A 115343-nucleotide genomic window follows, 5' to 3' on the forward strand; every position below is an offset into this window, starting at 1 on the left:
GCCCAGGATCACCAGCGGCTGAAGGCGCTCGATGCGACGTTTAAAAAAAGTGCCGATCGTCATGTTTTGCCAGCGATCGTCATAAGCATAGCCAATAACAAAACCCGACAACAGGAAAAAGAAATCGACAGCCAGGTATCCGTGATTTACGATGATATCCAGATGGCCGGTCCCCAATGGTTCGGTTAAGTGAAAGGTAACTACGATGATTGCTGCAACACCGCGTAACCCATCCAGTATAGGGTAATGCGGTTTGGTGATCAGTTTATTATTGTGCATGTACAGGATTAGAATTGGTTGGTATTACCGGAGCGTACATATGGTATGTTTACTCCGCGGATAAAAATAAATAAAAGGGTTACCGGGATATCTTCGTATTGTGTCAAAATTCATGCATATCGTCTCATTTTAGGATGCTTTGCCTTTTGCTGGTGCAGGAATAACACCACCCATGGGCAAAAGAGCTGAAAGGTCCGGCTAAATAAATGAAACAAATTGCTGTACTTTTGATTTTACTCATGAGCAGCTGCGCTGTACCGAACTGATACCGAATCATGAAAATCAAATTACTGATGTTATTTCTGCTTTTAAGCCTGGGCTGTTCCGCACAGCAGAAGGTTGACCTGTATGAATTAAAATTTACCGAAGATATGGCTGCGCTTATTAAAGATGTGCCGGATGTTCATAAAGGGGAGCTTTTTGACCGGGCGGATATGTTGTCCTATGGTGTCAGCAAAAATTCCTTTTTCTATTTTAAAGATTATTTACCGCAACATGTAGAGCTGCTTTCCTATAAAGGCCAGCTGGTGGGCTACGCGTTTCGGATGCGGACTTTTGAGGATCAGCAAAAAGTAGAAAACTATTTTAAAGCCAAATACAAAATGATTCCGGCCGAAGAAAAATCCCGTCTGGTGAATTCTACCAAGTATGCCGATGATCAGATCCTTGTGGAGTTTGATGCCATAGCCAAAACCTCATTTGACAATGGCATGTTTGGTTATGTGAATGTGAGACGGCCCGATTTCGCAGCCGAATATGAGCGATTGATGAAGCAGTAACTTTGTCATCAGCGAATAATTTCAAGTGGGGCGCCTGTACCCGGTCGGTAAAGATAGATCGGCAATACGCTAACCAGATCTTTGGTTTCACCGATAATTACAGACTTCCCTCTGAACTCATTATCCGTCCTGACCAACGCAACGATGTGTCCGTTTCCAAAAAAAGCCATTTTGTATTTTTCTATCGGGTACATGCTGATGATCTCTTTGCTTTCCTCCAATTTGGGCCAAAAGGTATCATTCTTTTCTTTGGTGCTGATGAAAAAGGCCTGGGAGTTTTCAACTTGTCTTTTATAAAGCATATCCGCTATGGTGTAAACGTCATGTGTTTCATTTGCTTTCCGGTATTGCTCAAAAACGGTGAGTGTTTCTTTCAGGAGTTTTTGTTGATCTTCCTTTTGTAGTAATACCCCGTCGCTCCAGCCTTTTAAGCTATAGGGTACTTCTGCTTCAAATGAGCCTTTATACTCGGCATAGGGCAGGTTGGTTTGCTTGATATCCGGTGTTTCCAGGGTATACAAGGTTTTAAAATCTTCGGGATACTGTTTACTGTAGTCCCCTATCTTCACCTTGATGCTCATTTTGCTTTTATCCGTCAGCGAAGGCTCCGATTGGTAATCGCCCTTCATTGCCGGGTAAAGTCGGATAGTAATAGATTGCGGGCCACTTTTCAAAATAAGATCGGAAACCGGAAATACGGAACCATTGATGTCGCCCTCTTCTGTATTGGTTAAAGCAGGTACATCGTTAATCAGGATCTGATACGTACAGTGGTAGGCGCTGAAATCCAGGATGACCCTTGGGTTCTGATCGTACGTTTTGACCAGCTTGTACATGTTCTGCCAATCCTGTTTGATCTTTTCTTTGTTGAGTGGCTTGCTATTATTTTGACTGCATGAGGTTGATGCGATAGCAAGGAAGGTGATTATACAGAAAGTATACTTCATTTTGTTTAAGATTTAGGTTCACTATGTAATAACAGGGTTAATTTCGGTGAGATGTACCCGGCGGGGTTTTGGTAACATTTGGTATTTGTTGTTTCGAAAGTGATTAAGCTTTGTTGCTTAATTTGGCCAACAATGATAACGGGTAAGTTTTTTCCGGCTTTATTGAGCCGGGCTGCTGCAAGGATAAATGTATTGTTATCTATCCAGGCTACTTCCTGTACGCGTTGTGTGTAGCCATAGTATGCAATCTGCTTCCACCCACCATCCTGAATATGGCCTAATAAGATGTTTTGTTCTACATCTGAGCCGGTGGTCATGAATTTTCCGTTTTTCTTTTCCAGTAACAGGTAACTGTAAATATTAAGCGTATACGCGCCATTTGGCGATGTGCTCAATGCTGCTTTATAGCTGGGGTAAAAAGTTGTTTTGTTTTTCCGTTTTACCGGATTGGTATTTTCAAATTTTTGAGCCGGCGTTTTATTTTTAAAATCAGACAGCTTGAAATTCAGGAATGTTTGTGCCCACTTTTTGAGCGGACCATTGATGGTGGTTTGATAGTTTTTTGGAGATTGTGCGTGGACAAATGAAGGGAGTATGAGTAATAATGCAGTGATAGATAAATTTAGGCATTTGGTCATGATATAGGCTTATTACGTTAGATAACAAGCCAGGCCCGGATTTGTTTAAATCCATTCGTGTTGTCTGTTTAAGGTTTGGTAGTTCAAATAAAGAAGGAATATGAACATTTAGGGTATTTTATGGGTTTACACTTTTTTATGTTTTTTAGTGTATTTGTTTATTATTTAATTGAAAGTCAATGGTTTATAAAAATATTAACCCCCAAAAGTGTAAACCATGTAAACCCACTTTTTTACCGCTGTATCCTTTTCCTGATCCGGCTCAAAGATGGATTCTTGATACCCAGGTAGGAGGAAATATGGTAGGCAGGTATACGGTTAACAATATTGGGGTGCTCGTCTAAAAGCCGGATGTATCGTTGCTCATGCGAAAAAAACAGGAGCTCCTCGGCCCGGCTCTGCGAATAGGTAAAAAACAGCTCCGCAAGCAATCGCCCAAATTTGGCCCAGTTGGGATGCGTTTCATACAAACTCATCAGGTCATGATAGCTGATATATACTATTTCGCAATCCTCCATCGCCTGGATAAAATAATGACACGCGTTGCGGGTAATAAAGCTCCGGAACGAAACGATGAACTGATTTTCTGAAAAGAAAAAGAGATTCGTTTCCTCGCTTGTATCCGGGCGACTGTAGTAAATCCGGAAGATGCCCTTAACCACCAGCCCAAGGTCGTTACAAACCATGTACTGCATATTGAAAAAGTCGCCTTTTTTTATTTTGCGGGGTTTCCAAAGGGATATGCTGTCGGCTATATCTTTTTCGGTTAAAGTGGCAAAACTGGTCAAATGCGCTTTCAGTATTTCATGAGGTTCGGTCACAGCTTCCGGATTTATGTTTTAACAAGTATAATAAATAATCAGGCTGCGTTTACAGTCCCTTTTATAGTTTTTGACAATCTGATGGCAGCGAGCAGAAAATAAAAAGCGCCAAAAGCCGAGTAGCCGGCCAAATTGCTGATGCCCATTGTGGGCGATTTTGCCATGGCAATAAATGCGCCGCCTGCAAGTACTGATTGCCCGCCGCTAATGATCATTGGCCATTGGCCTCCCAATTCCTTTCGCCTGTGCAGGCCAAGTATCAATTGTATAAGACCGGTAACGATAGCCCAGACGCCAAAAACTACCAGCGCCGCCGGAACACCCTTTTGCAAAGCCAGCGCTACGCCAATGGTGGTGATAACACCAATAGCAATGTTTACATATTGCGGCGTTTTTGATACTTGAGGCGGATTGGCCTTGATATCAAACCAGGTCGCAATAACATCCCAGGCCGGGTAGATAATAAAAAGGATGGAGGCGATACCAAAATTGGTTTTGGCGAAAACCGAAACGAGGATAACCCAGATAACAGAAAATGCAACGCGTGCAAAGTAAAGGCTGCGCAAAGACCGGGCAGTTTGAACAGGGCTTGTTGAGCCTGTATTTTTTATAGAATCAATGGATGAGTTCATGACTTTATTTGTTTTTTTGAAGCAAATGTAGCCGCTAATGAAACTGCATTTTTTCACTTAAGTGAAAACCGATATCTCCATATTGTTTCAAAGTTCATACAAATCGTCTCATTTTAGCATCTGTTCAATTGGTGGCGCCTTCATTAGTGCTCGACCTCAACTTTCAACTAAATTTATTTTAATAAGTTTGGATTTCCACCCGAAAACCAATAACCATGTATAAGTCCCGGATTTGTTTAGCATCATTTCTGCTCATCATTAATTGCTCCTGTTTATTTGCTCAATTGCCCACCCTATCCACCCGGTGGACAAAAGCTGCCCTGGATGCCGAAGTTCCGTTTCCCGACTATCCACGGCCACAACTGCAACGCGGTGATTGGCTGTGCCTGAATGGAAAATGGGATTATCGGGGAGGAAAAGATGTTGCCAGCGCGCTCGATCCTGAAAAGCCCATATCCTTTGAAAGTAAGGCCGAACAAATAAAGGTACCGTATTGCCCGGAATCACAGCTATCTGGTATTCAGCGTAAGCAGGAGATCAATATGTGGTATCGGCGCAGTTTTGTAATTCCGGCTGATTGGAAAAGCAAGCAGGTCATTATTCATTTTGATGCCGTGGCCCATCAGGCAACCTTGTTTGTGAACGGACATAAAGCAGGCTTGCACGCGGGCAGCTATGATGCTTTTAGTTTTGACATCACACCCTATTTAACCAGTGGAAAAAACACCTTGGTTTTGGCGGCATATGATCTGAATGACGGTCGGGTACCATCCGGCAAGAGCGGTCCGCGGGGCGATTATACGTTCTGCTCGGGCATATGGCAAACCGTATGGCTGGAGCCGGTAAATAAAGCGCATATTGAAAGCATCCGCCTGCTGCCCGATCTGACTGGCAGCCGCTTAAAAGTACTGGTAAATACCAAAGGCGAAGGAAAAATAGTCGCGGCAGCTCTTGATGGAAACAAAGTAGTTTCGGAAGCAATATCAACCAATGGCACCTACTTTTATCTGCCTATTAAAACGCCAAAACTTTGGTCGCCCGATGATCCTTTTTTATATGATCTTACCATCAGCCTGGAGGATGCTCATGGCAAGGTGACGGATAAGGTAAAAAGCTATTTCGGTATGCGCGATATTCAATTGGGGAAGGTTAATGGCGTTACCCGGACTTTGATCAACGGTAAGTTCATCATGCAGTTGGGACTGCTTGATCAGGGTTATTGGCCCGATGGTGTGCTGACCGCCCCCACAGAAGAGGCACTCAAATTTGATATCCAGTTTACCAAAAACGCTGGCTATAACCTCATCAGGAAGCACATGAAAACCGAACCGCAACGGTTTTACTATTGGGCCGACAAACTAGGCTTATTAGTTTGGCAGGATATGCCTGCCATATGGTATCAGAATGAGGATACTACCAAAACCAGGACTGAATTCAGGAAGGAGTTGAAAACGCTTATCGATCAGCATTATAATTCGCCATCCATCATTACCTGGGTGCCCTTTAATGAAAATTGGGGCGCGTTTGATGTGAAAAATATAACCAACTGGGTGAAGCAATATGACCCATCAAGACTGGTGAATGGCAACTCGGGCTTTAATAATAACCCATCTTATCAGAAAGCTTATGGCGACCCGGGTAATGGCGATTATGTAGATACCCATATTTATGTGGGGCCGTACGGCGCCTCGGTTCCCGACCAACACCGGGCCGCATCATTAGGCGAGTTTGGTGGTGTGGGCCTGTTTGTGCGCGATCATATGTGGCCGGTAGCTAATAACGCTTATGACTATGAACCAACCAAAGCAAGGCTGACCGACAGGTACATTTTCTTGCTCGACGAGGTTGAACAGTTGATGAAGTATAAAGGCCTGAGCGTAGCCATCTATACCCAAACAACCGATGTAGAGCATGAGGTGAACGGCGTGCTTACTTATGACAGGGCTGTTGAAAAAATGGAAATAGAACGGGTTAAGGCAGTGAATGAAGCCGTTATTAAAGAAAGCTATAAGTTGACGCCTTAAGGCTTGCCGCGAAAAGCAAAGGGGCCTATCATATTTATTAGGATTATTATCCCCTAATGCGATGATATCTGCTTTGATGACTTATCAAACACAACCACCGAATTCGGTGCAGGCCGTTCTTTGCTTACCCATGCCGGTTTTACCAGGGGCATCCACAGTTTTTTTCCAAAAGTGGATAAATCAGGATAAGAGCCTGAAAGTTTAAAATGCTCAAATTCAAATGGGATTCCCTCGGCCCCTAATGGCGAATCTTTTGTAGCTATATGAAGATGCAGATGAGGGCCGGTTGTTTGCCCTGTAAAACCTAGAGACGCAATCACCTCTCCCCTTTTTACCTTCTGACCGGGTTTAACTTTTATACTGCCGGGTTTCAGATGCTCGTAAAACACAAATTGATTGTTACCGATTTTAATAGAGATATAATTACCTGTAGCATTTTCTACCGGTGGGGACTGATAGCCGGAAAGTGTTGAACTTTCTGGAAAGTTGTTTCTGACAGAAGCCACAACGCCATCACTCACCGCCAGTACATCATTTCCGTAGCCGTACCAATTCCGGATGGTATCTGCATTATGGGCAGCATATTGGCCATTATTATCCAACTTTATAAAATCAATGGCGAATCGCCCGGGCAGCCGGCCTGTTCCATCTATGGTATAAAATACCCGGCGATGCCCGGTTAACCACGAGGGTTCATAAATGGCGGCCCATGGTCCGCCGTTTAATGGTGGCCCGATGATCAATGGGGCTTCTGCTCCGATCGATATCGAGGCCCCTTTTATGGAAACCCGTGTTGTTTTGCTCCCATTCAACAGATCAAATTCAAGCCGGTGAACAAAATGCAATCCGGTATTTTTGGATGGCAAATTAAACTCCAGGTAAACTACAGCAAATGAGCCCGGCGGTAATATCAGATTATTCTCTTTTGGGGATATCGCCAATCGCTTAACTCGGGATTTTAACCGGGGCTCATCAACATTGAAAATAGTGGATGAGTCGGTAGCGTTTAGCACTTCGAGCGTTTTAAGCCTCAAGGAATCTTTTGCGAAATTGGCGATGTTGAGCTCGTAGTAAATGCATGGTTTGCCATTGATAACCGTTGGAGAAGGCACAAAAGGCACACGTATATCAACCGTGGTTTGATATTGCTGCGCATAGCTTTTCCCTTGCGATAATATAACCGCAATGATAGTACAAAGGATATACTTGTTTTTCGCGGACATTTAATTAGGCTAATTGTTGATACTAAAATTAGCATAATTAAAATGGAGCCATCAAATATATTCAACCGGTATGTCTGAATATTCAACCGGATTGATGATCCGACTAAATAAATATTGATCCGGATGCAACGTATTTGGTAAAGGTGTGGTCTTATGTAAGAAATAAACCAATATCAAATCACATGAAAACATACTTTTTACTATTTGCACTGGCCTGTAGTACAACTACTGCACTGGCGCAGGATGATAGCAGGACACCATATCTTACCAAATCATTAGCCAGCGATGCCATTAACCGGGTTGTGGTAAATACATCGGCCGGTGGTATTTTGGTAAGCGGCAGAAGCGGCGAGGCCGCGCGGGTGGAAGTTTACATCAAAGGGAATAACGGTCGCGATCTTTCAAAAGAAGAGATAAAAAAACGCCTGGATGAAGATTATGACCTGAGTGTTTCGGTTTCGGGACACGAAGTTCGTGCCATTGCAAAAAGCAAGCATAATTTTTCTGACTGGAAAAGACAGATGAGCATATCGTTTAAAATATATGTTCCGGAACAAACATCCACAGATCTTAGAACCAGTGGCGGGGGTATCAACCTTGACAATTTAAAAGGCAACGAAAGCTTTACCACCAGCGGTGGCGGGTTGAATATAGACCGGCTTAACGGCGTAGTACGTGGTGAAACCAGCGGCGGCGGCATCAGCGTTTCCAACTCCGGAAATGATATTAACCTCGAAACCAGTGGTGGTGGTATTATTGCCAAAAACTGCACAGGTAAGATCAGGTTAGAAACATCCGGCGGCGGTTTAACATTAGATAATTTGAATGGAAACATCAACGCCAATACCAGTGGCGGCGGCATACATGGCAACAGTATAACAGGCGAACTGAACACCAGTACATCTGGTGGCGGTATCGACCTCAAACAAATGGATTGCAGCCTAAGCGCTTCAACCAGTGGGGGCAGTCTGAATGCGCAAATAAAAAGAGTTGGTAAATATTTAAAACTGGAAGCCAGCTCAGGAAATATTAACCTGGAACTGCCGCTAAAGCAAGGGCTTAATCTCGATTTGCGGGGCAACCGGGTACAGCCCACCGATAAAATAAATAGCTTTAACGGTGAATGGGAAAAAGATCATGTAAAAGGCAGCGTGAACGGCGGCGGTGCACCGGTTACCGCAGAAGCATCAAGCGGAAATGTAAATGTGAGGTTTAACTGATAGCATAACTAATAACAAAAAAGAAGGGGCCCGCCGATCAGCGGGCCCCTTCTTTTTTGTTATTAGTTCAAAGCTTAAAAATTTAAAGCACAGAATATTAGCATTTTAAATATTATAATATTTAGCCGGTTAAACCAACTAATCTTTTCGTTGTCATATCCCCGATTTATACAAAAACATTAACCTTTCAAACGCAATTTTATGTACAAAAAACTACTACTGGTAGTACTATCAGTTATTGCCCTCCAATCAGCTAAAGCACAAACAGAAAAAGGGAACCAAAGTATTGGGCTCAGTTTTAGTGTAGATACTAAAAGCTCCAATACAAGTTACTATAATAGTGTATCTGGTACTTATAATACTAATGCCAAAGGCAAACAAACTTCATTCAGTGTAGCACCCAGCTACAGTTATTTTATTGCAGATAAGCTGGACATAGGAACATCATTAAGCTATGGACAGTCTACTACAAAATATGATCCGGCTCTTAGTACAGCAACCAAATCAACAAGTAAGGGCTTCAGTGGAAATATATTTTTGAGGAAATATTTTTTATACAACGATTAAAATCGGTATCCGTACCGGGCCATACTTCAGTTATGAAAATGTAAAGCAAACATCTGATTACACAGACCCCATAAACAATAGCAACAGCACTATTGACTATTATGGAGGCGGTCTTAACCTTGATTTTGTTTATTATCCTGCAAAAAATATAGGTCTTGCCGCCCGTTTAGCCGACCTGAGCTATGCTCATCAGAAAAGCAAAGGCTATGTCCAGGGATCATCCAATGACTTTAATTTAAGCTTGGTAAATAGCTTATCCCTTTCTATCTATTACGTATTCGGAAAATAATTAAACCCTACAACCAATCACAATGGGGCCTTAGATCGAGCAGATTTAAGGCTTTTTTGTTTTTTTGATTACGCAAAAGGTGTAAAATTATTTATAAAAATTTAGTTAAAAATGGAATTTATTATCATTAATAAATTGATAGTTAGATAATTGTAAAACAAACTAATTATATTTTAAATAAATAAATATGATGCTGTTTATAGGATGATAAACTTTGTTGATAACCAATTAATCAAGCCAATTTTTAATTCTAAAATATGCGTAGATCTATACTCATTGCAGCACTTATGCTTTATGCTGTGCTTTTTGTACAGGCCCAGGAAATTACCTCACCCGATAAAAACCTCACGCTCAAATTTGAGTTGCAGGGTAACGGTGTGCCAACCTATCAGCTTCATTACAAACAGAGGGAAGTGATAAAACCCAGTAAGCTTGGTTTGGAAACGAAAGATGTACCGTCATTCCTGGATGGGTTTACCATCACCAAAACAGAACAGAGCACCTTTGACGAGTCTTGGAATCCGGTTTGGGGCGAAGAAAAAACTATCCGCAACCATTATAACGAACTGTTGGTAACCTTAACGCAAAAGGCCGTTCAGGACAGGTATATCCGCATTCGGTTTCGTTTATTTAATGATGGCTTGGGTTTTAGGTATGAGTTCCCGTCGCAGAAAAACCTGAACTACTTTATCATTAAAGAAGAACACACCCAATTTGCCCTAACCGGCGACCATAAAGCTTTTTGGCTGCCCGGCGATTTTGATACGCAGGAGTATGAAACAGTGACCTCCAACCTGTCAGAGATCCGTGGTAAAATGAAAGCTGCGGTTACACCCAATGTATCGCAAACTACTTTTTCGCCAACTGGCGTACAAACACCGTTAATGTTGAAAAGCAAAGAAGGTTTATATATTAACATACATGAAGCTGCTTTGGTTGATTACTCCTGCATGTCGTTAAACCTGGATGATAAGAACTTTGTGCTCGAGTCGTTTTTAACCCCCGATGCCATTGGCGATAAGGGTTATATGCAGGCGCCAACACAATCGCCCTGGCGTACCGTGATTGTAAGTGATAAAGCCGCAGGCATACTGGAATCAAGACTGATCTTAAACTTAAATGAGCCAACCAAATACAAAGATGTATCCTGGATAAAACCCATTAAATATGTGGGTGTGTGGTGGGAAATGATCACCGGCAAAAGTACCTGGGCTTATACTGATCTGGAAAATGTACAGCTGGGCATAACCGATTATTCCAAAACCAAACCCAACGGCAAGCACGGCGCTACTACGCAGCATGTAAAGGAGTATATTGACTTTGCCGCCAAAAACGGGTTCGATGCCGTATTGGTTGAAGGCTGGAACCAGGGCTGGGAAGACTGGTTTGGCAAAACCAAGGATTTTGTATTTGATTTTGTAACCCCCTACCCCGATTTTGATGTCAAAGAACTGCATCGCTATGCCGCCGAAAAAGGTGTCAAGATCATCATGCATCACGAAACATCGGGCTCGGTACGCAACTATGAGCGCCATTTGGATACCGCGTATAAGTTTATGGTAGAGAATGGCTACAACGCCGTTAAAAGTGGCTATGTTGGGCAGATTATCCCCCGGGGCGAACACCATTATGGGCAATGGCTGGTCAATCATTACCTGTATGATATTACCAAAGCCGCCGACTATAAAATTATGGTGAACGCGCATGAAGCTATAAGGCCCACAGGCCTGTGCCGCACCTACCCCAATTTGATTGGTAATGAAGCTGCCCGTGGAACGGAATATGAAGCTTTTGGCGGCAACAATCCCGATCATACCACCATCCTGCCCTTCACCCGGCTCATGGGTGGCCCGATGGATTATACCCCGGGTATATTCGAAACGCAATGCAGTGTTTACAATCCGGATAATAAATCATTTGTACACACCACATTGGTGCATCAGCTGGCTTTGTATGTAACCATGTATAGTCCGCTGCAAATGGCTGCCGACCTGCCCGAAACTTATAATAAATACATGGACGCTTTTCAGTTTATCAAAGATGTTGCTGTTGACTGGGATGAGAGCCATATACTGGAAGCAGAGCCGGGCGATTATATCACTATTGCCCGTAAAGCCAAAAATAAAAACGAGTGGTACATTGGCAGTATTACCGACGAAAACCCGCGCGTAGCCAATATCTCCTTCGAGTATCTGCCCAAAGGTAAAACGTATGAGGCAACCATTTATGCCGATGGTAAGGATGCCAGTTATGATAAAAACCCGAAAAGCTATGCTATACGGAAGATCAAAGTAACGTCTAAAACTATACTGAAACAGCCTGTTGCCTCTGGTGGCGGCATGGCCATCAGTATCAAATAAAGGATGAGCGCAGGGAGATAAGTGATCGAAATATATTGGTTAAGTGGAACCCGCTATTCATAGCGGGTTTTTTTGTGCGGGATTCACCCTATCGATATCACCCGATTTTTGCTGCGCCGGTTTTTTCTTATCTTGCATTTTTTGAAAACGAAATGAAGAGACTCTCCTTTTTAACGTTATTGGGCCTTTTTGCTGCTACTTTAACATTTGCACAACAACCGGATTTTATTGAAAACAAACTCGACGCCTATATTAAACAAGGCTTAACAGACTGGAACCTTCCGGGTTTGGCCATCGCCATTGTGAAAGATGGTAAAACCGTGATCATGAAAGGTTACGGTGTTCGGGATATCAAAACCAATGAACCGGTTGACGAAAACACCTTGTTCATGATAGCCAGCAACAGTAAATTGTTTACCGGTACGGCACTGGCGCAGCTTGATGTGGATAAAAAACTGTCGCTTGATGATAAGATCACCAAATATTTCCCGGGTTACTCGGTGTATGATGCTTCTACCACACCTTTACTTACCATAAAAGATTTACTGGGACATCATTTAGGCACAAAAACCTTCCAGGGTGATTTTACCTTCTGGAACACTACCCTGTCCCGCCAGGAAATTATGAACCGGATGAAACTCCTGAAACCATCTATGGAATTCAGACAGAGTTTTGGCTATTGCAATAGCTGCTTTTTAACCGCGGGGCAGGTGATCCAGCAAGTGACCGGCAAACCCTGGGAAACTTATGTTCAGGATAGCATCCTTACCCCGCTGGGCATGAGCAATACCTATCCGCTAACTGCGGGTATGGCTGCGCGTAAAGGCGTTTCGAAACCATATACTAATGCTTTTACCGGCCAAATGGTTGAGTTGCCGTATGATCAGGTAGATAACCTGGCGCCTGCAGGCAGTATTGTAAGTAACGTAAAAGATGTGGCCAAATGGCTCACCATGCAGTTAGATAGCGGCCGCTATGAAGGCAAACAAATCATCGCTTGGAAGGCCCTTCAAAAAACCCGCGACGAAAATACCATTGTGAGCAGCAGGCCTTCAACAGTATATCCTATTCATTTCAGGGGCTATGGCTTAGGTGTTTTTGAGGCTGATTATAACGGTAAACAAATTTTTTGGCATACCGGCGGCGCAAATGGTTTTGTAACCAATACCTGCTTTGTACCCGAAGAAAAACTGGCGATAACCATTTTAACCAATAACGATAATCAAAGCTTTTTTGAAGCCCTGCGCTACCAGATCCTGGATGCCTACTTGGGCGTTCCTTATGTTGATCGCAGCTTGGCTATGCTGAAATCCTTTAACCCCGATCAGAAGGAAACCGTAAAGAAAACCAACGATATGCTGGCGCGTGTAAAAGGGAAGGCTACTGAACTTCCGCTTGCTGCTTACGCCGGTAAATATCAAAACCCGCTTTACGGACAAATGGATATATCGGTCAACAAAAAAGACCTGTTGATAAAATTCAGCAATCATCAATACCTTACCGCCTCACTCAAATATATGGACAATGGCGAGTGGATATTGGCCTACAACAATTTGGCCTATGGTATTTTTCCGCTAAAATTTAAAACCGATGGCAGTAAAGTAGTCTCTACAGAAATTAAAGTAAATGATGGGTTAGAGTATGATCCGTATTTGTTTACGAAAGAGAATTAATAGATAAAACATCATGAAAAAGCCGTTGCTGATTTCCTGCAACGGCTTTTTTTATAAACTGATCACTCTAGTTAGCTGTGTTGGATACCGGCTTACTGATATACCCTGATTTATATAATGCCCGGTTAACATCTCCGGCTGATACATTTTCTGCCCGGTATATAACCCTGTCATTACCCAGCCAAACCTGTTGAGCTGTTTTCAGATCGACCAGGTAATAAAGAAATAAGAAATTGGGATTGCTTCCCGTTACCGTATCATTATGATGGGTTGTTGACGTTTGTGAACCCCAGGAAGTACTTAAGCCAATAATCAAAACAGCTTCGGCGCCACTACTCTGCAGCCTGTTCAAATAATCGTTATAGGAAACATTTTCATGTATTTTGAATACATCCGAAGATTTAATTATGCTTGTTGCCGGAGAGGATAGCTTGCGTGTAAACATCTCTTCCAGCGTTGTTCGGATCTGAATGTCTTTCAGGTTGTTAAAAACAGGATTCACAATACTATCGAATGATTGCTTACTAAAATCCCGGAGCTCGCCGTGGGTATTGATAACTGTGAGCGCTATTTTTTTGTAAGTATGATCGGCCTGGGTTGGGGTAACCGTTTTTAGTGTTGTACCGCAGCCGGTAACTAAAAAGAGGGATACCGATAAGGCCAGATATTTTAATTCGCCTGGTATACTGAAATTGGGAGATGGTTTGAATAAGGTCATATAACTCGTATTAGATGTATTATAGGAGTTATAAATAATAAAAGGGTTTAATATAATAATGCATGTAACTGCACTATTACAAAACAAGCCCCGCTAAAACGAGTAATTAGATATTTGTTCAAAATAGGGTGTCATGCTGAGCCCGTCGAAGCATGGTGGGTAGGCCTCTGCGCTCAACCCTTCGACGGTGCCCAGGGTGACAGCCCCTCTTTAATATTATTTATTATGTCTAATCATGAGTTATTAAAAGGCTAACCCTATCCCGCCCTCTACTCTAAAGCCACTGTTGACAACCTCATTTAACTGGGTTTTATCAACCTGGCCATTATTTAGATAAAGCTCATCGATACCGGTGCCGGTTTGCCAGTTAAAGTACCCGGCCCCTGCATGTACGCTCAAGTTACGATATAGCGTATACACAAATTGCCCGCCCACATCGATACCATAACCGCTGGCATGGTGGCGGTAGCTAACCGGGTGTTGAAAGGTTTGGATCAGGTTCCAGTTGGCTTTACTGTTATAGTTAACCTGGTTGTAGATAACATCTGCGGCGAATTTTAAATTTTTGATGATGCGCACAGACGAGGTTACTTTTAAAAACGCTCCTTTCCAGTTGGGTTGGTAAGTGCTGTTCAGATCGGGGAAGTTCCCGGTGCGATCCAGCAAATGCAATGATTGCTTGCTCATGGTATACCCCACATAAGGTATCAGGCTAAAGCGCTCATTGTTGATGAGGATAAAACCCGCTCCTGTATTCCATAGGGAGGTATTCCCTTTATCGCCGTTAAAGGTTTCGTGATAGGTTGGGTTGGTACGGTTATCGGCTCCATAATCGGTATCAGTTACCGATCCTGATGATATAGATTGCCGGCTATAGCTGGCATATAGGGAAAAACGTTTCCACACGTTCCACAGTACATTGGCGGCTATATTTTGCCCGCCCAGGTGCTGCCATTTAAGCTCCGAATAAATATTGGGATTTTGACCGTTCAGATTACCGGCTATTGACCAGTGAAAGTTTTGCTGCTGATATCCTGTGCCCAGGGATACCTGCAATTTCTTTTCGATAGATTGGGCATAGATATGGGATATGCCCGTGGCAAGCGCTAAACAAAAACCTATAAATTTTTTCATCAGGTAGAATAAAAAAGCCTGCCTCTTAGAGAAGGCAGGCTAAATATAAAGATTAGGTTATTGATTTACACCAAAGGCTTCCCAGCCGGAGGCAGTTGCCCGGGTACAAGTCATAGGCTGAGTGCCGTTTTCGCTGGAAATGAATTTACCGTTATTTCCCCTAAACGTAACTTTGCCGTCTGCCGTAGCAACCCAGTCAAATTTTTCCCAGTCGCTGATGGTAGTCCGGTTACAGGTGATGGCTTGCAGACCGTTTTCTGAAGAAACATATTTGCCCTGGCTTTGCAACGCCACTTTGCCGCCACCGGCATCAACTACAGTAAAAGTTTCCCAGGCCGCAGCAGTCGGGCGGTTACAGTTCATAGCTTGTGTGCCGTTTTCGCCGCTTACATATTGGTTGTTAAAACCTTTAAGGGTGATGTTTTGACCAATTGGCGGATTTGACGGATTGCTGGTGCCCGAAAGATCATACACACGCACATAATCAACCTGCATGTTGCAGGGCAGGGCACTATCGTTAATGGTATTGCCAGGCAAATCGCCGCCGATGGCCAGGTTCAGGATAATAAAGAACGGATTGTGGAAAGCGCCTGTATTGTTAATATTGTTGGCAATATTGCCGGTTACATATAGGGTATTATCCACATACCAGCGGATAGAGTTGGTATCCCACTCTACAGCGTAGGTATGGAACCCGGTAGGACTGGTAGTAGTACTGCCGCCATATTGCGTATGCTGATTGCCACCGGCTACGGCCCAGTGCATGGTTCCCAGGATGGTGTTGGAGGTATTCACCTGCTCCATAATATCAATCTCACCACAGCTTGGCCATGGCGTACCGCTGCTGATGCTAGCGCCAAGCATCCAGAAAGCAGGCCAGGTACCCTGTACCGCAGGCAGCTTGATACTGGCCTCAATGCGGCCATAGGTTGGCTGAAATTTGCCAGCAGTGGTCAGCTTAGCCGAAGTATATGGCTGACCGCCTACGGTTTGCTTACGCGCGGTAATGGTAAGGAAACCGCCCCCTACAGTGGCATTGGCTGATTGATAATACTCCTTTTCGTTGTTCACACCAGGGTTACCGTTGTCGATGTTCCAGTTGGCAGTGTTTACGCTGGTGCCGTTAAACTCGTCAGACCAGATCAGCGTGCCGGCCCTGGGCGTGCTAACCTGTGTTGGGTCTGCCTGCGACGCCGCGGGCTTGTTCAGGTCTTTTTTACATGACGCGGTAAATACCAGGAGTGCCATTACTATAATGGCTCCTTTTGCAGAAATTAAAAATGATTTCATAATGTCGGTTTATGTTAATAATTAGGTGGTTGTACAAATGATAGTATGGCGATGGCTATGGTAAGCTGTATACACGCACATAATCAACCTGCATGGTACATGGCAGTGCGCCATCGTTAATGTTATTACCCGGCAAATCGCCGCCAACAGCCAGGTTCAGTATAATGAAAAATGGATTATGGAATGCCCCGGTATTGTTAATGTTATTGGTGATGTTGCCGGTTACATAATTAGTACCATCAACAAACCATTTTATACCGGTGCTGGTCCATTCCACGGCGTAGGTATGAAAACCGGTTACACTGGTGGTAGTGCTGCCGCCGTATTGCGTATGCTGATTGCCACCAGCTATAGCCCAGTGCATCGTTCCCAAAATGGTGCTCGAAGTATTCACCTGCTCCATAATATCAATCTCTCCGCAGCTTGGCCATGGGGTTCCGCTGTTGATGTTAGCGCCCAATGCCCAGAAAGCCGGCCAGGTACCTTGTACCGAAGGCAGTTTGATGCGGGCTTCGATACGGCCGTATTTTGGCTGATACTTACCCGCTGTGGTTAACTTGCCCGAAGTATAAGGCTGCCCTCCAACGCTCTGTTTACGCGCGGTAATATTCAGGAAACCTCCAGATACGCTAACGTTGGCCGGTTGGTAAAACTCCTTTTCGTTGTTTACACCCGGGTTACCGTTGATGATGTTCCAGTTGTTGGTATTTACGCTGGTACCATTGAAATCGTCAGACCAAAGCAGCGTGCCCGCCCGCGGGGTAGTTTCCTCTGTTTGATCGTTTTTTTGTTCGGCTGCTGGGCGATTAAGGTCCTTTTTACAAGATGCAGTGAGTGCCAGCAGAGCCATGGCTGCCACGGCTCCTTTAGCGATGTTTGAAAATGATTTCATAAGATAGGTGGTTAGTAGTTAATTGATTTATAATACTTTATTTATTGATTTATGCCAAAAGCCTCCCAGCCCGATGCCGTAGCGCGGGTGCAGGTCATAGCTTGTGTGCCGTTTTCGCTGGATATGAATTTGCTGTTGTTGCCGCGCAGGGTAACTTTTCCATCGGCGGTTGTTATCCAGTCAAATTTTTCGGTATCGGTAATGGAGGTACGGTTACAGGTAATGGCCTGCGTGCCGTTTTCTGAGGATACATATTTACCCATGCTGCGCAGCGCTATTTTACCGGCACCGGCATCAACTACGGTAAATGTTTCCCATGCAGATGCGGTTGGGCGGTTACAGTTCATGGCCTGTGTGCCGTTTTCACCGCTTACATATTGATTATTGAATCCTTTAAGCGTAACTGTAGAGCCTATCGGAGCGCCTGTTCCGGTACCTCCGGACGATTGCGTGCCCGACCATTTGAAGGTGGCTACCGCTCCCGCAGCCAGGCTGTAGGTAAATGATTCGGCGCCCCATTTTACTTTAAAGCTAACTGCAGATGAACCATTGTTTAAGGCGATAAGCACCTTGCTGCCATCTGAATTTTTGAAAGCCACGTTTTGGATACTGCCTGATAAATTTGAGGAGATACGAACAGCGCCCGGACGTACAAATCTTGCCGCATGGCCAATAATATAATAGCCCACATTACGGGTAATGGATGTGCCACTTACGGTAATACCACCCAGGCAGGTGCTGCAGCCGCCCGGTGTATGCGGATTGTTGTTAGGGTCAGCCGCCAGGTTCCATTCCAGTACGTTGCGGCTCCAGTTGCGGGTAGCACCAATGATAAGGGTATTTACGTGCCAGGAAAGGTCGCCGCCAAAATTGCTGGGGGCGCCAACCCATTGCTCGGTAAAATAAACGTTTTTGTTAGGATAGGCGTTATGCACATCGGTTAAAGCGCTGATGCTGCCTGAGTACAAATGGAAGGCAGAACCATCTACATAAGGATTGGCACCTGCATCGGCCAATACGGCTTCGGGATAGTCTATCCTGTCGGTATTATGATCATACGCGATGATCTTGGTATTCAAACCAGCGCCACGCAATTGAGGGCCCAGATTGTTTTTAATAAAGTTAGCCTGCTCGTTAGCCTGCATCACCATGCTTGGATTGTTGTAGGGGTTTAGCGGCTCATTTTGCGGGGTTATGGCATCAATAGTAATGCCTTGCGCCTGCATGGCTTGTATGTATTTTACAAAATAGCGGGCATAAGCATCATAGTATGCAGTATTTAAGCTACCGCCGGTATAGCCGTTATTGCCGGTTGTGTTCACCTTCATCCAGGTTGGGGCCGTCCAGGGGCATGCCAGTATCTTGATAGAAGGATTAATAGCCAGTATTTTTTTCAGGATAGGGATCAGGTCCTGGTTTTCCTGGCTGATGCTGAAGTTGTTCATGTTCACATCGCCCGAGGTTTGGTTATAGGTAAAATCGCTGGCGCTTAAGTCGGATGCGCCAATGCTGATACGTAGATAACTGATACCGATTTGTCCGTTGGCAGTGCCAAAAAGCTCATTCAGTACAGCTGATTGATTACCCCCAAGCCCATTAAGCAAACCCGCGCTGCCGCCTGTTAAAGTAAAGCCAAAGCCATCAATACCCTGGTAGGTGGTGTTTTCATCCACAGTTACCGTAGTGGCATTGGTGCCGGCATCGGCTGCGAAATTGAAGCTTGTTTGCGCCTCTAACTGTTTCGACCTGTCGGATGTCGTAACCCAGGCATTTACCACTTCATTAGCTGCACGTGATACGGTTTGCGTGTCCTGACCCGGCGTTACTGCTGCCGAAGCGCGGGAATCCTTTTTACAGGAATAAAATACCCCCGCGGATAGCAGGATAAATACCGCCAGCCATTTTAAATTGTAATTGATCTTCATAAATTGTTATTAGTTAATTGGTTAGTTTGTGCGTCAATCTCCACGTACGGTTCATCTGCAGCAGGCGCAAAACATCACGTGTGATTTAACCACAGCTTAAAATAGTTGAAATTTTAACCCGTGTATCAAATACACCAGCGTGGTTTGTTTTTCAGGAAGGCAGTATTATGTACGGTTTATAAATGTTGTAACAAATTTATATTATTTTAAACGTAATAAACAAGAAAAATAATCATAAATAACTGATTAATAATGCTTTATATTGAATTTAATACGCTTTAAGCGCAGGCGCATAAACTTTATAAAAGGGCCGCCTAACGTTACAGGGAGGGTTTTTGTAATTAAAATAATTAATTGTGATACGCTTATATCGCAATTAATTTTAAAGAAAAAAAATGGCGGGTTATTATGCTTGAAATGGCAGTAAAGGGCTAATAAACAGGATAATGGATCAATTGGCCGAATTGTCGATCACCAGTTTGCTCCAGCCTTTGTTACCCGCGTCTTTGATCTCTTTTTTGCGGGTTTCCATCACTTTTTTAATGCGCGAGCTGTAAGCCCAGCAGGTACTTTGGCGGATAGACAGGATCTCGGATAGCTTATGCGATGATATTTTTCCTTTGGTGGAGTACATTAAAAATATCATGTAAAAAGCTTTATTGATGGGAATACGCGTGTTTTGTAAAATGGTATAAGCTATTACCGATTCTTCATACCCGCATTTGGAGCAGCGGCGGCTGTAAGGCAAATGCCCGCTGCTATAATGGGTATTATTGCACTTACGGCAGGCATAGCCATTGGCCCATTTCAGATCGGACAGGAATTTGAAGCAGGTTTCCCTATCGGGGTATATCCGGCTGAATTCCTCAAAATCAACCTCGGCCGACATCACCCTGTCGTGCGTTACTTTCTCGATATCGTTATGCAGAATAATATTATCCTTTTCGAGCAAAATGTTCATCCTTGAAATTTCCTCGGCCTGTTGCTGCAGCAGCTCATTTACCGATCGAAGTTCTTCGTTTTGCTCGGCTATCATACTTGATTTTTCGATCAGCTCCTTGGTGCGCTCCTGTACCTGTTCTTCCAGGCGTTTGTTGAGGATATCTTTCAGCTCCTCGTTTTGCTTCATCTGCATAATGGTGCTGTGCTGGGCGTCGTCCTTTTCCTTTTTAAGGATCCGCACCTTATCGCCAATGGCAAAAGAGATAAACAGCATCTCCATAATAAAACAACCGCTCAGGCTGTAGTAATCAAACTCGGTAACGGGCAGCCACCACATATTAAGCGCTATGCAACTTTTGATGATAAAGCCGATGAGCAAAAAGCTGTAGCCAATTACAAAAAAACGAGCTGGCTTATACCCGTTAAGTAAGGTATAGCAACCGGCATAAAAGGCGAGCGACAATGGAATAAATTCAATGATCTTGTAATTGAACCAGCAATTATTGATAAAAAGACAGGCCGCAAAAAACAAACAGCGCCCCAATATCACCCAGCGGATCAGCTTGTTGAGGCGGGGGGCGTTCTCCTTTAAGTTGAGCAGTTTCAGGGTAAACAGCACCGCGAAAATACTGGCGGCAAACAGGGCTATACCATAGGCGTACTGGTTCCAGAAGGGTGCGTTTGGCCACATGTATTGATAGGCAATACCATCGGCACACATTTCATATAAACCTATACTGATATTGTAGGCTATGTAATACAGGTATTGTATTTGCCGCATGGCAATAAACATCATGAAATTGTACAGGCCGAATACCAGGATCATCCCATAAAAAACACCAAAAAAGAAATACTCATCCAGCGCGTAACTGATAAACCGGCTTACCGAACGCAATACAATGATGATGTTTACCGAATGATTTGATTTGATGCGCACATAATAAACCCCATCATTATTGGCATTGGGATTAAGGTTGAGCACCAGGTTTTTATGCTGATAGAACCGGGCCCCGAAGGGGTGCCTGCTACCCAACGATGCTACCTGGTAATTACCTTGAACATCGGGCGAATAAACGGTAATACTATCAATGGTTTGATCAAAAAACTCCAGTATCCAGTTGTTTTTGGTGCCCGGGTTTTTACCTATTTTAAGTTTGTACCAATAAGCGGAGCCAAAGTGCTTGGTAACCGGGGTGGGTTCGGTGTTAACCTTAAAATCGCCGGCGAGTGCACGGGTTTTTACCTCGTTAAAACTGAGCTTCCCGGTAGTATCTTCCAGGTATAATAGTTGTTTGTACTCAAATATATGTTGCTGAACTTTGTCGTTTATAGATACTGAATTTTGCGCATACGAGTTTACAATAAGGCACAAAAGAAGCGCCTGGGTTAAAAGAAGTGACCGCAATAAAAGTTTCAACATGCTCACAAGCAGGTAAGGGATCTTCTGTACCGGCAATGTGGTTATTACCGGTACGGAAGCTGTTTAGTTTTGGTTAGTGTCAGGCCGGATACAATTATAATAGTTTTCTTTTTATTATCCTATTAAAAGTATGTAAAACAGTTAATAAATAGGGTGTAAATAAGTATTATAGGGTTAATTTAGTCGTTTTTGCTTCAAAATGGCACTAAATAGCCATTGTTCATGGACTAACAGTGTATATTAGTATCTTTTATTGAACATTATGAATAAAAAGGGGCTCATATTTTTATCACTTGCCATCGTTTTGCTGCATGGCGTAGCGCTGGCGCAAAATATACGGGTGGCAGCCGCGGCCAATCTGCAATCGGTTATAACGGTTTTACAGCGGGATTTTAAACAACGGACCGGTATCGTAATCGAACCTATTGTGGGTTCATCCGGGAAGCTGGTAGCGCAGATCAGCAACGGAGCCCCATTTGATGTATTTCTTTCGGCAGATATGAGTTTTCCGGAAACTTTGTTTAAAAATGGCTTCGCCGAAAAAAAACCGGTGGTTTATGCCGCCGGGAGTTTGATCATCTGTAGTTCGCAAAATATCGGCTTTACCAATTGGGAGCGTTTATTGTTGAGCGCCCGCATAAAAAAAATAGCCATTGCCAACCCGGCCATAGCGCCTTATGGCAAAGCCGCCATCGAATTATTACAGCAGAAAGGCATTCTGGATAATGTGCAGCCCAAAATTGTTAATGGAGAAAGCATATCGCAGGTAAATACGTATATCACTACAGGGGTGGTTGATGTTGGCTTTACCTCGCAATCGCTTATTAAAGAAACGGGCAGCAAAACAAAGCTGTATTACCAGGTGATCGACCAAAAACAATATGAACCGATATTGCAGGGAATCGTGCTGTTAAAACATGGCGCCAATAATCCCAATGCCGAAAAATTTTACCAATATATATTAAGTCCTGCCGCAAAGCGGATTTTTACAGCATACGGCTACCAGCTTCCATAAAAACAATCAATTTTATATCAACTGATGGATCTTTCGCCCATTTGGCTAACACTAAAACTGGCCGGTATCACTACCCTGATACTGCTGTTGGTAGGCTTGCCCTTTGCCTGGTGGCTGTCCCGCGGGCGATCGTTGTTTAAGATCATCATCGAAGCTATTATTACTATGCCATTGGTGTTGCCCCCCTCGGTATTGGGATTTTATTTGCTGCTGGCTTTTAGTCCGCAGCATGGCATGGGCAAATGGCTGCAGGATGTGTTTAATGTGCAGTTTGTATTCTCGTTCCGGGGCCTGGTGCTGGCATCGGTTATTTATAGTATACCTTTTATGGTTGGCCCGGTAAAATCGGCGCTTCAGCAATTGCCTTCGGCCCTGGCCGAGGCTTCGTACACGCTGGGCAAAAGCGAATGGCAAACCTTCCGGTATGTATTGTTGCCCAATATCAAACCCTCGTTATTAACGGCCGCGGTACTTACTTTTGCCCATACCCTGGGCGAGTTTGGTGTAGTGCTGATGATAGGCGGCAACATCCCCGGCGTAACCCGGGTGGCCTCCATCGCCGTTTATGATGCTGTTGAACAGCGGGATTATGGCATGGCCAACAATTATTCGCTCATTTTATTTGCCATTACTTTTGTGTTGGTGATAGGCGTTTTTGTGTTTAATAAATACCAGGCCAAAAGTCCGCTCATATGATACATATAGCCGTCGAAAAAAAGCTAAAGGCCTATCATGGGCAACAGGTATTGAGGGTTAACCGGCAATTTGCTGCGGGCAGCACCACCAAAATATATGGCCCGTCGGGCTCGGGTAAAACTACATTCCTGAAAATTATAGCCGGATTGGTTACGCCCGAAAAAGGTATGGTGAAGGTTGATGCTGTATCCTGGTTTAATGCGGATGCCAGGATCAATCTGCCCCCTCAAAAAAGAAATACAGGCTTTGTTTTTCAGCAATATGCTCTGTTCCCGAACATGACGGTAAGGCAGCACCTGGAATACGCCACTACGGATGAAGCCTGGATAAAAAGATTACTGCTTTTGGGTAAACTGGATACACTGCAGGAGCACAAACCCGATTATCTATCCGGCGGGCAGCAGCAACGCCTGGCCATATTGCGCGCGCTGGCCACTAAGCCACAGATATTTTTAATGGATGAGCCCTTCTCGGCCCTGGATGCTAAAATGAAAACAGAATTGATTGCAGAACTGCAAATTCTGTTAAAAGAGCTGGGCACCACCACCCTCATCGTGAGCCATAACCCACAGGAGCTTGACGGATGGGCCGATGGGGAGCTGGTGTTTGAGTAAGAATACTATATATGTTGTCATCCTGAGGAACGAGGGATCTATTATTGAATATGCTAAGAGCAGAATAGATGCTTCACTCCGTTCAGCATGACAAGGAGGTTTGTAACTCAAGTAGAAAAAAAAGCAAAAAAGCGGGTTTACATATAAACCAGCTTTTTATCATATAAATGAATTTATATTGTTGATTATCAATAATATATAAACTTGTTAACCCAAAAAAGTGTAAACCATGTAAACCCACTTTTTGCCAGAAAAAGCATGCTTGCTGGCTTCCGCGCACGATCCTTCGACAAGCTCAGGCTGACAGGCCAGGCCTGATTTGCTAATCACTGCAAACAAAAAGAGGGGACATTAGCCCCCTCCTCTTCAAACAATAAACAAACTCACATTTTACTCTCAGTGTCTTTGCTCATTTTCTTTTTGCCCATTTTATCATTTGACATCTTATCCGTGCTCATTTTACCTTTCGACATTTTGTCTTTACTCATTTTGTCGGTCGACATCTTGTCCATTTTTTTGCCTTTTGACATCTTGTCCATCTTACCCATTTTGCCGGTATCGCTTACCGCAACTGTTGATAATTTTGACGGGGTTACTGTTTTGGCCTGTACGCTTAAGGTTAAACATACAGCTACTAAACCTGCGGCTAAAGCGCCTGAAATAATTGATTTCATACTTTGATTTTTTAAGTTTTAAATGTGTGGTTCGTTATTCATATTTACCCCTTAGTCGGGCCACAGATATAAACCTTACAAAGTATTTTAAGTATTATTCAGTTCTGTTTCAATCCGGTCCTGTAGCTCTTTTTTAAAGGTTTCATCAAGCACAAGGGATGATGCCTGCTGTTGGGTATCATGAAAAAGCTGCAGCACCATCTGGTGGATAACCTGGCTTTGTTTATTGTACAGCTTGCACATGGAGCAACCGGCCAGGTGTATGCGAAGTTCGATGGTTTCCCGGAAACTCAGGCTTTTGATCTGCCGCTTCTCGATGAGCAGGGTGGCTTGTTTACAGTTATATATTACTTTTTTTAAGTGATTCATGGTTAATGCTTTTAGATCCAGTTTTTTTGCAGGCAAGCCCGCAGGCTAAGCTTGGCCCGGTGAATAATAACCCAGAAGTTGGCCTGGGTAACCCGCATCTCGCTGCAGATAAATTCGGTAGAGGCATCGTCCATATGTTTCATGGTGAAAACCGACTTCCACAGGACGGGGAGTTTTTGCATACACAATTGCAGGATATGGTTAAACTCCTTTGCCCTCAGCGGTTCCTGATCTTCGATGCCAAAAGGCAGGGGCTGATGGGCCTCGGTCCAGTGACCGGTATCTTCCTCAAAAAAATCTTTTTGTTCTTCTTCTGCTTTTTTCTCGCTGATGTTGGCCAGCCCCGACGACTTTTTGCGGTAAACATCAATGATCTTATTTTTAAGGATGGCCGTAAGCCAGGTACGCTCGGTGCTTTTACCCTCAAAGCGGTCAACTTTTTCTAAAGCGGCCAGAAAGGTTTCCTGCACCAGGTCTTTTGCCTGCTCTTCATCATTAAGGCGCGACAGTGTGTACGCATACAGGTAATCGGCATGGGCATTTACCCAATTGCGCGGGTCAAGAGATTGTTTTTCAGTTACCATTAATAAAATTACACATAACATTTTAACCCTTAGTCGCTAATGCACATAAATGCTTACAAACCAATTTGCATTTTTTACGGAGCATGATATAACCACAGTTATTCGTTAAATTTACTTATATCCAATTGATCCTAAGTGCTTAGCCGACGTGTAACAGGAAAGTCGCTTTTAAATGAGGAGGCACCTACGGAGGCAGTACTTTTTGTATTTTATCTATAAACAGGTTACTCCTATGGAGTAGTGTTTGAGCTGTGATTCGTTAAGCTCCGGAGGAGTAACCTGTTTATAGAAGAAAAGATTGCTTTTAAGGGCTCCGGTAGGTGCCTCCTATTGACTATCTGTTAAATGCAATTTTCCTGTTATATAACTATATCAACGACCCGAAAGAAAAAATAAAATTTATTGTAAGGTTATCATAAGCAACCCGACTAAGCAGGAAAACGTATATCAAATCATAACGATATGAGATCAATCAAAATATTTGCCCTTGCAGCAGGTTTTATAACTGCGATAACGGTATCGGCGGCTTTTATTATCCCCAGGGATACCGCTCCGGCAAAAAATAAAATAATGGTCGCTGGCAAAGGCTTTGCCGTGATAGAGCTTTTTACCTCTGAGGGCTGCTCCAGCTGCCCGCCTGCCGATGAGCTGGTAGCCCGGATGCAAAAAGAAGATAAGGACAAGCCCGTTTACATACTGGCATTTCATGTAGATTATTGGAACCGCCTGGGCTGGAAAGATGTTTTTAGCAGCGCCGAATACTCCAAACGCCAAAATCAATATGCCAACTGGTTAAACCTGCAATCGGTTTATACGCCGCAAATTGTGGTGAATGGCAAAAAGGAATTTGTAGGTTCGGAAGAAGGAACTTTGCGTAATGCCATAACTACGGCCTTGCGAGGTAATCCCGCAACAACTTTAACCCTTAATACACAAAAAGGACAGGATCACATTGTGGTCCAATACCGGGTAAGCAATGCCGAAAAAAACAGCGATCTGCTTTTGGCCCTGGTGCAAAAAGCAGCGCAAACCAAAGTTCAGCGGGGAGAAAATGGTGGGCGTACCTTGTCGCATGTTCAAATTGTGCATAAAATACAAAGTCAGCCTCTAAATACAGGCGGCAATGGTAATACAACTATTACTTTACCCCAGGGAATAAATACACAGGACTGGGAAGTAATTGGCCTGGTACAAAACAAAACCAACGGCGAAATACTGGCTGCAGCAAAGGCCAATCTGACAACAACGGCCAGTACCGGCAAGTAAGGCAAAAAAATCACTAATTCACTAAATCAATAATTCACTAATTGCCTCCGATGAAAGTTATCAAAGAGAAACACCCATTAGTAATGCGCTGGACGCATTGGGTAAACTTCCCGATACTCGCTATAATGATATGGAGCGGGATGCTTATCTATTGGGCTAATGATGAGTATAGGATAACGCTGTTCGGGCATACGTTCTTTAGCTTTTTTCCGGATTGGTTTTATAATGCTCTGCATATCCCCCACCGCCTTTCCGAAGGGATGGCCTTCCACTTTTTGTTTATGTGGTTTTTTACGCTGAACGGCATTTTTTATGTGCTCTACACCATCCTATCGGGCGAATGGCGTGAGCTGCTGCCCCAGAAGAAATCGTTCAAAGAGGCCTGGCTGGTATTGCTGCACGATTTGCATATCCGCAAAATGGCGCCGCCTCAAAACAAATACAACGCGGCACAGCGCATTGCCTATACCGCCATTATTGTGATGGGAATTGGCTCGGTGATAACTGGCCTGGCTATTTATAAGCCGGTGCAGTTTTATTACCTCACCTGGCTTTGCGGCGGTTATCATTTTGCCCGCATCCTGCATTTTGCGTTAACCATTGGCTATGTGCTTTTCTTTGTGATCCATGTGGTACAGGTGATGCTGGCCGGGTGGAACAACTTCCGTTCGGTGATCTCGGGTTTTGAAGTAGTGAACGAAGCCCCCAAACATATTATTGACATTACACCCCCACCTCCAAGTGATGAAAAAAATATTCAGTAAAAAGCAGAAGGCGCCTAAAAAGCCGCTTACCATAGAGCAAAAGATATCGAGGCGAAACTTCCTGTCGTTCGGTACTTTTATTGTGGCCGGGAGTGTGGCTTATGGCGGCTGGAAATGGCTGTACAACTCGCCCGAAGAAGCCCGTACCGTAACCGCCGGCGCCCGTGCGCCCTTACGCAGGGCATTGAACAAAACAGAGCTGGCTTTTCGCCGGGTGTTTAGCAATAATAACCTCGTTAAAACCTATCCTAAAGAAATGGCGGCCAAAAATGTGCGCCATAACAGCGACATCGGCTCCGAAGGGAAAATAGATATTGATGCCTGGAAACTACAGGTAAAAAAGCATAGCGGCGAGGTATTACAGATCTCGCTGGATGATATTAAGGCGCTGCCCAAAACAGATATTGTGTATGATTTTAAATGCGTGGAAGGCTGGGATCAGATCTCGCACTGGGGCGGCGTAAAGTTCATCGATTTTATCAATCATTATAAGCTGGATGCCGAAACGCAATTGCAGTATGTGGGCCTGGCCACTCCGGATGAGGAGTATTATGTGGGGATAGATATGCCCAGCGCCATGCATCCGCAAACGCTGCTGGCTTATGAGGTGAATGAAGGTCCGCTGCCGCCAAAGCACGGGGCTCCTTTGCGGTTGATCATCCCGGTTAAATATGGTATTAAAAACCTGAAACGGATAGGTACCATAAGTTTTAGCGATAATCGTCCGCCGGATTATTGGGCTGAGCAGGGGTATGATTATTATTCGGGGTTATAGTGAGTGAAACCTTTTTTTCTGAATTTGTCATCCTGAGGAACGAAGGATCTATTCTTCAGCAGGCATGGCGTATACCCGCTCATGGCCACGGGAGGGCCTAGTTACGTTTTTCGTTGTGGTTTGTTTTTTTAAGGTACTCAAGAAGGCTTCGCCGTATGTCGCCACAAAAGTAACCAGACCGAGCGTAGCGAGATAATGAGGACCGATAAAAATAAATAACTGCGAATAACGGCTGTCAGCAGAAATGCTTCTTTGCCGCACAAGGCCTTTGCCCTGTAAAACGGGCATAACCATCCCGATAGCTATCGGGACCAAACCTTACCTCCACTGCGTTCGCTCATTACCCACGCTTCAGGTAAGGTTCGCTATGCCCTTACAGCCGCACCGGGCCACCATTGTTCTGCCCGCTTTCATCCGAAGCTTATCTGCTGACTAAGAAATAAAAGAAATCCCGGTAATCCTAAAATCCAATAAACGGCGCAGCCCTCAACGGAGTTAATCATGGTTCAGACAAAAGCTTATCTGCTGACGGGGAAGAAGGGGAATCTGTTTGTCATGCTGAACGGAGTGAAGCATCTATTAAACGATATGCCTATTTAAGAATAGATCCTTCGTTCCTCAGGATGACTAGTTAATTTAATTGAGTAGTGAAGAAATCATGTAAATCCTTTGATCCTATAAACGGCGTAGCCCTCAACGGAGTTAATCAGGGTTCAGAAAATTCAATAATTCACTAAATCACTAATTCAATAATTAAAAATCATTTGCATATTGCAGGTATGCCGGCTGTTCAATTGCCTATATCAAAACAACTTGCTTATGCCTGTGGTATGATAGGCTGGAGCATCATGACCAATATTATTATTGTGATGCTGCCCTATTTTTATTTGCCTCCGTCCAGCGCCGGACTGATACCCCTGGTGCCGCAGCTGCTGGTGTTTGGGGTATTCAATATCATGTCGCTCATTGCGGCTTCGGGCAGGTTTGTGGATGCCCTGTTTGATCCTTTTATAGCCTCGCTGAGCGATAAGAGCGGAAATAAACAGGGTCGGCGTATTCCTTTTATGAAATGGGCGGTTGTGCCCGCGGTACTTTTTTGCTCGCTTACCTTTTATCCGCCCGTTAGGGGCGAAAGCATCAGCAATGCCGTATGGCTTACCTTTATGCTTATCGGCTTTTTTATGGGGGTTACCTCCTATATAATTCCGTACAATGCGCTGCTGCCTGAGCTGGCCCATACCAGTGCCCAAAAGGTAAAGCTATCCTCTTTGCAGCAGTTTGGTTTTGTGGTGGGTATTGTGATATCAGCCCTGGTTAATAACTTCGCCGATCTGGTACAGCGTACCCTGCATACGCCTAACCGCGATGCCGCGGTGCAATACACCATATTGGGATTGTGTGTTTTTGCCGGCCTGGCGATGCTGGTGCCGGTTTTGACCATTGATGAAAAAAAGTATTCGAGAAGTGTGCCTACGCACCTGCCCCTGCTTTCGGCCATTCGTTTAACTTTCAGCAGCCGGAATTTTAAATATTATCTCATTTCCGATTTTTCGTACTATATGGCGCTTAGTATCATATCAAGCGGGCTGCTTTTTTTTGTCACCGTGTTGCTGCACCTGCCCGAATCTATGGGTGGCGTACTGATGGGTGCCATGGTGCTTTTTTCATTAGTGTTTTATCCGCTGATCAATTACCTGTCGAAAAAGATTGGTAAAAAACCGATCATGCTGTTTTCGTTTGGCTTGCTGAGCCTCATTTTTGTGGCTATATTTTTCCTGGGGAAGCTCCCGTTATCGCCCACAGCGCAGGTTTATATACTGGTGTTAAGCACCTCGTTCCCACTGGCTTCGTTAGGGATATTACCCAACGCCATATTGGCCGAAATTGCGGAGAACGATGCCAAAGAAACAGGCGAAAACAGCGAAGGGATGTTCTTCGCGGTGAAATATCTTTTTGTAAAGCTGGGGCAAACATTGGGTATTGCGCTTTTTGCCTTTTTAACCGTTTACGGTAAAGATCCCGGGCACGATTATGGCCTGCGGCTCAACGGTATTTGTGGTTGTGTACTTTGTTTGCTGGCACTGATTTTTTTTAGCCGTTTTCGCGAGCGCAGGGTAAATTGAAAATGGCGGATATTTCTCTTTTTATTATCTTTAGAGCGCTTCAGGGCTAACTATCTGCAATGAAAACAAATTTTAAACCGGTTTTTACAATCCTGCTTTTTTTATGTGCTATACTCATGGCATCGGGCTGCTACCGGGCCGGGGCTAAAAAACAAGATGCAGGAGCAGATACTGCTGGTCGCAGACTATCGGTAAAAGCTATGCACGATGACCTGGGGATATTGTGGTCGGTTATTGAAGAGATGCACCCGGCCTATGGGGTTTTTACCTCACGGGATAGCATGCGCTTGATTTATAACCAGGTTGTGGCCTCTATCAATCAGCCCTTATCTGCACCCGATTTTATAGCCCATGTTTATCCCTTTATCAGTAATGTGCGTTGCGGGCATACGCAGGTAAGGCTCCCGGTTGGGTATAAACCATCTGGCCCAAATCCGCCGCACCTGCCGTTTGAAGTATTGGTGAAAAACCACCACGCCTGGATCACCACGCATTATACCCATAAATTAGCAACCGGCGACGAGATCATCAGCATGAACAATACACCCGTTGCCGCCATTGTTGATCATGGTTATGATTTGTATGCCGGCGATGGTTATAACGAAACTTTTAAAGAGGTTTTTTTGAGCGAATACGGTGGCTTTGAGGATGCCTGCAATAAATATTATCATTGGCAGCCCCCTTACCGGCTTACGCTGCGTAATAAACAGGGGCAGCTAAAAACGGTTATATTAGATGCCCTTACCCCGGGTGCTGCAGAAAATGCTTCGGAAACAAAAGCCAACAACCTTGCTGCATGGACAGCGGCAAAAGGTACAGGGCATTTAGCGCTCCGTTTTTTAAAAAACAGCTCAACCGCCTGGTTTGTGACCCAGCCTTATCAGTATGTGGATACCAATATTTATAAAGAGGCTTTTAAACAGATCCGTGAGCGAAAGATTAAAAACCTGATACTGGATATGCGGCACAATACCGGCGGAGATATTCGCGTGGCCATCCGTTTGTTATCCTTCCTGGCTGATAATTCTTTTTATATTGTAAAGGATGTAAAGGCCCGTATCCCCAACCCGGCTGTGAGCAGGTTTGAGCGGTATTTTGATACTGCCCGCACATCAAGCTTTAACGAAGGTTTTGAGCCGGGCCCCGAGGATGGCACCTATTACCACATTAAATTTAAACCCACGGCCTGGGGGCAGCTGTACGGGAAACTACCCTTATTCAAATCCGATCATTATACTGGCAAATTGTATGTTTTGATTGATGGCGCCACCTTTTCATCGGCAGCCTTGTTTACGGCGGCCTTGAGAGCCCAGCGTAAAAATGTAGTGTTTATTGGCCGCGAAACCGCCGGTAATGAGCAGGCATGCAGCGGTGGCACTATTCAGCACTTAACTTTGCCCAATACCCGTGTTATTGTTGATTTTCCGTGGATGCGCTTTGTATCGGCTGCCAGGAGCTATTCGTTTGGACGAGGCATTATGCCTGATTATCCGGTGGAATACAGCCCGCAGGATATCGTCAATAACACAGATCCCGACCTGAAAAAGGCCTTAAGCCTGATACGCTAATTCCTGCTGTTTAAGCAGGGGCCTTGGTTTGCCCTGCTGTGCCTCTGCCGCGCAGGCAAACAGGAAAGATACTGCCAATGCTATCAGCAGCCCTTTTATCATATTGATATCGATCTTCATTTTCCTATTGTTTAAAATCCACGCAGGAGAAGCGACCGGGTATAATAAAAGAAAACCATCGCTTTATATATAAAACGATGGTTTGTGCACAATGTGCTATTGTAACAGTATTTTTAAACTAAGTTCTTTTTGATGTAGCTTATGCTTTGCGCGATGCTATCGAAAGGATCGCCGGGGCAAACATCCTGCTCTACAAAAAAGTATTTTAAGCCCGCTTTATTGGCCTGGGTAAATATCTTTTTAAAGTCGATGATGCCATTGCCTACCTCGGTAAATTTGCGCTCAGGAGTTTTATCCAGATCTTTTACGTGCCACAGCGGGAAACGGCCCGGGTGCTTATCAATTAAAGCGATAGGATCCTGGTTGGCCTTGGTTAACCAGTACAGGTCTATTTCAAATTTCACCAGGTTTTTATCGGTAGCCTCTAAAAGGATCTCGTATGGATATTTGCCATTTTCCTGTATAAATTCAAAATCGTGGTTATGGTAGCAAAGTTGTATGCCCGCTTTTTTGCACACCTCGCCCGCTTTGTTAAAATCTTCGGCTATTTTTTTATAGTGGTCCAGGTTGCCGCGCTCGGGTGTTGATAAATAGGCGCATACCATGTATTTTACGCCAACCTCGGCCGCATCGGACACTGCTTTTTCCCAATCATTCAGGATGGTGCCTTTTTGTGATGCGCCGTTCACCTGCTCTTCGCCCAAACGGTAATGCGCGCTTGGCATGATCAGTCCGTTTTGTTTTAAAAGTGCCTTGAAGGCTTTGGCATCCATGCCGTAAAATAACTCGTTGCCGGTATAGGTGGCACCTTCAACAGAGGTATAGCCAACCTTGGCAACCTTGGCCAGCGCCGCCGCCGGGTCTTTTGCCATGGCATCGCGCACAGTATATAATTGCAGGCCGATATATTTTTTATCGTAAGCAAACAGGTTTGGAGCCGCTAAAAGTCCGGCCGAAAGTAATGCCGAAGTTTTGAGAAATGAACGTCTGGTGGTTATCATCGATTTACTTTTAATTGGTTAATGTAAATATAGTGTATTATGAACACTAAAAGCAAGCGATTATTATCTCATCGCTATCAATTAAATCTGCGAAGCCGCTGTTGGCTGTAACAATGTTGATGTAATATGCGATACCAATTTGGCATCGGAATAATCGGGAATACTGCTTACCTTTTTCCATTCCGGGTCGGATCCAAAAGCTTTCCAATGCGCGGCCTTGGCATCCAGATCGTCAAAAGTGATCATGTAAATAAGGTTGGGGCGATGATCGCCAATGATGGTTTCACCAAAAAATACGGGGGCAAAACCCAGCTTTTTAAAAATATCAATCTCGCCGGCATCGTTAAACATTTCCAGTTTCTTTTTGCCCGCACTTTCGGTGGCGTGCTCGTAACGACGAAGCTCAAAAATGCGCTGTCCTTTTTTGGTCACCTCCATTTTAGGCATGTGCGCAAAGGCTTTTAATAAGGAGCTTTCAATCCGCTCATACGCAGGCTCGCTGGCAGGGGCAGTTAAATAAGGGGCTCCTTTTTCCAGGTAAACCGGGTCGAGGTTTAGTTTTTCCTGTACGGCCAAAAAATCGGCCAGGTTATCAAAAGGGATCAACGCGTAAATTTTGGTTTGCCCTTCGGGTTTCAGCTCGCTGAATACGCCGATATGTTTGCACCCCAATTTGTTGAGGGCTGGGATGGCTGCATTTTGAAAATAATCCTCTACCATTTTTTGCTGCGCCTGGTTTTTTAAAATATAGGTGCGCAGCTCGTAAAATTCGGTTTCACTTTTTGCTTTAGTTATGGCTGCCATACTGCTTTGGGTTGATATACCGGCTGCCGCGGCTGTTAAAGCCGAGGCTTTCAGAAATGAACGTCGTTTCATGGGTTAGATGGTTAATAAAATAAAGGTAGCAAGATAAAGGGAAAAGGATAATAAAGAATGTGTTCATTGCGAGGAAGAGCCCCCTCTAAATCTCCCCCAAAGGGGGAGACTTCAAAAAAGTATTTTAAAGCCCTCTCCAAAGGAGAGGGTTGGGTGAGGCTCTTGCTTCGCTCTACCCTTCGACGGGGCCCAGGGTGACAGGCCCCGTTTTGCTACCTGTCTGCATAATACCTCTTCCTGAACCAGAAAGCCAGGTTAACCAAAGCGATCAAAGCCGGAACCTCCACCAGCGGACCGATAACGCCCGCGAAAGCTTCGCCGGAATTGATGCCGAATACGCCGATAGCAACTGCTATGGCCAGCTCAAAATTATTCCCCGTGGCGGTAAACGCGATGGAGGTGCTTTTGGAATAATCGGCACCGAATGATTTACCGATAAAAAAACTCAGCACAAACATCACCGCGAAATAGATAACCAACGGGATAGCTATCCGGACAACATCCAGCGGAATGTGTATGATGAGGCTGCCTTTAAGACTAAACATCAGCACAATGGTAAACAGCAAGGCAATCAAAGTAACCGGCGAAATAAAAGGCACATATTTTTGCTGAAACCAGGCCTCGCCTTTAATTTTTATGAGTGTGTACCGGCTGATGATACCAGCCGCAAAAGGTATCCCCAGGTAAATACCAACGCTTTTGGCTATTTCGCCCATAGTTATATCAACGGCTAAACCTTTAAGACCGAACAGCGGTGGCAAAATGGTGATGAACACCCAGGCATAAACGCTGTACAGCAATACCTGGAAAATGCTGTTGAGGGCAATGAGTCCGGCGGCATATTCGCGGTTTCCTTCGGCAAGCTCGTTCCATACTACTACCATAGCTATGCAGCGGGCCAGGCCAATCAGGATCAAGCCCACCATATAATCCGGATGGTCGCGTAGCAGGGTTATCGCCAAAATGAACATCAGTATTGGTCCCACGAGCCAGTTGAGGGCTAAGGAGGCGCTTAATACTTTGGTATCCTTAAACACCCGGCCCATGTTTTCATATTTTACTTTGGCCAATGGCGGGTACATCATTAAAATTAATCCGACAGCTAAAGGTATATTAGTTGAGCCACTGGAAAATGAATTGATAAAACCAGCTGATGAAGGTATAAAATAGCCTATGGTTACGCCCCCGATCATCGCCAGGAATATCCAGAGTGTAAGATAGCGGTCCAGAAAGCTCAGCTTTTTACGTTCCGCAGCCGGGGCACAATGTTCAACCGGCATGGGATGGTTTTAAATTTTGGTTTACAAAGTTTTGGGTGTATTGCCTGATCATGTCGCGCACCTTTCCAAATTGCGCCATGATCTCCTCTTCAGTGCCGGTAGCTTTTGCCGGGTCGGGGAAATTATAATGCAGCTTAACGGCTTTGGTGGGGAAGTATGGACAGCTCTCCTTCGCGTTGTCGCAAACGGTTATCACATAGTCAAAATCGATATCCAGGTACTCGTTTACATTGTTGGAGGTATGATGCGAGATGTCGATACCATCGCGTTTCATGATGTCGATAGCCCGCGGATTAACACCATGCGTTTCGATCCCGGCGCTGTAAATGTTGGCCTTATTGCCTGCAAAATGGCGTAGGTAGCCCTCGGCTATCTGGCTGCGGCAACTGTTCCCGGTGCAAAGCACCAATACATTCTTCATATTTTGAGTTTTTAGTGTTTTTTTCATGACGATGGCCGAAACCGGGCAAACATGGCTGAATTCGGATGATAGCCGTACTTCATGCGGGACTTCATCCCTGGTGATGCGGAGAAAACCTTTCCGGTCGAAATAGTCCGACGCTGTTTCTGTAAGCAGGTAAAGTGCTACAAGGCCTCTTGATTGACTTTCCTCAGTTATGCTCTGCAGTAGTTGATGCGCCATACCCGCGTTTCTGAATTGTGGATGTACGGCAAGTGAGCGTAGTAAACCAAAATCTCCGTAAATCTCCAACCCGGCAACGCCAACAACTTTCTGGTTTTGTATGGCTACCCGAAAATCATTTAAATTATCCGGAAGATCATTTACCGGTAGCTTTTGCGACTCCAGCAATGCGATGATCTCCTGCCGGTAAGGTTGTGCCTGTTCAATGATCATATCTGTATTCGTAAATATTTAGCAACAGCCTGCGCCGGGGGTGCAGCAAGCTTCGGCTTTTATAGCCAGGTTCTTTAACTCTACCTTTGGTTTTGCAGACTCGGAGGCGCAGCATTCCTCGCCCTTTTCGTTAGTACCGCAACTCCCACCGCGACCAATAGCTTTGCATTGTACGGCATCCGGGCGCAGGTCGATGATCAGGCTACCCCCAGTCACGATCATATCTCCCGGAAACATCTGGCGGGTATCAAACTCCGAATTGCCAAATTCTATTTTAACCGTTCCGTTGGGGTCAAGAGGCAGCATTTTTTCCACAATATCTACAATAGACAAGGCCTTTTTTACTTTCATGGATCGTTCCTGCTGTTCGCCTTCGGGAACCCATAATTGTATAATGATCTCTGTCCAGGTGTTCAGCACACCACCGCAATCAACAGACGTAATGGGCGCCTGTTTAATTTCGGTAATATGGTATGCCGCGTCTACCAGTTTATCTTCGGCATATTGAAACTGGAGGTCAAGCCCGGGATGCTGTAACAGTTTCTCTTTAAATGTTGCCCAATTGATAGCTTCTACTTTGTTCATGATGGCTATATTTTATTATTGCAATATTACGATTGATTGGTTTAAAAAATTTTAACAGCAGTTATTCACATCTTTATATGATGAGAACAACGCATTTAACTCCTTTTGTAAAATGCCCCATGCTTTAGGCTCTATACAATAGCAAACACTCACGCCCTCTATGGTACCCTGTATCAACCCCGCATTTTTTAATTCTTTAAGATGTTGCGAAATGGTGGGCTGTGCCAGTCCAAGCTCGTCGGCCAAATCACCACAGATGCAGGCCTTAGCTGCTATGATGTGCTGCAATATGGCAATACGTGCAGGGTGCGCTATGGCTTTTAACTGCACGGCCAGCTTGTTTTGCTCTTCGGTAAATATTTCTGTTTTGGTGATTCCCATAATATATATTGCAATATTACGATTAATGTCGATCCGGTCAAAATAATTTTTTTATTTAGGTGCCAGAAACTTTCCTTGATTATTGAATTTTGTTTTACCCTTGATCTCTCTGTTAAAACAGTCTGTCATCCTGAGGGACGAAGGATCTATTCGTAAACATGCATATTGCTTAAAAGATGCTTCTATTAATTATTGATTCTTTTGAAAAGACAAATTGTTAATAAGGGCATCATCCGTGCGTTGCCTTCGGCCCGGGCTATCCGCTCATACGCCTGCAGGTATTAGGCACAGGGCCGGTATCCGCTGCTATTCCTAACGCGGGGAGCAATTAGTGAATTAGTGATTTAGTGAATTATTGATTTTTGTCTGAACCTTGATTAACTCCGTTGAGGGCTACGCTGTTTATGGGATCAAAGGATTACCATGATTTCTTCATTATTCTATATAAACTAATTTGTCATCCTGAGGAACGAAGGATCTATTCTTAAATAGGCATATCGTTTAAATAGATGCTTCACTCCGCTCAGCATGACAAACATATTGTAAAAGATTCCCCTTCTTCCCCGTCAGCAGATAAGCTTTTGTCTGAACCATGATTAACTCCGTTGAGGGCTGCGCCGTTTATTGGATTTTAGGATTACCGGGATTTCTTTTGTTTTTTAGTCAGCAGATAAGCTTCGGATGAAAGCGGGCAGAACAATGTGGGCCTGTGCGGTTGTAAGGGCATTGCGAACCTTACCTGAAGCGTGGAGAATGAGCGAACGAAGTGGAGTAAGGTTTAGCAGCCCACGGTTCTGTCCGCTTTGCAGGGTAAAGGCCTTGTGCGGCAAAGAAGCATTTCTGCTGACAGCCGTTATTCGCAGTTATTTATTTTTATCGGTGCTCATTATCTCGCTACGCTCGGTCTGGTTACTTTTGAGGCGACATACGGCGAAGCCTTCTTGAGTACCTTAAAAAAACAAACCACAACGAAAAACGTAACTAGGCCCTCCCGCGGCCATGAGCGGGTATACGCCATGCAATCCACGGATTATCCTAAAGATATTGCTTGTTCGTTTCTCCTTAATGCCGCAATTCCCCTCTTTATCTATACTGCTCCTGGTATATTCAACAACAGATTCTTCGTTCCTCAGGATGACAAAAGAATTTCCCTAAACATGTATATCTATCAATTAAGTAGCGCTTTTTACATACAAAACACATTCTTTTGCCTAAACTTGCATTAATAACGCGCTGTTTCCTACAACAGCCCGCATAAAACATGAGTGAGGATTTTTACGAGCAAATTTTTAGCAAGCAGCAAAGGCTTGAGGCCGTGCCGTCGAACAAGGAGATCACCCGCTGGGCGCTCCAGGTAATTCATTTGCTATACCCGGAGCAAACGGGAAAGATATTTGCCGATATTGATGCCCTTAAGGCAGAATTTGCCCTGCTGGAGAATGAGCTGTGCCACATGATGGAAGTAACCAAAGGTTGCGACGATTGTGATAATAAAGAACGTGCTGCCCGGTTTTTTAAAGGCTTGCCAGAGCTGTTCAGGATATTGAATACCGATATTCAGGCCATTTTTACCGGCGATCCGGCAGCCCAAAGCGAGTTTGAAGTGGTACGTACCTACCCAGGCTTTTTAGCTATATCCATGTATCGCCTGGCGCATAGTTTGTATGTAGATCATGTGCCATTGATACCCAGGATACTCACCGAATACGCACACTCCAAAACAGGTATCGACATACACCCCGCTGCCGAGATAGGCGAGTATTTTTATATAGACCACGGTACCGGCATTGTGATAGGCGAAAGCGCCATCATTGGCAACCACGTAAAATTGTACCAGGGCATTACCCTGGGCGCGCTGAGTGTGGATAAAAGCATGGCCAACACCAAGCGCCACCCAACGGTGGAAGATCATGTGGTGATATACTCCGGCGCTACCATACTGGGAGGCGAAACCATTATTGGGCATAACAGTCTTATCGGCGGTAACGTGTGGCTTACTAAAAGCGTACCGCCATATTCAAGGGTATATCACACCCCAAGTCACCGGACACTGAAAAGTGATGAAGTGTGATTTTTAGAATAGTATCAAGTAGTTAGTATCAAGTATCAAGACAGGAATAGTATCAAGTAGCTAGTATCAAGTATCAAGACAGGGAAGTTGTATGAAAAAAGAAAAAAAGTCGTGATACTTGATACTAGCTACTTGATACTAAAATCATACAAAAAAAATTATGGCAGGCATTATTGATATAATAGGAAATACGCCCCTGGTTGAAATACAAAAGTTAAACCCCAACCCCAACGTAAAAATATACGCCAAGCTGGAGGGTAATAACCCCGGCGGCAGCGTGAAGGACAGGGCATCGCTCAACATGATCCGCAGCGCTATGGAGCGTGGTGATATAAAACCCGGCACCAAACTCATTGAAGCTACCAGCGGCAATACAGGTATAGCCCTGGCTATGATAGCCCGCTTGTTTGGACTGGAGATTGAGTTAGTGATGCCCTCCAACTCTACCCGTGAGCGCACCTTAACCATGGAGGCCTACGGGGCCAAAGTAACCTTGTTAGAGGGGATTGAGCTTTGCCGCGATTATGCCGAGGAAAAAGGTGCTACCGAGGGCTATTTCCTGCTGAACCAGTTTGCCAATCCCGATAATTACGGTGCCCACATCAAAACCACCGGTCCCGAAATATGGCGCGATACCGATGGCAAGATCACTCATTTTGTAAGCGCCATGGGTACAACGGGTACTATTATGGGTTGCTCCCGCTATTTTAAAGATAAAAATAAAGACATACAGATCATCGGCTGCCAGCCTACCGAAGGTTCATCCATTCCTGGTATCCGCCGCTGGCCCGAAGCCTATCTGCCCAAAATATTTGATGCCAGCCGGGTTGACCGCATAATGGATATTTCCGAGGCGGAAGCTACCCAAATGGCCCGCGATATGGCCAAAGTGGAAGGCATATTTGCCGGCATGAGCAGCGGCGGCGCATTAGCCGGTGCCATCAAACTGGCTGCCGAGCTCAAAGAAGGCCTTATCGTATTTATCTGCTGTGACCGGGGCGACAGGTATTTGAGTAGTGATTTGTTTGGGTGATTGGGAATTAAAATTTTGTCATCCTGAGGAACGAAGGATCTACTCGCCGATAGGCTTGTCGCATACCCGCTCTTGGCCGCGGGAGGGCCTTTGCGTTTTTCGTTGTGGTTTGTTTTTTAAGGTACTCAAGAGGGCTTCGCCGTATGTGACCACAAAGTAACCAGACCGAGCGTAGCGAGATAATGAGCACCGATAAAAATAAATAACTGCGAATAACGGCTGTCAGCAGAAATGCTTCTTTGCCGCACGAGGCCTCTACCCCGCAAATCGGACAGAACCCGGGCTGCAATTATTTGCCCAACTTCGTTCACGCAAAGCCCCGCGCTTCTGCAAAACTTGCTATGCCCCGCAGCCGCACAACCCACCCTTGTTCTGCCCGCTTTCGCCCGAAGCTTATCTGCCGATGGGGAAGAAAACTCACTAATTAAGAAGCTGACAGAAGAAGAGCCGTTGTTTTCAATCAATAATTCACTAAATCAGTAATTCAATAATTAAAAACCGCCACCAAATGCTAAGGTAATTTTTCGTATATTTATATCAACAAACAGCCCGCTTATCTTTTCAGGAGATAAGCAGGCTGTTTGGTTAAGAGAAAAAAAGGTCAAAAACCGACTTGTTTTTTTAGTTTTTGATAGACAGTAAATAAATACTTTTTAAACATTTCAAAACCCGTCAAAAATTTGTTAAAAAGTGTTAAAATGGCGTTAAAAATTTGTTAAAGTAGCCAAAAAGCAGGCGTTTTTGCCTAAAAAAAGTTTAAAATTAGTGGTTTAAAAAGTTTTGTTACTTCAGTTTCCTGGCAGTAACCCCTTCGTTGGTGATCTTCACTGGCTTGATGGTGCCATCGGTATCAAAATACATTTTGTCTATACACATCACCCGGTGATTGGCGTCTGTTTCGGTAAGCGGCCGGCGATGGTAAACAATGTACCATTCGTCGGTACCCGGTACGTTGATCACCGAATGATGTCCCGCGCCGGTGGCTATACTGGCATCCTGCTTTAAAATAGTGCCGATACGCTTAAATGGCCCGAATGGGGTATCTCCAATAGCATAAGCCACCCGGTAATCCGGGCCGGTCCAGCCGCCTTCGCTCCACATAAAGTAGTACTTGCCCTGGCGCTTAAACATCACGGGGCCTTCTACATAGCCTTCGGGGGTTATTTTCTTATAGGTTACGCCGTCGTCAAAAGGTTCAACACCTGTAAAATCGTTCTTTAGCTTCACAATGTTGCATTGGCCCCAGCCTCCATATATCATATAGTACTGGCCGTTATCATCCCGGAAAACAAACTGGTCGATAGGCTGAGCCTTGTTAATGATCTGATCGATAAGGGGTTTGCCGAGGTAGTCTTTGAATGGGCCTTCGGGTTTGTCGCTTACGGCCACGCCTATCCCGCCTTTTTCATTATTGTTCTGGATGTCGTTCGCGCCGAAGAAGATATAGTACTTGCCATCCTTTTCGGTAACGGCAGGAGCCCAAAGCGCACGTTTCACCCATTTAACCCCGCTGGTGTCAATAATGCGGGCATGTTTTGTCCAATGCACCAGATCTGGCGATGAAAAGGCATCCATAAAAACCTGCTCATTATATTTGGCCGAGTAGGTTGGATACAGCCAGTATTGGTGATTGAAAATTTTGGCTTCCGGATCGGCATACCAGCCTTCAACTACGGGATTTCCCGACGTTTTTTTGCTCTGTGCAAAAATGTTTAGTGTAGGCACCGTCAATGCCGCGCCTAATAGTATCTGCAAAACCAGCTTTGAAGCTACGCTCCTGTTCATTTTTGAGTATTGGTATTATTATTCTTTGGCCGCTTTTTATTAAAGCGCCTGTTGGGTTTCTTGTTCTTGTCGCTCTGGCCAGTGCCTGGGGTATGGGTTGGCTGAATAGCCGCGAGTTCATCGGGAAGGCCAACCAGGCGAATGGGACGCTCTATCAGTTGTTCAATGCTTTTTAATTTACGCTCATCGCGGTGATTTACAAATGTGATAGCAGTACCGGTAGTGGCAGCACGGGCTGTACGGCCAATGCGGTGAATATAATCTTCCGGGTCGCCGGGTACATCATAGTTGATCACCAGGTCGATACCCTCCACATCAATGCCGCGCGAAAGGGCATCGGTACCGATAATTACAGGCAGTTGCTTGTTCTTGAATTGTAACAATATTTCTTCGCGCTCGCGTTGCTCCAAATCGGAATGAAATGCGTTTGACTTGATGTTGATTGCCTTCAGTTCTTTATACAGTGCTTTTACGATCTCCTTACGGGATGCAAAAATGATGGTACTGGTATAAGCAGAATCGCGAAGGATAAGCTGTAGCAAAGGCGTTTTTTGCTGATCATGCAAACGATAGATCTGCTGATCGATACCTACGGCGGGTTGCGATAGGGCAATATTGATTTGCTCTGGCTCCTTCATAATAGCCTTGGCTAGCGCACGGATACGACCGGGCATTGTGGCCGAAAAAAGCAGTGTTTGCCTGTTTTTAGGCAGGTAGCTGATGATCTTTTTGATATCGTCAGAAAAACCCATGTCCAGCATTCGGTCGGCTTCGTCCAATATCAGGTGGGTAAGATGGTTCAGCTTTAAAACACCCGATGTAAGGTGGGCTATCAGCCGGCCGGGTGTGGCTATAATAATGTTTACATTATTTTGAATGCCCCGGCGCTGCTGTTCATAAACGGCACCATCGCCGCCGCCAAATACGGCTATGGAGCTGATTCCTGTAAAATAGGCCAGCCCTTCAACCTGTTGGTCAATTTGTTGGGCCAGTTCGCGGGTGGGCGCCAAAACAAGGGCGCTGGTATGGTGCTTGTTGCTATTGCTGATGAAATTGAGCACGGGCAGCAAATAAGCCCCGGTTTTACCGGTGCCGGTTTGCGCGCAGGCAATAAGATCGTGGCCTTTTAAAACTACGGGTATGGCCATTTCCTGTATGGGGGTTGGGTTGTTGAACCCCATACTTTGTATGCCCTCGAATAATTGTTCGTTAAAATTGAAATCCTGAAACGTCACTATGTTCTACTTGGTGTGTTACGCAAGGTATAGATTTTTAGGACAATGAGCAAAGATTTTTGGAGCAAGGGTATATGGAGTAAGGATTTATGAAGTAAAGAACTTTTGGAGCAAGGATTTTTGGAGCAAGGAATAAGGGTTTTGAACAAAGATATATAGATTAAAGAGAAAGGATAAGGCAGGAATAGTAAAACAAATTTTCTTTACTCCCAAAGTCCTTATTCCTTGTTCCCAAAATCCTTACTCCCCTACGAGTGTATGTAGCTTTTTAACTGTTCAATAGTTTCCTGTTGCGACAGGATAGTTTCCTTAACCAGGTCATTGATAGAAATAATGCCGCATAGCGCATCATCAATAAATACGGGCAAGTAGCGGATATTGCTTTCGCTCATGATATGCATGCAGGTTTCGATGGAGTTATCGGGTAGTATGCGGGGCAAGCCGGTACTCATAATATCGCGCACCAAGGTTTCGTGGGATGATTTTCCCTTCAGGATCACCTTGCGGGCATAATCCCGTTCGGTAAGCAGACCGGCGTATTCGCCATCTTCCAGTATAACCACCGAGCCGATGTTTTCATCAGCCATTACTTTTAATGCTTCCAGAACTGATTTGCCGGCATCAATGGTAACTATGCGGCCGCCTTTGCGGGCAAGGATATTTGAAACTTTTATCATGGCACTGAGGTTAAAATGAAGAATTGGCTATAACCAAATATAATAAACAGAATTGAAAAACAAATGCAGTGGGGTTATAAATATCAACAATTCAGCATTTTATCATGGAATTGCCATCTCGTTCAGGTATAGTTAGCTTTTACGTTAGCTTGACACTGTTAAAAAAGAATAATATCTAATATTGCCCCCGTAATTTTTAACAGTATTTTAACATAGTGCGACTGGAAATTATTGATTTAGTCATTACTGCCGGTCAAAATAATACATACTACATTGATCAATCTTATACCCCACAAAACGCGTTTTAAAGGCAACATCAGCCATATCAATTTAATCCCTGCCTTAATAGTGATCTGCTGTCTCATTTGCCTTGGTTTACCAGGCAAATTAATGGCTAAAAGCACAACGCTTAAACAACCATATATAGCAGCGACTGATACCACAGCCGATTCTGTTCTATTAAAACGGCGGTTGATCAATAACGCGTTTGATGATATTTTTATACAAAACCTGCGGACATCCGAAGGCGGTAATGATTATTTTAACAAGATAAAGACCCAACTAACCGCCGATCTGGCGCCCAACTTTATCTTATTCCAAACCCCTAAATCGCGGTTTTTTGCCGTGTTTACAGCAAGGGTTAAAATACGTTTGCTGGCTTCACATGGAGCTCCGGTAAAATCGCCAAGCTTTATGCCGGGTGCTACTGTATTTTACAGGTTGAATGAGGATACTTATAAGCCGGAATTCCTATCGTTCGGTTACTCGCATCACTCCAATGGGGTAAGAGGGCCATCATTGAACCCCGACGGCAGTTTTAATCGCGACAGCGGCAAATTCACAACCAACTTTTATACCCTTACCTATTATACCGGCAAGCGCATTGATAAAAAGGACTTGATCATTAACCGTTACGATAATATAGCGCTTGAGGTACACGCCGGATTATTTGGCCTGGGCGTATCTGAAGGATTAAAGGATCACTACGGATTTATCAGGGTTAATGGCAGCCGCATGTATAATTTTGCCAAAGCGTATGATGATCCGTTGGAGAAAGGCAAAAAGGTGTATAAAAACTGGCAGCGTATCCGGTTTGACTTTACTTATATTGCCGACAAGTACGATAATTACTCGGCTGTTGATTTCAAGAAACGACTCAACGTAAGTTTGAAGTATTACTACCAGTTCCCTTTTATGCCAAGCACGGCATTTATGGTTGGTGGTGGTTACCGCGGGCAGGATGATTATAACCAGTTTTTTGAGGATAGTTACGGCTATGTGACCATTGGTTTGGCATCAGACCTATCATTCAATTTTGGTAAACATTAAGCCAAAAAAGGGAGTCATTTTTATATAACCATATTTTTACACGGCTATTCACAGCTGTTTGTAATTTATTTTTCATATAATCGTTTTAGCATTGAAAAAAAGCAGATATATTTAGCCCAACCTAATGGTATATCTTAATTAAATCTAAAACATTTATAATGAAAAAGACCCTTTTGAGCCTTATGGCTATTCCTGTGCTTCATTTCACGGTATCGGCCCAATCCAAAGGCTTTAAACCTTTATTTGATGGTAAAACAACCACCGGTTGGCATACCTATTTAAAAACAGGTTCTGGTGCATGGAAAGTTGTTGACGGCGCGTTACAGCTTGATCCAAAAGCCGAGGGCCAGGGCGACCTGGTTACTGATGGTGAATACGAAAATTATGAACTGAAACTGGATTGGAAAATATCCGAAACAGGCAACAGCGGAATTATTTTTGGTGTGCACGAAGACCCTAAATTTAACGAAACTTACCTTACCGGTATCGAAATGCAGGTATTGGATAACGCCAAAGCCAGCGACAACAAAAAAGCAAATCACCTTGCGGGCTCTTTATATGATATGAAGGCCCCTTCTGCAGATGTAGCTAAACCTGCCGGCGAATGGAATGCCGTAGTATTGCGTAAAAAAGATGGTCATCTAACTTTTTGGTTAAATGGGACTAAAATAGTAGAAACCGAAATTGGCAGCGACGAGTGGAAAGAATTACTGGCCAACAGTAAATTCAAAAACTGGACTGATTTTGCCAAATATCCAAAAGGTCATATCGCGCTGCAAGATCACGGTCACGACGTTGCATTCCGCAATATTTACATCAAACAGTTATAATATTTAAAAATGATTATGTTGTAACGCTTTGCGTTCGATATATTTATGCCATAAAACCAAATAAATGCAAATGCATGCCTGCGCGTGCATTTTTCTTCTCGTAACAGAGGATACACCTGATATTATATGAGCGATCTACAAATCAAGAAATCAGCAGAAACTTACGATGTGGTCATTGTAGGTTCGGGAGCTGGTGGCGGTATGGCTGGTTATGTGTTAGCCAATGCCGGTGTAAAAGTTTTAATGCTTGAGGCCGGAGCCTATTTTGACCCTGCCAAAGATTCACAACAATTAAAATGGCCATGGGAATCGCCACGTCGTGGCGCGGGTTCTACCCGTCCTTTTGGCGACTTTGACGCTGCTTACGGCGGTTGGGAATTGGAAGGCGAACCTTACACAACAAAAGACAAAACCGAGTTTTACTGGTTCCGCTCACGTATGCTGGGCGGCCGTACCAATCACTGGGGCCGTATTTCATTAAGGATGGGGCCGCATGATTTTAAAGCTAAAGATGGCCTTACAGATGATTGGCCGATCACTTATGATGAAGTAAAGCCTTACTATGATAAGGTTGACCGCATGATTGGTGTTTATGGCACCAAAGAAGGTTTGGAGAATGAACCTGATGGCATCTTTTTACCACCTCCAAAGCCAAGGCTGAATGAATTGTATATTAAACAAGGTGCTATAAAAGCGGGTGTAACTACTATTGCTGGCCGTGGTTCGGTTTTAACCGAAGCCTTGCCTGGTAACAAAGATCGTGGCGCATGCTTTTTCTGTGGACAATGCGGTCGTAGTTGTAAAGTATACGGCGATTTTTCGGCATCATCATGTTTGGTTATCCCTGCTGTAAAAACGGGTAACTTAAAGGTGATCACCAACGCGATGGTTCGTGAGGTGTTGACTAATAAAGAAGGTTTGGCTACAGGAGTATCATACATCAGTAAAGAAGATATGCAGGAATACCAGGTTAATGCCAAAACGGTAGTGCTTGGTGCCAGCGCCGGTGAATCAGCTCGTATCCTGTTGAACTCCAAATCAGCAGCCCATCCAGGCGGTTTAGCCAACAGCAGCGGTGTTGTTGGGCGCTATCTGCATGATTCAACCGGATCAAGCGCCGGTGGTTTCCTGCCGCAACTGATGGATCGCAAACGCTACAATGAAGACGGTGTAGGTAGTGTGCATATCTACTCGCCATGGTGGCTGGATAATAAAAAACTCGATTTCCCGCGTGGTTATCACATCGAATACGGTGGCGGCTTACACATGCCATCATACGGTTTTGGTGGTGGTATCCATAACATGAATGGCGCGGTGCCAGATCGTAACGGTAAAAAGAAAGAGGCTGGTGGTTACGGCGCATCATTGAAAGATGATTACCGTCGTTTTTATGGTACCCAGTTTGGCATGGCCGGTCGGGGTACTGCTATAGCCCGCTATGATAACTATTGTGAAATTGATCCTAATGTAGTTGATAAGTATGGTATCCCAGTATTGCGTTTCCATTACAAATGGGCCGATGATGAGATCAAACAAGCCAAGCACATGCAGGATACCTTTCAGGAAATTATGCATAATATGGGCGCCATTTACGGTCCTCCACAAGGGGCTGATACCAATTACGGCTTAGAAGCACCGGGTAAGATCATCCATGAAGTAGGAACCATACGTATGGGTGACGATCCTAAAAAATCGGCGCTGAATAAATGGTGCCAGGCACATGATTGCAAAAACCTGTTTGTGGTTGATGCCGCTCCGTTTGTACAACAAGGCGATAAAAACGCGACATGGACTATCCTGGCCCTGTCTATGCGTACTGCCGAATATATTTTACAGGAAAGAAAAAAATTAAACGTTTAACAAGCCCCAATAAAATTAGTTATGAACAGACGTGACTCCCTAAAAGCTATAGGCTTTGGTACACTCTCAGCAGGATTATTACTGGAAGCCTGTAAAACCGATACTAAAAAAACAGGTGAAGAAGCTGCATCCACTCCTGCGGCGCCCGAAGCCGGTCGCCAACCGTTTGAGGTTGAACGCGATAAAAAGCTGAACGCCGATAAATTCTTTACCCCTGCAGAAATGGCTACGATAACCGTATTGGTAGATATAATTATCCCCAAGGACGAAAAATCTGGCAGCGCGACAGATGCCAAAGTGCCTGATTTTATTGAATTTATTGTAAAAGATATGCCTTATCACCAAACGCCTTTGCGTGGTGGTTTGCGCTGGCTCGATCTGCAATGCCTCAATCGCTTTGGTAAAACATTTACCGATAGCAGCCGCGCGCAGCAGATAGAGGTGATTGATGATATAGCTTACCCAGCTAAAGCAAAGCCAGAAATGGCCCAGGGTGTGGCATTCTTTAACCGTATGCGCGATTTGACAGCGTCGGGCTTTTTTACCAGTGAAATGGGTGTTAAAGATATCGGCTATGCAGGTAATGCTCCGGGGAAATGGACAGGAGTTCCTGCAGACATACTGAAACATTACGGTATGGAGAATGTATAAAAGCATCAGACAATAGATAAATGAAACGCCGGGTGATAAAATAGTCCGGCGTTTTTTTATGATTAAGATAAATTTTTTTGCCTTTAAGTAAAACTCTAAATAATTGATAATTAAATGTTTAATGGGTATTGCGGACTTGAATTATCATTATTTTGTCAATTAGTGGTGGGTTAATATACCATTTCGGCAATTTGATACGTTTATCTACTTTGTAGGTTCACACCTGCAAATAGTGATAAGGTTTAGGTTTAAAGCCCCCAAGCAGCGAGTGCAAGGGGGCTTTTATTTTACATCGGATTTTATCGTCGCACTTAATAATAAAAATGCTTTATTTGCCTCAGGGAAATGTAAGAAGGTCACCATTCCGACGACTTTTAATTACCGTTTGAGTTTCAAATTTAATTATATACATGAGCGATCTGAGAAAGAAGTTGCATGACGCATGCGTAAATTATGTACGCAAAAGCATGGATGCGGCCGAGCTGGGAATCAAAGAGGCACAAAAGGCATCAAACGAAGATACCAAAAGCAGCGCCGGGGATAAGTATGAAACCGGCCGGGCTATGATGCAACAGGAAACCGACCGTAATTTAACCCAACTGAACGAAGCCAATAAATTAATGGTGGCTCTTAACCGGATCAGTGCCAATGGTACAAGCATTAAAGCCGAAATCGGCAGCGTGATCACGACGAATAATGGCAGTTTTTACCTGGCTATAAGCGCCGGAATCATTTCAGTTGACGGGAAAAACTATTTTGCGGTGTCGCCGGCCTCCCCTATTGGTGTCCTGCTCGCGGGTAAAGCAGTGGGTGACAGTTTCAGTCTCAATGGCAAACCTTATATCATTGAGGCTGTAAATTAGGCGATTCGGCTCAAATCGCACAGGTGTTTCGAGGAAACCTTTAACGCAAATGAGTATTATTTTGTTTTGGTTAAATGATATTTTAATTATTAAAAAAAATAAAAACGTTCATTCACAAATTCTTGCAGTAATCATCAAATATCTATTACTATATTTGATGTTAACAAAACGAGGCAAGTAAAAAAAGAACCTTGCTATTATAAATTAAAAATTGATGAACATATTTGCAGGAAGTCTTCCTTTTCAATTAGAGGAAGCCGATTTAAAAGAGCTTTTTGAAGCGTACGGTGAAGTAAGCACCGTAAAAATAATTATTGACAGGGAATCCGGAAGAAGCAAGGGTTTCGGATTTGTTGAAATGCCTGATGATGAGGCTGCCCAATTAGCTATTACCGGCTTAAATGGCTCTGAAGTTAGAGGTCGTTCAATTGCTGTAAGCCAGGCCGAAGAGAAAAAAGCGACTGACCGCAGAGGCGGTGGTGGCTACGGTGGTGGTAACCGCGGTGGTGGTGGCGGCTACGGCGGTGGAAACCGTGGCGGTGGCGGCGGCTACTCAAAAGATAGTAACAGAGGCGGCGGCGGTGGCCGTTGGTAAAATTATAAAATAGAATAGAACACCGGGGCTACATTACCCGGTGTTTTATTTTAAAAATACTGTCTGCGGCTCGTTGGGGATTATTTTTAGCGGCTGGTAAATCTGCCGGCAGTATATACTTATACATAAAATTAATCATCGGGTCTTATTTGTGTTTGTGATATCTCAGCAAGAGATTCATTAGTTTGCTGCTCAGCAAAATATTTGATAACACTCTCATCCTCCTATTTTTTGTTACCAGCGATGTAAAACATTTGTAGCCTGTGGTTGCTTTTTATTAAAAATAGTTAACTTAACATCATATTAAGCCTGTTTTTATGGAAAGCAAAGAAAGCGCTATCATCCCGGCAATTGAGCCGTATGTAGAGGATAGCTCCAGGAGAAATTTTCTTAAACAATCATCATTATTAACAGCTGTTGCACTCACTCCTGAAATAGCCGTGAAAGCAGCCGGTTTGCATCTGCATGAGGAGATCGCTGCTGTTTTTGAAAAAATGCCTTTAAAAATGGAGGTGAACGGCAAATCCCGGATGCTTTCTGTAGAGCCGCGTGCAACTTTGTTGGATATATTGCGCGAGCAGTTGGAGCTAACAGGTACCAAAAAAGGGTGTGACCATGGTCAATGCGGTGCTTGTACCGTGCATGTAGATGGCAGGCGGGTTAACTCCTGCTTAACCCTGGGTGTAATGATGAATGGCAAAAAGATCACCACCATTGAAGGTCTGGCGCATGGCGATCAATTGCATCCCATGCAGGAGGCTTTTATAAAACATGATGGTTTTCAGTGTGGTTATTGTACTCCTGGGCAAATCATGTCGGCGGTAGCCTGTATCCGCGAAGGGCATGCCGGTTCAGAACATGAAATACGAGAATATATGAGCGGGAATATTTGCCGCTGCGGAGCCTATCCCAACATAGTTAATGCCATACAGGAAGTTAAAAATGGAGGGCAGGAAGTATGAAGCAATTTCAATATGTTCAACCAGCTACCAGGCAGGCCGTATTGGAGGCGATTAATAAACCAGGGACAAAAATAATTGCAGGAGGTACAAATCTTGTCGACCTCATGAAGCGCGGTGTTACTGCCCCCGATAAATTGGTTGATATTAATCACCTGCCACTAAAAAATATAACAGTAACCCCCCTTGGATTATATATTGGTGCGCTGGCTTTAAACAGTGTGGTTTCCGAAAATAAGCAGGTTATTGAAAAGCAACCGCTTTTAGCCATGGCGCTCAAATCGGGAGCATCTCCGCAGTTGCGTAATATGGCCACTGTGGGAGGTAACATGATGCAACGCACGCGATGTGGTTATTTTTATGATACCGCGATGCCCTGCAATAAACGTGTGCCGGGTTCCGGATGTGGGGCTTATGAAGGTGTTAACCGTATGCATGCCATATTTGGCGCCAGTTCGCAATGTATAGCGGTGCATCCCAGTGATATGTGCGTGGCTTTGGCCGCCCTGGATGCAGTAGTGATCATTGCTGGAAAAAAGGGCGAACACCGCGTACCATTTACCGAATTTCATCGCCTGCCTGGCGATCATCCCGAAGCTGACAATAACCTGGCTCCTGGCGAACTGATCACCGGTGTAGAAATTCCAGATAATAACCTGGCAAAAAACAGCTACTATTTGAAAGTGCGCGACAGGCAATCATATGCTTTCGCCCTCATATCGGTTGCTGCTGCTCTGGATATTAAAAACGGGATCATACAAAATGCCCGCCTGGCTATGGGCGGTGTGGCACATAAACCCTGGCGATTGTTTGATGCCGAAAAAGCGCTCGTGGGTAAAAAGGCCTCAGAAGAAAATTTTCAGCAAATTGCCCAACTGGCTATGCAAGGCGCTAAAGCTTACGGATACAATTCGTTTAAATTAAAACTGGCCCCGGCAAGCATCACCGAGGCTTTAAAACATGCCGCAGGTTTAGTTTAATATCCTATGGAAAAAGCGATCAATATGAACAGGCCTTCATCATCAGATGGGATGAGCCGGATAGACGGACGGTTAAAAGTTACCGGAGCCGCCAAATACTCTGCCGAATATGCTGTAGAAGGACTAACCTATGGGGTTTTAGCAGGCAGTACTATAGCCAAAGGCACCATTACTGCTCTTGATACTAAAGCCGCTGAACGGGCTCCAGGTGTATTGGCGGTGGTCACCTATCTTAACGCGCCAAAAGTTCCGGGTTTTCAACCTGACCAAAAAGGTATAAGGGCGCAGTTAAAAGTATTTAATGACAATAAGATATTTTACAACGGGCAACCGATAGCCCTGGTTATCGCCGATACTTATGAACGAGCCCTGTACGGGGCATCGCTGGTTAAAGCAACGTATAACAAAGAGGAGCATCAAACCAGTTTAACCGACAATTTTGGTAAAGGATTCCCGCCGCGCGGCGATGGTTTATATAAACGTGGTACCGAAGATGCCTGGAAATCGGCTCCGATAAAGTTGGAACAGGAATATATTGTGCCTACCAATACGCACAACCCTATGGAACTGCATGCCATTATTGCCCGCTGGGATGCCGATGATAAAATTACCGTTTGGGATAAAACGCAAGGGGTTAAAGCTACCCAGCACGATATATCGCAACTGTTTAAATTACCGCTTGAAAATGTACAGGTGAATTCCCGTTTTGTGGGCGGTGCTTTTGGCAGCGCGCTGCGCACCTGGCCGCATGAAATTGTAGCCATATTAGGGGCCAAAGCGGTTAAGAAGCCCGTTAAGCTGGTGCTTAGCAGGGCAGATATGTTCACCTCTGTAGGATACCGCCCGCACACCTGGCAAAAAGTAGGTATCGGCGCTACTGCTGATGGTAAACTTACGGGAATTACCCATCAGGCTTACGGACAAACATCACCCTATGAAAATTTTACCGAGGGCGCTGTCAATGTAAGTCAGAGTATGTACGCATGCCCCAATGTGAATACCAAATATAATTTAGTGGCCCTTAATGTAGGCACACCAACCTGGATGCGTGGCCCGGGCGAGGCTACGGGTTCATTCGCGCTGGAATCGGCACTGGATGAGCTTTCTTATGCTTTAAACATAGACCCTATCGAGATACGAATTCGTAATTATGCCGAAACTGATCCGGAAAATGGGAAGCCATTTTCAAGTAAGCATTTAAAAGAAGCCTATCAGCTTGGCGCCGACAGCATTGGCTGGAGCAACCGCAAACAACAGCCCGCATCAGTAAAAAAAGATGGTTGGTTTGTAGGTTACGGCATTGGTTGCGGTATGTTTGGTGCCTACCGGAGCGGTGCTGTGATCAAAGCAACCCTAAAAGCCGATGGCACATTGCATTTACAAAGCGCGGTAAGCGATATCGGCCCCGGAACAGGTACGGCTATGGTATTAATCGCGGCCGAACAATTGGGTATACCGGCAGATAAGATCAGCTTTGAAAACGGAGCTTCCGACTTACCACAGGCACCTACACAAGGAGGCTCGGCTACAACAGCAAGCGTGGGTTCAGCGGTGTACAAGGCTTGTGCCGACTTAAAAACAGAGTTTCAAAAATTAACAGGTAACAACACTAATGATAAACCCGATTACGCGCAAATATTGAAGCAGCATAATCTGCCATCAGTAGAAGTTACTTCCAAATCAGATGGTGGCGAAGGCCGGGATAAGTATTCGATGAACTCCTGGTCGGTACACTTTGTTAAGGTATTGGTGAACGCTTTAACAGGTGTAGTGAAGATAGATAAGGTTACTTCTGTTGCTGATTGCGGTACCATCATCAGTCCTAAAACCGCCCGCAGTCAGATTGTAGGCGGAGCTATTGGTGGTATAGGCATGGCCCTGATGGAAGAAGCGATTATAGACCATCGCTACGGTCGTTATATCAATAACAACTATGCCGATTATCATGTACCAGTGAATGCTGACATCCCGCAGATAGATGCCCTGTTTGTAAATAAACCCGACCCTATCCTGAACCCGATGGGCTCAAAAGGCATGGCCGAAATAGCCCTGGTAGGCATGGCCGCCGCGGTAGCCAACGCGGTTTATAATGCTACTGGTAAAAGGGTAAGAGAATTACCCATAACACCTGATAAGGTAATAGGGTAAGATGGTTGGTAATTTTATTTTCATAACCACACAACCAGAATTGCTTAACAACGTATTGTTATTGTATCATATATACTACTAACACTAAAAAAAACGTCTATGAAAAAATTAACTCTTTTAGCTTTATTTATTTGCCTTGGTGTTGTTGCTTTTGCACAGCGCAGGGTAGTTTGCTGTAGCAAACCCTCGGCAACAAGGCAGTTTGCCATGCTGGCCTCCAGCGAAAAATTCAGGGCTGCCCACAAGAATCCATTGCCTATTCACTTTCAAAGTTCTATTGGTACAGCTATCACTTATAAAACCGCTGATGGTAAAGAGTCAACCGCTTATTTACTGAAAGCTAAAAAGGCCACCAATAACTATATCCTGGTGATACACGAATGGTGGGGCTTGAATGATTTCGTAAAAAAAGAATCTGAAAAGATCTACAATGATCTGGGTAATGTTAACGTGATCGACCTTGATCTTTATGATGGTAAAGTTGCCAGCACAAAAGAAGAAGCAGGTAAATTTATGCAAGCCGTAAATGAAGATCGCGCGAAAGCTATTATCAACGGAGCCATTGCTTATACTGGTACTAAAGCGCGCATTGCTACCATTGGCTGGTGTTTTGGTGGCGGCTGGAGTTTGCAAACCAGTTTACTGGCAGGTAAAAAAGCTGCTGGCTGTGTAATGTATTATGGCATGCCCGAGCAGGATGTTAACCGCTTAAAAACATTGAATGCCGACGTGTTGGGTAACTTTGCCAATAAAGACCAATGGATAAACCCTAAAGTAGTGGGCAAATTTGATGCGGACATGAAAAAGGCAGGTAAAAAACTGTACCTGCATCAATATGATGCCGATCATGGATTTGCAAACCCAAGTAATCCCATTTATGACAGCAACGCTACCAAAGACGCGTACGCTAATACCATCGCTTTTTTGAAAGCACGGCTGAAATAAACAAAACATATCATATAATGTGATGTTATACCGGGCAAGCGAAAAGCTTGCCCGGTTTTTTTGTAACATTGCATAAAATTTACCTTTGACTACTTCTACAAAAAAAATAATATCCATTTCGCTTAAAGCGGCCGTACTGGTCATGGCCGGCTGGTATATATACCATCAGTTTTATAAAAAGAATGACGACCTTAAACAGTTTGAGGCCTTAACTGCTCAGATAAACAGTACCCATGTGTTTATAACTATGGGGATAGTGGTTTTGTTAATGGTGGTTAACTGGGTGCTGGAAGCGTTCAAGTGGCAATATCTGGCGAAAAGATTGGTGGATATCTCTATTTGGCAATCAATAGAAGCTGTTTTTTGTGGTCTTACCTGGGCTATTTCCACACCAAACCGGGTGGGCGAATATGGTGGCCGGGTTATGTTTTTGCCCAATCGCAAGCGTATACATGGCGTTTTTGCTATGGCGGTAGGCGCTTTTGGGCAAATTATTATGACCAACCTTTTGGGCCTGATAGCCATTGTATGGCTTTTCTATAATTACATTCCGGTGAGTGCCTGGTTATTTGCTTTGATCGTTCTTATATCGGTATTGACGCTTGCTATATTGTTCATCTGTTTTTTTCATATCAAAGGCATCATTAATTTGATTAACCGGATAGCTTTTCTCCGGAAATATCACCGTTTTTTTGATATCATGGGCAGGTACAAAAAGCCCGAACTTGTGCGTATCCTGGCATTCAGCATGGCCCGTTATATAACGTTTACTGTTCAATACTGTATCGTATTTCACCTGCTTATTCCACAGTTCGCGTTTTTTCCAATGGTGATGATGCTGTTTGTTTATTTCTTTGTAACATCGGCTGTTCCTTCACTCGACCTGCTCGATGTGGGTGTGCGTAGCTTCACCGCCTCGCACTTGTTTGCCTATGTAACCGACCAAAAAATAGCTATTATTGCAGGCGTATCGTCAATATGGCTCATCAATTTAATTATTCCGGCCATTATTGGGTCTTTATTTGTTTTTAAACTCAAATTCTTTGATCGCACTGCATAGTTTTGTTTCGCTGTTTTTAACAGGCATTTACCTGCTACTGGTAATTTATTTGATACGTGGCTGGGGCAGAGTAAAGGTTACCCCGGTAAAAAGCACATCTTTTCAAACCAAGGTTACCATATTAATAGCGGCCCGGAACGAAGAAGAGCGGATCAGCCTGACTATTGAAGATGTTTTGGCCCAGGACTATCCCAAGCACCTTTTTGAGGTGATCATTGTTGACGATCACTCCACAGACAATACCGCGGCTATTATCAGCAGTTATGCCGATCAAGGGGTTAAATTGTTGCAATTACAGGAGGAACGCGCGCTTAACTCCTATAAGAAAAAAGCAATTGCCGAAGCTATCAAATTATCTACAGGCGAGCTCATGGTTGCTACCGATGCCGATTGCCGCATGGGGCCGGCCTGGTTATCATCTATTGTGGGTTACTACGAAACGAATGACCTGGTTATGGTATCATCGCCGGTAACGTATTTTGAGGAACGCTCTTTATTTGAGCTGATGCAGACCCTGGAGTTTGGTTACTTAATTGGTATTGGTGCTGCGTTTATTGGCAATGGCAGGGCGTCAACCTGTAACGGGGCTAATTTTGCCTATCGTAAAGATGTGTTTTATGAGGTAGGTGGTTTTGCCGGTATCGACGATCTGGCGTCAGGTGATGATGAGTTACTATTGCAAAAAGTAGCCGAACGTTATCCAGGCAGGATCGGGTTTTTAAAACAAACCGAAGCCGTGGTATATACCCACGCCAAACATACGTTACAGGAGTTTATGCAGCAAAGGCGCCGCTGGGCTTCCAAATCAACTAAATACAAGGATAAAAAAGTGGTGGCCTTTGGCTTATGTATCTGGCTATTTAATGTTTCGTTATTGGTTAACGCGGCATTAGGTTTTTACGACCTGTACTTTTTGAAACTTTTCCTGGTTCAGTTTTTACTAAAATATCTGTTCGAAATCCTCTATCTGCTGCCTATAACTACGTTTTTCAGGCGTACCTACCTGGTAAGCTTGCTTATTCTGCTCATTCCTTTGCATATAGTTTACTTCGTGGTAATTGGGCTCATGGGCAACAATCATAAATACCTGTGGAAAGGCAGAGTGGTGAAATAACAAACCTGTGTAAAGATTAATTTCCCTGTTTGTTAATTGTGCCTATTTAAGCGATATTTAGCCGAAAGCAGCATAACTATTGGCAGATCCTACTCCATCCGAACGTACCTGGCAGGCGTTTAAACACAATAAAGTGGCCGTTGCCGGGCTTGTTTTTATTATACTTACCTTATTGGTAGCTATTTTGGGTTATTTAATTATGCCCGATCAGAGTCCGCATGCCAATAACATGACCATACAGTTGAGTATTAAAAAGCCGGGATCTTCTTTTATGATGCTACAGGTACGCAAAAGCGAGCCGGTTGATACCGTTGGTTTCTTTACCCGGATGTTTTTTGGTCAGCCATCATTTTACCGGGATATCCCCATTACCGGTTACCATTTTGCGCAGGACTCCATCATTGTAAATGAATACATTGGCGATGAGGATAAACCGGAAAGGAAAGCCTACAATATTTTTGAGGTAGTAAATGGAGTTAAATCGCGGTACCATTATGGTAAGGATCTGTTGGCTCCGGGTATTTCGACCAATAAAAGTAAAGAGATATATAAACGTTTTAAAGATAAGATCGTGGCCGATCAGATAATTACCCGCACCTTTTGGCTGGGTACTGATATTTATGGGCGCGATATGTTAAGCAGGATGTTGTTGGGCACCCGTATATCACTGGCAGTGGGTTTGATGTCGGTACTGATCAGTATGTTGCTTGGGGTAACCATCGGTGCTATTGCTGGCTACTTTGGGGGTTGGATAGATGCTTGCCTCAGTTGGTTGATGAATATATTATGGTCTTTACCTGCCTTATTGCTAGTGATTGCCATATCATTTGCCTTAGGTAAAGGGCTATGGCAAATATTTATAGCGGTAGGTTTATCCATGTGGGTTGAAGTTGCCCGTCTGGTACGCGGCCAGGTGATGGGTTTAAAACAAGTAGAGTATATTGAAGCCGCCAGGGCACTGGGTTTTAATAATACCCGTATTATCACCAGGCATATTTTACCCAATATAACAGGGCCTATCCTGGTGCTGGCATCATCCAATTTTGCATCGGCTATACTGCTCGAGGCGGGGCTTAGCTTTTTAGGCTTTGGCGCTCAACCACCCATGCCTACCTGGGGCGGAATGATAAAAGAACATTATGGCTATATTGTCATGAACTCGGCGTACCTTGCCATCATTCCGGGTTTGGCTATTATGCTGTTGGTGTATGCTTTTAACCTGGTTACCGTAGGTTTGCGCGATGCCTTCGATATAAAATCACAAAGTACACGCATTTGAAAATATTTTTTTACTTTAGTCTGTGACTACTAATAACAGATGCAATATATAGACGATAGTTCTGGTGAAGATGAATTAATCAGCTTGTTGCTCAAAAGACAGTCGGAGTTAAACTCCCTGTTAGAGATTACCCGGGCAATTAATAAAAACACCGCCACTCCTATACTCATACAAATGCTCGAAGTGATTTTGCAGAGTTATCTGCAGGTGGGTAAGCTTCGCTTTTTTATCGAGAAGGAGAATAAATTTGTCTGTATTTCCAAATATGGCGGCGAGATCGAGTCGGCCATCTTGCTGAGCCGGGCCTGTAACAAATTAAGTAAGATCAAATCGCCCGTTGCTATAACTGATCATCACGATCCCCTGCTTCAAAAATATAATTACTTTATCCCTATACATCACAAAAGCAAGGTTTTAGCTTATGCCCTCATTGGCGATTTTAACACCTCTGGCGAGATGCTTAACAACGACCTGAACTTTATTCAAACGTTGATGAATGTGATCATTGTGGCGCTGGAAAATAAAAAGTTGTTCCGGGAACGTTTGCAATCAGAGCGTTTTCAGCGTGAGATGGAGCTGGCTGTTGAAGTGCAAAATATGCTGATCCCCTTGCGCATGCACAAGGATGATAGTGTGGAGATCGGTGCCAAGTACCTGCCGCACCAAAATATCGGCGGTGACTATTTTGACTTTATCCGGCTGAACGAAAATGAGTTTTTGTGGTGCATTGCCGATGTATCAGGTAAGGGTATTTCGGCGGCATTGCTTATGGCCAATTTTCAGGCCAGCCTGCATGCCTGGGCGGCGGTAGAAGAAGACCTGACTAATATTATCGATCGCCTCAATAAAATAGTGCTGAGCAATACTAAAGGAGAAAGGTTTATAACCCTATTCCTGGCCCGGTATAACGAAAAGAAACGCAAGCTCAATTATATCAATGCCGGTCATAATCCGAGCATTTTGTACTCAGACGGAGAAGCCATTCCGTTAAAGTTAGGCACCACCATGATTGGTGTTTTTGAAGAGCTGCCGTTTTTAAATGAGGGAGAAATTGATATGGAGCCCGGTAGTTTGATATTTAACTACACCGATGGCCTCATGGATTTTGAAACCATCAACACCAAGATCTGGAATGAGGACAAACTGCTTGATTTTATAAAAGCCAACGGGCACTTATCGCCCGATAATTTGAATGACTCCCTCCTGGAACATTTGAACCATGTAGTTAAAAGCAAATCCATTGATGATATTACCCTGCTTACTTTAAGGATTTTTTAAATATAGTATCAAGTAGTCAGTATCAAGTATGACGGCAGCGGCATTCCTTTAAAACGTCTACAGGAAAATCTTGATACTTGATACTAGCTACTTGATACTTTCCCATATTTCTTATATTTGTCTATATGTTATCAGCCAGATACCAGTATGATTTGATTGAGGCGGGATGTGATGAAGCCGGGCGTGGCTGTTTGGCGGGACCTGTGTTTGCTGCCGCGGTAATACTCCCTCCCGATTTTGACCATCATTTACTGAACGACTCTAAACAGCTATCTGAAGAGATAAGGTATCAGCTGCGTGGCGAGATTGAGGAAAAAGCTATTGCTTTCGCCGTGGCTTCTGTTGACAACCTGGAGATCGACCAGATCAATATTTTAAATGCATCGTTCCTGGCCATGCACCGGGCTATTGAAAAATTGCATTTAATGCCCCAGTTTTTAATTATCGACGGTAACCGCTTTAAAAAATACCCCAACATCCCGCATGAATGCATCATCAAGGGCGATGGTAAATTTTTCAGCATAGCCGCAGCCTCCATTCTGGCCAAAACCTACCGGGATGATTATATGTTGCAGATAGCGGCCGATCACCCTGAATATGACTGGCATAGCAATAAGGGTTACCCTACAATTAAACATCGAGAAACGGTAATGAAGATAGGCTATACACCATATCATCGTCGTACTTTTCGTGTAACCGATCCGCAGTTAAGTATTTTTTAACGATGGCTTTGATTCCGGCATTCAGGTTGGTATTTTTGCACCAAACCAGGAATCCATTGAAACCATCATGAGCTAAAGGTTCACAAACCGAAATGAGTAAAACGGCTCATGATAGCTTCATTGTCATTAAAAAACAATTTGCCCTGATGAAAATCCTTATTTTAACTCACCGAGTGCCGTTTCCGCAAAACGGAGGCTATGCCATTGTGGTATGTAATACCATAAAAGGCCTGGTTGCGCTTGGACATAAGGTATCGCTGGTGGCTTTAAATGCCCAAAAATACAATGGTAACCCGCAAGAGGTGACGGATGACCTGCTGACTAAAATAAATTATACTAGCTACAATATCGATATCAGTATATCCATGCTCGATGGACTGGTAAACCTAATAACAAAAAAATCAAATGATATTGACCGGTACTATGATGCCGAGTTTGAAAAATTGCTGATACGCGAGCTTCGGCAAACAGCCTATGATATTATTCAGTTCGAGGGTTTGTTTGTAACGCCCTATTTGGCGGCTATCCGTAAACACTCCAGGGCTAAACTGGTTTATCGCTCGCATAATATCGAACACCAGGTATGGGAACGATTGGCGCAGCAAAAAAGTGATCTGTTTAAAAAATGGTATCTGCGTATGCTGGCCCGGCGGGTAAAGGACTATGAGTTGCAACAGTTGAATAAAGTTGATGCCATTGCCGTTTTTACAACCGAGGATAAAAACACCATTCTGTCATACGGAACCTCCATCCCGGTCGAAATATTCCCGGTAGGGATTGATCTTACCCAGTATCAGCCCGATTTTGAGAAAACGGAATTTCCCAGTCTGTTTTTCCTGGGATCATTGGACTGGCTGCCTAACCGTGAAGGTATAGAGTGGTTTATTGATCATTTTCACAAGGATTTGACCGATGGTGATCTGCGTGTAAAGTTTTATGTGGCCGGCCATAACATCCCCGAGCGCTTTGATGATTACGAGGTAATGGGTAAAATATTTATCCAGGGCGAAGTTGACGATGCCTTTGAATTTGTAAACAGCAAAGCCATTATGATTGTACCGCTGTTATCGGGTGGAGGCATGCGGGTGAAAATTGTAGAGGGGATGGCGATGCAAAAATGTATCATTTCCACATCCATTGGTGCCGAAGGTATAAACTTCGAGAATGGCACCAATATTATTATAGCTAATGATCAGGATGAGTTTTATAATGCTATTGAGCGTTGTATCACCGATGAGGAATATTGCCGTACCATAGGCACAAACGCCCGAAAGTTGGTTGAACAGCAACACAATGTAAATGCGGTAACGCATGATCTGGCACAGTTTTACGAAAAACTAACCCCCTTTTATCTGGGTTAAGCGCTTTAAAATCAACATTGACCGAGTGTTAGCTATGCTCGAAAATTCAACCCTCATCAATCTCTCAAAATTCCCGTCAGAATAATTACTTTTGCGGCATAAACGTTAACGATGAAGAACACTGCCTTAACAGATACACACATTAAAGCCGGTGCCAAAATGGTGCCCTTTGCTGGTTACAATATGCCTGTGCAATATGCCGGGATAAATGCCGAACACGAAACTGTACGTAAAGCGGTAGGTGTATTTGATGTAAGCCACATGGGCGAATTTATTTTAAAAGGTGATCACGCCCTTGACCTTATACAACAAGTTACCAGTAATGATGCTGCCAAACTATATGACGGCAAAGTGCAATATTCTTGCCTGCCAAATGAAGACGGCGGTATTGTAGACGATTTGCTGGTTTATCGCCTCGACGAGAAAACCTATATGCTGGTGGTTAATGCATCCAACATTGAAAAAGACTGGAACTGGATATCAAAGTATAATACTTTTGGTGTGGAGATGAAAAACATATCAGACCGCACCTCATTACTGGCTATTCAAGGTCCTAAAGCTGCCGAAGCGTTGCAAAGCCTTACCGAGGTTGACCTGGTATCTATGGAGTATTACACCTTTAACAGGGGCAAATTTGCCGGTGTTGATAATGTGATCATATCTGCCACAGGTTATACAGGCGCAGGTGGTTTTGAGATCTATTTCGATAACCAATATGCCGATCAGATCTGGGACGCTATTTTTAAAGCCGGCGAACCATTTGGTATTAAACCTATTGGCTTGGGAGCACGCGATACCTTACGCCTGGAAATGGGATTCTGCCTATATGGTAATGATATTGATGATGCCACCTCGCCATTAGAAGCCGGTTTAGGCTGGGTAACTAAATTCAGCAAAACATTTACCAATTCTGAAGCGTTGCAGCAACAAAAACAAGCTGGCGTGAGCCGTAAACTGGTAGGTTTTGAAATGATAGACCGTGGTATTCCTCGTCATGATTATCCGATTGTTGACGCCGATGGCAATAATATAGGCAGGGTAACCTCCGGAACACAATCGCCATCGTTACAAAAAGCTATTGGCATGGGTTACGTGAATACCGAAGTTGCCAAAGAAGGCGCCGAAATATACATCAGCATCAGGGACAATAAAGTGAAGGCTAAAATTGTAAAGCCGCCTTTCTATAAATAGTCATTTCCTTCGGGGCATTGGATCATTAAGTCATTTTTTTGGCTCATTGCTACAATGACCTGATGATTTAATGATACAATGACTAAATCACAAATGAATAAAAGTTTAAATGTTTGCCTTACCCCTGCATTGCTACCGCTTTATAATGTAGAGGAGTATATTGTAGTGGTTATTGATATTTTCAGGGCAACATCATCTATATGTTATGGTATTGAAAACGGTGCTGAGGCTATTATCCCGGTATCACAGGTTGAAGAGTGTTCCGCGTATAGAGAGAAAGGGCTGGATTACCTTCTGGCAGCAGAACGTGATGGAAAAGTAGTAGATGGATTTGATTTTGGCAACTCGCCATTCTCCTACACTGCCGAAAAGGTGGCCGGTAAAACGATAGTGCTTACTACCACCAACGGTACACACGCGCTGCATTTATCACGCAGCGCAAAGCGTATTGTTATTGGCTCGTTTTTAAACCTTACCGCGTTAAGCAACTGGCTAAAAACACAGAATGAAAATATATTACTGGTATGTGCCGGCTGGAAAAATAATTTTAACCTGGAAGACACCCTGTTTGCCGGAGCGGTAATTGAACAGCTAAAAACAGAGAGTTTTGTATTAGATGACGCCGCCCTTGCCGCCAATGATCTTTTTCAATTAGGTAAAGATGATATCAACCTTTATCTCAAAAAAACATCACACGGTGAACGCCTCAAGAAGTTGGGCATCGAAAAGGATATTGAGTTTTGTCTGCAAATTGATATTACAACCGCAATCCCCGTGTTAGAGGGAGAGCGGTTGGTGAGGTTGGTTTAGGTAAGGTTCTCCAAAAATTAATCATCACGTCATTGCGAGGAGGAACGACGTGGCAATCCCCGATAAGCCGGGCCTCTCTGTATTTTAGGAATTGCCACGCTGCGATCGCAATGGCGCGCTGAGATAATAGAGGCAATCATTCCGCTTGTTTTATCCCTCTTCTCTTTCTCCACCCCTTAAACATCCAGTAAATAATCGCTGTAATTACCAGCAAAGGCCATATTGAAATTATTCCGAAAAACAGGTTTTTTAAAGTATCCCATCCGGCAATAATTGATGTTTTAAATTTATTGGTAAACCGGTCGTCAATATTCTGGGTGGTTGCTTTGGTGTAAAAAGTAATGTCTAAAGAGCTGTAAGCAATTTGTTTATTGAGGTAGTTCAATTGTCCTTGTGACGATTCAATATCACTGCGGATCTCTGTTAGTTTATTCTCTATCTCCAGCAGATCCGAGATCTTGGTTCCCTTTTTGAGTAATTCCAGGTACCGGTTCTCCAGGATCTTTTTATTATCCAGCCGGGTTTTCATATCGATGTACCGGGTAGTAACATCGGTCACAGAAATGTTTTTGGTATCGATCTTATCAGCCGATGCGGACACCGAATCAACCAGGAAATCAAAATATTTGGCGGGGATACTTATTTTTAAATTATACTCCTTGCGGTTGATATCGCTGTTGGTGGTTTGATTATCCTCATCCACATAGCCGCCATATTTTTTGAGCGCTTGCAGAATTCTTTTGCGGGCAATATTAATATTACTGGCTTCAAACTCAATAGTGCCGCTTTTAATGATCTTTTTTGTGGTATCGCGAATCTGGCTGGCATTAGTTGAACTGCCGGATGGCTCAGCAACCGCAAATTCCTGTACTGCGGACTTATTCATTACTTCATCATCCGCTTTTACAACTGGCGGCGCAAATAACCTGGTTTGTAATTTTTCTTTTTGCTCTTCAGCTTTATGTCCACAAGCCGTAAAGGACAGTAATAAGGTAATTGAAATAAGATAAGCTTTCATAACAAGGCTAATTAAGGTGTTACCATAAATTCTGATTAGCCTTGTAAAGTTACATTAAAACAAAATTAAATTCCAAATAAATTATTATTTCAAAATATAATTTTGTTTTAATGTTTTATTTCAGCTTATCATTGTTCTTATGCCGGTCGGCATCACGGATGCTTTTCTTCTCCAAATTCTTCTCCAGCGCATCCGTGAGGTCAATTCCGGTTTGGTTAGCCAGGCATATCAATACAAACAACACATCAGCCATTTCATCAGCCAGGTTCACCTCTGTATCCGATTTTTTGAATGATTGCTCACCATACTGCCTCGCCATAATGCGGGCCACCTCACCTACCTCCTCCATCAAAATGGCCGTATTGGTAAGCTCATTAAAATACCGGATACCCATGGTTTTTATCCACTTATCTACAAGATGCTGCGCTTCTTTAATTTCCATAAAAAGAGTATAAATATTTTTTAGTGATTGTCTTTATCCTTTGTATCCATGATGATGGTCACAGGCCCGTCGTTCACCAGGCTGATCTTCATATCTGCTCCAAAAATGCCTGTAGCTATCTTTTTACCGGTTAGTGTTTCCAGCGTTTTGATCATTTGCTCGTATAGGGGTATCGCTTTATCGGGCCGGGCGGCTTTGATAAAAGATGGGCGGTTGCCCTTTTTGGTTTGTGCAAACAAGGTGAATTGAGAGATCAACAGGATATTTCCGTCAACATCAGCCAGGGCTTTGTTCATCAATCCGTTTTCGTCGCCAAAAACACGCATGCCGGTAATTTTATTGGCCAGCCAGTTCAGGTCATCTTCCGTGTCTGCCTCCTCAATCCCCAATAAAACCAGGAGTCCTAGTTTAATAGCGCCCGTTACCTTGCCATCAACTGTACAGCTGGCTTGGGTAACGCGTTGTAATACTGCTCTCATTGTTAGAAACTTTAAGGTGGCAAGTTAGTAAGAGTCGGGAATCAAGATACAAGAAACAAGACTTTTTATTTGGATTTTCACCCGTTTGCTGTCTCTTGATTCTCATATCCTGTTTCTTATGCAACAAAACCGCAATTTTTTGCTCAAAAAAAACTAAGTTCGCAACCGCTATTATGTTTTTTAATTAATAGGTACAAAATGACAACAAAAAGAGGCTTTACCACTACCATTTTACATGACGATCGCTTAGGGAAACCAGAGCATGGCTCATTGCATAAACCCATACATACTTCAGTAACCTATGGGCACGAGGATGTGCAGGATCTGGTTGATATTTTCCAGAACAAGAAAAAAGGATACGCTTATTCGCGCCAGGGTAATCCCACCGTTACCGCTTTGGAGCATAAGGTAACCAATATGGAAAAAGGATTATCATCTGTTGCTTTCTCAACTGGTATGGCGGCAATTTCGGCTACGGTAATGGCCCTTGTAAAACATGGCGATCATATTGTTGCCAGTTCATTCCTGTTTGGTAATACACGCAGCATCTTCCAAACCTATATTGATATGGGTTTGGATATTACTTTTGTTGACGCTACCGATGTTGAAAATGTACGCAACGAAATTAAAGCCAGCACCAAAATGGTGTTTGTGGAAACTATTGCCAACCCTGCCACACAAATAGCCGACCTGGAAGCTATCGGCAAGCTTTGCGCGCAAAAGAGCATCATTTACATGGTAGATAATACCATGACCTCGCCTTATTTGTTTAACCCTGTTGATGTTAAAGCAAGTTTAGTGATTAACTCCTTAACCAAATATATTGGCGGCCACGGCGATGCGCTGGGCGGCTGTGTTACCGATACTGGTTTATTTAACTGGAGTAATTACCCTAATATTTTTGAAACCTTTAAAAAACAGGTAAAACCCGAAACACTGGGCCTTACCCAGATTCGCAAAAAAGGATTAAGAGATTCAGGCGGAACTTTATCTCCCGAGGCCGCACATACCATTTCTGTTGGTGCCGAAACACTGGCCCTGCGTTTGGAGCGTGCCTGTAACAACGCGTTTGCACTGGCGCAGTATTTTGAAGCACATCCTAAAATTAAAAAAGTATTTTACCCGGGTGTTGCAAGTCACCCACAGCATGAGCGTGCCGGTAAACTATTCAAAAAATTTGGCGGCCTGATGAGCATCGAACTGGATGAAAGCATTGATTGCCTGTCCTTTTTAAACAAGCTGAAACTGGTAATAAAATCAAGTAACTTGGGCGATACCCGCACCTTATCTATCCCGGTTGCCCAAACCATATTTTTTGAACTCGGTGCCGATAAGCGTGCCGAAATGGGCATCCCCGAAACCATGATCCGCCTGTCGATAGGTATCGAAGACCTCGAAGACCTGATGGCTGATTTTAAAGAAGCCCTGGGATAGAGACAGAGTCAAGATATAAGAGTCAAGAATCAAGACAAGAGTGGGAATGAGATCTTTACAGAAAACCTTAGTCCTCTATCTTACAGTCTTGATTCTTAGCTCTTGCCTCTCTTCCTCCTGCCGCCGGCATGACCGGCTTATCAACACTTCCTTTTATTTCTGGAAAACGGTTTATAAAACCAGCAAGACAGAATCGGACTATCTGAATCATCTGCATAGCCGCAAACTTTATATGCGCATCATGGATGTGGATATGGACGAGAGCGGCAGTGTCCCCATTCCGGTATCACCCATATCATTTCAAGCCAGGCTCCCGGACACTGTAGAGATGATACCTGTAGTATTCATTGTTAACAATATCCTGAAAATAACAACCCACCAACAGCTTGATGCCTTGGCCGCTAATATCGTTCGCTTTGTAAATGGCAAAGTGCAGCATGCCGGTAAAGCCAGCTTTAATGAATTACAGATAGATTGCGATTGGACAGCATCAACCCGTGAAAATTATTTTTACCTGTTGGAGCAATTACATAAAGTTAAAGGCCTAAAGGGGAAACCCATTTCGGCAACGCTGAGGCTGCACCAGTTAAAAAATCAAAAAGGCAGCGGTATCCCACCGGTAAACCGGGCTATGCTGATGTGTTATAATATGGGCAACCTGCGTAAATACGGGGAGCAAAATTCGATATTGGAAATAAGCGAACTGAAAAAATACCTGGGCGATAACTTGACCTCCTACCCTATGCCCATTGATATCGGATTGCCACTGTTTAGCTGGGCTGTCGCTTTCCGGAATAAGGAATACATCGGAATTGCTAAACGGATCTCGTTCGATGATCTGAATAATAAAAATCAGTTTATCTTTATAAAAAATAACATTTACCGGGCCAAAACCAATTTGCCCGATTATGGTTTAAAAACAAATGACGAGGTGCGCTGGGAAAATGTATCTGCCAGTAATTTGCAGGCCACAGCCACCTATTTATCGCCGTTTATTAAAGCGGATACGGTAAACGTTATTTATTTTCACCTGGACGATGCTACTATAAAAACCTATACCTATGACAACCTTCAAAAAACTGCTCATCTGTTCCGTTAGTTTGATCATTTGCTTTTTTGTTGAAATCGCGATCGATATGGCCTGTGGAGGCGAGGTTGATCCATACGATTATTATATCTCGTTTTTTCACAATAATGTGCAGCGTACGCAGGAGTACGAGCCCTTTTATTTTACCAGCTACAAGTTTTTGTATGATGACGATGAACGGGTGAGTGAGGCCGAGATCAACTCGCGCGAATGGGCAACCTATTTAGGCGGCGGTGTTAAAGCAGCTGATGTACAAAAGGCGATGTACCGTTTAAAAGGCAATGCTGATACCGCTTTATACGTAGGATATTTAGCCGGAAAAGGCAGCTTACCCGATAGTCTAAAAAATAATACGTTTCTGCAAGCGCTCCCTTCAAACAAAAGCGCGCTCAAATATTACCAGTTTGCCAAGCGTGTGGAATCTATCGCCAACGTGAGGTTTGAATACTGGGATCCCAAAGAAATGGATACTGAGGGTCTTAAAAGTGCCGGTGAAGAAGCTTTATCAAACGCCAATACCGAAAATGATAAATTTATTAAACTACGGTACTTATACCAGGCCCAACGCCTGCTGCACTATGGTAAAAACTATGAGCAGGCCGCTAATGTGTACGATAAATACCTGGTTAATTATAAAACCGACAGCCATGTAAAAGGCTGGGCCCTGGCGTTAAATGCAGGCGAGAAACGCCGGCTTAAGGATACCATACAGGCTGCCTACCTGTTTTCGAAAGTGTTTGCCCAATATCCCGAAAGGCGTATACAGGCCTATCGCAACTATAATTATATCAACGTAAAATCTTCGCAGGTTTTGGCATTGGCCAATAACAAAAGCGAAAAGGCGGTGATCATGGCTATTGATGGTTTCAGTAATTCTGAATTGGATAACCGCTCTTTAAAAGAAGTTTACCATTATGAACCAACATCTGATATGGTTGGGGTTTTGCTGGTACGTGAGATCAATAAACTGGAAGAATATTATCTTACGCCAACTTTGGAGGGCAGCCCTATCCTCCTCAACTCCTATTATAACAAACTGGCCGATAGCACCAAGCTCCACGCGCAAAACCACATGAAACAGTTGAATGCCTTTTGCGAACAACTGGCCTCAGAAAAAAAATATCCGGAATATGGGCTGGGTAAACTGGCACAAGCCTACATGGCCTGGATGCAAAAGGACACCAAAGCTGGCCAGGCTTATATGGACGCGCTAAAGGACGAAAAACTGAGTGATAAATTTAATGATCAAAAACAGATCATCCAACTGCTGCTTACCGCGCAGGGCATGCAGCAATATAATGAGGTGAACGAAGCCGCTTTATTACCATCGCTCAAATGGCTCGATGCAAAAGTTGCCCATGAGGTCAATGTCAATACCTCCAGTCGCGATTGGGGTTTTTATGGCCAATATCCCTTTGCAGCCACTGCCCGCAATTTTTATCAGAACATTATGGCGCCGGCCTATCTTAAACAGCGCGATACCAGCAAAGCCGCTTTGGCTATGCTGCAGGGCGATGCTACCATAAAAAAGGTTATTGAGCCAAGCTATCAAACCATTGGTTTTTGGCAAAATTACCTGCATTCATCGGCCATTAACAAATTGGTGGCCTGGAAAAAAAGTCCGCCCGCTACCCCGTATTTGAATTTCATGACAAAAAAGCTGGTTATCTATAAAACGGATGATCTGTACGGACTGTTGGGTACCGCCTATCTGCGTGAGCATAAATATCCCGAAGCCGCGGCGGCGTTAAATATGGTTAATGAAAAAGAGCTGAATAAATTCCCGACCAATTTTTATGACGAAAAAGCAACCGGTGCCGATCCCTTCATCAGCCAGATGGCCGACTACCCGAAACTGCTGCTAAAGAAAGGTGGGAAAGGATATAATAAACGGCAGTTTGCCCAGGCTATGGTGGCTTATCAAAAACAAATTAAGGCTAACCCTAAAACTGCCGCTACCGGTTACTTTGATATGGCTACGGCTATATACAATACCTCAACCTATGGTAATGCCTGGTACCTGATCAGCTATGATTGGTCGTCGACAGATTATGGCCGCAAATCCATATACTATTATGATGCCGACTATATAAAAACTACTTATGCTGAAAAGTTGTTTTTACAGGCCAGGCAGCTAAGCACCAATGCCGAGTTTAAAGCCAAATGCACCTTTATGGCGGCAAAATGTAAACAGAAACAAATCAAACTACCATCCTACTCGGATTTTCCGGACTACAACTATACTAAGCTCCAGGATGCCGAAAAGGAATATGACAAGTCCGTAAGGCGCAACCCCTACTTTGCCGAATTACAAAAAAGCTATGGCAAAACAGCCTACTATAAACTGGCGGTAAATGATTGCAGCTATTTGAGGGATTTTTTAAAAAGAACTAAGTAATTAAACTGCATGGAGCATGTAATTAAAAGAGGTATTTACGCTTGTTTGATCTGTTGTGTTTTATTAACAGGGGTATTCAAAAAAGCAAATGCGCAAATCGCAAGGGATACACTTACTACCAGTTTACATGAGGTTTTTTTACAGGATAGCTTGCCCGGACTTTGCGTGGTTTTAGTAGACGCTCACAAGGTCATTTACCAAAAAAGCGTTGGATTTGCCGATATTGGTAACCATATCCCTTATACAACCAACACCGTACAGAATGTAGGGTCGGTAAGTAAAACTGTTATAGCGCTGGCTTTAATGAAGGCTATTGAACTCCAGTATTTTACATTAGAAACCAATATTAATGATATCCTGCCCTTCAAAGTGATCAATCCCAACCAGCCCGACAGTAAAATTACGATAAGGGAATTGGCCAATCACACTTCGGGGATTGTTGATAACCCTGCTATTTATCCAAACACTTACCAGTTTTATCCTAAACTAAGATCATTTGATAGTACAGCTTTAAACGCATTACAGGGGATAGGCTACCGGGAAAGCCTGAAGGATGGGTCCCTGAAGACATTTTTTTATAATTATCTGGCTACCGGGGGCAAATATTACAACAAAGCCAATTTTGGTGAGGGACTGGCTGGCGGTACTTCATCCTACAGCAATATAGGCTCGGCATTGGTTGCTTACCTGATCGAGATCAAATCGCACCTTTCATATGCCGATTTCACTACGAAATATATTTTAAAGCCATTAAAAATGGATCATTCAGGGTGGTCTGTTCCTGCAATGAATTTAAAGACTCACGCCAAACTTTACCTCGATCTGCATAGTTATTTTCCATTGTATGATCTGTTGACCTATCCCGATGGAGGGCTCAAAACATCTGCCAGCGACCTGAGCAAATACCTGATGGCCGTGATCAGAGGTTATCAGGGAGACAAAAGCTTGCTGAGCGAAGCTTCCTATAAAGCGATGTTTACACCACAGTTCAGCACAGAACATCCGCCCAAAAACATCAGTTTAAAAAACCGGAACAAAGGTATATTCTGGAACCTATATATAAACGGAACCATTGGTCACGATGGCGATGATCCCGGGGTTGGGGCTTTCCTGTTCTTCAACCCCAATACTGGCTTGGGAGGTCTATTCCTTTGCAATAAATACCTGCCCAATAAACAGTCTATAATTGATCTGCTGGTAAAAGCAACAGGGGAAAAATAAGAGCTTGAGTAAAAATTAGTTGTCACGATGAACGGAGTGAAGCATCTAATCGCCGATATGCAAAGTTCGATAATAGATCCTTCGCTTCACTCAGGATGACAAACTTTTCTTTTGTCTTATTTCTTGATTCTTATCTCTTGGTTCTAAAACCTACGCCCGAGTATCGTTACCATGATAAATGCTCAGGTAACTTTCATATCGAGATAGTTCGATATCGCCGTTTTCCAGGGCTTCCAATACGGCGCAGCCCGGCTCGTTAATATGGCGGCAGTTGTTGAAGCGGCACTCGTTCATACGCTCCCGCATTTCGGGGAAAAAGTGGCCCAGCTCCTGTTTTTCAATGTCGATAATGCCTAATTCGCGGATGCCGGGGGTATCGATAATAAAACCACCTTGCGGCAGCTCAAACATTTCGGCAAAGGTGGTGGTGTGCATGCCCTTGTCGCTCCATTCAGATACCATGTGTGTACGGAGGTCGAGATTAGGCAACAGGCTATTGATCAGGCTTGATTTGCCCACACCGGAGTGACCCGAGAACAGCGTTACCTTATCTTTTAACAGCTCCTGTACCTGGTCGATATTGGTACCATCCAATGCCGACACCTCAAAGCAGGGATAGCCTATATTTTCGTATATAGCTTTATAGTCGGCCAGTATTTCCAAACCCTCGTCGCTAAACAGGTCGAGTTTGTTAAATATCAATCGTGCCGGTATATCATAAGCTTCGGCAGTCACCAGGAAACGGTCGATAAAGCCCAGCGAGGTACGCGGAGAGGCCAGGGTAACCACCAGCAGGGCCTGATCAAGATTGGCGGCTATGACCTGTGCCTGCTTACTCAGGTTGATAGCCTTGCGGATAATATAGTTTTTGCGTTGCTGCAGGTTGGTGATTACGCCGTTTTCGCTATCGGGTTCCATTTCAAAATCAACCACATCGCCAACAGCTATCGGATTGGTGGTCGTGATGCCCTTCATTCTAAACTTACCCTTAATCCGGCAATCTATACGCTGCCCATCGGGGGTTTGTACCTGGTACCAGCTTCCGGTTGATTTGGTGATTAGTCCCTGCATATTATAGCCCCAAAAGTAATAATTAATTTGCCATCGCTTTATTTTAGGGTGTAATGCTCAAAAATTATGGCAAAAGCCCGCGGTTTGTACCCGCTTTTTTATCATTCAGGTAATTATATGATACAAATCAGCCTTTTTATTCACTTTTTCATAAAAAATAAAATAATCCTTGCTATTTAAAGATTAATCTACTTACTTTACAGACATTATATATGACACTTAACAACACCATTATTACCATTATTATTACCACCGGCATAAACCTCGGAGGAAGATAATCGTATGGTGTAAAAACATAAAAAAGAAACCAAATGAAAGCCTTCCTCCGCAAAGAGGAAGGCTTTTTTGTTTAAATGGCCTCACCCTGCCCTCTCCGAAGGAGAGGGTTTTGAATGGAATATTTAAAATATTGATACTAAACCATAAATGAAAGTTCTAAAATTTGGCGGTACATCCGTAGGATCGATCACAAGCATCCAAACTCTTTTAAACATACTGAGTACTGAGTTTAAAGCGCAGGAAAAACCAGTAGTTGTTCTATCAGCTATGGGCGGGGTAACCAACCTGCTGGCCTCCATGGCGGAGGACGCAGCCAGCGGAAAAGAATTTACAGCGGCCCTGGCCGACCTGGAAAAACGCCACTTTGATGTGGTAAAAAGCCTGCTGGATGTGCAAAACCAAAACCCGGCTTTTACCCGTTTAAAAATTCATTTTAACCAGCTGGAGGAGTTGTTGCAAGGTGTATTGACCCTTAGGGAGCTTACCCCCAAAACACGCGACCAGATCCTGAGTTTTGGCGAACGCTGCTCAACCATTATGGTAAGCAAAATAGCCGCTCAGCACTTTAAAGATGTGCTTTTTGTTGATGCCGCCGAAGTGATCAAAACAGACAGCTCTTTTGGTAACGCGAAAGTGAATACCGAACTATCCGAAATGCTGATCCGTAACCTGTACGAGGCTAATAAAGATAAAATGCTTATCGTAACCGGTTTTATAGCGGGCAACGATGCCGGGCAAACCACTACCCTGGGTCGTGGCGGCAGCGATTATACCGCGGCTATATTTGGCGCGGCGCTTAATGCCAAAGAGATACAGATCTGGACAGATGTTAACGGTATGATGACCGCCGACCCACGGATGGTGAAAAAAGCATTCTCCTTAACCGAACTTACTTATACCGAGGCCATGGAACTTTCGTACTTTGGCGCCAAGGTGATCTATCCGCCAACCATGATCCCGGCCTTCCTGAAAAAGATCCCTATCGTGATCAAAAATACCTTTGAGCCAGAGTTTGAAGGTACGGTGATCCGTCATGATTGTAAGGCATCAAGCCTGCCTATCAAAGGCATTTCCTCTATCAATAATATCAGCATCCTGAACCTGGAAGGCAGCGGCATGGTGGGTAAATCGGGCTTTAGCGGTCGCTTGTTCTCGCTACTGGCCCGTGAGCAGATCAACGTGATCCTCATCACCCAGTCGTCATCAGAGCATAGCATTACCTTCGCGGTACAGCCCCAGGATACCGAACGCGCCAAACAGGTGATAGAACAGGAATTTGAACTGGAACTGGCCGCCAAAAAGCTGGAACACCTGGTGATCGAAAAGAACCTGGCCATATTGGCTATTGTGGGCGAAAATATGAAACAAACCCCGGGCATGTCGGGCAAATTGTTCCATGCGCTGGGTCGTAATGGTGTTAACGTAAGAGCCATTGCGCAAGGTTCGTCGGAGTATAATATCTCCGTGATCATCTCGGCTAATGATCTTTCCAAAGCGTTAAATGCCGTTCACGATGCCTTTTTTGTACAGCTCACCAAAACACTGCATGCCTTTTGCCTGGGTACCGGCAATATCGGCAAAACCCTGTTTAACCAGTTGAACGCCCATAGCCAGTACCTGAAAGATAATAACGGCATACAGGTAAAAATAGCGGGCATCAGCAATACCAGTAAAATGACCTTCAACAGCGATGGCATATCGCTGGATACCTGGCAGGATGATTTGCAGGCTTCGCCATATGAGGCCGATCTGCAGGCTTTCATCAGCAAAATGAAAGAAATGAACCTGCCAAACTGCGTATTTATTGATAATACCGCCAGCCCGGTGCCAATAGGTTTTTATGAGCAGGTGTTTAAAGCCAATATCTCGGTGATCACCTGTAATAAAATAGGTAACTCAGGCAGCTATCAACAATACAAAACCTTTAAAGATACCGCGCGCCGTCATGGGGTCGACTTTTTCTATGAGACCAACGTTGGTGCGGGCTTGCCCATCATCAACACGCTGAAAAACCTGATGAACAGCGGCGACCGGGTACAGCGTATCGAGGCTATTTTGTCGGGCACCATATCGTTCATCTTTAATAACTTTAAGGGCGATGCTGATTTCCACGATGTGGTAAAAGAAGCACAGGAAAAGGGCTATACCGAACCCGATCCGCGTGATGACCTGAGTGGGAAGGATTTTATGCGCAAAATGCTGATCCTGGCCCGCGATGCCGGTTATGCCATGGAAGAGGCTGATGTGGAGATAGAAAGCGTGCTGCCCAAAGCCAGCCTGGAAGCCAAAAGCGTAGAAGATTTTTACGCCACACTGAAAACAGAAGATGCGCACTTTGCCAAACTAAAAGACCAGGCCGAAAAAGATGGCCGGGTATTGCGTTATATAGGCAAACTGGAAGATGGTAAAGTAACCATCACCCTGCAAATGGTTGATGAAAACCATCCTTTCTACATGCTGTCGGGCAGCGATAATATCATATCCTTCACTACTGACAGGTACAAGGAACGCCCACTGGTAGTAAAAGGCCCTGGCGCAGGTGCAGAAGTTACGGCCGCCGGTGTATTTGCTGATCTGATTAATATAGGTGCGAATTAAATGGAGCCCCTAGCTCCGTAAAGTGGAACCGACAGTATAGTTTGATAATATTAAAATGGAAAATAAAATAGAAGAATTAAAAGATCCCTCGCAGATAGCACCCCCTTCAGGGGGCGGGGAGGGCATCCACGTTTTTGCCCCGGCAACTGTGGCCAACGTGGTTTGCGGTTTTGATGTATTGGGCTTTGCGGTTAATGAACCGGGCGATGAGGTGATCATGCGCCTGACAGGTAAGCCGGGCATCACCATCAGCAAAATAACTGGCGATGATGGTCGCCTGCCGCTTGATCCGGCCAAAAACACGGTGAGCGTAAGCGTGCAGCATTATCTGGAAAGCGTTGGCCGTACCGATGTGGGTTTGGATATTGAACTGCACAAAAAAATGCCGATAGGCAGCGGACTGGGCTCCAGCTCAGCCAGTACGGTTGCGGGTTTGTTTGCTATCAAGACCCTGTTGGGCGATGATGCCGACCCAATAAAACTGTTGCCTTTTGCCATGAAAGGCGAAGAAATGGCCTGCGGTCAGGGTCATGCAGATAACGTTGCCCCTGCCCTGTTTGGTGGTTTTGTGCTCATCCGCAGTTATGAACCGCTGGATGTGGTGAGATTACCACACCCGAAAGATCTTTACTGTGCCATTGTATTCCCTGATGTAGACGTACCTACCCGTGAGGCCCGCCAGATCATCCGTAAAAACATCCACATGAAAGATGCCGTAACCCAATGGGGCAATATTGCCGGCCTGGTAAGCGGTTTATTTATGCAGGATATTGACCTGATAGGTCGCAGCATGAAAGATGTTCTGGTTGAGCCCGTACGTTCCATGCTGATACCCGATTTTTATAAAATGCGCGAGATTGCCATGGGTATGGGCGCCGTAAGCTTCGGTATCTCCGGCTCTGGTCCATCTGTTTTCGCATTTACTAAAGACGAAGAAACAGCCACGCTCATCACTCAAAAACTGCAGCAGCATTTAACCGGGTTGAAAATTGGCTCAAACAGCTATGTATCCACCATCAATGACGCAGGGCCGAAGGTAATAGCGAGGTTTTAAGTTTAAGTCAAATTCAAAAATCAAAAAAAGGTGTCACCTTGAGCCTGTCGAAGGGCGTGAGCAGAGTCTTCCCTCCATGTTTCGACAGGCTCAGCATGGCAGCCAGCTTTGTCATCCTGAGGAACGAAGGATCTAATCGCCGAATAGATGCTTCACTATGTTCAGCATGACAAATTAAAAAATTAAATACATCCGAAATCGAACATCCGAATTCCGAAATCAAAAAAATGAAACTCTACAGTACCAATAACACCTTATCAGAAGTATCCTTTAAAGACGCGGTTTTTAACAGTATGCCGCAGGATAAAGGATTGTATATGCCTTACAGCATCCCCCGCCTGAGCGATGATTTTATCAACAACCTGGATAAATACAGCTTGCCCGAGATTGCGTTTGAAGTGGCAAAGAACCTTTTAGGCGATTCTATCCCCGAAGCTGATCTGAAAACCCTGATTGATGATGCCATCAACTTCCCTGCCCCTGTGGTAAAGCTGGATGATAACGTTCATGTACTGGAGCTTTTCCATGGTCCGTCGCTTGCGTTCAAAGATTTTGGCGCCCGTTTCATGAGCCGTGTAATGAGTTACTTTTTAGAGGAGGGCGAAAAACAGCTGGACGTACTGGTAGCTACCAGCGGCGATACCGGTGGCGCCGTAGCCCTGGGCTTTTTGGGTGTGCCGAATACCCGTGTAACCATATTGTACCCTCAAGGCAAAGTAAGTGGTGTACAGGAGCAGCAACTAACCACCAACGGCCAAAACATCCGTGCACTGGAAGTTGACGGTACTTTTGATGACTGCCAGGCCCTGGTGAAACAAGCCTTTACCGATGCGGAGCTGAACGAAAAATTCCGCCTCACATCAGCCAATTCCATCAATATCGCGCGCCTGGTGCCGCAAACTTTTTACTATTTTAATGCTTACGCGCAGTTGTTAAGACAAGGTGTTAAAAAAGTGATCTTCTCGGTACCGAGCGGAAATTTTGGTAATATCGGCGCCGGTTTGCTGGCCTGGAAAATGGGTTTGCCTGTTGAAAAATTCATCGCGGCAACCAATGTTAATGATACCGTGCCGGAATTTTTAAAAACCGGCGTTTATCAGCCCAAACCCTCAGTGGCTACCCTATCCAACGCGATGGACGTGGGCAATCCAAGTAACTGGGTACGCATAGCCGATCTGTTTAAAAATGATACCGATGCTTTGAAACAGTTGGTTGTAGGCTATAAATATAACGACGAAGAAACCCTGAAAGCCATCAACTGGGTATTTGATACTTATGGTTATGTGGTTTGCCCGCACACCGCGATAGCCTGGCAGGCGCTGACCGATTATCAGCAAGACCATGCAAGTGCCGGGACCGCAGGCGTATTTTTATCAACAGCACACCCCTGCAAGTTCCCGGATGTGTTTAGCGAAGCTATAAGCGCTAAGATCGAGATCCCCGAACAGGTGAAAGAGTTGCAGCATAAAACCAAGCTGGCTGTGCCTCTGAGTAAGGATTTTGCCGACTTTAAAGCGTATTTGTTGGGAGCTAAATAAGGATTTGCCTAAAAAAAGCAACGTTGTTGCGAGGAGGAACGACGTGGCAATCCCCGATTTGCAGAGTCTCTCTGTATAGTCGGGGATTGCCACGCTGCGCTCGCAATGACGATCGTTAATAAAGTTTCTGTTCCATCATTTCCAAAGCTCATTAATCGAATCTTGCTATATTTGATCAATGAATATCGATAAAAAAGTAATCTTAATATGCTGCGTAATCGCCCTGTTTTTTGCGGCTTGTTCTGGTCATAAAAAATTTTCCCGGGAAGATTGGGATTACGGTGATGGCCTTACATTCCCTAACCGGAGCGGGATGGTGGATGACTTGCTGAAAAACTATAAGCTTAAAGGTTTAAAATACCAGGAAGTGATTCACCTGCTGCATCGCCCACAACAAAGCAATACTGCCGAAATGGTGTATGATGTGGAGGAAGTAAACAAAAAAGGAAAAGTTATTTACGTTAAAAAATTGATCCTCTCCCTGAAGGATTCTGTAGTTACCGGCACTAAAATTTACGAGCACTCCGATAAAAAGAAATGATCGATACCATCATATTTGACCTGGGCGCGGTTTTGATAGATTGGAACCCGCATTATATGTACCGGACCCTGTTTACCGGCGAACAGGAAATGATCCATTTCCTGGCAACAGTTTGTACTTCTGATTGGAACGAGGAACAGGATGCGGGCAGGTCGTTGCAGGAAGGAACCGATATACTAGTAGCTCAATTTCCGCAGCATGAGGCCCTTATCCGTGCGTTTTACGGGCGTTGGGAAGAAATGCTTGGCGAGGCTTTTCATGATACTGTCGAGCTGTTCAGGAGGCTAAAAACAAGCGGTAAATACAAGATATACGCGTTAACCAATTGGTCGGCCGAAACTTTTCCGGTAGCCCAGGCCAGGTATGATTTTTTAGGCTGGTTTGATGGTATTGTGGTATCAGGCGTCGAGAAAATGCGCAAACCCGCGCCGGAATTTTACCAGATCTTACTTGATCGTTACCAGGTTGACCCGCAGACAGCTTTATTCATCGATGATAATTACCGCAATATATTAGCCGCTGAAAAAGTGGGGATTAAAAGCATACATTTTACTTCGGCTGAGCAGTTGGAAAAGGAACTGGATGCGTTGGGGTTGTTGTAGTGTTTTTGCAAAAGTAGTCAGTCTGAGCTTGTCGAAGGCTCGCGCGCAGAGGCCACCCACCATGCTTCGACAGGCTCAGCATGACAGGCCATAAAAAGAACAAGGCTTTGGAAAATCTCCAAAGCCTTGTTACATATTATTCGCTATCGCGATTAAGCACCACCGTGCTGCTCTTCATGCAGAACTTCCTGGCGGAATAGTTTAGCGCTCAGGAAATCGTTATTCATCCGTGCGATGTTAGTCAGCTTAATTTCTTTAGGGCATTCTGCCTCGCATGCACCGGTATTGGTACAGTTACCAAAACCCTCTTCGTCCATCTGGGCTACCATGGATTGTACACGACGGTAACGCTCTGGCTGACCTTGTGGTAACAGACCTAATTGTGTAACCTTCGCCGATACAAAAAGCATAGCCGAAGCATTTTTACAAGCTGCAACACAGGCACCGCAACCAATACAGGTAGCGGAGTTAAAAGCCTCGTCGGCAACAACTTTTGGAATAGGGATGGCATTACCATCGGGTACGCCACCTGTATTTACCGATACATAACCACCAGCCTGCTGGATACGATCAAACGCCGAGCGGTCAACAGCCAAATCTTTTACGATTGGGAATGCCGAAGCGCGCCATGGTTCAATCGTGATGGTTTCGCCATCATGAAAGGTACGCATGTGCAATTGGCAGGTAGTAATACCTCTTTTTGGGCCATGTGGGTGACCGTTGATATATAGTGAGCACATACCGCAAATACCTTCGCGGCAATCATGATCAAAGTTAATGGGCTCATCGCCTTTATGGGTTAAGCTCTCGTTCACCACGTCAAGCATTTCCAGGAATGACATATCAGGCGAAATATTTTCGGCCTTGTACGTTACGAATTTGCCCGCGGCTTGCGCATTTTTTTGACGCCATACTTTAAGCGTCAGGTTCATATTTCCGTTACTCATCTTTTTTGAGATTTAGTATCAAGTAGCTAGTATCAAGTATCAAGACTTTTCTTGCCCGTACCTTGTCCTAATTTCAATGTATGTTTATTATAGTATCAAGTAATCAGTATCAAGTATCAAGATTTTCTTGCAAGCATCGAAAAGCAAATGCAACTGTCGTGATACTTGATACTAGCTACTTGATACCCCCTTACGCGTAATTCCGCTGTGTTAAATGCACCGATTCAAACACCAGTGGCTCTTTGTTCAATACTTCGGGTTGGTTTTCCCCTTTAAACTCCCAGGCGGCAACAAACGCAAAGTTTTCGTCATCACGTTTAGCCTCACCATCCGGTGTCTGCGATTCTACCCTGAAGTGACCGCCGCATGATTCTTCGCGCATTAAAGCGTCATCAACCATCAGCTCGCCCAGTTCAATGAAGTCGGCCACACGACCGGCGCGCTCCAGCGAAGCATTTACTTCCTCGTTATCGCCGGTTACAATAGCGTTTTTCCAGAAATCGGCTTTCAGCGCCTGGATCAGGCCTTTGGCTTTTTTCAGGCCTTCTTCGGTACGCGCCATACCGCAATATTCCCACATAATGTGGCCAAGCTCGCGGTGATATTCGTTGACTGTTTTGGTGCCTTTTAAGGCCAACAGTTTATTAACGTGCTCAATAACTTCTTTTTTGGTTTGCTCAAAAGCAGGGTGACTGGTATCAACCTTTTTAGGACCGATGGTAGCCAGGTAATCACCCAGGGTATAAGGGATCACAAAATAACCGTCAGATAAACCCTGCATCAGTGCTGATGCACCGAGGCGGTTAGCCCCGTGGTCGCTGAAGTTACACTCGCCCAAAGCATATAAGCCTGGTATGGTGGTCATCAGGTTATAATCAACCCAAAGGCCACCCATGGTATAGTGTACCGCAGGGTAAATACGCATCGGCTGTTTGTACGGGTTCTCGTCGGTGATCTGGATGTACATATCAAACAGGTTACCATACTTGGCAGCTACGGTTTCTTCGCCCAGGCGTTTGATAGCATCGGCAAAGTCAAGGAATACGGCGAAGCCTGATGCGCCAACACCACGACCATCCTCTACCATTTCCTTGGCGTTACGTGAAGCCACGTCGCGCGGAACCAGGTTTCCGAATGATGGATATTTACGTTCCAGGAAGTAATCACGATCTTCTTCTTTGATCTGATCAGCCTTCAGTGTGCCTTTGCGCAATTGCTCGGCAAGTTCAACTGTTTTTGGCGCCCAAACCCTACCATCGTTACGCAGCGACTCAGACATCAGCGTTAATTTCGACTGGTGATCACCCGATACCGGGATACAGGTTGGGTGAATTTGGGTATAGCATGGGTTGCCAAAGAAAGCACCACGTTTGTGGGCCCTCCAGGCAGCTGTTACGTTTGAACCGATAGCGTTGGTTGACAGGTAGAACACGTTGCTGTAACCGCCTGTACATAATAATACCGCGTGACCTGCATGTGTTTCGATAGCGCCGGTAAGCATGTTACGGGTAACAATACCTTTGGCATGGCCATCAACTACAACCACATCAAGCATTTCGGTACGGGTATACATTTTTACTTTGCCGGCATGTATCTGGCGGTTTAAGGCCGAGTACGCGCCTAACAACAATTGTTGTCCCGTTTGACCGCGGGCATAAAACGTACGCGATACCTGCGAACCACCGAATGAACGGTTATCCAGCAAGCCGCCGTATTCGCGGGCAAAAGGAACACCCTGTGCCACGCACTGATCAATAATATTTACAGATACCTCGGCCAGGCGGTAAACGTTGCCTTCACGGGCACGATAATCGCCACCTTTAATGGTATCATAGAATAAACGGTAAACGCTGTCGCCATCGTTCTGATAGTTTTTTGCCGCGTTGATACCACCCTGTGCCGCAATAGAGTGCGCACGGCGTGGACTATCCTGAAAGCAAAAAGATTTTACGTTATAACCCAGTTCGGCCAGTGAAGCCGCGGCCGATGCTCCCGCTAAACCCGTACCTACAATAATAATATCGTATTTACGCTTGTTGGCCGGGTTAACCAGCTTCAGGTTAAATTTATGCTTGCTCCATTTTTCGGCTAATGGGCCTTGAGGAATTTTAGCATCTAAACTCATTTCTCGTATAATTATGTAGTTTGTGAGTGGTTGATTGGGTTGATTAAGTTAAGTGGTTTGAAAACTACACTATCTAACTTAAGCCAATTCAATCAGCCATTTAACTTAGTCAACTTAAATTACCCTTTGTGCATAAAAAAGTACCACAATGGCATAAGGGCAAAACCTATAGGTATAATAACCGCAAAAAACCATGCGCCAATACCGTATACTATAGGTGTATATTTACGATGTACCCATCCCAGCGTGCGGAAAGCGCTCTGGAAACCATGCAACAGGTGGAATGATAGTGCTCCCATCGCAATTACATAGATCAATACGTACCAGATGTTGCCAAAAGTGTGCGCCACACGTGCATGCAGGTCTTTCACTCGTACTATCTCTACATTGTTTTCGGTAGATACAGAGTGGTTGAAATCGGCAGATACCGGTGTATAGTCTGATACAGTAGTTTGGTCTGTAGCCAGGTCGGTACGGTATTCCTTAAACGCAACTTCATGGGTGTATTTGTACTTGAACCAGAAATCGCCCATGTGTATTACGATAAATACCAACAGGATGGAACCTAACAGGCCCATGTTTTTTGATGACCAGCTGGCATCTGATTTTGCTGCTACGGCGTAGCCTACCGGACGCGCTTTGCGGTTTTTTACTGTTAAGATCAACGCATATATAGCATGCACCGCAATTGCCAGGTACAGGATCCATGCAATAACCTCAATCGGTGGAAAATGTGTCAGGAAGTTTGCATACACATTAAAACCAAAACCATTATCGTCCTTAAACAACAGCAGGTTGCCCCCAAGGTGTACAATTAAAAAAGTACACAAAAACAAGCCTGTTAAAGCCATGATCAGCTTTTTTCCCAGTGATGAGTTAAAGGTTTGTTTAAATTCGCTCATTATGAAATAGATTTATTTTAGGCAAAAGTATTTATTATATGCCAAAAGATAGAAATGCATCCGGCTTATTGGTAGGGAAAAGTCTATTTAGAATCAATCTAAGAAATTACATTCAAATTACACAGGGAACAAAGAGTCAAGAGGTAAGAATCAGGAGGTAAGAGCCCCCTCTAAACGGCGAAGACCTCATGTAATAATCTCTCCCCAAAGGGGAGCCTTAAAAAAACGCTTTAAAGCCCTCTCCAAGGGGAGGGTTGGGTGAGGCTCTTATGCAGCTTATCTTGATTCTTGGCTCTAACCTCTTGATTCTTTCTCCTATATTAGGAACATAATTATTATCAATGAAATTAGCAGCTGTTGTTTTACTGGCTCTCTGCCTTGCCGGTTGTAAGCATTTTGAACATGTAGAATTTGAAGGAACCGTTACCGGCGATAAAAGCGGGGTGTTTGTCATTAATGATCATGCCGGGCATGCCATTTATGGCGATAATATTAAGGACGGTAAATTTAAAGTCCCCGCCAAAGTATTGGAAGTGCCGGGCTATTACAGCATGAAGCTCACCAATGATTCGACCAGTAAAAAAGCAGCCGATGGCGTGTTTGAAGTTTACCTGCAGGATGGCAAGTATACCATTAAAGCCGATGCCGCCAAGCCTGGCGATTATCCCGAAATAACATCACCATCGCCCATACAGCAGGAACTTTCGGCCTATTACAGCATCGCCAATAAACTTAACGGCGACTTGAACCGCCAGGCAAGCCAGATCAATGCCCGGATAAATGATAAAGCATCTTCCCTATTGCCCAAAGATCAATTTGTGGCTTTGTTGAACAGCGCTTCGGCGGTTGAGGCTAAAAAACGGGCTCTCGCATCAAAGATCATGAATGAATTTGTTGCCAAATACCCTCAGAATACTATCGGCGCGCACCTCATGCTGCAGCTCGATTATGAAAGCGACCCGGTTGTATATAATGCCGTCTATCAAAAACTAAGCGCTGCCGTAAAAAGCAGCGATGATGGCAAAGAAATAGGCGAAAAACTGGGTCGCTTGGTTAAGCTTATCCCGGGTGCCAAGGCTCCGGCTATCAATGGTAAACTATTGGATGGGAAACCATTTGATCCGCTGGCGATGCATAAAGCTGTTTATTTAATTGATTTTTGGCGGGCTGCTAACGACATCAGCCGCCGAAACCATGTGGAACTAAAATCGATGCTGCGTGAGTTTGGCGATAAGAATTTTGGGGTGATCAGCGTATCCATGGATACCAAAGCCGACTGGTGGAGCAGCGCCGTTCAGGAAGACGGCATCACCTGGACACAGGTATCCGACCTGAAAGGCGATGATTCGCCCAACACCCTCAACTGGAGCGTTACCAAAATACCACATTATGATCTGGTTGATGGCAACTGGCACATGATTGAGCGCGATGTACCCATAGGTGGTATATACGCCACGGTTAAGCAATATTTAAGTAAAGCGCATTAATCACCCGTGCGAAGTTTTTCTTGATTCCTGACTCTGGCTTCTTGATTCTCTCGTTCATTCAATAGCCAGCACCTTATCTTTCAAAACGGCAAATATCCTGTCGGCTTTTTGATTGCGGATGGCCACTTTGCCGGTGAATTTACCAAACGAAGGCAATACGGCCTGTTTACTGCCAAAAGCAAAACAAGGCAGCGTGATGGATTGCCTGCCACGGCCGCTCAGGTTAACTCCGGGGTGTATGTGTCCGCAAAAAACATAGCCCTCCGCGTTTTGCAACTGCTCGTCAACAAGCGGATGATGCTGCATTAAAAAGGGATGCATGAGCAATTCGTCATGCAGTTCGATATTCAGTTTCTGGTAATGTTTATCGGCGATGATATCATGATTGCCCCGAACCAGGATGATCTGCAAGTTGGGAAACTGGCTTCGCCACAGGATAAACCAATCCCAGTCGTTATTCATATTGCTGTGGAAAAGGTCACCCAGGAACAATAACTTTTCGGGTTGATATTCATGGATCAGATCCGATAGGGTAGCCAGGTCGCTTTGTTCCATGTCCCGCGGGATAGCGATGCCCGCTTTGCGGAAATGCCCCACCTTACCCAAATGCACATCGGCAATGATCAATGCCTTTTGCTGCTCCCAATAGATCGCTTTCTGAGGGAGTAATAAAAGGTTTTGCCCTAATAAAGTAAATGGAGTTGCCACACAGATCATCATAACAGAACAAAGTTAAAATTTATTTCCGGAGATGTATCGACTCACCCCGACGTCGCTGCGCTTGTCGCCCCTCTATGCGCGAAGCGGAGAGAGGGGATTTTACACTTTTATTTTCTCTACCCTCTTTCCGGCGAAGCCGAAGAGAGGGTGGTCCAGCGAAGTGCAGACCGAGTGAGTCTACTCTGCGACTTGCCTTAAAGCGAGAGGAAGGGGTTTCTATGTGCATAACGTATAAACCCCTCCCCGCTTTTGCTCACAAACCAGCCACACCCCTCCTGTGGGGAGGGAATTTAAAAGCCCCTCAACCTTAATTTTTATTATTTAATGTTAAGCAATGTTAACAGAAAATGCCGGCACATATTGATGTATTTACTTTTATCTTCATCAATCCATTAATCATGAAAAGGAAACTCAAAATCGTATTAATCTTAATAGCCATATCATTAACAGGCATTGTTATTTTCCAAATTTATTGGAGCCTCAATGCTTATACCATCAATAAAAAAATATTTGATAGCAAAGTAATCGTCGCCATGCAGCTTGCTATGGACCGGTGTAAAAAAGATTATTTTGACTCCGTCCGAACCGTATTGGTAAAACGACTTTCTGATCCCAGCAGTGTTATTACCATCGATACCCCTTCAAGAGTAAATACTCCAAACAACAACGTAAACCCGGTGCTTAATATTAGTTTCTCATTTCATGGCTCTGTAAACAGCAATCCTTTTCAAACGAATGTCAATACCTATAACTATTATAAGGATATGATCGGTCATAAAGCCACCGTTCCGGAGGTGCTAACGGAAATGTCTTTTTATGTTCCGACTTTAATGATGGAGCTCACCACATTTTTAGGTATCGACGATGCTATGCACCCCTCACAGGAACTATCCACATTTATAAAAACGCACCCAGGTATCCCCGGCAATAAATGGCCGCTGCCCAAAGAGGGCATATATGCTTTGCCACCCAATTATAAACAGGCCGATAGTTTAAAGCTAAGCCGGTATTTTACCGAGGAACTACAGAAAAGGAATATTGATGCGCCGTTTATTTTAAGCTTACCCAACAAAGGCCAGTCGGAGCAAAATTTCAATTTCCATGACGGCGAAACCAATGAAAACGTTTATCAATATCATGGCTTTATATTTCTTTTAACGCATTACACCCGGCAAGATGAGTTTACGTTATATGCAAAGGCGGCGATCCGCAATCCGCAATATGCCGTTATCAAAGGGATGATGATCACCCTGCTATTATCGGCACTGCTGGTGTTGTTCACTATATTTTGCTTTTATTATATAGTCCGAACCATCAATCAGCAAAAAGCACTGGGCGAGTTAAAGGATGATTTTATAAACAACATGACGCATGAATTAAAAACACCTATCGCTACTATTACCGTAGCCATTGAGGGGCTGCAAAAATTTAATGCCTTAAATGATCCCGAAAAAACACAGCGATACCTGCAAACCTCCAGGAATGAACTGACCAAACTAAACGAGCTGGTGGGCAAAGTGCTTGATGTAGCCGCCTTTGAACGCGATAAAATAACCTTGCTGAAAGAGAAAATACAGGTTGATGCCTTGATGAACGAACTGATAACCGCCGAAAAAGCCAAAGCCGCTAAAACAGTGAGCATCACCTATAATAATAGAGATCGGGTTGATTATATTGTGGCGGATAAACTGCACTTCGGTAACGCCATATTGAATGTTTTGGATAACGCGGTTAAATATTCCAATGAGCCGGCCGATATCAAGATAGATGTATACCAGGATGGCAATATGATCGTTTTTTCCGTAAGCGATAAGGGTATGGGCATCCCGGCAGCGCACCTGGGGCGCATTTTTGAAAAGTTTCACCGGGTACCTACCGGTAATGTGCACAATGTGAAAGGTACCGGGCTTGGTTTAAGTTATGTGAAGTATATTGCAGAAGCGCATGGTGGCCAGGTAACTGTAAAAAGCGAAGTGAATACGGGCAGTCAGTTTATGATATCAATACCGATGTAATATGAGTAAAATACGCTTATTGCTGGCCGAAGATGAACTGGCCCTGGCCCATATTGTACGTGAAAGCCTGGAAGAAAATAGCTTTGAAGTAATACTGTGCGCCAATGGCGAACAGGCCCTGCAAAAATATAAAAGCGACAGGCCCGATATTTTAGTGCTGGATATCATGATGCCCAAAATGGATGGCTTTGAAGTAGCCAGGCAGGTACGTGAAACCGACAAACTAACACCGATCATATTTTTAACGGCCCGGTCGCAGCCCAAAGATGTGGTGGCCGGGTTTGAGTCGGGCGCTAACGACTATTTAAAAAAGCCTTTTAGTGTAGAGGAACTGGTAGTGCGCATCAGGGTTTTACTAAGTGATAACCGTTTGTTGAGCACCGGCAAACCCGCGGGCGAAAGTCACCAGATAGGCAGTATTACGTTTAACCCACTAAAAAATACCGTTCAGCAAGGCATCAACCAATGGCAATTAACCAGCAGGGAAAGCGATATTTTGAGGTTGTTATGTAAAAACCAGCAGCAAATATTACCACGAAAAGCATTGCTGGAAACCGTTTGGGGCGACGACAGCTTTTTTAATGCCCGGAGCCTGGATGTGTTCATCAGCAAACTCCGCACACATTTAAAAGCCGACCCCAACGTGCAGATCATTACCGTAAGAGGACATGGGTACAAATTGGTCTGGTGATGGAACTATAGGTGTTCGGAAGATCGTTTTTGGCTAAAGCCATCAAATGCTTCTATTATCCGTCCCATAAATGGGACGGCAATGAATGGAAAACTAATTGATTTACCCTTTATTGCCGTTGGTTTTAACCAACGGATTACAAGTAAATAGCTGCTATGGGCTTTAGCCCAATTGAACCCCCTGGCTGGCCACGCTTTAATTAATGATTTATTGAATTTCCTTTCCCCGTCAGCAGAACAGCTTCGGACGAAAGCGGGTAGAACGATGGTGGCCTGTGCGGCTGCAGGGGCATAGCAAGTTTTGCAGAAGCAGAGGCTAAAGGGTGCGAAGCGGGGCAAATAATTGCAGCCCGTGGTTCTGCCTGATTTGCAGGGCAAAGGCCTCGTGCGCAAAGAAGCATTTCTGCTGAAAGCCCTTTGGTTACTTTGTGGCTACAAAGTAAGGGCCCTCCCGCGGCCAAGAGCGGGTCTGCACCATACATGCCTCTCCGAAAAGGATTTTTCATCAACCTGTTACACAAATCATCCATCAACCGTAATGATTAAAAAACCAAATTATGAAAACCCCTATCTTTTTTATTTTACTCTCTGCTACGCTAAGTTTTACTGCCTGTTCCAAAAACGAGGCAACCCCGCTCCCACAAAAGCTGGACGGAACGTATACCGGTGCATTTACATCCACAAGCGTTGGCGCAACTAGCGCTACAGCCAAAGTTGTTATTACAGGTAAAACATATCAAGCTACTTTAAATACCGCTTTCGGCGTTTCGAGCAGAGGCAGCTACGTTACCAGCAAAAATCAAATAGCATTTACAGACAGTACGGTACACACAGCCAATTTTGATTGGGGCCTGTTGCTCAACGGTACTTACACCTCAACCACCAAAGGCGATAGTTTGATCCTGGTTAAAAAAGGCACGGGCTATAATTATACCTACAGGTTAAAAAAGCAATAGTTTGTTTACCCTGACTAACCATAACCCATTGTAATCCCAGGATATTTTTTGTATCTTTAAGTATATCCACCAAACAGCCCTGCTTACTTGAAAATTGTAAGCAGGGCTGTTTGGTTAAAGAGATAAAAGGCGCAAAAATCACCCGTTGGGTATGTAGTTATTTGAATATCAATTATATAGTTCTTTTTAAACTTTTCAAAACGCGTCAAAAATTTGTTAAAAAGTGTTAAAATCGATGGTTTTGATTGAGTTTTGAACAGTTTTTAACCTGTTTTTGCCCTCATTTTGAGCCGAAAAGTGTTAAAATAGAGCTTTAAAAAGTTTTTGTTAAGAGGAGGCAGTTTGAATTTTATAAGTTCGGTTTTTGGGCTGGTGGCGATGAGGTTCCTGGTTCTGTAATATAAATCCGACATCGAACATCCGACATCCGAAATATTCCCGGCTTTCTTATTACTTTTACGGCAACCAATACGGTTTTACATGAGTAATACCTTTAACCGCCCCATACGCGTTTTAGTAGCTAAAGTAGGTCTTGACGGGCACGACCGCGGCGCACGCATTATTGCCACCTCCCTGCGCGATGCCGGGATGGAAGTAATTTATACCGGCCTGCGCCAAACCCCCGAAATGGTGGTGAATACCGCCCTGCAGGAAGATGTGGATGCCATTGGTATATCCATACTATCAGGCGCGCACATGACCGTTTTTCCGCGCATCATTAAACTGCTGCGGGAAAAAGAGATGGATGATGTGCTGCTTACCGGCGGCGGCATTATCCCGCATGAAGATATGGTGACGCTGAAACAATCGGGCGTTGGCGAACTTTTTCCGCCTGGAACCAGCACACAGGACATTGTAGCTTATATTACGGATTGGGTGCACGAGCATCGTAATTTTTAAATAAAACAACCCCATGGAATTTCAAAATCTGCTGATAGAAAATAAAGAACGGATACAATACATCATCATTAACCGCGAAAGCAAGCTTAACGCCCTGAACAGGGAAACCCTTATGGAATTGCACGTGGCTTTTGCCGCGGCTTTTAAAAACCCCGCTGTTGGTGGTATTATCATCACCGGAACCGGCGCCAAAGCATTTGTGGCAGGCGCCGATATCAGCGAATTTGCCAACCTGAGTGTTGATGAAGGCTCTGCCCTTGCCCGGAAAGGACAAATAGAAGTATTTAACCTGATAGCCAATGGCAATAAACCCGTAATAGCGGCCATTAATGGTTTTGCATTGGGCGGCGGTTTAGAGCTGGCCATGGCCTGTCATATCCGCATAGCTTCCGAAACAGCCAAAATGGGGCTGCCCGAAGTTACCCTGGGTTTGATACCCGGCTATGGCGGTACCCAGCGCCTGGCCCAGCTGATAGGAAAAGGCAAAGCCCTGGAAATGATACTGACCGCCGATATGATCACCGCTGTTGAGGCTCACCAGTACGGTCTGGTTACCCACGTGGTTTGCCCGGAAGATCTGCTGGTTAAAGCCGAAGAACTTTTGCAAAAGATATTGTTGAGAGCACCGCTGGCCCTTGCCGCGGCTATAAACTCCGTAAACGCCGGATTTATCGATGGGGTGGATGGTTACGGTATCGAGATAGCGCAGTTTGGAAAATGTTTTGGCACCAATGATTTTAAAGAAGGCGTTACCGCCTTTTTAGAAAAACGCAAAGCAGCATTTAAAGGAGAATAATTAACCCACTTATGGTGTTAAAGTTTTGTTAACAGAAGCCCGGATTAACCATATCTGGGTGATGATCCTTGTGGTGCCTTATCCGCAAAAACTAAAATTAACCGTAAAGCAAGCCAAAAACGGGCTTTTTGCCGGCCGAAAAGCTATGTTAATTCCGTGTTAATTTGACACAAATAGGTGTGTAAACTTTCAATTTGACATTATCCTGACCAAGATACCCAATTGGTCAAAAAATAAATCATTGTTAATCAATCGATTAAATATTCGTGACTTTTGGATGAAAAATCGTATATGTTTCTGTGCTTTACTTTGCATTGTGTTTATAAAACATATATCAAAAACACACAATTGTTATGAAAAATACATTTAAAATTTCGGCCCTTGTTTTAGCATTTGCAGGATTTGCATTTGGCGCTAAAGCACAAACAACTACCCCAACCACTACTACAACATCAACCACTACTAACAACGGTATCCGTTATAGCATCGGCGTTGACGCTGGTATCCCATTGGGAAACTTTAAAGATAACTACAAATGGAATTTAGGTGGTTCGGTACAAGCGGACATCCCGGTTATTTCAAACCAATTATTTGTTACTGTTAACGCTGGTTACAATAACGTATTTGGTAAAAAAGATATCGGTGGCGTTGCTGGTCTTGATCAAACAGATTTTCACCTGATCCCGGTAAAAGCTGGTTTGAAATACTTCGTTGTTCCAAACTTTTATGTACAAGGTGAAGCTGGTGCAGCATTCTTGTTAAACAAAAAAGATGTTGGTGTTAACAAATCAACAGCGTTTGTTTATGCTCCGCAAGTAGGTGTTCAGTTCCCTGTTAGCGCAAACGGTAACTTTATCGACGCTGGTATCCGTTACGAAGCAACTACAAAATATGCAACTGGTATTAACGACAGCAAGGTAAGCTTCTTAGGTCTGCGTGTAGCATACGGCTTCTAATATGGCCCTACATATACCTAATTAACAAAAAGGGTAGCCAATTGGCTGCCCTTTTTGTTTGTGCCTTTTTTGCGTTTAAGTATTCAGATGCATATAATCTGTAATTGTCATATAGCGATTAGAAATCTTATTTTGAACTATGTCACTTGGTTTGAAATATGGTCGAGAATGGAGAGTATGATTATATATAATATGATTTTATAATTATTATTATTGCAATAAATAGACATGTTTTTATTCTTTTTTGATTCTATTTGCGCAATAATTTAAAAATATTATGACAAAAAAAATCCTTATTATTTCTTCCTGCTTGTTTTTTATTTCTTTAATTCAGGCCTGTAAAAAAGACATCAATCAAAATCAAAATCCACCCACCAGTATTGTAACTGAAAATTCAGCAACAAGCAAGTCTCAAATTACATTTGCTAAAATTTTGGCAAAAGCAGTTAAAACAGACGGTGCTTTGAGAGCTTTTCTCAAAGAAGAAAGCTTAAAACAATTTGATAATGATTACGATGTACTTTATCTGATGATTAAAGACAAAAAAGTTAATAATACAGAGACCGTACATGAAAAGTTGGTTCATTTTGCAAATTCTAAAGAAGAGCTTGAATCAATTGAAATTCAATTACCGCTGTTAACTATATTGATCCCTACATTGCCCAATTTTTCACCTGAAAAATGGAATACAAATACAGAGATTCCTTTAGTGGCAAGCGCCGTATCAGGGCAAGATCAAACTTCTATTTATGATGATTTGGGTAAAGAAATTATAGCGAAATCAAATGAAATACCTGGGTTTCCTGTTCTTGTAGTAAAACAGAACGAAAGAATTGTAATAAATACAAATAGCAACTCCAACTTGCGAGCTAATACAACTGCCTCAACAGGGACAACATCATTGGTTGCTTATACAAGCGGCAACTTAAATTTAAGTTTTGCTGATGCTGCTTTCGACAACATCCATAAAAAAGTTACTTCGAACAGGCTTAACATTAACAGAACAACAGACGCTAATGGTATCGATCCTATAAATATTGCAGCTTATAATTCGGGAAATGATTGGCAACGCGACTACATATATTATGGTTTAACTGCAACTAACACAAGAGGTGAATTTAGACACAATTACAGCGAATTCATTACTTCATTTAAATTTTTGACACCTGACGCATTGGGTAAAATTGCAGATCAGGACGAAGACCCTAAAGCCAATGCAAAGTATAATCAATTTGGGTTGACAAATAATGGTGTACCATATCCCAAAAAACCCTGGACTGACGGAAATTTTGAATTCACAATAACAATTTTACTTAATTCAAAAAATGGCATAGGGAATCAAATTACTAAAATATTGAGTGTAAGACCTGAGGAGTTATTTGATCTTAAATATAGCGGAAGCGGAAAGGTATTTGAGTTTTATATCCTCCAGAGCGTTACCCCTAAGGAATATCATCCTAATGTAGAATTGGTGCCTTGGGATTTGCAAAATTATGGTACTGCATGGAAGTTTATCGTGTACGAGAATGATAATTCACAGGAGGTTAATCAGTCGTATGAAAACACAACAACGTTTGCTGCTAACTTTGAAATAACCAGTTCTGTGATTGAAAAAGTAGGATTAAAATTTGGCGCTACTGCAACAACCAGCGATAAAAGGACGTTCAGTGTGAAAACAACTCTAACTTCTGATTTTTTAGGAGAAGCCACTTTGACTTTTGACCAGCCCATAATTACAGGGTTTTCAAATAATGCTTATTCTACGAGGGAAATAACAACCGGCAATATTTTAAGCTTAGGCATTGAACCCAAAAGAGTATTCTGATCATTAATTAAACCAATCATTTAATATTTTATCCAAAAGGCAGATCAATGTTGATCTCCCTTTTTGTTTACCCCTTTTTTGTGTTTAAAAGCCCGTTTTTAAATTAAGCTCCATAAATTAGCAACATTGTTTGTAACTTAAACGCGTTTATACATTTACCGTTACCAGTATTGCTCTTATGAAGAAAATCCTCATCATTGATGATGAAGTTAATGTGGCTTTATTGCTATCTAAATTTTTAACCCGTAATGGCTTTGATGTGAGTACTGCCTCCAGCGGTACAAGTGGCATGGAAGCGCTTAAAAATGACGAGTTTAACCTGGTGCTATGCGATTTCAGGCTCGAAGATACCGATGGCCGCGAAATGCTCAGGAACATCAAAACCCAATACCCTAAAACCGGCGTTATTATTATAACCGGGTACTCGGATATAAAAATGGCGGTTGAACTGATAAAAATGGGCGCCTATGATTACATCACCAAGCCCTTATATCCCGACGAAATACTAAATACCATTAATAAGGCTGTCGAAACCCATTATGCCCTGGTTGAAGATACCGGCAGCGACAATAATGTGGTTGCCGAAAAATCAAAAAGCCGCGACAATAAAAAAGTGGTATTTGCCAGCGAATTTGTGGCCGGCAGCAGCAAATCGTCAAAAGAGCTGCAACGCCAGATAGAGCTGGTGGCCCCAACCAATTACAGTGTAATTATATTGGGTGAAAGTGGTACGGGTAAAGAGTCGGTGGCCAAAAGTATCCATTTGAACAGCCAGCGGCATAACCAGCCTTTCATCGCCATGGATTGCGGTTCTTTAACCAAAGAACTGGCAGCCAGCGAATTCTTTGGTCATGAAAAAGGATCATTCACCGGAGCCTTGTATACTAAAATTGGGCATTTTGAAATGGCTAATGGCGGTACTCTGTTTTTAGATGAAGTGGGCAACCTCTCCTATGAGATCCAGGCTGCCTTGCTGCGCACCGTTCAGGAGCGCAAAGTTAAAAGGATAGGTAGCACCAAGGAGATCGATCTGGATGTGCGCATTATTATAGCTACCAATGAGAGCTTGCAGGATGGTATATTAAAAGGCAAATTCAGGGAGGATCTGTACCACCGGTTTAATGAATTTACCATCTACATGCCGCCATTGCGTGAGCGGGGCAACGATATTATGCTGCTGGCAGATCATTTTTTAAAAATAGCCAATAATGAGCTGGGTCGTAATGTAACCACGTTTGCACCCGAGGTGATTGATTGTTTTATGAATTACCGCTGGCCGGGCAACATCCGCGAACTGAAAAACGTGATCAGGAGGGCGGCTTTACTGGCAGAGGATAACGAGATCACGATGAAGGCCTTGCCACTGGAGATATCCAACTTTAAAGTGCCCTCATTTGAACAATCTTACAACCAGGTAAGCGAGGTGCCAGAAGTAAAGGAACCACGGCACGACCTGAAAAACGCGGCCCTCGAAGCGGAATATGAAACCATTATTAAGGTTTTAAGAGAAGTGAACTTTAATAAAACAAAAGCGGCCGAAATATTAAACATCGACCGTAAAACCCTGTATAATAAAATGAAGGCTATCAACCTTAAATAAAATGGAAGATCAACAGGCAAGGAGTAATGACGACAACTTGCGTAAGTTAAAGCACGATATTAAAAATCAACTCTCCAATATTCACCTGGCTCTGGAGCAGTTGAAATATGAGATACCTGATCTTTCGGATGATTGCTTATTTTACCTGGATACCATTTTAACAAGTTCAACCCAGATAAACAATTTGCTAAACAATACCGATTAGCTCTTTTTAGTATCAAGTAGCTGGTATCAAGTATCAAGATATTTGTAAATTGGTGCACCATGCAATGTGGCTTAATGATCAATCATTATTCAAACAAATTTAGTGGATATCTGTACAATTAAAGTCTTGATACTTGATACCAGCTACTCGATACTAAAATATAAAAATGTCAATTTTTAATTATAAACAACGCAATAACATTATCCTTGTAAGTATCATTATACTGGGGTGCTTTTTGCTGTATGCGCTAAGCGGTTTGTTCAGTTCGATATTGGGGGCTATTGTGTTGTTTACTATTTTCAGGCCGGTGTACCTTTACTTTGTCGAAAAAAAGGGATGGAACCGGGTAGCGGTAGCTTTGCTCATTATATTTGCATCCCTTATTGTTATCGTTATCCCCTTCTTGCTACTCAGTATCATGGTAGTGGGTAAAATATCAAGCATCGACATTAAATCCTTACCTATTGAACAATGGACATCCAAGATTGATGCCTTTGCGGCAACCAATCTGAACCAGCCCCGCTTTGCCGAAAATACACTTCAAAAGCTGGGCTCTTTTGGTACCGAACTTTTCCCATCTATATTAAGCAGCGCTGCCAATATCATTATTACCTTATTGGTATTGTACTTTCTGTTGTATTTTATGCTCACACAAATACGAGAGTTTGAGGCTGGTTTATTAAAGTACGCTCCATTCCGTGAACAACACGCGTTAAAATTTGCATCTGCCCTACGCGATTCTACCTATTCAAACGTTTTAGGGCAAGGAATAATAGCCGTTATACAGGGTACACTGCTGGCTATAGGCTTTTACGCATTTGGTATACCCGACGCGGTTTTTTGGGGAGTGATAGGCGCTTTTATATCCTTTTTGCCGGTAGTTGGGGCGCCAACGCTTTCTATACCTGCCAGTATTTTGCTGTTTGCGCAGGGGCATACGCTAAAAGGGGTTTTGCTGCTGATTTACGGTTTGCTGGTTATTGGTAATATTGATAATGTTTTGCGCATGATTATTAATAAGCGTATAGCTAATACCCACCCCATTATATCGGTTATTGGTGTGTTTATAGGCTTGCCGCTTTTTGGGATATTGGGCCTGGTTTTCGGACCGGTATTATTATCCTATTTTTTATTGTTACTGGAGATATACGAAACTAACAGATTGGCAGCCGACAGATTGGAACGGATACAGTCGTCGCCCGAAAACTGACAGATTGAATTGAATAGTTTTGTGAACATAAGGCAAAGCGCTATTGGGAGTTAAAAAAATAAATTATACAGAAATTGCAGAAAAATTGGCCGATCTGTAATATTTGGCAGGATATTTAATCATATTACAACAAATGTTCAACTTAAAATTATATTACAATGAATGATAACACAAAAGTAGTTGTTGCATTGCTTGCTGGCTTGGCAGCAGGAGCAGCCCTGGGTATTTTGTTTGCACCAGATAAAGGTAACGAAACACGTGACAAGCTAACTGAATCATTAAAAAACTTAGGCGAATCAATAAAAGATACCGCGGCTGCCGAAATTGATAACCTGGTTGGGTTTAAAGATAAAGTGGTTGAAAATATAAAATCAAAGATCAGAGGGGCCGAAGAAGAGTATCAGGACGATCTGGAACACGCTTAATTTATTTTTTAGTATCAAGTAGTTAGTATCAAGTATCAAGACTTTCTAGCAAACGTCTTAAAACAATGCAGCTGTCGTGATACTTGATACTAACTACTTGATACCCTATAAAACTACATCTATGGAAGCCAAAAAAGAAACACCACCACCACTGCCACCTATTGTTGATCAGCTGAAGGAATATGCCGAAACGCGTTTTAAGCTTTTGAAATATGAGGCTATTGAAGGTGGAACTTCAATTTTAGCCAGTATGATCACGGATGTTATTACAGCCATAAGTATGGTGCTGGCCTTTATGTTTGCCAGTCTTACTTTAGCCTTTTACCTGGCTTACTTGTTAAATTCAGATTGGGAGGGCTTTGGCTGTGTGGCGCTTATTTATTTAATAATAGCCGTTGTTGTAAAGCTCAATAAGGAGCGTATTGAAAAGCCGTTGATCAATCTTTTCGTACAAAAACTATTTAAAAAATAAAGCATGGACGTTTCAATAAAAAATATCAATGATCTGCGGGAAGAGATTGCGAGGATACGCGTTATTGAAGCCCGCCAGGGCGAAGAACTGGCCAAGCGCTTTAGCAGCCCATCGGCCATATTTGCCAGCGTCATGTCGTTATTGAATTCAGGTAACAGAAACGACGGTGACGAGCACCCGGGTATTTTTAACCAGGATTTCTTTGGCCTGCTATCCAGGATCGTATTGCCGGTAACCTTGAATAAAACATTGTTTAAACGGTCAAACTTTTTGGTTAAAACCCTGGTTGGCCTGGTATCGCAAAAAGCTTCTAATTACATCAGCGGCGACGCGATCCACGGTTTATGGAATAAGGTAAAAGCGGTAGCTTCTTCTGTGCTGAAAAGTAAACCGGAAACACCCGCTAAAGGTATGCCCAATGTGCCGCCACCGGTGGTGATGTAGTTTTTGAGTCTTAAGTCTGAAGTAGAAAGGCTTAAGTTCTTAATGTTATTGTAGAGACGCATAATTGCGTCTTTTTTTATTTCTATGCACTGTACTTGGCCGCAGACGCAAATATGCATCTCTTTGTAAAAACCTTTGTACGGGCTACCAAAACAGCCCAAATTTTCACAGTTTGCAGAAAAGCCTATTTTTGCGTTTTATTTACAGAAGTGGGAAAAGATAAATTAAAACGCTTTGCTGAAATTGATACTTTTAGCAACGTATTACAATTAGATGCCGGTAAGCCTTTTAAAGGCGAGTGGAGCAAAGGTTTTTTTAAAAACAATAACCCGGTAGTGTTGGAACTGGCCTGCGGTAAAGGCGAATACACCGTGAACCTGGCCACCTTGTTTCCTGATAAAAACTTTATCGGTATTGATTATAAGGGCAACCGTATTTGGCGCGGTGCCAAAACCGCGCTGGAAGATGGTGTGCCTAATGTGGCCTTTTTGCGCATACAGATCGAAAACCTGCTGGATTATTTTGCTACTGGTGAGGTTGACGAGATCTGGATAACCTTCCCCGATCCGCAGCCACAATTGAGCCGCGAAAAAAAGCGCCTTACTTCGCCCCGCTTCCTGGATAAATACATCGAAATATTAAAACCCGGTGGCTGTGTGAATTTAAAAACCGACAACGACGGTTTGCATGCCTACACTGCCGAAAAGATAGAAGAGCTAAAACTCAAATTCCATATCAGAACCGAAGACCTGTACCATTCGCCCTATGCAGATGAGGTGTTATCCATTAAAACCTATTACGAAAAGAAATATTTAAAGGATAATAAGAACATTAATTACCTTAAATTTTCGTTTGCGTAGGTAAGATTTGGGGACTATGGGATTACAGGACTTTAGGATAAAGAAACCAACTCACACGTCATTGCGAGGAGGAACGACGTGGCAATCCCCAATATACAGAGCGTTTCCGTAAGTCGGGGATTATTAATATTGTTAATTGTTTTTTCAAGGTATTAATGAGCTCCCATTAATCGGTTATCCACGCTACGCTCGCTATGACATGGGGTTATTGAGTTTGTAAATCGGATCTTAGCTTTAAGCCTTTCGCTTTCGACTTTAAGCTTTTTATCATGGATGATATTAACTTCTTCGATAAAGTATACCAGGTGGCGCGGCTTATCCCGGCAGGCAGGGTAACCTCCTATGGTGCCATTGCCAGTTATTTGGGTACCAAAGGTTCATCGCGTATGGTGGGCTATGCCATGCAGGCGGCGGGTAAGGTGGTGCCCAAAGTACCGGCGCACCGGGTGGTGAACAGGCAGGGCCTGCTTACCGCTAAATTTCACTTCGGTGGCAACCTGATGGCCGAGCTGCTGGAAAGCGAAGGCGTAAAAGTAATTGACGATCAGGTACAGGATTTTAAAACCGTATTTTGGGATCCGAATATCGAGCTGGCTTTATAATTTAAAATCAATATTAGTTTTTTATGATACCCCTGAACATTTTATTTTACATCGTATTTTTTTTACGATTGATCACCATTTTTATTTCGGCACGGAATGAAAAAAAATTAAAAAAGCTGGGCGCTGTAGAATATGGCAAAGCCAATTCTACCGTACTGGTATTATTCCATTTTGCCTATTATGCTGCCTGCTTAGTTGAAGGTTATACCAAAGGCGCTTTTTATACCGACAACCTCACTACCTATGGGCTCATTATTTATATTGCAGCTATAGCCGTGCTTTATTATGTTATTTACGCCATCAGGCATGTATGGACAGTTAAGCTGATCATTGCACCAAAGCAATATCATACCCTGAATACCAACGCGCTGTTCAGGTTGGTAAAGCATCCTAATTACTTCCTGAATATTATACCCGAGCTTATTGGTATAGCGCTTGTTTTTCATGCCTGGTTTACTTTGATCATAGGCTTCCCGATTTATCTTATCCCGCTGATCATCCGGATAAGGCAGGAAGAAAAAGTGATGAAAGAGCACTTTGAACAATACTAAAGAGTAAAAGCTGCTACAGTATCTGCAATAGCTCCATGCGATTGCCGAAAGGATCTATAAAAGCAAAACGCTCCCTACCCGCTATCAAAGGCTCTTCCATAATTTCCAATCCATGCTTTTCCAGGTGTTTGCGGGCGGTCTTTACATCATCAATCTCAAAGGCAGTGTGCCTGATAGATCGGGGATGGCTTTCCTCTACCCCGATATGCAGTTCGATATCCGCTATCCGGAACCAATGGCCGGCAGATGAAAACACAGCAGGGCGCTCTATTTGCTCCAGGCCAATAACGTGGGTGTAAAACAGCCGGGCTTCTTCCTGTCTTTCGGGCGGCACACAGATGTGTATATGGTTGGCACGTTTAAAGTTGATCATGTGTTGTGTTTTACGGAATTCAGCGGGTACAAAAAAACCGTCTTCTTTACCCCGGATAATCCAAAGGTAAAAAAGACGGCCCTGAATATGGTGCAGCTACCGGAAAATATAATTCACACCGGCCTGGAATGAAGACTGATCTGCCGAGTAGTAAATGTATTTGGTGAGCGACGATGGCAGCCAGTAGCTTCCGTAAATCTCTACGCGCTTATTAACTTGTATGCCTGCTTTTATGGGAATTGCAAAGTCGAAGCCTTGGAAATCAGGATACTTGTTTTGATTTACAACGGTAGTTGTAGAGCCAAAATTATAGATGGTGGCAAAATTGTAATTATTGTATTTATAAGCATTCATGGCCAAACCAACATCAATAAAGGCCTTAAGTTTATCTGTTGAATAAAAGTTATAGATTACCTGTGGTATGGCCGCCAGGTGATATAGCTTAACATCAAGTGCATTGGTAACAGAACTTGCGCCTGATCCAGAAGAGGCTTCGGCGAACTGATAGCGATTAATAGCTCCGGCAAACTCCAGCCTGAAAAGTAACTTTTCTGTATATTTATTGATCAGGATATCTAACCCGGCTGTAATAACAGGCGAAAAAGTCTTATCATTTGCGCCATTGCTAAACGGGTTGCCTGAGCTGGCAGCCCCTTTAAACTGAAGTTTACTGTAACGGGCGCCTGCTCCCGCAAAAAAACGAATACCGGAGGTGGTGTGGATCGCCTGTTGAGTGGCTTTGCCGCCGTTTAGCGCGATAACAATAGCTGTAAGGTCACTTTCAGAATAACTGGCCTTTTGTATGCGGGTCAAAATTTTGGTATCGCCGGGCAGGTATTGAAAGGCTTGCCTTAGCAGCTGATTTATGTAGCTGTTAACAACGGCAACGGATTGGCGCTCATCGTTAAAGTATTGGTATTGCTTTAGCCATTCAATAGTATGGGTTTGTTTGTTAAACAGGTAGTACCTGGGTTTTACGTTATCTGTCCATACATAAAGCGAAACATTTTTGCCGTTAACCAGGCTTTTTAAAAAAACAGTATCTGTGGTATAAGCCGTATCCAGGGTGTGGTTTAGTTTTGCAAGATCAACCTCACTGGTGCTAATGTTAACGGTAAACTTGTCATAATATTCGGCGCCTGTTATGGCAAAGGCATTGGCGTTTGTAACTGTGAACTTTTGTGGTTGGGCGTTTTGTGTTTGTTTAAAGGTGATTTCCCGTGGATTTTTTATCCATTCACGATAATTGATAAATCCTTTAAGGGTGTCATTTTTACCGTCAATAACATAACCGGGTTTGTAATTGCTTTGGGCTTGTAAAAAAAGCGTGGTCTGTGATAACAAAAACAGCAGACAAAATAATTGTTTCATTTATAAGAATTAGGTCTGCAAAAGTATATCAAATAAATCGACAGATGTATTGGGGATAAAAATTTATTTAAAAAGATTATAGTACAACACCTGAATGCTAATGAAATTAGTAAATTTGTGTCAATAACAACCCTGAATTTGCACAAAAAGCAGGGCTGTTTAATAAGGAAAAAAATGGAAAAAAAAACCGCGCGCTTAGTATGTACATATTTGGCAATTGGATAATTGACACTTTTTAAATTTTTTAAAACATATCAAAAGCTTATCAAAAAGTGTTAAATCGAAGGTTTTGAATTTATTTCAAGTTGTTTTTAACCCGCTTTTGCCTACTTTTTAAACAAAAAAATGTTAAAATCATACCTTTAAAAAGTTTGTAAACAATCACTAATTCACTAACTCAATAATTTACTAATTGAACTACCGTGGGAAAACTTGTAGAAGAATTTGACGCCTATCGTACCAAAATGAATGATAGGATCATGGAAACCGCCAACACGAATATTAAACGCTTTTTTGCGCTGGATACCACCAGTTATGCCGATGGCGCGCTGGATGTTAAAACCAAAGAAATGCTGGGCCTGGTAGCCAGTATGGTTTTGCGCTGCGACGATTGTATTAAATACCACCTGGGCAAATGCCATGAAGCCGGTGTAAACAGCGACGAAATGAACGAGATATTCATGATAGCCAACCTGGTAGGCGGCTCCATTGTGATACCCCACTACCGCAGGGCGGTAGAGTATTGGGATGAGTTGAATGAGGCTTAGTAAGTAACGGGTTGTTGTAAGCTAATTAGAAAGTTAGTTTTAGCCCTACATTAACCCGCGCGTCATTGCGAGGAGGAACGACGTGGCAATCCCCGATTAGCGGAGCCGCTCTGTAAGTAGGGGATTGCCACGCTATCGCTCGCAATGACGGGTTCTATAATTTTTAATCAAATAGATGATATGACTAATCCAAACTTAACCCGCTGCGCATGGGCTGGTACCGATCCTTTGTACATGAAATATCATGACGAAGAATGGGGTAAAGAAACCCATGATGATAAAGTACTGTTTGAGTTCCTGATACTGGAATCGGCACAGGCCGGTTTAAGCTGGATCACCATTTTGCGTCGTCGCGATAATTACCGGAAGGCCTTTGCTGATTTTGACGTAAAAAAGGTAGCCGCCTTTACCGATGCCGATGTAGAACGCCTGATGCAGGATGCGGGCATCATCCGTAACCGATTAAAAATTCTGGCAGCCATTACCAATGCTCAATTGTTTATCCAGGTGCAAAAGGAGTTTGGCTCGTTTGATCAATACCTGTACAGCTTTATGCCCGATGGAAAACCGATCATCAATCACCCCGAGCGGAGCGTTCCTGCCAGTACGCCCATATCTGATGCCATCAGCAAGGATATGAAAAAGCGGGGCTTTAAGTTTTTTGGCACCACCATTTGCTACGCGCACATGCAAGCCACCGGGATGGTTAACGATCACCTGGCTACTTGCGATTTTAGGTAGGGGATTTCACCGATTAGTTAGGGATTTCACCGATTTTTGGAGAATGAATTTTGGATTTGATTTTTAGAATGCGCTTGGCCACTATTCATCAACATAAATTGTATTTTTGAAAAGATACAATTCAATTTAGTCTTTAACATATATCAACTGATAATCAGTGAAATCACAAGATAGATCGGTGAAATCACATAAAATCAGTGTAATCATAACCAATGAAAAAACTATTTCTTTTGGATGGCATGGCCCTTATTTACCGGGCGCATTTTGCTTTAAGTAAGAGTCCGCGGTTTACGTCGAATGGCTTAAATACCTCGGCGGTAATGGGTTTCACCAATACCCTGCTGGATGTTTTGAAAAAAGAAAAGCCAACACATATGGCCGTGGTATTTGATACCGATGCCCCTACCGAACGTCATACCGATTATGAGGCCTATAAAGCCCATCGCGAGGCTATGCCCGAGGACTTGTCCAAAGCCCTGCCCTATGTGATCAAGGTGATACTGGGTTTCAATATTCCGGTAATCACTTCCGATGGTTATGAGGCAGATGATATCATTGGCACCCTGGCTAAAAAGGCCGAACAAAAGGGTTACCAGGTATACTGCATGACCCCCGATAAAGACTTCGCGCAGCTGGTATCCGAAAATATCCGCATCTACAAACCGGCCCGCATGGGTAACGAAATGGAGATACTGGGTGTGAAAGAGGTGCTGGAGAAATGGGAAATTGAACGCGTAGAACAGGTTATAGATATTTTGGGTTTATGGGGCGACGCGGTGGATAATATCCCCGGTATCCCCGGCATTGGCGAAAAAACAGCCAAAGCCCTTATCAAACAATATGGCTCGATGGAAGAGATCATTGCCCATAGCCATGAGTTAAAAGGCAAGCAGCGCGAAAACGTGGAACAATATGCCGAACAGGGCTTACTCTCTAAAAAGCTGGCTACCATCCTGCTGAATGTTCCTGTTGAGCTGGACGAAGAAGGTTTGGCAATGGGTGAGCCAAGCAAAGATCTTTTAGAGCCGCTTTTTGCCGAACTGGAATTCCGCACTTTAGGGCGCCGGGTTTTTGGCGACGACTTTAGCGTTACCGAACTAAAGGCTGTTTCAGTTCAAACCGATCTGTTTGGTGACCCTGTGGCTACCGCCCGCACCACGATGACGGTTGATGTGGAGGACATTTATGAACCGCCCGCTACCGCGGCTAAAAATATTGACAATGTACCGCATGAGTATCACCTGGCTGACACGCCGGAGAAACGTGCGGAACTGATATCGCTGTTACTCAAACAGCAAACCATTTGTTTTGATACCGAAACCACCGGCACCGATGCTAATTATTGTGAGCTGGTAGGCCTGTCATTCGCGGTAAAACCGGGCGAGGCATGGTATGTACCCGTTCCGGAAAATCAGGATGAAGCCAAAAGTATCGCGACCGAATTTAAGCCCGTACTGGAGCATGAAGGCATCAGCAAAATAGGGCAAAACATTAAGTTTGATATCCTGATACTTAAATGGTACGGTATTGAAGTAAAAGGTGCCCTGTTTGACACCATGATGGCGCACTACGTGATCGATCCGGATACGCGCCATGGCATGGATATTCTTTCGGAAAACTACCTGGGTTATAAACCGGTTTCCATCACTACGCTCATCGGTCCCAAAGGCAAAAATCAGGGCAATATGCGCGATGTGGAGATTGAAAAGATTAAAGAATACGCCGCCGAGGATGCCGACATCACCCTGCAGCTTAAAGATATTTTTGAACCCAAACTAAAGCAGGTAGAAAGCGAAAAACTCATCAACGAAATTGAACACCCGCTGATATATGTGCTGGCCGATATGGAGTTTGAGGGTGTAAAGATCGATCATGATACCCTGCGCGAATTCTCCAAGCAACTGGAAACCGATATTGCCGGTTTTGAAAAAACAGTGTACGAAAAAGCAGGAGTGCGGTTCAACATCGCATCGCCAAAACAACTGGGCGAGGTGCTGTTTGAAAAACTGATGCTTGACCCCAAAGCCAAAAAAACCAAAACCGGCCAATACCAAACCGGCGAGGATGTATTGTTATCCCTTGCTGCCAAAAGCGATATTGTACGCGATATCCTCGATTTCCGCCAGTTACAAAAGTTGAAATCAACTTATGTAGACGCGCTGCCAACTATGGTGAACCCTAAAACGGGTCGTGTGCATACCTCCTATAACCAGGCTGTAGCCGCCACCGGTCGCCTAAGCAGCGTGAACCCCAACCTGCAAAATATCCCTATCCGTACCGAACGCGGTCGTGAAGTGAGGAAAGCTTTTATCCCCCGTGATAGCGGGCACAGTATTGTATCTGCCGATTATTCGCAGATAGAGCTGCGCATTATTGCCGAGATCAGTAAAGACCCCAACATGATGCAGGCCTTTATTGATAACCTGGATATCCACACGGCTACAGCCGCCAATGTATACGGCGTGGCACTGGATGAAGTAACCAGCGATCAGCGCCGTAATGCCAAGGCGGTAAACTTTGGTATCATCTATGGGCAGTCGGCATTTGGCTTGTCGCAAAACCTGGGTATCCCGCGTAAGGAGGCTGCCGATATTATTGAACAGTACTTTGCCCAGTTCCCCGGTATCAAACAATACATGAGCGATACCATGAACTTTGCCCGCGAAAATGGTTATGTAACCACGCTGATGGGCAGGCGCAGGTATCTGCGCGATATCAATTCGGCCAATGCTACCGTACGCGGTTTTGCCGAGCGAAATGCCATTAACGCGCCAATACAAGGTTCGGCTGCCGATATGATCAAGATAGCCATGATCAACATTCACCGCGAAATAAAAGCCCAAAAACTGGAAGCCAAAATGACCATGCAGGTACATGATGAGTTGGTGTTTGATGTGCCCAATCACGAAATTGAACTGATAAAACCCATCATTATGCACAACATGAAAACCGCCATCAAAACCGAAGTGCCTATCATGGTAGAGATTGGTACAGGATTAAACTGGCTCGAAGCGCATTAAGGGGAGAGGCAAGAGATAAGAATCAAGAAATAAGATTTACTGTCCGCTCAGGGTCTCTCGCAGGGACCCTGAGTTTGCATACAGCCACAAGGTCCCTTTTAGGAGACCCAGAGGAGGCGAAAGGGAGCATATGAAAAGGCACAATGAAAAATAGTGACAAAAAGCGGGCTGTCACCCTGAGCTCCGTCGAAGGGTAGAGCGCAAAGGCCTGTCCACCATGCTTCGACGATGCTCAGCATGACAGCCTTTTTGGATAGCCCCGCAGTCGCTCGGCTCCAGCCGGGTGACCATTATTAACCGGCCTCCGGCCGAAATTGCGAACATCTTCTAATCGTTGGCGATAATTTATTTACGAATAAGATAAAATATAAGCGATTTTAGAATCATTGGGCTTGCTTAGTGTATCCAAATACCCAACCCGGTATTGGCTGTTTTCTGCGTTTTTGGTACAAATACCGCAACTTAAGCTGCAAAATCTTAATAAGTTTTTTACAATAATCTGTCTAAATTTCAAAAACTATATTAATTCAGATAGGTTTCTCTTTTAGCAATCTTTGCTTAAATTGAACCAATAAAACCTTAATGAAAATATACCATCTGAGTGCCGAATGTTACCCCGTTGCCAAAGTTGGCGGCCTTGCTGATGTGGTTGGTGCATTGCCCAAATACCAAAATCAGGCGGGTTTGCAGGCGGCCGTTGTAATGCCTTTTTACGATCGTAAATTCACCCGCGAAAACGAGTTTGAAGTGGTTTTCAGCGCGGCCACGCTATTAGGCACACGCAGGCTTTTTTTTGAAATACTGAAAGAAAAAACCGATAAACTGGGTTTTGAGCTATACCTGGTAAAGATTCCCGGACTGATTGATCGTGAAAATATATACAGCTACCCGGATGAGCGGGAGCAGTTTATTGCCTTTCAGCTGGCTTTTTTAGATTGGATAAGCTACAGCGGGCAATCACCTGATGTGATTCATTGTCATGATCATCACTCGGGCCTGGTGCCATTCCTGTTGTATCACTCTAAATTGTACCAACGTCTGGCCAATACGCCTACGGTGTTCACCATCCATAACGGGCAGTATCATGGCGCTTTTGGCTGGGACAATCTGTCGTACCTGCCCGAGATCGACCTCACAAAAACAGGTTTGCTGGACTGGGCCGGTGGCATTAACCCGCTGGCTGCGGCTGTAAAATGCTGCTGGAAATATACCACGGTATCGCCTACTTACCTGCACGAGCTTACGATGAACTCCAATGGGTTGGAATACCTGTTCTGGACGGAAAGCGCTAAAGGCTATGGCATTATCAATGGTATTGATACCGACGTATGGAACCCGCAGACCGATGCCATGATCGCTGCAAAATTTACAGCCAAACAAATAGCCAAAGGAAAACTGGCCAATAAAACGGTGATCTGCGAAAGGTTTGGATTGGATGTAAGCAAACCGCTTTTTGTATTCATCGGCAGGTTGGTGGTAGAGAAAGGTGCCGATCTGCTTCCTGAAGCTATTGAACGCACTATTCAAGATAATGAGGGAGAAGCCAGCTTCCTGATCCTGGGTTCGGGTGATAAGGAAATGGAAACAGCCCTGTTGGAATTGAAAGAAAAATATCCCGGCCAGTGTAATGTATTCATCGGTTATGACGAAGCCCTTGCTCACCTCATTTATGCCGGTGCCGATTTTTTACTGATGCCTTCGCGGGTTGAACCTTGCGGCCTTAACCAGCTATACTCTTTACGTTATGGCACCATGCCGCTGGTGCGCAGTACCGGTGGATTGATAGACTCGGTAATTGATTTTGGCGACGAGGGCGGCTATGGCATCCGCTTTAATAATGCCAGTGTGGATGATATTTATCATGCTATTTTCCGCGCCAACGTATTGTATAAAAACCAAACCCAGCTGCAACAGCTGCGGAAACGCATGATGGCGCTCGATTTTTCGTGGGACCGTTCGGCAAAAGAATATATTGATCTGTATGAAAGTTTAAACCCTACGAGATATGACATCTAAAGTAATTTCCATTGTACTTGGCGGTGGCCAGGGCAGTCGTTTATCCCCCCTGACGGCTACACGCTCTAAACCCGCGGTTCCTATTGCCGGCAAATACCGCCTGGTTGATATCCCTATTTCCAACTGCCTGCACTCGGGTATCACACGTATTTATGTATTAACGCAATTTAACTCGGCATCGTTAAATAAGCACATCAAAAATACCTATCACTTTAGCAGCTTTAGTGATGCTTTTGTGGATATTTTGGCAGCGGAACAAACGCCTACAAGTGGAGCTTGGTTTCAGGGTACGGCCGACGCCGTGAGGCAAAGTTTGCACCATTTAGCCGTTCATGAGTTTGATTATGTGCTAATCCTGTCGGGCGATCAGTTATACCAGATGGATTTTGAAGAGATGATCAATCACCATATGGATACAGGCGCTGATATTTCCATAGCTACTATTCCGGTTGATGCCGCGGATGTGCCGGGTTTTGGTATCTTAAAAACAGATGAGAACAGCATGGTTACCGCTTTTGTTGAAAAACCCAAATCGGATTTTGAAAGCTGGGCATCTGATGTAAGCGACGAAATGAAGGCCGAAGGCAGGGTTTACCTGGCCTCGATGGGTATTTATATATTTAACCGCAAGCTTTTATATGAGCTGCTGGAAGGGAACGATCGCACCGATTTTGGTAAAGAGATCATCCCGCAATCCATCGCCGAATATAAGGTGGCAAGCTTCCAGTACGAAGGTTACTGGACAGACATAGGTACCATTCCATCATTTTTTGAAGCCAATCTGGGTTTAACAGATGATATCCCCAAGTTTAACCTGTTTGGCGAAAACCATATTTACACCAGGGCGCGTATGCTGCCGCCATCAAAAATATCGGGCACAACGATGGAAAAATCTATCATTGCCGATGGTTGTATCATCAATGCCAAACGCATCACCCGCTCGCTCATCGGTATCCGTACCCGTATTGGTGTAGAAACCATCATTGAAAACTGTTATGTAATGGGTAACGACAGCTATCAGACACTGGAGCAAATAGCCGAATTGAAATTGAGCCACTCGCCTATAATGGGTATTGGTGAACACTGCCAGATCAGGAATGCTATTATTGATAAAAACACCTACATCGGTAACAATGTTAAAATAAACATGGGTAAAACACTGCCCGACGGAGATTTTGACACGCATACTGTACAGGACGGCATTGTAGTGATCAAAAAACGGGCAGTTATACCAGACGGAACAGTGATTTAACTAAAAATTAATACAAACATTTCATATTTAATTTGTTATAGATATAATAACCATTTAAACGGAACAAGTATGAAAAAAGCAATTTGTATGATCGCTTTAGCTGCGATCTCTGCCAGCACGGTGTTTGCGTATGCCCCAGTAAAGAAAACCGATGGTACCGTGCAAACGGATACTACCAAGACCAAGAAAAAGTGGAAACACAAAAAAGAAAAGAAAGATTCTACTAAAAAAGATACCACAAAAATGTAATCATCTTTCTTTCACCAGCAAAAAGGCCTCCCGATGTTTTCAGGAGGCCTTTTTGTTTAGTATGTTATTTTAATAATCTTGTCATCCTGCGGAACGAAGGATCTATTTGTAAATATGCATGGTGTAGATCAGATGCTTCACTTCGTTCAGCATGACAATAAAAAAAAAGACCCTACAGCTCTATCGTTTCCCCTACCGCTGGCAATTTAAGGTTAATACCAGCCTTCACAAACTTCTCCCTTACCTCATCTTTATTGATTTCGATCACCGGGAACGAATCATAGTGCATACCGATGATGTTTTTGCAATTGATAAAAGCGCTTGCTTTGATGGCGTCATCGGCACCCATGGTATAGTTGTCGCCCAGCGGCAAATAAGCCCAGGCAAGGTTATCATCGGCCAGTAATTTCATATCATAGGTAAGCGCGGTATCGCCGGCAAAGTATATGTTCTTACCTTCGTTGGTGTAGATCACAAATCCGGCGGGGTTACCACCCGGCGCGCCGTCGGGCATAGTGCTGGAGTGGATGGCATTCACCATTTTAACGCGTCCGAATTCAAAGTTGAACCCGCCGCCAATGTTCATGCCGTGTACATTGTCGATACCTTTATTGCCAAGCCAGTTGGCAATTTCGGCTATACAGATCACTTTGGCACCGCTGTTTTTTTGTACCTCGATCAGGTCAGCAACATGATCGCCATGGCCGTGCGATACCAGGATGTAATGGGGCTTAATGGTATGGATGTCAATATCTTTAGCCAGCGCGTTATGGGTGATAAAAGGATCAAACAGCAGTTTTTTGCCGCCTGTTTCTATCTCAATGGTCGATTGTCCGTAATAGGTAGTTTTCATTTTTTTGTTATTTGTTTTGATGGGTCAAAGCTAAATACTTATAACTAAATGTTGCAACATATAAGTATCTCGTGGCAGAAAAGTTACAAAGAAGAGCTGCCTTAGAGTTGTGTGACTCCCTCCCTTGGGAGAGGCGATTAGAGATGCTCCGGAGGAGTAAAAGCTTTGTAGAAAACAAATTACAAGCATCTGGCATGCCGTAGGTATGCAACCTGAGTATAGTACCTACGGCACTGAATTGGGATTGGCTTTTTCTACCTACAAAGCTTTAAGCCCTATGGGGTTTACAAAATTCTTGCGGGGAAGGGGTTTATTCGTGACGCAGGTAGCAGAGAACCCCTCCCCGCCACAACACTATCCATCGCGCCCCTCCCAAGGAGGGAATTTTAGCTGCAAATAAAAATAGACTATGAAAAGACATTTACCCTAAAAGGGTGTCATGCTGAGCCCTGTCGAAGCATGGTGGGTTGGCCTCTGCGCTCTACCCTTCGACGGAGCTCAGGGTGACAGCCTATCTTGGCCTTTTTAGTCCCTCAGGGTTTCCCGCAGATATAGATGCCCAAAAGTGGGTTTACATAAAAACACGTTATATTGAGGTGTATTGAATTTATGTAATTGATTATCAATTAAATATAAAAATGTTAACCCAAAAAAGTGTAAACCATGTAAACCCACTTTTGGGGCTTATTGGCCAAACATACCACCCAGGTTGCCCAGCATGCTCTTGGTCATGGCGGCCATTTCGCTCTGGCTTATATTTTCGGCCTGGTCCAGCGCTTTATTGATAGCAACTACCAGTAGCTCTTCAAGTTCGTCTTTGTCGGCATCGGCCAGGAAAGCACTGTCGATATTGATGGATTGGATTACTTTGTTGGCGTTTGCGGTAACGGTGATCTTGCCACCTTCGGCCACACCGGATACGGTGATTCCGTCCAGTCGTTTTTTTACTTCACCAGCCTTTTGCTGGGCTTCCATTAATTTATCAAACATGGTATTTAAAATTAAGTGAGTAGTTGATTATGTTGATTGGGTGAGTAGTTGGTTGAGCTGATAGCGTTTTACAAAATTAACCATTCACTTATTCAACTCAATCAACCATTCTCCAAAAGTTAATCATCATTGGTATCACCGTTACCGGTGTAAGCGCTTTTGCGTACAATAGGCATGCCCGCGGCTTTAAACAGGTCGTCCAATTTTAGCAAGCTGCCATTGGCTAAATTAGTTAACAGCACAATGGTGATATCGTTTTTCATATCGCGCAGGTAAATATGCCTGAACCCGTGCCACCAGCCGGTGTGGTAAATCACCTCCTGCCCTGGCGCGGTAAAGGTACGCCAGCCGTAACCATAACTAAAGTGACCATGTACCATAGGGTTGCGCGGCACATAAGCCGAATCGAGTGTGGCCTGTTTCAATAAGCGACCGGCACGCAAAGCGCGATCAAACAAGAACAAATCGCCAACCGTGCTGTAAATGCCTTTATCGCCCACAGGGCCATCCAGGAAGTTTTGCGCCACAGAATATCGCCATTGCCCCCTGTCGTGACCGACCACATCAACCGGGATCTTATCATATACGGCTTTGGAATAAACATGGGTATGCACCATGCTGGCCGGGGCAAATACGTTTTGCTTCATGAAGTCGGCATAGCTCATGCCGCTCACCTTTTCTATAATCGCCCCCAGCACCATAAAGTTGGAGTTGTTATATAAAAAACGTTTGTTGGGTACGTTGAATGGCCTGGGTTTATAGTCGGCTATCATTTTCATGGCCTCGGCATTGGTGAGGCCCTTCTTCTGGTTCAGGTGTTGGCTGCGATATATATCATCAATAAAATATACATAGTTCATCATGCCCGAGCGGTGGGTAAGCAGCAGGCGTATAGTAACACCATCGTACGGAAAATCGGGAAAGAATTTTTTTACATCATCGTTAAGTGTGAGTTTGCCGCGCTCCATCAGCATTAAAATGGCGGTAGACGTCATGGTTTTGGTAACCGAAGCCAGTTCAAATTGAGAGCCGAGTTTCAGACTGTCACGGTGCAGATAATCGGCCCAGCCTATCGCGTTTTCGTATACTATCTTGCCCTTTTTGGCCACCAGCACGTTGCCGTTAAAACCACGGGTACGATGAAGCTCTTTCATTACCTCATCAATTTTTTTATCGGCGTTTTTGGGGTTATAGGCCAGCAGGGCGGTGGTATCTAAAGGTTTGCTGTTGGCAGGACTTAGCGTTTTATTTTTATCATTGTTTTTTGACGAACAGGATGTTAATATCAGCAGGGAGGCGGTAAGGGTTAAAAAGCTTTGGTACACTAATCTCATAAATAAATTTCTCAACTTAAACGAATGCGAAAATTAGAAATTATAACGCAGGTATGAATTAAAGTTTTTAATTTTTTCGTTTAGCTCATACTCTTTGTATGTTTAGCTATGGATTTAGGTAAAAAACTCAAACTCATTGGTTCATTTATTTTGTTTTCGATTGCTGCACATGCTCAAAATGCAGATATAAGCACCTTGGTAAAAGAGGGAATTGAGCTTAACAACGCGCATAATTACGCAGGTGCTATCGAAAAATATAAGCAGGCGCTAAGTTCTGATCCGGAAAATACCCAGGCCAATTACCAGATAGCGTTTTCATTATTTTCATCGGGTAAGGGTACGGAAGGTGTTCCGTATCTGGATAAAGTGGTTAAAACAAGTAACAATTTTACCGGACCAGCTTATGAACTCCTGGGTAGTATTTATGATGCCGCCAAACAGCCCCAACAGGCTATTGATGCCTATAAAGCCGGAATAAAAATAAAGCCGGATTATCAGCCTTTGTACTTTAACATTGGGCTGGCCTATTTCCGGGCAGCTAAATATGCCGATGCAGAGCAGGCGGCTATAGAGGCCATCAAACTTGATCCAAAACATGCCAATAGCCAGCGCTTGTATGCCCTGGTTTGTTTCCATCAAAATAAACGAGGCCCTGCCCTGCTGGCCTTATGCAATTTTTTATTGTTGGAACCCGATGGCCCGCGATCTGCCGAGGCTTATACCAATATGCAAAGTATTTTAAAAGGAGGCGCATTAAAAACTGATAGTAAAACCGGTGCTGATAATATCGTTTTAAACAAAGCCATAGCCACCGCTGCCGCTACTACCGATAACAGAAGGTACGCCTCCCCTGCCGATCTGCTTTCAGCCCAGTTAAAGACCATATTTATAGCCATTGGCCAGCTGTCTGAAAAACAAACTGCAAACGATTTCTTCCGGAATTATTACGCGGGTTTCTTTTACAAACTGGCCCAAACAGAACACATGCCCGCCTTTGCCCGATTGATGGATCTGAGCGCTAATAAAGCCGCGGATAGCCAATGGCTGCAGCAGAATGAGGATAAACGCAAGGCATTGGAAGATTGGTTAGAGACCAAGATTGGAAGGAAGTTTTAAGATAATGAATATTATAGAGTTACGAAGTTTTTAAAACTTCGTAACTCTCCGGAATTGTAAGTTGGAGTAGCATCTATCCTTGTATTAAAAAGATTATGCTTAGCCATTCCCTTGCATCATATAAAACCATAACTTTGCCCTGCTAAAATTTTAATACTACCATGAGTTTCAGAACCGAACACGATACCATGGGCGAGGTACAGGTACCTGCCGATAATTACTGGGGAGCACAAACAGAGCGTTCACGCAATAACTTTAAAATTGGTCCGGAGGCATCGATGCCCAAAGAGATCATTGACGCGTTTGCCTATCTGAAAAAAGCCGCCGCTTATACCAATACCGATCTGGGTGTATTACCCGCCGAAAAACGCGACCTGATAGCACAGGTTTGCGACGAAATATTAACCGGCGCTTTAGCCAGCGAATTTCCGCTGGTGATATGGCAAACCGGCTCGGGCACACAATCAAACATGAATGTGAACGAGGTGGTAGCCAATCGCGCGCACGTACTCCAGGGCAATAAACTGGGCGAAGGCAAAACTTTCATCCACCCAAATGATGACGTGAACAAATCACAATCATCAAATGATACTTACCCCACCGCTATGCACATCGCGGCGTACAAAATACTGATCGATGTAACCATCCCTGGTATTGAAAAACTACGCGATACATTGCAAGCTAAAGTTGAAGCGTTTAAAAATGTGGTAAAGAT

The 115343-nt window shown here is 43.9% G+C and carries 106 protein-coding genes and 1 pseudogene (2 of these 107 running past the window's edge); 68 read left to right on the top strand and 39 right to left on the bottom strand.

What is annotated here, in order from left to right; translation table 11 throughout:
* Nucleotides 1-279, bottom strand: the beginning of a protein-coding gene (locus FHW89_RS07085) for an acyltransferase (protein ID WP_172334314.1). Its footprint begins 828 nt before the window's first position; the window shows 279 of its 1107 coding nt (coding positions 1-279); the start codon lies at nucleotides 277-279; the stop codon falls past the left edge of the window.
* Between the two features lie 275 nt (nucleotides 280-554).
* Here FHW89_RS07085 and FHW89_RS07090 point away from each other — a divergent pair, with 275 nt between their 5' ends.
* Nucleotides 555-1058 carry a hypothetical protein gene (locus tag FHW89_RS07090; RefSeq protein WP_172334315.1) on the top strand — a complete coding sequence of 168 codons (504 nt, stop codon included), beginning with the start codon at nucleotides 555-557 and terminating at the stop codon, nucleotides 1056-1058.
* An 8-nt stretch (nucleotides 1059-1066) separates the two neighbouring features.
* On the opposite strand, the gene FHW89_RS07095 is transcribed toward FHW89_RS07090, so the two are convergent.
* The 4 genes from FHW89_RS07095 to FHW89_RS07110 form a co-directional block, all read right to left on the bottom strand.
* Nucleotides 1067-2005 (bottom strand): hypothetical protein, encoded by a 939-nt coding sequence (locus tag FHW89_RS07095; RefSeq protein WP_172334316.1) that lies wholly within the window; start codon nucleotides 2003-2005, stop codon nucleotides 1067-1069.
* Nucleotides 2006-2010: 5 nt separating this feature from the next.
* Nucleotides 2011-2643 carry a hypothetical protein gene (locus FHW89_RS07100; protein ID WP_172334317.1) on the bottom strand — a complete coding sequence of 211 codons (633 nt, stop codon included), beginning with the start codon at nucleotides 2641-2643 and terminating at the stop codon, nucleotides 2011-2013.
* 233 nt (nucleotides 2644-2876) lie between these two features.
* Nucleotides 2877-3464, bottom strand: a complete 588-nt coding sequence (locus FHW89_RS07105; protein ID WP_172334318.1) for a cyclic nucleotide-binding domain-containing protein — start codon at nucleotides 3462-3464, stop codon at nucleotides 2877-2879.
* Nucleotides 3465-3502: 38 nt separating this feature from the next.
* On the bottom strand, nucleotides 3503-4096 hold the full coding sequence (locus FHW89_RS07110) for a DUF308 domain-containing protein (RefSeq protein WP_172334319.1): 594 nt from the start codon (nucleotides 4094-4096) through the stop codon (nucleotides 3503-3505).
* A gap of 215 nt (nucleotides 4097-4311) precedes the next feature.
* On the opposite strand from FHW89_RS07110, the gene FHW89_RS07115 reads away from it, so the two are divergent.
* Nucleotides 4312-6120, top strand: a complete 1809-nt coding sequence (locus FHW89_RS07115; protein WP_172334320.1) for a glycoside hydrolase family 2 protein — start codon at nucleotides 4312-4314, stop codon at nucleotides 6118-6120.
* Between the two features lie 53 nt (nucleotides 6121-6173).
* Here the strand turns inward: FHW89_RS07115 and FHW89_RS07120 are convergent, their stop codons facing one another.
* Entirely contained in the window at nucleotides 6174-7343 is a 1170-nt protein-coding gene (locus FHW89_RS07120; protein WP_172334321.1) for a M23 family metallopeptidase, read from the bottom strand.
* Between the two features lie 182 nt (nucleotides 7344-7525).
* Here FHW89_RS07120 and FHW89_RS07125 point away from each other — a divergent pair, with 182 nt between their 5' ends.
* The 4 genes from FHW89_RS07125 (at nucleotide 7526) to FHW89_RS07140 (ending at nucleotide 13452) form a co-directional block, all read left to right on the top strand.
* Nucleotides 7526-8563 carry a DUF4097 family beta strand repeat-containing protein gene (locus tag FHW89_RS07125; protein ID WP_172334322.1) on the top strand — a complete coding sequence of 346 codons (1038 nt, stop codon included), beginning with the start codon at nucleotides 7526-7528 and terminating at the stop codon, nucleotides 8561-8563.
* A gap of 201 nt (nucleotides 8564-8764) precedes the next feature.
* Nucleotides 8765-9130, top strand: coding sequence for a hypothetical protein (locus FHW89_RS07130; RefSeq protein ID WP_172334323.1), 366 nt, complete (start codon nucleotides 8765-8767; stop codon nucleotides 9128-9130).
* Nucleotides 9131-9676: 546 nt separating this feature from the next.
* Nucleotides 9677-11779, top strand: coding sequence for a glycoside hydrolase family 97 protein (locus tag FHW89_RS07135; protein ID WP_172334324.1), 2103 nt, complete (start codon nucleotides 9677-9679; stop codon nucleotides 11777-11779).
* Nucleotides 11780-11931: 152 nt separating this feature from the next.
* Nucleotides 11932-13452 carry a serine hydrolase gene (locus tag FHW89_RS07140; protein WP_172334325.1) on the top strand — a complete coding sequence of 507 codons (1521 nt, stop codon included), beginning with the start codon at nucleotides 11932-11934 and terminating at the stop codon, nucleotides 13450-13452.
* Nucleotides 13453-13519: 67 nt separating this feature from the next.
* Here the strand turns inward: FHW89_RS07140 and FHW89_RS07145 are convergent, their stop codons facing one another.
* The 6 genes from FHW89_RS07145 to FHW89_RS07170 form a co-directional block, all read right to left on the bottom strand.
* Nucleotides 13520-14170: a hypothetical protein gene (locus FHW89_RS07145; RefSeq protein ID WP_172334326.1), complete on the bottom strand. Its 651-nt coding sequence runs from the start codon at nucleotides 14168-14170 to the stop codon at nucleotides 13520-13522.
* Nucleotides 14171-14413: 243 nt separating this feature from the next.
* Nucleotides 14414-15304, bottom strand: coding sequence for a hypothetical protein (locus FHW89_RS07150; RefSeq protein ID WP_172334327.1), 891 nt, complete (start codon nucleotides 15302-15304; stop codon nucleotides 14414-14416).
* A 57-nt stretch (nucleotides 15305-15361) separates the two neighbouring features.
* On the bottom strand, nucleotides 15362-16594 hold the full coding sequence (locus FHW89_RS07155; RefSeq protein WP_172334328.1) for a family 16 glycosylhydrolase: 1233 nt from the start codon (nucleotides 16592-16594) through the stop codon (nucleotides 15362-15364).
* Nucleotides 16595-16649: 55 nt separating this feature from the next.
* Nucleotides 16650-17486 (bottom strand): family 16 glycosylhydrolase, encoded by an 837-nt coding sequence (locus FHW89_RS07160; protein WP_172334329.1) that lies wholly within the window; start codon nucleotides 17484-17486, stop codon nucleotides 16650-16652.
* Between the two features lie 41 nt (nucleotides 17487-17527).
* Complete coding sequence (locus tag FHW89_RS07165; protein WP_172334330.1) at nucleotides 17528-19411, bottom strand: glycoside hydrolase family 30 beta sandwich domain-containing protein; 1884 nt, start codon at nucleotides 19409-19411, stop codon at nucleotides 17528-17530.
* Between the two features lie 451 nt (nucleotides 19412-19862).
* Nucleotides 19863-21773, bottom strand: a complete 1911-nt coding sequence (locus tag FHW89_RS07170) for a 7TM diverse intracellular signaling domain-containing protein (RefSeq protein WP_172334331.1) — start codon at nucleotides 21771-21773, stop codon at nucleotides 19863-19865.
* A 262-nt stretch (nucleotides 21774-22035) separates the two neighbouring features.
* Here FHW89_RS07170 and modA point away from each other — a divergent pair, with 262 nt between their 5' ends.
* Genes modA through FHW89_RS07185 form a run of 3 tightly spaced genes read left to right on the top strand, consistent with a single transcriptional unit; the run spans nucleotide 22036 to nucleotide 24098 of the window.
* A complete protein-coding gene (modA, locus tag FHW89_RS07175; RefSeq protein ID WP_172334332.1) occupies nucleotides 22036-22788 on the top strand; it encodes a molybdate ABC transporter substrate-binding protein in 753 nt (250 codons plus the stop codon).
* 24 nt (nucleotides 22789-22812) lie between these two features.
* A complete protein-coding gene (gene modB, locus FHW89_RS07180) occupies nucleotides 22813-23484 on the top strand; it encodes a molybdate ABC transporter permease subunit (RefSeq protein WP_172334333.1) in 672 nt (223 codons plus the stop codon).
* Nucleotides 23481-24098 (top strand): ATP-binding cassette domain-containing protein, encoded by a 618-nt coding sequence (locus FHW89_RS07185; RefSeq protein ID WP_172334334.1) that lies wholly within the window; start codon nucleotides 23481-23483, stop codon nucleotides 24096-24098. The genes modB and FHW89_RS07185 overlap by 4 nt, the downstream gene beginning before the upstream one ends.
* A 383-nt stretch (nucleotides 24099-24481) precedes the next feature.
* On the opposite strand, the gene FHW89_RS07190 is transcribed toward FHW89_RS07185, so the two are convergent.
* The 3 genes from FHW89_RS07190 to FHW89_RS07200 all read right to left on the bottom strand — a co-directional run bounded on the left by FHW89_RS07190 (nucleotide 24482) and on the right by FHW89_RS07200 (nucleotide 25725).
* Entirely contained in the window at nucleotides 24482-24772 is a 291-nt protein-coding gene (locus FHW89_RS07190; RefSeq protein ID WP_172333838.1) for a pentapeptide MXKDX repeat protein, read from the bottom strand.
* An 87-nt stretch (nucleotides 24773-24859) separates the two neighbouring features.
* On the bottom strand, nucleotides 24860-25141 hold the full coding sequence (locus tag FHW89_RS07195) for a hypothetical protein (protein ID WP_172334335.1): 282 nt from the start codon (nucleotides 25139-25141) through the stop codon (nucleotides 24860-24862).
* An 11-nt stretch (nucleotides 25142-25152) separates the two neighbouring features.
* Nucleotides 25153-25725, bottom strand: a complete 573-nt coding sequence (locus tag FHW89_RS07200; RefSeq protein WP_172334336.1) for a sigma-70 family RNA polymerase sigma factor — start codon at nucleotides 25723-25725, stop codon at nucleotides 25153-25155.
* A 462-nt stretch (nucleotides 25726-26187) separates the two neighbouring features.
* On the opposite strand from FHW89_RS07200, the gene FHW89_RS07205 reads away from it, so the two are divergent.
* From FHW89_RS07205 to FHW89_RS07225, 5 genes are all read left to right on the top strand, one after another.
* Nucleotides 26188-26991, top strand: a complete 804-nt coding sequence (locus tag FHW89_RS07205) for a thioredoxin family protein (RefSeq protein WP_172334337.1) — start codon at nucleotides 26188-26190, stop codon at nucleotides 26989-26991.
* Between the two features lie 50 nt (nucleotides 26992-27041).
* The gene (locus FHW89_RS07210; protein WP_172334338.1) at nucleotides 27042-27755 is read left to right on the top strand and encodes a cytochrome b/b6 domain-containing protein; all 714 of its coding nucleotides are present in this window, start codon (nucleotides 27042-27044) and stop codon (nucleotides 27753-27755) included.
* Nucleotides 27736-28530 carry a molybdopterin-dependent oxidoreductase gene (locus tag FHW89_RS07215; protein WP_172334339.1) on the top strand — a complete coding sequence of 265 codons (795 nt, stop codon included), beginning with the start codon at nucleotides 27736-27738 and terminating at the stop codon, nucleotides 28528-28530. The genes FHW89_RS07210 and FHW89_RS07215 overlap by 20 nt, the downstream gene beginning before the upstream one ends.
* Before the next feature lie 779 nt (nucleotides 28531-29309).
* Entirely contained in the window at nucleotides 29310-30653 is a 1344-nt protein-coding gene (locus tag FHW89_RS07220; RefSeq protein WP_172334340.1) for an MFS transporter, read from the top strand.
* 59 nt (nucleotides 30654-30712) lie between these two features.
* Complete coding sequence (locus FHW89_RS07225; RefSeq protein WP_172334341.1) at nucleotides 30713-32221, top strand: S41 family peptidase; 1509 nt, start codon at nucleotides 30713-30715, stop codon at nucleotides 32219-32221.
* Here the strand turns inward: FHW89_RS07225 and FHW89_RS07230 are convergent.
* The 8 genes and pseudogenes from FHW89_RS07230 to FHW89_RS07260 form a co-directional block, all read right to left on the bottom strand.
* On the bottom strand, nucleotides 32204-32341 hold the full coding sequence (locus FHW89_RS07230; protein WP_172334342.1) for a hypothetical protein: 138 nt from the start codon (nucleotides 32339-32341) through the stop codon (nucleotides 32204-32206). The two genes, FHW89_RS07225 and FHW89_RS07230, sit on opposite strands and share 18 nt — an antisense overlap.
* Before the next feature lie 113 nt (nucleotides 32342-32454).
* Nucleotides 32455-33342 (bottom strand): sugar phosphate isomerase/epimerase, encoded by an 888-nt coding sequence (locus tag FHW89_RS07235; protein ID WP_172334343.1) that lies wholly within the window; start codon nucleotides 33340-33342, stop codon nucleotides 32455-32457.
* Between the two features lie 81 nt (nucleotides 33343-33423).
* The gene (locus FHW89_RS07240) at nucleotides 33424-34218 is read right to left on the bottom strand and encodes an NIPSNAP family protein (protein ID WP_172334344.1); all 795 of its coding nucleotides are present in this window, start codon (nucleotides 34216-34218) and stop codon (nucleotides 33424-33426) included.
* 212 nt (nucleotides 34219-34430) lie between these two features.
* A complete protein-coding gene (gene arsB / locus FHW89_RS07245; protein WP_172334345.1) occupies nucleotides 34431-35498 on the bottom strand; it encodes an ACR3 family arsenite efflux transporter in 1068 nt (355 codons plus the stop codon).
* Nucleotides 35488-35919, bottom strand: a complete 432-nt coding sequence (locus FHW89_RS28810; RefSeq protein ID WP_253952193.1) for an arsenate reductase ArsC — start codon at nucleotides 35917-35919, stop codon at nucleotides 35488-35490. The genes arsB and FHW89_RS28810 overlap by 11 nt, the downstream gene beginning before the upstream one ends.
* A 30-nt stretch (nucleotides 35920-35949) precedes the next feature.
* Nucleotides 35950-36354, bottom strand: a pseudogene (arsN2, locus tag FHW89_RS28815) (arsenic resistance N-acetyltransferase ArsN2); the annotation flags it as partial.
* Between the two features lie 18 nt (nucleotides 36355-36372).
* The gene (locus FHW89_RS07255; protein WP_172334347.1) at nucleotides 36373-36939 is read right to left on the bottom strand and encodes a DUF6428 family protein; all 567 of its coding nucleotides are present in this window, start codon (nucleotides 36937-36939) and stop codon (nucleotides 36373-36375) included.
* Between the two features lie 51 nt (nucleotides 36940-36990).
* On the bottom strand, nucleotides 36991-37320 hold the full coding sequence (locus FHW89_RS07260; protein WP_172334348.1) for a helix-turn-helix transcriptional regulator: 330 nt from the start codon (nucleotides 37318-37320) through the stop codon (nucleotides 36991-36993).
* 1261 nt (nucleotides 37321-38581) lie between these two features.
* Between FHW89_RS07260 and epsC the strand changes: the two genes are divergently transcribed.
* Together epsC and cysM are read left to right on the top strand one after the other, a co-directional pair.
* On the top strand, nucleotides 38582-39391 hold the full coding sequence (gene epsC / locus FHW89_RS07265) for a serine O-acetyltransferase EpsC (protein WP_172334349.1): 810 nt from the start codon (nucleotides 38582-38584) through the stop codon (nucleotides 39389-39391).
* A gap of 160 nt (nucleotides 39392-39551) precedes the next feature.
* Nucleotides 39552-40424 carry a cysteine synthase CysM gene (cysM, locus tag FHW89_RS07270; RefSeq protein ID WP_172334350.1) on the top strand — a complete coding sequence of 291 codons (873 nt, stop codon included), beginning with the start codon at nucleotides 39552-39554 and terminating at the stop codon, nucleotides 40422-40424.
* Nucleotides 40425-41207: 783 nt separating this feature from the next.
* On the opposite strand, the gene FHW89_RS07275 is transcribed toward cysM, so the two are convergent.
* From FHW89_RS07275 to FHW89_RS07285, 3 genes are all read right to left on the bottom strand, one after another.
* Nucleotides 41208-42209, bottom strand: coding sequence for a glycoside hydrolase family 43 protein (locus tag FHW89_RS07275; RefSeq protein WP_172334351.1), 1002 nt, complete (start codon nucleotides 42207-42209; stop codon nucleotides 41208-41210).
* On the bottom strand, nucleotides 42206-43444 hold the full coding sequence (locus tag FHW89_RS07280; protein ID WP_172334352.1) for a DEAD/DEAH box helicase: 1239 nt from the start codon (nucleotides 43442-43444) through the stop codon (nucleotides 42206-42208). Before FHW89_RS07280 ends, FHW89_RS07275 begins: the two co-directional genes overlap by 4 nt.
* Nucleotides 43445-43692: 248 nt before the next feature.
* Entirely contained in the window at nucleotides 43693-44121 is a 429-nt protein-coding gene (locus FHW89_RS07285) for a CBS domain-containing protein (protein ID WP_172334353.1), read from the bottom strand.
* A 273-nt stretch (nucleotides 44122-44394) separates the two neighbouring features.
* On the opposite strand from FHW89_RS07285, the gene FHW89_RS07290 reads away from it, so the two are divergent.
* The 18 genes from FHW89_RS07290 (at nucleotide 44395) to FHW89_RS07375 (ending at nucleotide 64096) form a co-directional block, all read left to right on the top strand.
* The gene (locus FHW89_RS07290) at nucleotides 44395-45450 is read left to right on the top strand and encodes a hypothetical protein (RefSeq protein WP_172334354.1); all 1056 of its coding nucleotides are present in this window, start codon (nucleotides 44395-44397) and stop codon (nucleotides 45448-45450) included.
* A 158-nt stretch (nucleotides 45451-45608) separates the two neighbouring features.
* Nucleotides 45609-46280 carry a DUF1080 domain-containing protein gene (locus FHW89_RS07295; RefSeq protein ID WP_172334355.1) on the top strand — a complete coding sequence of 224 codons (672 nt, stop codon included), beginning with the start codon at nucleotides 45609-45611 and terminating at the stop codon, nucleotides 46278-46280.
* Nucleotides 46281-46406: 126 nt separating this feature from the next.
* Nucleotides 46407-48140 (top strand): GMC family oxidoreductase, encoded by a 1734-nt coding sequence (locus tag FHW89_RS07300; RefSeq protein ID WP_172334356.1) that lies wholly within the window; start codon nucleotides 46407-46409, stop codon nucleotides 48138-48140.
* A 21-nt stretch (nucleotides 48141-48161) separates the two neighbouring features.
* Nucleotides 48162-48791, top strand: a complete 630-nt coding sequence (locus FHW89_RS07305; RefSeq protein ID WP_172334357.1) for a gluconate 2-dehydrogenase subunit 3 family protein — start codon at nucleotides 48162-48164, stop codon at nucleotides 48789-48791.
* 410 nt (nucleotides 48792-49201) lie between these two features.
* Nucleotides 49202-49654 carry a 3-oxoacyl-ACP synthase gene (locus FHW89_RS07310; protein WP_172334358.1) on the top strand — a complete coding sequence of 151 codons (453 nt, stop codon included), beginning with the start codon at nucleotides 49202-49204 and terminating at the stop codon, nucleotides 49652-49654.
* 214 nt (nucleotides 49655-49868) lie between these two features.
* Nucleotides 49869-50249, top strand: coding sequence for an RNA-binding protein (locus FHW89_RS07315; protein ID WP_172334359.1), 381 nt, complete (start codon nucleotides 49869-49871; stop codon nucleotides 50247-50249).
* A gap of 317 nt (nucleotides 50250-50566) precedes the next feature.
* The gene (locus FHW89_RS07320) at nucleotides 50567-51211 is read left to right on the top strand and encodes a (2Fe-2S)-binding protein (protein ID WP_172334360.1); all 645 of its coding nucleotides are present in this window, start codon (nucleotides 50567-50569) and stop codon (nucleotides 51209-51211) included.
* On the top strand, nucleotides 51208-52188 hold the full coding sequence (locus FHW89_RS07325) for a xanthine dehydrogenase family protein subunit M (protein WP_172334361.1): 981 nt from the start codon (nucleotides 51208-51210) through the stop codon (nucleotides 52186-52188). The genes FHW89_RS07320 and FHW89_RS07325 overlap by 4 nt, the downstream gene beginning before the upstream one ends.
* A 6-nt stretch (nucleotides 52189-52194) precedes the next feature.
* A complete protein-coding gene (locus FHW89_RS07330) occupies nucleotides 52195-54336 on the top strand; it encodes a xanthine dehydrogenase family protein molybdopterin-binding subunit (protein ID WP_253952185.1) in 2142 nt (713 codons plus the stop codon).
* A gap of 99 nt (nucleotides 54337-54435) precedes the next feature.
* Complete coding sequence (locus FHW89_RS07335; RefSeq protein WP_172334362.1) at nucleotides 54436-55281, top strand: dienelactone hydrolase family protein; 846 nt, start codon at nucleotides 54436-54438, stop codon at nucleotides 55279-55281.
* Between the two features lie 85 nt (nucleotides 55282-55366).
* Nucleotides 55367-56341 carry a lysylphosphatidylglycerol synthase domain-containing protein gene (locus FHW89_RS07340; RefSeq protein WP_172334363.1) on the top strand — a complete coding sequence of 325 codons (975 nt, stop codon included), beginning with the start codon at nucleotides 55367-55369 and terminating at the stop codon, nucleotides 56339-56341.
* A complete protein-coding gene (locus FHW89_RS07345; protein ID WP_172334364.1) occupies nucleotides 56325-57455 on the top strand; it encodes a glycosyltransferase in 1131 nt (376 codons plus the stop codon). The genes FHW89_RS07340 and FHW89_RS07345 overlap by 17 nt, the downstream gene beginning before the upstream one ends.
* A 79-nt stretch (nucleotides 57456-57534) precedes the next feature.
* Nucleotides 57535-58734, top strand: a complete 1200-nt coding sequence (locus tag FHW89_RS07350; RefSeq protein ID WP_172334365.1) for an ABC transporter permease — start codon at nucleotides 57535-57537, stop codon at nucleotides 58732-58734.
* A 39-nt stretch (nucleotides 58735-58773) separates the two neighbouring features.
* Complete coding sequence (locus FHW89_RS07355) at nucleotides 58774-60012, top strand: PP2C family protein-serine/threonine phosphatase (RefSeq protein WP_172334366.1); 1239 nt, start codon at nucleotides 58774-58776, stop codon at nucleotides 60010-60012.
* Nucleotides 60013-60137: 125 nt separating this feature from the next.
* Nucleotides 60138-60734, top strand: coding sequence for a ribonuclease HII (locus tag FHW89_RS07360; RefSeq protein ID WP_172334367.1), 597 nt, complete (start codon nucleotides 60138-60140; stop codon nucleotides 60732-60734).
* Between the two features lie 146 nt (nucleotides 60735-60880).
* Nucleotides 60881-62095 carry a glycosyltransferase family 4 protein gene (locus FHW89_RS07365; protein WP_172334368.1) on the top strand — a complete coding sequence of 405 codons (1215 nt, stop codon included), beginning with the start codon at nucleotides 60881-60883 and terminating at the stop codon, nucleotides 62093-62095.
* 111 nt (nucleotides 62096-62206) lie between these two features.
* Nucleotides 62207-63286, top strand: coding sequence for a glycine cleavage system aminomethyltransferase GcvT (gcvT, locus tag FHW89_RS07370; protein WP_172334369.1), 1080 nt, complete (start codon nucleotides 62207-62209; stop codon nucleotides 63284-63286).
* Between the two features lie 93 nt (nucleotides 63287-63379).
* Nucleotides 63380-64096, top strand: coding sequence for a 2-phosphosulfolactate phosphatase (locus tag FHW89_RS07375; RefSeq protein WP_172334370.1), 717 nt, complete (start codon nucleotides 63380-63382; stop codon nucleotides 64094-64096).
* 136 nt (nucleotides 64097-64232) lie between these two features.
* On the opposite strand, the gene FHW89_RS07380 is transcribed toward FHW89_RS07375, so the two are convergent.
* The 3 genes from FHW89_RS07380 to dtd all read right to left on the bottom strand — a co-directional run bounded on the left by FHW89_RS07380 (nucleotide 64233) and on the right by dtd (nucleotide 66035).
* Nucleotides 64233-65114, bottom strand: coding sequence for a DUF4349 domain-containing protein (locus FHW89_RS07380; protein ID WP_172334371.1), 882 nt, complete (start codon nucleotides 65112-65114; stop codon nucleotides 64233-64235).
* A 115-nt stretch (nucleotides 65115-65229) separates the two neighbouring features.
* The gene (locus FHW89_RS07385; RefSeq protein WP_172334372.1) at nucleotides 65230-65556 is read right to left on the bottom strand and encodes a nucleotide pyrophosphohydrolase; all 327 of its coding nucleotides are present in this window, start codon (nucleotides 65554-65556) and stop codon (nucleotides 65230-65232) included.
* Between the two features lie 20 nt (nucleotides 65557-65576).
* On the bottom strand, nucleotides 65577-66035 hold the full coding sequence (gene dtd, locus FHW89_RS07390) for a D-aminoacyl-tRNA deacylase (RefSeq protein WP_172334373.1): 459 nt from the start codon (nucleotides 66033-66035) through the stop codon (nucleotides 65577-65579).
* 198 nt (nucleotides 66036-66233) lie between these two features.
* Between dtd and FHW89_RS07395 the strand changes: the two genes are divergently transcribed.
* From FHW89_RS07395 to FHW89_RS07410, 4 genes are all read left to right on the top strand, one after another.
* Nucleotides 66234-67469 carry a cystathionine gamma-synthase family protein gene (locus tag FHW89_RS07395; protein WP_172334374.1) on the top strand — a complete coding sequence of 412 codons (1236 nt, stop codon included), beginning with the start codon at nucleotides 66234-66236 and terminating at the stop codon, nucleotides 67467-67469.
* A gap of 88 nt (nucleotides 67470-67557) precedes the next feature.
* Nucleotides 67558-68568, top strand: a complete 1011-nt coding sequence (locus FHW89_RS07400; RefSeq protein ID WP_172334375.1) for a hypothetical protein — start codon at nucleotides 67558-67560, stop codon at nucleotides 68566-68568.
* Nucleotides 68531-70954: a hypothetical protein gene (locus tag FHW89_RS07405; RefSeq protein ID WP_172334376.1), complete on the top strand. Its 2424-nt coding sequence runs from the start codon at nucleotides 68531-68533 to the stop codon at nucleotides 70952-70954. The genes FHW89_RS07400 and FHW89_RS07405 overlap by 38 nt, the downstream gene beginning before the upstream one ends.
* A 9-nt stretch (nucleotides 70955-70963) precedes the next feature.
* Nucleotides 70964-72175, top strand: coding sequence for a serine hydrolase (locus tag FHW89_RS07410; protein WP_172334377.1), 1212 nt, complete (start codon nucleotides 70964-70966; stop codon nucleotides 72173-72175).
* 150 nt (nucleotides 72176-72325) lie between these two features.
* On the opposite strand, the gene rsgA is transcribed toward FHW89_RS07410, so the two are convergent.
* Nucleotides 72326-73246 (bottom strand): ribosome small subunit-dependent GTPase A, encoded by a 921-nt coding sequence (gene rsgA, locus FHW89_RS07415; RefSeq protein ID WP_172334378.1) that lies wholly within the window; start codon nucleotides 73244-73246, stop codon nucleotides 72326-72328.
* A 426-nt stretch (nucleotides 73247-73672) separates the two neighbouring features.
* Between rsgA and thrA the strand changes: the two genes are divergently transcribed.
* From thrA to FHW89_RS07440, 5 genes are all read left to right on the top strand, one after another.
* Nucleotides 73673-76123, top strand: a complete 2451-nt coding sequence (gene thrA / locus FHW89_RS07420; RefSeq protein WP_172334379.1) for a bifunctional aspartate kinase/homoserine dehydrogenase I — start codon at nucleotides 73673-73675, stop codon at nucleotides 76121-76123.
* A gap of 55 nt (nucleotides 76124-76178) precedes the next feature.
* Complete coding sequence (locus FHW89_RS07425) at nucleotides 76179-77177, top strand: homoserine kinase (protein ID WP_172334380.1); 999 nt, start codon at nucleotides 76179-76181, stop codon at nucleotides 77175-77177.
* Nucleotides 77178-77404: 227 nt separating this feature from the next.
* Nucleotides 77405-78715: a threonine synthase gene (gene thrC / locus FHW89_RS07430; RefSeq protein ID WP_172334381.1), complete on the top strand. Its 1311-nt coding sequence runs from the start codon at nucleotides 77405-77407 to the stop codon at nucleotides 78713-78715.
* Nucleotides 78716-78893: 178 nt separating this feature from the next.
* On the top strand, nucleotides 78894-79256 hold the full coding sequence (locus FHW89_RS07435; protein WP_172334382.1) for a hypothetical protein: 363 nt from the start codon (nucleotides 78894-78896) through the stop codon (nucleotides 79254-79256).
* Nucleotides 79253-79858 (top strand): HAD family phosphatase, encoded by a 606-nt coding sequence (locus FHW89_RS07440; RefSeq protein WP_172334383.1) that lies wholly within the window; start codon nucleotides 79253-79255, stop codon nucleotides 79856-79858. Before FHW89_RS07435 ends, FHW89_RS07440 begins: the two co-directional genes overlap by 4 nt.
* A 152-nt stretch (nucleotides 79859-80010) precedes the next feature.
* Here the strand turns inward: FHW89_RS07440 and FHW89_RS07445 are convergent, their stop codons facing one another.
* The 3 genes from FHW89_RS07445 to FHW89_RS07455 all read right to left on the bottom strand — a co-directional run bounded on the left by FHW89_RS07445 (nucleotide 80011) and on the right by FHW89_RS07455 (nucleotide 83832).
* Nucleotides 80011-80805, bottom strand: a complete 795-nt coding sequence (locus FHW89_RS07445) for a succinate dehydrogenase/fumarate reductase iron-sulfur subunit (protein ID WP_172334384.1) — start codon at nucleotides 80803-80805, stop codon at nucleotides 80011-80013.
* Between the two features lie 190 nt (nucleotides 80806-80995).
* Nucleotides 80996-82930, bottom strand: a complete 1935-nt coding sequence (locus FHW89_RS07450; RefSeq protein ID WP_172334385.1) for a fumarate reductase/succinate dehydrogenase flavoprotein subunit — start codon at nucleotides 82928-82930, stop codon at nucleotides 80996-80998.
* A 119-nt stretch (nucleotides 82931-83049) separates the two neighbouring features.
* Nucleotides 83050-83832 (bottom strand): succinate dehydrogenase cytochrome b subunit, encoded by a 783-nt coding sequence (locus FHW89_RS07455; RefSeq protein ID WP_172334386.1) that lies wholly within the window; start codon nucleotides 83830-83832, stop codon nucleotides 83050-83052.
* Nucleotides 83833-84173: 341 nt separating this feature from the next.
* On the opposite strand from FHW89_RS07455, the gene FHW89_RS07460 reads away from it, so the two are divergent.
* Nucleotides 84174-85319: a hypothetical protein gene (locus tag FHW89_RS07460; RefSeq protein WP_172334387.1), complete on the top strand. Its 1146-nt coding sequence runs from the start codon at nucleotides 84174-84176 to the stop codon at nucleotides 85317-85319.
* 54 nt (nucleotides 85320-85373) lie between these two features.
* Here the strand turns inward: FHW89_RS07460 and pdeM are convergent, their stop codons facing one another.
* A complete protein-coding gene (pdeM, locus tag FHW89_RS07465; RefSeq protein ID WP_253952186.1) occupies nucleotides 85374-86039 on the bottom strand; it encodes a ligase-associated DNA damage response endonuclease PdeM in 666 nt (221 codons plus the stop codon).
* A 398-nt stretch (nucleotides 86040-86437) separates the two neighbouring features.
* Between pdeM and FHW89_RS07470 the strand changes: the two genes are divergently transcribed.
* From FHW89_RS07470 to FHW89_RS07545, 16 genes are all read left to right on the top strand, one after another.
* Nucleotides 86438-88054 carry a sensor histidine kinase KdpD gene (locus FHW89_RS07470; RefSeq protein ID WP_172334388.1) on the top strand — a complete coding sequence of 539 codons (1617 nt, stop codon included), beginning with the start codon at nucleotides 86438-86440 and terminating at the stop codon, nucleotides 88052-88054.
* Nucleotide 88055: 1 nt separating this feature from the next.
* Nucleotides 88056-88745: a response regulator transcription factor gene (locus tag FHW89_RS07475; RefSeq protein ID WP_172334389.1), complete on the top strand. Its 690-nt coding sequence runs from the start codon at nucleotides 88056-88058 to the stop codon at nucleotides 88743-88745.
* A 556-nt stretch (nucleotides 88746-89301) separates the two neighbouring features.
* A complete protein-coding gene (locus tag FHW89_RS07480; protein ID WP_172334390.1) occupies nucleotides 89302-89700 on the top strand; it encodes a hypothetical protein in 399 nt (132 codons plus the stop codon).
* 480 nt (nucleotides 89701-90180) lie between these two features.
* Nucleotides 90181-90600 (top strand): cobalamin B12-binding domain-containing protein, encoded by a 420-nt coding sequence (locus tag FHW89_RS07485; RefSeq protein ID WP_172334391.1) that lies wholly within the window; start codon nucleotides 90181-90183, stop codon nucleotides 90598-90600.
* A gap of 13 nt (nucleotides 90601-90613) precedes the next feature.
* Nucleotides 90614-91396: an enoyl-CoA hydratase/isomerase family protein gene (locus FHW89_RS07490; RefSeq protein ID WP_172334392.1), complete on the top strand. Its 783-nt coding sequence runs from the start codon at nucleotides 90614-90616 to the stop codon at nucleotides 91394-91396.
* A 353-nt stretch (nucleotides 91397-91749) separates the two neighbouring features.
* Nucleotides 91750-92352, top strand: coding sequence for a hypothetical protein (locus FHW89_RS07495; RefSeq protein WP_172334393.1), 603 nt, complete (start codon nucleotides 91750-91752; stop codon nucleotides 92350-92352).
* Nucleotides 92353-92629: 277 nt separating this feature from the next.
* Nucleotides 92630-94177: a hypothetical protein gene (locus FHW89_RS07500; RefSeq protein WP_172334394.1), complete on the top strand. Its 1548-nt coding sequence runs from the start codon at nucleotides 92630-92632 to the stop codon at nucleotides 94175-94177.
* Between the two features lie 178 nt (nucleotides 94178-94355).
* Entirely contained in the window at nucleotides 94356-95777 is a 1422-nt protein-coding gene (locus FHW89_RS07505) for a sigma-54 dependent transcriptional regulator (protein ID WP_172334395.1), read from the top strand.
* A gap of 1 nt (nucleotide 95778) precedes the next feature.
* Nucleotides 95779-95982 (top strand): hypothetical protein, encoded by a 204-nt coding sequence (locus FHW89_RS07510; protein WP_172334396.1) that lies wholly within the window; start codon nucleotides 95779-95781, stop codon nucleotides 95980-95982.
* Between the two features lie 166 nt (nucleotides 95983-96148).
* A complete protein-coding gene (locus FHW89_RS07515; protein ID WP_172334397.1) occupies nucleotides 96149-97192 on the top strand; it encodes an AI-2E family transporter in 1044 nt (347 codons plus the stop codon).
* 158 nt (nucleotides 97193-97350) lie between these two features.
* Nucleotides 97351-97617 (top strand): YtxH domain-containing protein, encoded by a 267-nt coding sequence (locus tag FHW89_RS07520; protein ID WP_172334398.1) that lies wholly within the window; start codon nucleotides 97351-97353, stop codon nucleotides 97615-97617.
* 121 nt (nucleotides 97618-97738) lie between these two features.
* Nucleotides 97739-98089: a phage holin family protein gene (locus FHW89_RS07525; protein WP_172334399.1), complete on the top strand. Its 351-nt coding sequence runs from the start codon at nucleotides 97739-97741 to the stop codon at nucleotides 98087-98089.
* Between the two features lie 3 nt (nucleotides 98090-98092).
* Nucleotides 98093-98533 (top strand): hypothetical protein, encoded by a 441-nt coding sequence (locus FHW89_RS07530; protein WP_172334400.1) that lies wholly within the window; start codon nucleotides 98093-98095, stop codon nucleotides 98531-98533.
* A 209-nt stretch (nucleotides 98534-98742) separates the two neighbouring features.
* Nucleotides 98743-99393, top strand: coding sequence for a tRNA (guanosine(46)-N7)-methyltransferase TrmB (gene trmB, locus FHW89_RS07535; protein ID WP_172334401.1), 651 nt, complete (start codon nucleotides 98743-98745; stop codon nucleotides 99391-99393).
* A 269-nt stretch (nucleotides 99394-99662) separates the two neighbouring features.
* Nucleotides 99663-99995, top strand: coding sequence for an MGMT family protein (locus tag FHW89_RS07540; protein ID WP_172334402.1), 333 nt, complete (start codon nucleotides 99663-99665; stop codon nucleotides 99993-99995).
* A 23-nt stretch (nucleotides 99996-100018) separates the two neighbouring features.
* Nucleotides 100019-100546 (top strand): isoprenylcysteine carboxyl methyltransferase family protein, encoded by a 528-nt coding sequence (locus FHW89_RS07545; protein WP_172334403.1) that lies wholly within the window; start codon nucleotides 100019-100021, stop codon nucleotides 100544-100546.
* A gap of 13 nt (nucleotides 100547-100559) precedes the next feature.
* Here the strand turns inward: FHW89_RS07545 and FHW89_RS07550 are convergent, their stop codons facing one another.
* A complete protein-coding gene (locus tag FHW89_RS07550; RefSeq protein WP_172334404.1) occupies nucleotides 100560-100919 on the bottom strand; it encodes a VOC family protein in 360 nt (119 codons plus the stop codon).
* 96 nt (nucleotides 100920-101015) lie between these two features.
* Nucleotides 101016-102290, bottom strand: a complete 1275-nt coding sequence (locus tag FHW89_RS07555) for a hypothetical protein (protein ID WP_172334405.1) — start codon at nucleotides 102288-102290, stop codon at nucleotides 101016-101018.
* Between the two features lie 422 nt (nucleotides 102291-102712).
* Here FHW89_RS07555 and FHW89_RS07560 point away from each other — a divergent pair, with 422 nt between their 5' ends.
* From FHW89_RS07560 to FHW89_RS07585, 6 genes are all read left to right on the top strand, one after another.
* Entirely contained in the window at nucleotides 102713-103057 is a 345-nt protein-coding gene (locus FHW89_RS07560; protein ID WP_090472938.1) for a carboxymuconolactone decarboxylase family protein, read from the top strand.
* A 180-nt stretch (nucleotides 103058-103237) separates the two neighbouring features.
* Entirely contained in the window at nucleotides 103238-103798 is a 561-nt protein-coding gene (locus FHW89_RS07565) for a DNA-3-methyladenine glycosylase I (RefSeq protein WP_172334406.1), read from the top strand.
* A 212-nt stretch (nucleotides 103799-104010) separates the two neighbouring features.
* The gene (gene polA, locus FHW89_RS07570; RefSeq protein ID WP_172334407.1) at nucleotides 104011-106818 is read left to right on the top strand and encodes a DNA polymerase I; all 2808 of its coding nucleotides are present in this window, start codon (nucleotides 104011-104013) and stop codon (nucleotides 106816-106818) included.
* Nucleotides 106819-107400: 582 nt separating this feature from the next.
* Nucleotides 107401-108834, top strand: coding sequence for a glycogen synthase (locus tag FHW89_RS07575; RefSeq protein ID WP_172334408.1), 1434 nt, complete (start codon nucleotides 107401-107403; stop codon nucleotides 108832-108834).
* Nucleotides 108824-110086 (top strand): glucose-1-phosphate adenylyltransferase, encoded by a 1263-nt coding sequence (locus FHW89_RS07580; RefSeq protein ID WP_172334409.1) that lies wholly within the window; start codon nucleotides 108824-108826, stop codon nucleotides 110084-110086. The genes FHW89_RS07575 and FHW89_RS07580 overlap by 11 nt, the downstream gene beginning before the upstream one ends.
* 69 nt (nucleotides 110087-110155) lie before the next feature.
* A complete protein-coding gene (locus FHW89_RS07585; protein WP_172334410.1) occupies nucleotides 110156-110335 on the top strand; it encodes a hypothetical protein in 180 nt (59 codons plus the stop codon).
* 172 nt (nucleotides 110336-110507) lie between these two features.
* Here FHW89_RS07585 and FHW89_RS07590 read toward each other — a convergent pair whose 3' ends face one another.
* The 3 genes from FHW89_RS07590 to FHW89_RS07600 all read right to left on the bottom strand — a co-directional run bounded on the left by FHW89_RS07590 (nucleotide 110508) and on the right by FHW89_RS07600 (nucleotide 113512).
* Entirely contained in the window at nucleotides 110508-111188 is a 681-nt protein-coding gene (locus FHW89_RS07590; RefSeq protein WP_172334411.1) for a metal-dependent hydrolase, read from the bottom strand.
* 684 nt (nucleotides 111189-111872) lie between these two features.
* Nucleotides 111873-112178: a YbaB/EbfC family nucleoid-associated protein gene (locus FHW89_RS07595; RefSeq protein WP_172334412.1), complete on the bottom strand. Its 306-nt coding sequence runs from the start codon at nucleotides 112176-112178 to the stop codon at nucleotides 111873-111875.
* 119 nt (nucleotides 112179-112297) lie between these two features.
* The gene (locus FHW89_RS07600; RefSeq protein WP_172334413.1) at nucleotides 112298-113512 is read right to left on the bottom strand and encodes a serine hydrolase; all 1215 of its coding nucleotides are present in this window, start codon (nucleotides 113510-113512) and stop codon (nucleotides 112298-112300) included.
* Nucleotides 113513-113620: 108 nt separating this feature from the next.
* On the opposite strand from FHW89_RS07600, the gene FHW89_RS07605 reads away from it, so the two are divergent.
* Entirely contained in the window at nucleotides 113621-114628 is a 1008-nt protein-coding gene (locus FHW89_RS07605; RefSeq protein ID WP_172334414.1) for a tetratricopeptide repeat protein, read from the top strand.
* Between the two features lie 161 nt (nucleotides 114629-114789).
* Nucleotides 114790-115343 carry the 5' end (the start) of a class II fumarate hydratase gene (fumC, locus tag FHW89_RS07610; protein ID WP_172334415.1) on the top strand. Its footprint extends 844 nt past the window's final position, so the window shows 554 of its 1398 coding nt (coding positions 1-554); its start codon is at nucleotides 114790-114792; its stop codon lies off the right edge, out of view.

The organism is Mucilaginibacter sp. SG564 (assembly GCF_013149275.1).
Taxonomy (GTDB): domain Bacteria; phylum Bacteroidota; class Bacteroidia; order Sphingobacteriales; family Sphingobacteriaceae; genus Mucilaginibacter.

Bases quoted from the DNA above. Each gene is read 5' to 3' on its own strand.
- FHW89_RS07285 (WP_172334353.1), bottom strand. From the start codon at position 44,121: ATGATAAAAGTTTCAAATATCCTTGCCCGCAAAGGCGGCCGCATAGTT.
- FHW89_RS07260 (WP_172334348.1), bottom strand. From the start codon at position 37,320: ATGGGAATCACCAAAACAGAAATATTTACCGAAGAGCAAAACAAGCTG.
- FHW89_RS07515 (WP_172334397.1), top strand. From the start codon at position 96,149: ATGTCAATTTTTAATTATAAACAACGCAATAACATTATCCTTGTAAGT.
- epsC (WP_172334349.1), top strand. From the start codon at position 38,582: ATGAGTGAGGATTTTTACGAGCAAATTTTTAGCAAGCAGCAAAGGCTT.
- polA (WP_172334407.1), top strand. From the start codon at position 104,011: ATGAAAAAACTATTTCTTTTGGATGGCATGGCCCTTATTTACCGGGCG.
- FHW89_RS07480 (WP_172334390.1), top strand. From the start codon at position 89,302: ATGAAAACCCCTATCTTTTTTATTTTACTCTCTGCTACGCTAAGTTTT.
- gcvT (WP_172334369.1), top strand. From the start codon at position 62,207: ATGAAGAACACTGCCTTAACAGATACACACATTAAAGCCGGTGCCAAA.
- FHW89_RS07490 (WP_172334392.1), top strand. From the start codon at position 90,614: ATGGAATTTCAAAATCTGCTGATAGAAAATAAAGAACGGATACAATAC.
- FHW89_RS07240 (WP_172334344.1), bottom strand. From the start codon at position 34,218: ATGAAACGACGTTCATTTCTGAAAGCCTCGGCTTTAACAGCCGCGGCA.
- FHW89_RS07600 (WP_172334413.1), bottom strand. From the start codon at position 113,512: ATGAGATTAGTGTACCAAAGCTTTTTAACCCTTACCGCCTCCCTGCTG.
- FHW89_RS07385 (WP_172334372.1), bottom strand. From the start codon at position 65,556: ATGGAAATTAAAGAAGCGCAGCATCTTGTAGATAAGTGGATAAAAACC.
- FHW89_RS07315 (WP_172334359.1), top strand. From the start codon at position 49,869: ATGAACATATTTGCAGGAAGTCTTCCTTTTCAATTAGAGGAAGCCGAT.
- FHW89_RS07275 (WP_172334351.1), bottom strand. From the start codon at position 42,209: ATGAACAGGAGCGTAGCTTCAAAGCTGGTTTTGCAGATACTATTAGGC.
- FHW89_RS07205 (WP_172334337.1), top strand. From the start codon at position 26,188: ATGAGATCAATCAAAATATTTGCCCTTGCAGCAGGTTTTATAACTGCG.
- FHW89_RS07365 (WP_172334368.1), top strand. From the start codon at position 60,881: ATGAAAATCCTTATTTTAACTCACCGAGTGCCGTTTCCGCAAAACGGA.
- FHW89_RS07455 (WP_172334386.1), bottom strand. From the start codon at position 83,832: ATGAGCGAATTTAAACAAACCTTTAACTCATCACTGGGAAAAAAGCTG.
- FHW89_RS07470 (WP_172334388.1), top strand. From the start codon at position 86,438: ATGAAAAGGAAACTCAAAATCGTATTAATCTTAATAGCCATATCATTA.
- FHW89_RS07585 (WP_172334410.1), top strand. From the start codon at position 110,156: ATGAAAAAAGCAATTTGTATGATCGCTTTAGCTGCGATCTCTGCCAGC.
- modA (WP_172334332.1), top strand. From the start codon at position 22,036: ATGAATAAAAAGGGGCTCATATTTTTATCACTTGCCATCGTTTTGCTG.
- FHW89_RS07230 (WP_172334342.1), bottom strand. From the start codon at position 32,341: ATGAAGATCGATATCAATATGATAAAAGGGCTGCTGATAGCATTGGCA.
- FHW89_RS07185 (WP_172334334.1), top strand. From the start codon at position 23,481: ATGATACATATAGCCGTCGAAAAAAAGCTAAAGGCCTATCATGGGCAA.
- FHW89_RS07475 (WP_172334389.1), top strand. From the start codon at position 88,056: ATGAGTAAAATACGCTTATTGCTGGCCGAAGATGAACTGGCCCTGGCC.
- FHW89_RS07210 (WP_172334338.1), top strand. From the start codon at position 27,042: ATGAAAGTTATCAAAGAGAAACACCCATTAGTAATGCGCTGGACGCAT.
- FHW89_RS07130 (WP_172334323.1), top strand. From the start codon at position 8,765: ATGTACAAAAAACTACTACTGGTAGTACTATCAGTTATTGCCCTCCAA.
- FHW89_RS07140 (WP_172334325.1), top strand. From the start codon at position 11,932: ATGAAGAGACTCTCCTTTTTAACGTTATTGGGCCTTTTTGCTGCTACT.
- FHW89_RS07090 (WP_172334315.1), top strand. From the start codon at position 555: ATGAAAATCAAATTACTGATGTTATTTCTGCTTTTAAGCCTGGGCTGT.
- FHW89_RS07395 (WP_172334374.1), top strand. From the start codon at position 66,234: ATGACAACAAAAAGAGGCTTTACCACTACCATTTTACATGACGATCGC.
- FHW89_RS28810 (WP_253952193.1), bottom strand. From the start codon at position 35,919: ATGAAGAATGTATTGGTGCTTTGCACCGGGAACAGTTGCCGCAGCCAG.
- FHW89_RS07380 (WP_172334371.1), bottom strand. From the start codon at position 65,114: ATGAAAGCTTATCTTATTTCAATTACCTTATTACTGTCCTTTACGGCT.
- FHW89_RS07115 (WP_172334320.1), top strand. From the start codon at position 4,312: ATGTATAAGTCCCGGATTTGTTTAGCATCATTTCTGCTCATCATTAAT.
- FHW89_RS07295 (WP_172334355.1), top strand. From the start codon at position 45,609: ATGAAAAAGACCCTTTTGAGCCTTATGGCTATTCCTGTGCTTCATTTC.
- thrC (WP_172334381.1), top strand. From the start codon at position 77,405: ATGAAACTCTACAGTACCAATAACACCTTATCAGAAGTATCCTTTAAA.
- FHW89_RS07310 (WP_172334358.1), top strand. From the start codon at position 49,202: ATGAGCGATCTGAGAAAGAAGTTGCATGACGCATGCGTAAATTATGTA.
- FHW89_RS07530 (WP_172334400.1), top strand. From the start codon at position 98,093: ATGGACGTTTCAATAAAAAATATCAATGATCTGCGGGAAGAGATTGCG.
- FHW89_RS07100 (WP_172334317.1), bottom strand. From the start codon at position 2,643: ATGACCAAATGCCTAAATTTATCTATCACTGCATTATTACTCATACTC.
- FHW89_RS07135 (WP_172334324.1), top strand. From the start codon at position 9,677: ATGCGTAGATCTATACTCATTGCAGCACTTATGCTTTATGCTGTGCTT.
- FHW89_RS07330 (WP_253952185.1), top strand. From the start codon at position 52,195: ATGGAAAAAGCGATCAATATGAACAGGCCTTCATCATCAGATGGGATG.
- FHW89_RS07505 (WP_172334395.1), top strand. From the start codon at position 94,356: ATGAAGAAAATCCTCATCATTGATGATGAAGTTAATGTGGCTTTATTG.
- FHW89_RS07525 (WP_172334399.1), top strand. From the start codon at position 97,739: ATGGAAGCCAAAAAAGAAACACCACCACCACTGCCACCTATTGTTGAT.
- FHW89_RS07445 (WP_172334384.1), bottom strand. From the start codon at position 80,805: ATGAGTAACGGAAATATGAACCTGACGCTTAAAGTATGGCGTCAAAAA.
- FHW89_RS07110 (WP_172334319.1), bottom strand. From the start codon at position 4,096: ATGAACTCATCCATTGATTCTATAAAAAATACAGGCTCAACAAGCCCT.
- FHW89_RS07220 (WP_172334340.1), top strand. From the start codon at position 29,310: ATGCCGGCTGTTCAATTGCCTATATCAAAACAACTTGCTTATGCCTGT.
- FHW89_RS07235 (WP_172334343.1), bottom strand. From the start codon at position 33,342: ATGATAACCACCAGACGTTCATTTCTCAAAACTTCGGCATTACTTTCG.
- FHW89_RS07150 (WP_172334327.1), bottom strand. From the start codon at position 15,304: ATGAAAAAATTTATAGGTTTTTGTTTAGCGCTTGCCACGGGCATATCC.
- FHW89_RS07155 (WP_172334328.1), bottom strand. From the start codon at position 16,594: ATGAAATCATTTTTAATTTCTGCAAAAGGAGCCATTATAGTAATGGCA.
- FHW89_RS07540 (WP_172334402.1), top strand. From the start codon at position 99,663: ATGGATGATATTAACTTCTTCGATAAAGTATACCAGGTGGCGCGGCTT.
- FHW89_RS07450 (WP_172334385.1), bottom strand. From the start codon at position 82,930: ATGAGTTTAGATGCTAAAATTCCTCAAGGCCCATTAGCCGAAAAATGG.
- FHW89_RS07590 (WP_172334411.1), bottom strand. From the start codon at position 111,188: ATGAAAACTACCTATTACGGACAATCGACCATTGAGATAGAAACAGGC.
- FHW89_RS07435 (WP_172334382.1), top strand. From the start codon at position 78,894: ATGAATATCGATAAAAAAGTAATCTTAATATGCTGCGTAATCGCCCTG.
- FHW89_RS07160 (WP_172334329.1), bottom strand. From the start codon at position 17,486: ATGAAATCATTTTCAAACATCGCTAAAGGAGCCGTGGCAGCCATGGCT.
- FHW89_RS07255 (WP_172334347.1), bottom strand. From the start codon at position 36,939: ATGAACAAAGTAGAAGCTATCAATTGGGCAACATTTAAAGAGAAACTG.
- dtd (WP_172334373.1), bottom strand. From the start codon at position 66,035: ATGAGAGCAGTATTACAACGCGTTACCCAAGCCAGCTGTACAGTTGAT.
- FHW89_RS07605 (WP_172334414.1), top strand. From the start codon at position 113,621: ATGGATTTAGGTAAAAAACTCAAACTCATTGGTTCATTTATTTTGTTT.
- FHW89_RS07125 (WP_172334322.1), top strand. From the start codon at position 7,526: ATGAAAACATACTTTTTACTATTTGCACTGGCCTGTAGTACAACTACT.
- FHW89_RS07485 (WP_172334391.1), top strand. From the start codon at position 90,181: ATGAGTAATACCTTTAACCGCCCCATACGCGTTTTAGTAGCTAAAGTA.
- FHW89_RS07595 (WP_172334412.1), bottom strand. From the start codon at position 112,178: ATGTTTGATAAATTAATGGAAGCCCAGCAAAAGGCTGGTGAAGTAAAA.
- FHW89_RS07225 (WP_172334341.1), top strand. From the start codon at position 30,713: ATGAAAACAAATTTTAAACCGGTTTTTACAATCCTGCTTTTTTTATGT.
- FHW89_RS07360 (WP_172334367.1), top strand. From the start codon at position 60,138: ATGTTATCAGCCAGATACCAGTATGATTTGATTGAGGCGGGATGTGAT.
- FHW89_RS07495 (WP_172334393.1), top strand. From the start codon at position 91,750: ATGAAAAATACATTTAAAATTTCGGCCCTTGTTTTAGCATTTGCAGGA.
- FHW89_RS07325 (WP_172334361.1), top strand. From the start codon at position 51,208: ATGAAGCAATTTCAATATGTTCAACCAGCTACCAGGCAGGCCGTATTG.
- FHW89_RS07095 (WP_172334316.1), bottom strand. From the start codon at position 2,005: ATGAAGTATACTTTCTGTATAATCACCTTCCTTGCTATCGCATCAACC.
- FHW89_RS07120 (WP_172334321.1), bottom strand. From the start codon at position 7,343: ATGTCCGCGAAAAACAAGTATATCCTTTGTACTATCATTGCGGTTATA.
- FHW89_RS07215 (WP_172334339.1), top strand. From the start codon at position 27,736: ATGAAAAAAATATTCAGTAAAAAGCAGAAGGCGCCTAAAAAGCCGCTT.
- FHW89_RS07300 (WP_172334356.1), top strand. From the start codon at position 46,407: ATGAGCGATCTACAAATCAAGAAATCAGCAGAAACTTACGATGTGGTC.
- FHW89_RS07555 (WP_172334405.1), bottom strand. From the start codon at position 102,290: ATGAAACAATTATTTTGTCTGCTGTTTTTGTTATCACAGACCACGCTT.
- FHW89_RS07165 (WP_172334330.1), bottom strand. From the start codon at position 19,411: ATGAAGATCAATTACAATTTAAAATGGCTGGCGGTATTTATCCTGCTA.
- FHW89_RS07200 (WP_172334336.1), bottom strand. From the start codon at position 25,725: ATGGTAACTGAAAAACAATCTCTTGACCCGCGCAATTGGGTAAATGCC.
- FHW89_RS07375 (WP_172334370.1), top strand. From the start codon at position 63,380: ATGAATAAAAGTTTAAATGTTTGCCTTACCCCTGCATTGCTACCGCTT.
- FHW89_RS07440 (WP_172334383.1), top strand. From the start codon at position 79,253: ATGATCGATACCATCATATTTGACCTGGGCGCGGTTTTGATAGATTGG.
- FHW89_RS07550 (WP_172334404.1), bottom strand. From the start codon at position 100,919: ATGATCAACTTTAAACGTGCCAACCATATACACATCTGTGTGCCGCCC.
- FHW89_RS07335 (WP_172334362.1), top strand. From the start codon at position 54,436: ATGAAAAAATTAACTCTTTTAGCTTTATTTATTTGCCTTGGTGTTGTT.
- arsB (WP_172334345.1), bottom strand. From the start codon at position 35,498: ATGCCGGTTGAACATTGTGCCCCGGCTGCGGAACGTAAAAAGCTGAGC.
- FHW89_RS07145 (WP_172334326.1), bottom strand. From the start codon at position 14,170: ATGACCTTATTCAAACCATCTCCCAATTTCAGTATACCAGGCGAATTA.
- FHW89_RS07320 (WP_172334360.1), top strand. From the start codon at position 50,567: ATGGAAAGCAAAGAAAGCGCTATCATCCCGGCAATTGAGCCGTATGTA.
- FHW89_RS07575 (WP_172334408.1), top strand. From the start codon at position 107,401: ATGAAAATATACCATCTGAGTGCCGAATGTTACCCCGTTGCCAAAGTT.
- cysM (WP_172334350.1), top strand. From the start codon at position 39,552: ATGGCAGGCATTATTGATATAATAGGAAATACGCCCCTGGTTGAAATA.
- FHW89_RS07405 (WP_172334376.1), top strand. From the start codon at position 68,531: ATGACAACCTTCAAAAAACTGCTCATCTGTTCCGTTAGTTTGATCATT.
- FHW89_RS07190 (WP_172333838.1), bottom strand. From the start codon at position 24,772: ATGAAATCAATTATTTCAGGCGCTTTAGCCGCAGGTTTAGTAGCTGTA.
- FHW89_RS07170 (WP_172334331.1), bottom strand. From the start codon at position 21,773: ATGTTGAAACTTTTATTGCGGTCACTTCTTTTAACCCAGGCGCTTCTT.
- FHW89_RS07500 (WP_172334394.1), top strand. From the start codon at position 92,630: ATGACAAAAAAAATCCTTATTATTTCTTCCTGCTTGTTTTTTATTTCT.
- FHW89_RS07195 (WP_172334335.1), bottom strand. From the start codon at position 25,141: ATGAATCACTTAAAAAAAGTAATATATAACTGTAAACAAGCCACCCTG.
- FHW89_RS07580 (WP_172334409.1), top strand. From the start codon at position 108,824: ATGACATCTAAAGTAATTTCCATTGTACTTGGCGGTGGCCAGGGCAGT.
- pdeM (WP_253952186.1), bottom strand. From the start codon at position 86,039: ATGATGATCTGTGTGGCAACTCCATTTACTTTATTAGGGCAAAACCTT.
- thrA (WP_172334379.1), top strand. From the start codon at position 73,673: ATGAAAGTTCTAAAATTTGGCGGTACATCCGTAGGATCGATCACAAGC.
- FHW89_RS07565 (WP_172334406.1), top strand. From the start codon at position 103,238: ATGACTAATCCAAACTTAACCCGCTGCGCATGGGCTGGTACCGATCCT.
- FHW89_RS07410 (WP_172334377.1), top strand. From the start codon at position 70,964: ATGGAGCATGTAATTAAAAGAGGTATTTACGCTTGTTTGATCTGTTGT.
- FHW89_RS07460 (WP_172334387.1), top strand. From the start codon at position 84,174: ATGAAATTAGCAGCTGTTGTTTTACTGGCTCTCTGCCTTGCCGGTTGT.
- FHW89_RS07520 (WP_172334398.1), top strand. From the start codon at position 97,351: ATGAATGATAACACAAAAGTAGTTGTTGCATTGCTTGCTGGCTTGGCA.
- FHW89_RS07510 (WP_172334396.1), top strand. From the start codon at position 95,779: ATGGAAGATCAACAGGCAAGGAGTAATGACGACAACTTGCGTAAGTTA.
- FHW89_RS07355 (WP_172334366.1), top strand. From the start codon at position 58,774: ATGCAATATATAGACGATAGTTCTGGTGAAGATGAATTAATCAGCTTG.
- FHW89_RS07305 (WP_172334357.1), top strand. From the start codon at position 48,162: ATGAACAGACGTGACTCCCTAAAAGCTATAGGCTTTGGTACACTCTCA.
- rsgA (WP_172334378.1), bottom strand. From the start codon at position 73,246: ATGCAGGGACTAATCACCAAATCAACCGGAAGCTGGTACCAGGTACAA.
- FHW89_RS07425 (WP_172334380.1), top strand. From the start codon at position 76,179: ATGGAAAATAAAATAGAAGAATTAAAAGATCCCTCGCAGATAGCACCC.
- FHW89_RS07545 (WP_172334403.1), top strand. From the start codon at position 100,019: ATGATACCCCTGAACATTTTATTTTACATCGTATTTTTTTTACGATTG.
- modB (WP_172334333.1), top strand. From the start codon at position 22,813: ATGGATCTTTCGCCCATTTGGCTAACACTAAAACTGGCCGGTATCACT.